The organism is Pseudomonas sp. NPDC090592, from assembly GCF_044769185.1.
Taxonomy (GTDB): Bacteria; Pseudomonadota; Gammaproteobacteria; order Pseudomonadales; family Pseudomonadaceae; genus Aquipseudomonas.
Window position 1 is genome coordinate 20,360 of the sequence record NZ_JBIVXJ010000004.1, and the last position, 114,512, is coordinate 134,871.

103 protein-coding genes and 4 pseudogenes (1 of these 107 cut by a window edge) are annotated in these 114,512 nt (G+C 61.3%); 30 read left to right on the plus strand and 77 right to left on the minus strand.

Annotated features, from left to right (window positions below):
* Positions 1-597: 597 nt before the first annotated feature.
* From ACIQUI_RS04295 to ACIQUI_RS04335, 9 genes are all read right to left on the minus strand, one after another.
* A complete protein-coding gene (locus tag ACIQUI_RS04295) occupies positions 598-1,404 on the minus strand; it encodes a CpsD/CapB family tyrosine-protein kinase (protein WP_403195214.1) in 807 nt (268 codons plus the stop codon).
* Positions 1,405-1,415: 11 nt separating this feature from the next.
* The gene (locus tag ACIQUI_RS04300) at positions 1,416-2,978 is read right to left on the minus strand and encodes a GumC family protein (RefSeq protein WP_403195216.1); all 1,563 of its coding nucleotides are present in this window, start codon (positions 2,976-2,978) and stop codon (positions 1,416-1,418) included.
* A 19-nt stretch (positions 2,979-2,997) separates the two neighbouring features.
* Entirely contained in the window at positions 2,998-4,113 is a 1,116-nt protein-coding gene (locus tag ACIQUI_RS04305) for a hypothetical protein (RefSeq protein ID WP_403195217.1), read from the minus strand.
* A 24-nt stretch (positions 4,114-4,137) separates the two neighbouring features.
* Positions 4,138-4,695 (minus strand): polysaccharide biosynthesis/export family protein, encoded by a 558-nt coding sequence (locus tag ACIQUI_RS04310; RefSeq protein ID WP_403195219.1) that lies wholly within the window; start codon positions 4,693-4,695, stop codon positions 4,138-4,140.
* A gap of 265 nt (positions 4,696-4,960) precedes the next feature.
* A complete protein-coding gene (gene eppA, locus ACIQUI_RS04315) occupies positions 4,961-5,137 on the minus strand; it encodes an EPS-associated small membrane protein EppA (RefSeq protein WP_284353647.1) in 177 nt (58 codons plus the stop codon).
* 249 nt (positions 5,138-5,386) lie between these two features.
* Positions 5,387-5,929, minus strand: a complete 543-nt coding sequence (locus tag ACIQUI_RS04320; RefSeq protein ID WP_403195221.1) for a helix-turn-helix domain-containing protein — start codon at positions 5,927-5,929, stop codon at positions 5,387-5,389.
* 77 nt (positions 5,930-6,006) lie between these two features.
* On the minus strand, positions 6,007-7,425 hold the full coding sequence (locus ACIQUI_RS04325) for a short-chain fatty acid transporter (protein ID WP_403195222.1): 1,419 nt from the start codon (positions 7,423-7,425) through the stop codon (positions 6,007-6,009).
* A 155-nt stretch (positions 7,426-7,580) separates the two neighbouring features.
* The gene (locus ACIQUI_RS04330) at positions 7,581-8,237 is read right to left on the minus strand and encodes a CoA transferase subunit B (protein ID WP_403195224.1); all 657 of its coding nucleotides are present in this window, start codon (positions 8,235-8,237) and stop codon (positions 7,581-7,583) included.
* 35 nt (positions 8,238-8,272) lie between these two features.
* Positions 8,273-8,971: a CoA transferase subunit A gene (locus tag ACIQUI_RS04335; RefSeq protein ID WP_403195226.1), complete on the minus strand. Its 699-nt coding sequence runs from the start codon at positions 8,969-8,971 to the stop codon at positions 8,273-8,275.
* Between the two features lie 140 nt (positions 8,972-9,111).
* Here ACIQUI_RS04335 and ACIQUI_RS04340 point away from each other — a divergent pair, with 140 nt between their 5' ends.
* Positions 9,112-10,017 (plus strand): LysR family transcriptional regulator, encoded by a 906-nt coding sequence (locus tag ACIQUI_RS04340; RefSeq protein ID WP_403195227.1) that lies wholly within the window; start codon positions 9,112-9,114, stop codon positions 10,015-10,017.
* Complete coding sequence (locus ACIQUI_RS04345) at positions 10,005-10,826, plus strand: aldo/keto reductase (RefSeq protein WP_403195229.1); 822 nt, start codon at positions 10,005-10,007, stop codon at positions 10,824-10,826. Before ACIQUI_RS04340 ends, ACIQUI_RS04345 begins: the two co-directional genes overlap by 13 nt.
* A 290-nt stretch (positions 10,827-11,116) precedes the next feature.
* Here the strand turns inward: ACIQUI_RS04345 and ACIQUI_RS04350 are convergent, their stop codons facing one another.
* From ACIQUI_RS04350 to lexA, 4 genes are read right to left on the minus strand one after another with little or no spacing between them, the layout of a single operon-like run.
* Complete coding sequence (locus tag ACIQUI_RS04350) at positions 11,117-14,197, minus strand: error-prone DNA polymerase (RefSeq protein ID WP_403195231.1); 3,081 nt, start codon at positions 14,195-14,197, stop codon at positions 11,117-11,119.
* Positions 14,194-15,612, minus strand: coding sequence for a Y-family DNA polymerase (locus tag ACIQUI_RS04355; RefSeq protein WP_403195232.1), 1,419 nt, complete (start codon positions 15,610-15,612; stop codon positions 14,194-14,196). The genes ACIQUI_RS04350 and ACIQUI_RS04355 overlap by 4 nt, the downstream gene beginning before the upstream one ends.
* Positions 15,613-15,618: 6 nt before the next feature.
* A complete protein-coding gene (gene imuA, locus ACIQUI_RS04360; RefSeq protein WP_403195234.1) occupies positions 15,619-16,239 on the minus strand; it encodes a translesion DNA synthesis-associated protein ImuA in 621 nt (206 codons plus the stop codon).
* The gene (gene lexA / locus ACIQUI_RS04365) at positions 16,239-16,856 is read right to left on the minus strand and encodes a transcriptional repressor LexA (RefSeq protein WP_403195236.1); all 618 of its coding nucleotides are present in this window, start codon (positions 16,854-16,856) and stop codon (positions 16,239-16,241) included. The genes imuA and lexA overlap by 1 nt, the downstream gene beginning before the upstream one ends.
* Before the next feature lie 92 nt (positions 16,857-16,948).
* Between lexA and ACIQUI_RS04370 the strand changes: the two genes are divergently transcribed.
* Together ACIQUI_RS04370 and ACIQUI_RS04375 are read left to right on the plus strand one after the other, a co-directional pair.
* Positions 16,949-17,605, plus strand: coding sequence for an HAD family hydrolase (locus ACIQUI_RS04370; protein ID WP_403195238.1), 657 nt, complete (start codon positions 16,949-16,951; stop codon positions 17,603-17,605).
* 280 nt (positions 17,606-17,885) lie between these two features.
* Positions 17,886-18,797 carry a LysR family transcriptional regulator gene (locus tag ACIQUI_RS04375; RefSeq protein ID WP_403195239.1) on the plus strand — a complete coding sequence of 304 codons (912 nt, stop codon included), beginning with the start codon at positions 17,886-17,888 and terminating at the stop codon, positions 18,795-18,797.
* On the opposite strand, the pseudogene ACIQUI_RS04380 reads toward ACIQUI_RS04375, so the two are convergent.
* From ACIQUI_RS04380 to ACIQUI_RS04395, 4 genes and pseudogenes are all read right to left on the minus strand, one after another.
* Positions 18,733-20,115: pseudogene (locus tag ACIQUI_RS04380) on the minus strand (MFS transporter); the annotation flags it as partial. The gene ACIQUI_RS04375 and the pseudogene ACIQUI_RS04380 overlap by 65 nt on opposite strands.
* Before the next feature lie 51 nt (positions 20,116-20,166).
* Positions 20,167-20,490 carry an NIPSNAP family protein gene (locus ACIQUI_RS04385; RefSeq protein WP_403195241.1) on the minus strand — a complete coding sequence of 108 codons (324 nt, stop codon included), beginning with the start codon at positions 20,488-20,490 and terminating at the stop codon, positions 20,167-20,169.
* On the minus strand, positions 20,490-22,208 hold the full coding sequence (locus ACIQUI_RS04390; RefSeq protein ID WP_403195242.1) for an FAD-dependent oxidoreductase: 1,719 nt from the start codon (positions 22,206-22,208) through the stop codon (positions 20,490-20,492). Before ACIQUI_RS04390 ends, ACIQUI_RS04385 begins: the two co-directional genes overlap by 1 nt.
* Positions 22,205-23,032, minus strand: a complete 828-nt coding sequence (locus ACIQUI_RS04395; RefSeq protein ID WP_403195244.1) for an SDR family NAD(P)-dependent oxidoreductase — start codon at positions 23,030-23,032, stop codon at positions 22,205-22,207. The genes ACIQUI_RS04390 and ACIQUI_RS04395 overlap by 4 nt, the downstream gene beginning before the upstream one ends.
* 177 nt (positions 23,033-23,209) lie before the next feature.
* On the opposite strand from ACIQUI_RS04395, the gene ACIQUI_RS04400 reads away from it, so the two are divergent.
* Positions 23,210-24,082 (plus strand): helix-turn-helix domain-containing protein, encoded by an 873-nt coding sequence (locus ACIQUI_RS04400; protein WP_403195246.1) that lies wholly within the window; start codon positions 23,210-23,212, stop codon positions 24,080-24,082.
* Positions 24,083-24,189: 107 nt separating this feature from the next.
* On the opposite strand, the gene ACIQUI_RS04405 is transcribed toward ACIQUI_RS04400, so the two are convergent.
* The 5 genes from ACIQUI_RS04405 to ACIQUI_RS04425 form a co-directional block, all read right to left on the minus strand.
* Entirely contained in the window at positions 24,190-24,960 is a 771-nt protein-coding gene (locus ACIQUI_RS04405; RefSeq protein WP_403195248.1) for an IclR family transcriptional regulator, read from the minus strand.
* Positions 24,961-25,025: 65 nt separating this feature from the next.
* The gene (locus tag ACIQUI_RS04410; protein WP_403195250.1) at positions 25,026-26,480 is read right to left on the minus strand and encodes an amidase; all 1,455 of its coding nucleotides are present in this window, start codon (positions 26,478-26,480) and stop codon (positions 25,026-25,028) included.
* Complete coding sequence (locus tag ACIQUI_RS04415) at positions 26,480-27,790, minus strand: citrate-proton symporter (protein WP_403195252.1); 1,311 nt, start codon at positions 27,788-27,790, stop codon at positions 26,480-26,482. Before ACIQUI_RS04415 ends, ACIQUI_RS04410 begins: the two co-directional genes overlap by 1 nt.
* 82 nt (positions 27,791-27,872) lie before the next feature.
* The gene (locus ACIQUI_RS04420; RefSeq protein ID WP_403195254.1) at positions 27,873-29,048 is read right to left on the minus strand and encodes a M20 aminoacylase family protein; all 1,176 of its coding nucleotides are present in this window, start codon (positions 29,046-29,048) and stop codon (positions 27,873-27,875) included.
* Between the two features lie 161 nt (positions 29,049-29,209).
* A complete protein-coding gene (locus tag ACIQUI_RS04425) occupies positions 29,210-30,031 on the minus strand; it encodes an RHS repeat-associated core domain-containing protein (protein WP_403195256.1) in 822 nt (273 codons plus the stop codon).
* 152 nt (positions 30,032-30,183) lie between these two features.
* Here ACIQUI_RS04425 and ACIQUI_RS04430 point away from each other — a divergent pair, with 152 nt between their 5' ends.
* Positions 30,184-32,700, plus strand: a complete 2,517-nt coding sequence (locus tag ACIQUI_RS04430) for an excinuclease ABC subunit A (RefSeq protein WP_403195258.1) — start codon at positions 30,184-30,186, stop codon at positions 32,698-32,700.
* A 34-nt stretch (positions 32,701-32,734) separates the two neighbouring features.
* On the opposite strand, the gene ACIQUI_RS04435 is transcribed toward ACIQUI_RS04430, so the two are convergent.
* The 5 genes from ACIQUI_RS04435 to ACIQUI_RS04455 form a co-directional block, all read right to left on the minus strand.
* On the minus strand, positions 32,735-33,709 hold the full coding sequence (locus tag ACIQUI_RS04435) for a 2-hydroxyacid dehydrogenase (protein WP_403195259.1): 975 nt from the start codon (positions 33,707-33,709) through the stop codon (positions 32,735-32,737).
* A gap of 10 nt (positions 33,710-33,719) precedes the next feature.
* The gene (locus tag ACIQUI_RS04440; protein ID WP_403195261.1) at positions 33,720-35,012 is read right to left on the minus strand and encodes an MFS transporter; all 1,293 of its coding nucleotides are present in this window, start codon (positions 35,010-35,012) and stop codon (positions 33,720-33,722) included.
* Positions 35,013-35,070: 58 nt separating this feature from the next.
* Positions 35,071-36,021: a sugar kinase gene (locus ACIQUI_RS04445; protein ID WP_403195263.1), complete on the minus strand. Its 951-nt coding sequence runs from the start codon at positions 36,019-36,021 to the stop codon at positions 35,071-35,073.
* Entirely contained in the window at positions 36,014-36,793 is a 780-nt protein-coding gene (locus ACIQUI_RS04450) for an AP endonuclease (RefSeq protein WP_403195265.1), read from the minus strand. The genes ACIQUI_RS04445 and ACIQUI_RS04450 overlap by 8 nt, the downstream gene beginning before the upstream one ends.
* Before the next feature lie 67 nt (positions 36,794-36,860).
* Positions 36,861-37,880 (minus strand): LacI family DNA-binding transcriptional regulator, encoded by a 1,020-nt coding sequence (locus tag ACIQUI_RS04455; protein ID WP_403195267.1) that lies wholly within the window; start codon positions 37,878-37,880, stop codon positions 36,861-36,863.
* Positions 37,881-38,176: 296 nt separating this feature from the next.
* On the opposite strand from ACIQUI_RS04455, the gene ACIQUI_RS04460 reads away from it, so the two are divergent.
* The 3 genes from ACIQUI_RS04460 to ACIQUI_RS04470 all read left to right on the plus strand — a co-directional run bounded on the left by ACIQUI_RS04460 (position 38,177) and on the right by ACIQUI_RS04470 (position 39,741).
* Positions 38,177-38,608 (plus strand): hypothetical protein, encoded by a 432-nt coding sequence (locus tag ACIQUI_RS04460; protein WP_403195268.1) that lies wholly within the window; start codon positions 38,177-38,179, stop codon positions 38,606-38,608.
* Between the two features lie 2 nt (positions 38,609-38,610).
* The gene (locus tag ACIQUI_RS04465; protein WP_403195270.1) at positions 38,611-39,429 is read left to right on the plus strand and encodes a phosphatase PAP2 family protein; all 819 of its coding nucleotides are present in this window, start codon (positions 38,611-38,613) and stop codon (positions 39,427-39,429) included.
* Positions 39,430-39,519: 90 nt separating this feature from the next.
* Entirely contained in the window at positions 39,520-39,741 is a 222-nt protein-coding gene (locus tag ACIQUI_RS04470) for a hypothetical protein (RefSeq protein ID WP_403195272.1), read from the plus strand.
* Positions 39,742-39,990: 249 nt separating this feature from the next.
* Here the strand turns inward: ACIQUI_RS04470 and ACIQUI_RS04475 are convergent, their stop codons facing one another.
* The 3 genes from ACIQUI_RS04475 to ACIQUI_RS04485 form a co-directional block, all read right to left on the minus strand.
* Positions 39,991-40,299 (minus strand): hypothetical protein, encoded by a 309-nt coding sequence (locus ACIQUI_RS04475; protein ID WP_403195712.1) that lies wholly within the window; start codon positions 40,297-40,299, stop codon positions 39,991-39,993.
* A gap of 201 nt (positions 40,300-40,500) precedes the next feature.
* Positions 40,501-40,869 (minus strand): hypothetical protein, encoded by a 369-nt coding sequence (locus ACIQUI_RS04480; protein WP_403195275.1) that lies wholly within the window; start codon positions 40,867-40,869, stop codon positions 40,501-40,503.
* Between the two features lie 164 nt (positions 40,870-41,033).
* Complete coding sequence (locus tag ACIQUI_RS04485; RefSeq protein ID WP_403195277.1) at positions 41,034-41,270, minus strand: hypothetical protein; 237 nt, start codon at positions 41,268-41,270, stop codon at positions 41,034-41,036.
* 559 nt (positions 41,271-41,829) lie between these two features.
* Between ACIQUI_RS04485 and ACIQUI_RS04490 the strand changes: the two genes are divergently transcribed.
* A complete protein-coding gene (locus ACIQUI_RS04490; protein ID WP_403195279.1) occupies positions 41,830-42,300 on the plus strand; it encodes a hypothetical protein in 471 nt (156 codons plus the stop codon).
* A gap of 118 nt (positions 42,301-42,418) precedes the next feature.
* On the opposite strand, the gene ACIQUI_RS04495 is transcribed toward ACIQUI_RS04490, so the two are convergent.
* The 4 genes from ACIQUI_RS04495 to ACIQUI_RS04510 form a co-directional block, all read right to left on the minus strand.
* The gene (locus ACIQUI_RS04495) at positions 42,419-42,658 is read right to left on the minus strand and encodes a transposase (RefSeq protein WP_403195281.1); all 240 of its coding nucleotides are present in this window, start codon (positions 42,656-42,658) and stop codon (positions 42,419-42,421) included.
* A 485-nt stretch (positions 42,659-43,143) separates the two neighbouring features.
* A complete protein-coding gene (locus ACIQUI_RS04500) occupies positions 43,144-43,353 on the minus strand; it encodes a hypothetical protein (protein WP_403195283.1) in 210 nt (69 codons plus the stop codon).
* On the minus strand, positions 43,347-44,621 hold the full coding sequence (gene umuC / locus ACIQUI_RS04505; RefSeq protein WP_403195284.1) for a translesion error-prone DNA polymerase V subunit UmuC: 1,275 nt from the start codon (positions 44,619-44,621) through the stop codon (positions 43,347-43,349). Before umuC ends, ACIQUI_RS04500 begins: the two co-directional genes overlap by 7 nt.
* Positions 44,611-45,039, minus strand: coding sequence for a LexA family protein (locus ACIQUI_RS04510; RefSeq protein WP_403195286.1), 429 nt, complete (start codon positions 45,037-45,039; stop codon positions 44,611-44,613). The genes umuC and ACIQUI_RS04510 overlap by 11 nt, the downstream gene beginning before the upstream one ends.
* Before the next feature lie 100 nt (positions 45,040-45,139).
* Here ACIQUI_RS04510 and ACIQUI_RS04515 point away from each other — a divergent pair, with 100 nt between their 5' ends.
* The 5 genes and pseudogenes from ACIQUI_RS04515 (at position 45,140) to ACIQUI_RS04535 (ending at position 49,805) form a co-directional block, all read left to right on the plus strand.
* Entirely contained in the window at positions 45,140-45,859 is a 720-nt protein-coding gene (locus tag ACIQUI_RS04515; RefSeq protein ID WP_403195288.1) for an SOS response-associated peptidase family protein, read from the plus strand.
* A 28-nt stretch (positions 45,860-45,887) separates the two neighbouring features.
* A complete protein-coding gene (locus ACIQUI_RS04520) occupies positions 45,888-46,208 on the plus strand; it encodes a hypothetical protein (protein WP_391137277.1) in 321 nt (106 codons plus the stop codon).
* Between the two features lie 172 nt (positions 46,209-46,380).
* Positions 46,381-46,836, plus strand: coding sequence for a hypothetical protein (locus ACIQUI_RS04525; protein ID WP_403195290.1), 456 nt, complete (start codon positions 46,381-46,383; stop codon positions 46,834-46,836).
* A 1,098-nt stretch (positions 46,837-47,934) separates the two neighbouring features.
* Positions 47,935-48,198, plus strand: a pseudogene (locus ACIQUI_RS04530) (site-specific integrase); the annotation flags it as partial.
* Positions 48,199-48,218: 20 nt separating this feature from the next.
* Entirely contained in the window at positions 48,219-49,805 is a 1,587-nt protein-coding gene (locus tag ACIQUI_RS04535) for an ABC-F family ATPase (RefSeq protein WP_391137280.1), read from the plus strand.
* Between the two features lie 80 nt (positions 49,806-49,885).
* Here ACIQUI_RS04535 and xerC read toward each other — a convergent pair whose 3' ends face one another.
* The 6 genes from xerC to ACIQUI_RS04565 form a co-directional block, all read right to left on the minus strand.
* Positions 49,886-50,800 carry a tyrosine recombinase XerC gene (gene xerC, locus ACIQUI_RS04540; protein WP_403195293.1) on the minus strand — a complete coding sequence of 305 codons (915 nt, stop codon included), beginning with the start codon at positions 50,798-50,800 and terminating at the stop codon, positions 49,886-49,888.
* Between the two features lie 139 nt (positions 50,801-50,939).
* Positions 50,940-53,198 carry an ATP-dependent DNA helicase gene (locus ACIQUI_RS04545; protein ID WP_403195295.1) on the minus strand — a complete coding sequence of 753 codons (2,259 nt, stop codon included), beginning with the start codon at positions 53,196-53,198 and terminating at the stop codon, positions 50,940-50,942.
* Positions 53,195-54,844 carry a VRR-NUC domain-containing protein gene (locus ACIQUI_RS04550; protein WP_403195297.1) on the minus strand — a complete coding sequence of 550 codons (1,650 nt, stop codon included), beginning with the start codon at positions 54,842-54,844 and terminating at the stop codon, positions 53,195-53,197. The genes ACIQUI_RS04545 and ACIQUI_RS04550 overlap by 4 nt, the downstream gene beginning before the upstream one ends.
* 91 nt (positions 54,845-54,935) lie before the next feature.
* The gene (locus tag ACIQUI_RS04555) at positions 54,936-56,291 is read right to left on the minus strand and encodes an aminotransferase class I/II-fold pyridoxal phosphate-dependent enzyme (protein ID WP_403195300.1); all 1,356 of its coding nucleotides are present in this window, start codon (positions 56,289-56,291) and stop codon (positions 54,936-54,938) included.
* Positions 56,291-57,676: a hypothetical protein gene (locus ACIQUI_RS04560; RefSeq protein ID WP_403195302.1), complete on the minus strand. Its 1,386-nt coding sequence runs from the start codon at positions 57,674-57,676 to the stop codon at positions 56,291-56,293. Before ACIQUI_RS04560 ends, ACIQUI_RS04555 begins: the two co-directional genes overlap by 1 nt.
* A 460-nt stretch (positions 57,677-58,136) precedes the next feature.
* A complete protein-coding gene (locus ACIQUI_RS04565; RefSeq protein WP_403195304.1) occupies positions 58,137-59,159 on the minus strand; it encodes a zinc-dependent alcohol dehydrogenase family protein in 1,023 nt (340 codons plus the stop codon).
* Between the two features lie 206 nt (positions 59,160-59,365).
* Here ACIQUI_RS04565 and ACIQUI_RS04570 point away from each other — a divergent pair, with 206 nt between their 5' ends.
* Complete coding sequence (locus tag ACIQUI_RS04570; protein ID WP_403195305.1) at positions 59,366-60,280, plus strand: LysR family transcriptional regulator; 915 nt, start codon at positions 59,366-59,368, stop codon at positions 60,278-60,280.
* 93 nt (positions 60,281-60,373) lie between these two features.
* Here ACIQUI_RS04570 and ACIQUI_RS04575 read toward each other — a convergent pair whose 3' ends face one another.
* Positions 60,374-60,814 (minus strand): hypothetical protein, encoded by a 441-nt coding sequence (locus tag ACIQUI_RS04575; RefSeq protein WP_403195307.1) that lies wholly within the window; start codon positions 60,812-60,814, stop codon positions 60,374-60,376.
* Between the two features lie 264 nt (positions 60,815-61,078).
* Here ACIQUI_RS04575 and ACIQUI_RS04580 point away from each other — a divergent pair, with 264 nt between their 5' ends.
* The gene (locus ACIQUI_RS04580) at positions 61,079-61,396 is read left to right on the plus strand and encodes a type II toxin-antitoxin system PrlF family antitoxin (RefSeq protein ID WP_403195308.1); all 318 of its coding nucleotides are present in this window, start codon (positions 61,079-61,081) and stop codon (positions 61,394-61,396) included.
* Entirely contained in the window at positions 61,396-61,857 is a 462-nt protein-coding gene (locus ACIQUI_RS04585; protein ID WP_403195310.1) for a type II toxin-antitoxin system YhaV family toxin, read from the plus strand. The genes ACIQUI_RS04580 and ACIQUI_RS04585 overlap by 1 nt, the downstream gene beginning before the upstream one ends.
* Before the next feature lie 26 nt (positions 61,858-61,883).
* On the opposite strand, the gene ACIQUI_RS04590 is transcribed toward ACIQUI_RS04585, so the two are convergent.
* The gene (locus ACIQUI_RS04590; protein ID WP_403195312.1) at positions 61,884-62,711 is read right to left on the minus strand and encodes a cupin domain-containing protein; all 828 of its coding nucleotides are present in this window, start codon (positions 62,709-62,711) and stop codon (positions 61,884-61,886) included.
* A 129-nt stretch (positions 62,712-62,840) separates the two neighbouring features.
* Here ACIQUI_RS04590 and ACIQUI_RS04595 point away from each other — a divergent pair, with 129 nt between their 5' ends.
* Positions 62,841-63,359, plus strand: a complete 519-nt coding sequence (locus ACIQUI_RS04595) for a carboxymuconolactone decarboxylase family protein (protein WP_403195314.1) — start codon at positions 62,841-62,843, stop codon at positions 63,357-63,359.
* A gap of 91 nt (positions 63,360-63,450) precedes the next feature.
* Positions 63,451-65,199 carry an OPT family oligopeptide transporter gene (locus tag ACIQUI_RS04600; RefSeq protein WP_403195315.1) on the plus strand — a complete coding sequence of 583 codons (1,749 nt, stop codon included), beginning with the start codon at positions 63,451-63,453 and terminating at the stop codon, positions 65,197-65,199.
* 292 nt (positions 65,200-65,491) lie between these two features.
* Here the strand turns inward: ACIQUI_RS04600 and catA are convergent, their stop codons facing one another.
* From catA to ACIQUI_RS04615, 3 genes and pseudogenes are all read right to left on the minus strand, one after another.
* On the minus strand, positions 65,492-66,427 hold the full coding sequence (gene catA, locus ACIQUI_RS04605; RefSeq protein WP_403195317.1) for a catechol 1,2-dioxygenase: 936 nt from the start codon (positions 66,425-66,427) through the stop codon (positions 65,492-65,494).
* Positions 66,428-66,469: 42 nt separating this feature from the next.
* Positions 66,470-66,829 (minus strand): annotated as a pseudogene (locus ACIQUI_RS04610) (transporter); the annotation flags it as partial.
* A gap of 489 nt (positions 66,830-67,318) precedes the next feature.
* Positions 67,319-67,687 (minus strand): hypothetical protein, encoded by a 369-nt coding sequence (locus tag ACIQUI_RS04615; RefSeq protein WP_403195319.1) that lies wholly within the window; start codon positions 67,685-67,687, stop codon positions 67,319-67,321.
* Here ACIQUI_RS04615 and ACIQUI_RS04620 point away from each other — a divergent pair.
* Positions 67,680-68,072 carry a hypothetical protein gene (locus tag ACIQUI_RS04620; protein WP_403195321.1) on the plus strand — a complete coding sequence of 131 codons (393 nt, stop codon included), beginning with the start codon at positions 67,680-67,682 and terminating at the stop codon, positions 68,070-68,072. The genes ACIQUI_RS04615 and ACIQUI_RS04620 overlap by 8 nt on opposite strands.
* Before the next feature lie 13 nt (positions 68,073-68,085).
* Here the strand turns inward: ACIQUI_RS04620 and ACIQUI_RS04625 are convergent, their stop codons facing one another.
* Genes ACIQUI_RS04625 through ACIQUI_RS04635 form a run of 3 tightly spaced genes read right to left on the minus strand, consistent with a single transcriptional unit; the run spans position 68,086 to position 72,210 of the window.
* Positions 68,086-69,516, minus strand: coding sequence for an efflux transporter outer membrane subunit (locus tag ACIQUI_RS04625; RefSeq protein ID WP_403195323.1), 1,431 nt, complete (start codon positions 69,514-69,516; stop codon positions 68,086-68,088).
* Positions 69,513-71,093 carry a DHA2 family efflux MFS transporter permease subunit gene (locus ACIQUI_RS04630; RefSeq protein WP_403195324.1) on the minus strand — a complete coding sequence of 527 codons (1,581 nt, stop codon included), beginning with the start codon at positions 71,091-71,093 and terminating at the stop codon, positions 69,513-69,515. The genes ACIQUI_RS04625 and ACIQUI_RS04630 overlap by 4 nt, the downstream gene beginning before the upstream one ends.
* Positions 71,086-72,210, minus strand: coding sequence for an HlyD family secretion protein (locus tag ACIQUI_RS04635; protein ID WP_403195326.1), 1,125 nt, complete (start codon positions 72,208-72,210; stop codon positions 71,086-71,088). The genes ACIQUI_RS04630 and ACIQUI_RS04635 overlap by 8 nt, the downstream gene beginning before the upstream one ends.
* A gap of 104 nt (positions 72,211-72,314) precedes the next feature.
* On the opposite strand from ACIQUI_RS04635, the gene ACIQUI_RS04640 reads away from it, so the two are divergent.
* Complete coding sequence (locus tag ACIQUI_RS04640) at positions 72,315-73,046, plus strand: CerR family C-terminal domain-containing protein (protein WP_403195328.1); 732 nt, start codon at positions 72,315-72,317, stop codon at positions 73,044-73,046.
* Between the two features lie 44 nt (positions 73,047-73,090).
* On the opposite strand, the gene ACIQUI_RS04645 is transcribed toward ACIQUI_RS04640, so the two are convergent.
* From ACIQUI_RS04645 to ACIQUI_RS04755, 23 genes and pseudogenes are all read right to left on the minus strand, one after another.
* On the minus strand, positions 73,091-78,211 hold the full coding sequence (locus tag ACIQUI_RS04645; RefSeq protein ID WP_403195330.1) for a RecQ family ATP-dependent DNA helicase: 5,121 nt from the start codon (positions 78,209-78,211) through the stop codon (positions 73,091-73,093).
* Positions 78,212-78,318: 107 nt separating this feature from the next.
* Positions 78,319-78,645: a hypothetical protein gene (locus ACIQUI_RS04650; protein WP_403195332.1), complete on the minus strand. Its 327-nt coding sequence runs from the start codon at positions 78,643-78,645 to the stop codon at positions 78,319-78,321.
* 348 nt (positions 78,646-78,993) lie between these two features.
* Positions 78,994-80,286: an AAA family ATPase gene (locus tag ACIQUI_RS04655; RefSeq protein WP_403195333.1), complete on the minus strand. Its 1,293-nt coding sequence runs from the start codon at positions 80,284-80,286 to the stop codon at positions 78,994-78,996.
* Between the two features lie 470 nt (positions 80,287-80,756).
* Complete coding sequence (locus tag ACIQUI_RS04660) at positions 80,757-81,593, minus strand: SDR family NAD(P)-dependent oxidoreductase (RefSeq protein ID WP_403195335.1); 837 nt, start codon at positions 81,591-81,593, stop codon at positions 80,757-80,759.
* A gap of 50 nt (positions 81,594-81,643) precedes the next feature.
* A pseudogene (locus tag ACIQUI_RS04665) lies at positions 81,644-82,380 on the minus strand (aldolase).
* A 20-nt stretch (positions 82,381-82,400) separates the two neighbouring features.
* On the minus strand, positions 82,401-83,327 hold the full coding sequence (locus tag ACIQUI_RS04670; protein WP_403195337.1) for a DMT family transporter: 927 nt from the start codon (positions 83,325-83,327) through the stop codon (positions 82,401-82,403).
* 69 nt (positions 83,328-83,396) lie between these two features.
* Entirely contained in the window at positions 83,397-83,801 is a 405-nt protein-coding gene (locus ACIQUI_RS04675; RefSeq protein ID WP_403195339.1) for a heme-binding protein, read from the minus strand.
* Positions 83,802-83,866: 65 nt separating this feature from the next.
* On the minus strand, positions 83,867-84,976 hold the full coding sequence (locus ACIQUI_RS04680; protein WP_403195340.1) for a 2Fe-2S iron-sulfur cluster-binding protein: 1,110 nt from the start codon (positions 84,974-84,976) through the stop codon (positions 83,867-83,869).
* A gap of 45 nt (positions 84,977-85,021) precedes the next feature.
* Positions 85,022-86,281 carry an SRPBCC family protein gene (locus tag ACIQUI_RS04685; RefSeq protein ID WP_403195342.1) on the minus strand — a complete coding sequence of 420 codons (1,260 nt, stop codon included), beginning with the start codon at positions 86,279-86,281 and terminating at the stop codon, positions 85,022-85,024.
* A gap of 77 nt (positions 86,282-86,358) precedes the next feature.
* On the minus strand, positions 86,359-87,207 hold the full coding sequence (locus ACIQUI_RS04690) for a glycine betaine ABC transporter substrate-binding protein (protein ID WP_403195344.1): 849 nt from the start codon (positions 87,205-87,207) through the stop codon (positions 86,359-86,361).
* A 139-nt stretch (positions 87,208-87,346) separates the two neighbouring features.
* Positions 87,347-88,726 (minus strand): MFS transporter, encoded by a 1,380-nt coding sequence (locus ACIQUI_RS04695; RefSeq protein ID WP_403195346.1) that lies wholly within the window; start codon positions 88,724-88,726, stop codon positions 87,347-87,349.
* Between the two features lie 109 nt (positions 88,727-88,835).
* On the minus strand, positions 88,836-89,063 hold the full coding sequence (locus ACIQUI_RS04700; protein WP_403195348.1) for a hypothetical protein: 228 nt from the start codon (positions 89,061-89,063) through the stop codon (positions 88,836-88,838).
* Between the two features lie 80 nt (positions 89,064-89,143).
* Positions 89,144-89,950, minus strand: coding sequence for a shikimate dehydrogenase family protein (locus tag ACIQUI_RS04705; protein ID WP_403195350.1), 807 nt, complete (start codon positions 89,948-89,950; stop codon positions 89,144-89,146).
* A 34-nt stretch (positions 89,951-89,984) separates the two neighbouring features.
* Positions 89,985-90,590, minus strand: coding sequence for an HD domain-containing protein (locus ACIQUI_RS04710; RefSeq protein WP_403195352.1), 606 nt, complete (start codon positions 90,588-90,590; stop codon positions 89,985-89,987).
* A gap of 135 nt (positions 90,591-90,725) precedes the next feature.
* Entirely contained in the window at positions 90,726-91,274 is a 549-nt protein-coding gene (locus ACIQUI_RS04715) for an NAD(P)H-dependent oxidoreductase (RefSeq protein ID WP_403195353.1), read from the minus strand.
* Positions 91,275-91,428: 154 nt separating this feature from the next.
* A complete protein-coding gene (locus ACIQUI_RS04720; RefSeq protein WP_403195355.1) occupies positions 91,429-92,904 on the minus strand; it encodes an aldehyde dehydrogenase family protein in 1,476 nt (491 codons plus the stop codon).
* Positions 92,905-92,953: 49 nt separating this feature from the next.
* Positions 92,954-93,790 carry an ABC transporter permease gene (locus ACIQUI_RS04725; RefSeq protein WP_403195357.1) on the minus strand — a complete coding sequence of 279 codons (837 nt, stop codon included), beginning with the start codon at positions 93,788-93,790 and terminating at the stop codon, positions 92,954-92,956.
* Positions 93,790-94,629, minus strand: a complete 840-nt coding sequence (locus ACIQUI_RS04730; protein ID WP_403195359.1) for an ABC transporter permease — start codon at positions 94,627-94,629, stop codon at positions 93,790-93,792. The genes ACIQUI_RS04725 and ACIQUI_RS04730 overlap by 1 nt, the downstream gene beginning before the upstream one ends.
* A 38-nt stretch (positions 94,630-94,667) precedes the next feature.
* A complete protein-coding gene (locus ACIQUI_RS04735; protein WP_403195361.1) occupies positions 94,668-95,756 on the minus strand; it encodes a glycine betaine/L-proline ABC transporter ATP-binding protein in 1,089 nt (362 codons plus the stop codon).
* Between the two features lie 68 nt (positions 95,757-95,824).
* Positions 95,825-96,673: a glycine betaine ABC transporter substrate-binding protein gene (locus tag ACIQUI_RS04740; RefSeq protein WP_403195363.1), complete on the minus strand. Its 849-nt coding sequence runs from the start codon at positions 96,671-96,673 to the stop codon at positions 95,825-95,827.
* Between the two features lie 54 nt (positions 96,674-96,727).
* Complete coding sequence (locus tag ACIQUI_RS04745; RefSeq protein ID WP_403195365.1) at positions 96,728-97,603, minus strand: dihydrodipicolinate synthase family protein; 876 nt, start codon at positions 97,601-97,603, stop codon at positions 96,728-96,730.
* Positions 97,604-97,620: 17 nt separating this feature from the next.
* Complete coding sequence (locus ACIQUI_RS04750) at positions 97,621-98,958, minus strand: NAD(P)/FAD-dependent oxidoreductase (RefSeq protein WP_403195367.1); 1,338 nt, start codon at positions 98,956-98,958, stop codon at positions 97,621-97,623.
* A gap of 304 nt (positions 98,959-99,262) precedes the next feature.
* Complete coding sequence (locus ACIQUI_RS04755; RefSeq protein ID WP_403195369.1) at positions 99,263-99,871, minus strand: helix-turn-helix domain-containing protein; 609 nt, start codon at positions 99,869-99,871, stop codon at positions 99,263-99,265.
* 551 nt (positions 99,872-100,422) lie between these two features.
* On the opposite strand from ACIQUI_RS04755, the gene ACIQUI_RS04760 reads away from it, so the two are divergent.
* Positions 100,423-101,031, plus strand: a complete 609-nt coding sequence (locus ACIQUI_RS04760; RefSeq protein ID WP_403195371.1) for a helix-turn-helix domain-containing protein — start codon at positions 100,423-100,425, stop codon at positions 101,029-101,031.
* Positions 101,032-101,036: 5 nt separating this feature from the next.
* Here ACIQUI_RS04760 and ACIQUI_RS04765 read toward each other — a convergent pair whose 3' ends face one another.
* Genes ACIQUI_RS04765 through ACIQUI_RS04775 form a run of 3 tightly spaced genes read right to left on the minus strand, consistent with a single transcriptional unit; the run spans position 101,037 to position 103,388 of the window.
* Complete coding sequence (locus ACIQUI_RS04765) at positions 101,037-101,804, minus strand: hypothetical protein (protein WP_403195373.1); 768 nt, start codon at positions 101,802-101,804, stop codon at positions 101,037-101,039.
* A gap of 28 nt (positions 101,805-101,832) precedes the next feature.
* Positions 101,833-102,150, minus strand: coding sequence for a non-heme iron oxygenase ferredoxin subunit (locus tag ACIQUI_RS04770; protein WP_403195376.1), 318 nt, complete (start codon positions 102,148-102,150; stop codon positions 101,833-101,835).
* 23 nt (positions 102,151-102,173) lie between these two features.
* Complete coding sequence (locus tag ACIQUI_RS04775; protein WP_403195377.1) at positions 102,174-103,388, minus strand: NAD(P)/FAD-dependent oxidoreductase; 1,215 nt, start codon at positions 103,386-103,388, stop codon at positions 102,174-102,176.
* A 104-nt stretch (positions 103,389-103,492) separates the two neighbouring features.
* On the opposite strand from ACIQUI_RS04775, the gene ACIQUI_RS04780 reads away from it, so the two are divergent.
* Entirely contained in the window at positions 103,493-104,893 is a 1,401-nt protein-coding gene (locus ACIQUI_RS04780; protein ID WP_403195379.1) for a PLP-dependent aminotransferase family protein, read from the plus strand.
* Between the two features lie 21 nt (positions 104,894-104,914).
* Here ACIQUI_RS04780 and ACIQUI_RS04785 read toward each other — a convergent pair whose 3' ends face one another.
* A complete protein-coding gene (locus ACIQUI_RS04785) occupies positions 104,915-105,895 on the minus strand; it encodes an isopenicillin N synthase family dioxygenase (protein WP_403195381.1) in 981 nt (326 codons plus the stop codon).
* 279 nt (positions 105,896-106,174) lie between these two features.
* Here ACIQUI_RS04785 and ACIQUI_RS04790 point away from each other — a divergent pair, with 279 nt between their 5' ends.
* Entirely contained in the window at positions 106,175-106,831 is a 657-nt protein-coding gene (locus ACIQUI_RS04790; protein ID WP_403195382.1) for a TetR/AcrR family transcriptional regulator, read from the plus strand.
* A 58-nt stretch (positions 106,832-106,889) separates the two neighbouring features.
* On the opposite strand, the gene ACIQUI_RS04795 is transcribed toward ACIQUI_RS04790, so the two are convergent.
* Complete coding sequence (locus tag ACIQUI_RS04795) at positions 106,890-107,507, minus strand: TetR/AcrR family transcriptional regulator (protein ID WP_403195383.1); 618 nt, start codon at positions 107,505-107,507, stop codon at positions 106,890-106,892.
* Positions 107,508-107,619: 112 nt separating this feature from the next.
* Positions 107,620-108,861, minus strand: coding sequence for an MFS transporter (locus ACIQUI_RS04800; protein ID WP_403195385.1), 1,242 nt, complete (start codon positions 108,859-108,861; stop codon positions 107,620-107,622).
* Positions 108,862-109,158: 297 nt separating this feature from the next.
* Here ACIQUI_RS04800 and ACIQUI_RS04805 point away from each other — a divergent pair, with 297 nt between their 5' ends.
* The 5 genes from ACIQUI_RS04805 to ACIQUI_RS04825 form a co-directional block, all read left to right on the plus strand.
* On the plus strand, positions 109,159-110,163 hold the full coding sequence (locus ACIQUI_RS04805) for a GlxA family transcriptional regulator (RefSeq protein ID WP_403195387.1): 1,005 nt from the start codon (positions 109,159-109,161) through the stop codon (positions 110,161-110,163).
* Between the two features lie 159 nt (positions 110,164-110,322).
* Positions 110,323-111,465 carry an SRPBCC family protein gene (locus ACIQUI_RS04810; RefSeq protein WP_403195389.1) on the plus strand — a complete coding sequence of 381 codons (1,143 nt, stop codon included), beginning with the start codon at positions 110,323-110,325 and terminating at the stop codon, positions 111,463-111,465.
* 63 nt (positions 111,466-111,528) lie between these two features.
* On the plus strand, positions 111,529-112,458 hold the full coding sequence (locus ACIQUI_RS04815; protein WP_403195391.1) for a 3-keto-5-aminohexanoate cleavage protein: 930 nt from the start codon (positions 111,529-111,531) through the stop codon (positions 112,456-112,458).
* A 20-nt stretch (positions 112,459-112,478) separates the two neighbouring features.
* Entirely contained in the window at positions 112,479-113,900 is a 1,422-nt protein-coding gene (locus ACIQUI_RS04820) for an aminobutyraldehyde dehydrogenase (RefSeq protein WP_403195393.1), read from the plus strand.
* 88 nt (positions 113,901-113,988) lie between these two features.
* Positions 113,989-114,512, plus strand: partial view of a 3-hydroxyacyl-CoA dehydrogenase NAD-binding domain-containing protein gene (locus ACIQUI_RS04825; RefSeq protein WP_403195394.1) — the 5' portion only. The gene runs 409 nt beyond the window's last position; the window shows 524 of its 933 coding nt (coding positions 1-524); its start codon is at positions 113,989-113,991; the stop codon falls past the right edge of the window.

The window sequence follows — 114,512 nt, forward strand, 5'->3', positions numbered from 1 at the left end:
ATGGCACCGGCTGCGCCGGTGTTCGCGGGCATGCCCGCTCCCACAGGGTCCCCTGCTAAATCAGTGAGTGAAGCGCAGTTCTGAGCGTACCGCGTATCCCTGTGGCGGGTTTACCTGCGGCTGTTCTTGTGGAAGATTGCCCAGCCCATTGGGCTGCACTGTCGCGCAGAGAACTTGCCGGGCGCACCGCATTCCCTGTGGGAGCGGGCGTGCCCGCGAAGAATCCAACGCGGTGCATGGCACCGGCTGCGCCGGTGTTCGCGGGCATGCCCGCTCCCACAGGGTCCCCTGCTAAATCAGTGAGTGAAGCGCAGTTCTGAGCGTACCGCGTACCCCTGTGGCGGGTTTACCTGCGGCTGTTCTTGTGGAAGATTGCCCAGCCCTTTGGGCTGCACTGTCGCGCAGAGAACTTGCCGGGCGCAGCGCATTCCCTGTGGGAGCGGGCGTGCCCGCGAAGAATCCAACGCGGTGCATGGCACCGGCTGCGCCGGTGTTCGCGGCGGTTCGACGCCTCGACGAGCCCGCTCCCACAGGGGTCCCTGCTAATTCAGTAAGTGATGCGCAGTTCTGTGAGAGCAGCCTTGTGCTGCTCCTGGTTCAATAGTAGGTGCGTGGCTGCTCGTCCGCCTTGTTCAACACCGTCCCCACCAGGTTCACCGTTGCCAGGTAATGCAGGCAATCCTCGATTTCCTTCTTGTTGTTCATCCCGTTGGCCACCACCAGCAATACACAATCGAACTTGGGTATCACGGTGATCGCATCGTCAGAGCTCAGCAACGGCGGCAAATCGAAAATGCAGATGCGCGACTCATAGCGATTGCGCAACTCGTCGATCAGGGTGTTTACCTTGGGCGAAGACAGCATCTCGGTCGACAACGGCACCGGCACCCGCGTCGGTAGCACCACAAAGCGTGGCAGGGTCGGGTTCACCAGGCAGTCCTGCAGCTCTGCCTTGTCCGTCAGGAACTCGTTCAGTGCCTGCTCCATGGGCAGGCCCAGGCAACTGCCTACCTTGGGCCGGCGCAGGTCGAAATCCACCAGCAACGCGGTCTTGGTGGTGTGGTGGGCGATACTCATGGCCAGGTTGATCGCCAGCACTGTCTTGCCCGCTTCAGGGGTTGGCGAGGTGATGGCGAGGGTACGCCAGCCGTTCTCGTCCATCATCCTGAGCACTTGCGTGCGTAGCAGGTCGATCGGCCCGTTCATGTTGGAATTCTTGTTGAACGCCACAATGCGATGGCGCTCCAGGTGGTCCGGGCGCAGCGGCACCACCTTGGTGGTTACGTAGTCGAACTGGCCTGGCACTTCCGCCAGCGCCGTACCTGGTGGGGGTGATAATGTCTGGGGGGTACCAGGGGTAACCTGATGAAGATTGTTGCCAACAGCCGGCTTGATCCTGTCCATCACTGCTTTCCCTATGCAAACCGAGATATGACTTTGAACAACAGCACATCCAGTGGCATGTAGAACACGTGCACCAGCACTACCATGATAGCCGCCAACGCCAGTGCCGCCAGGATCAGCCAGTTACGCCAGCGCTTGCGCCGGGCGACGTCGGCCCGCGTATCGATATAGGGCACTGCCACCAGCACCCGTTTGCCCAGCAGGTTTTCCAGGGCGCCGACGCCGCGGACACGCTGGTTGAGCATTTCCAGCAGCATCACCAACGCACCGCCACCCGCCGGTGCCAACACCAGCCCCAGGGCGGCAATTTTCTTGCGGTTGGGCTTGATCGGTTTTTCAGCCAGCAGTGGTGGCTCCAGCAGAACAAAGCGCTCGGCCTTGTTTTCCTGCTCCAGGCTTTCGGTAATCTTGGCGCCCATTTCCTTGGCGCGGATTTCTTCGTACTTCTTGCGCGCGTTGTCGTGGTCACGCATCAAGGTCACCAGGCCACGCTCGACCTGAGGTGCCTCCAGGATCTCGGCCTCGTAGCCTTCCATCTTCTTGGTCAGTTCGCGCTTCTGATCGGCCAGTGAAGTGATGCGTTCCTGGGCAGCGCTCATCTTGGCGCGAACGCGAGCGACGTCGAGGCTCACCGAGGAGGCCGCCGTTGTGCGACTACCCGTGGCTTCCAGGGCCTGGATCTTGCGCTTTATCGCCACCACATCCGGGTGGGCGTCCTTGTAGCGGGTCAGCAAGCGGGCGTATTCGGCCTTCAGGCTGGGCAAGTCCTCGGGTTGATCGGCAGTCGCCTGGCGGGTGCCATCAGTGACCTTGGTGGCCAGCCCGGCATTGGCCGCAGACAGCTCCAGCTCCAGGTAGCGCAGCTCTTCCTGGGCAGCCTTGTAATCACGGTCGACTTCGCGGAACTCCAGCTCCGAGCGCGACAACATGTTCATGCGCAGGGTCTGGTGCTCGGGCAAGGCATTGGCATGAGCCTGCTTGAAGTCGGCCAGCTGGTTCTCCAGGCTGGCAAGCTCCGCCCCCAGTTTGTTGGCCTCCTGGGTGAGGAACTCGGTGGTTTCGTTGGCGCGTTCGGTACGCTGCTTGAGGTTTTCGTTGAGGAACAACGTTACCAGTTCGTCAGCCACTTCCTTGGCCACCTGCGCCTGCTTGTGCTCGAAAGACACATTGAATGCCACGGTCGCTTCACCGCGACCGCGCACGAAGGTGGTAAGCGTTTCGACCACGATGGCGTTGCGCATCTGGTCGATCTTGTCGCTTTCGCTCAGGCGCTTGTCGGCAAACAGGTCGTACTTGCCAATGATGCGCAGCAGGTTTTCGCGGGTCATCACCCGCTGGCGAATCACCTCGATGCGCTCATCGGCAAAGCTGGTGTTGTTGGTCGACACCAGCTCGGGGGAAATCTGCTGTGACTCCACCAGGATGGTGCCGGTCGACTGGTAGATCGGCGGCACCATCAACGCGACAGCCACGGTCGCGGCAAGAATGACTGCGACACTCACCCCTAACACCAGGGCCCTGTCCTTGATAATGGCGATGTAATCTCTGATGGAGAGTTCGTAGTCAGACTTCATGGGGCCACCTGCCTGAAGTTCAGATGTCGGGGTACCTGTACGTCAACGTCAAACCAACGATCGTAGCGGTTGCATCCGCTACATGGTCCTGCTGCCGTTCCTTGTACATCAGCGACAGGCGCAGGTCCCAGTACGGCGAGAACTGGCGGCTGGCCCAAACGCTGTAAGTCTGCAACGTGTTGGGGCTCTGGCCCTTGCTGTCTTGCCAGGCCGCGTCCGCACCTACCCGGTTCAGCTCGCTGACCGCGTAGCTCCAAACGCCGCGTACCTGGTCCAGCTCGGCAAAGCCACCTTCGGCGCTGGCCACCGTGCTGCGTTCGGCGGTAAAACTGGCGTCCGCGCGCACGCCGGTGTACAGCAACGAAACACCGCCCTCCCCGCGCCGGCCACCTTCATCGCCAGACACTTTGTTGACGCCTACATGCGCGTCGGCACTCAGGCGCTCGGAAAGCTGGTACTTGATCCCCACCGCCGGGGTGTAGCTGTTGGAAGCCGTGGCAGTAAGGTCTTGCTCGGGCTCGTAGCGCCGGGCGCCGAAACGCGTGTACAGATCAGCCCGCTCGCTCCAGGCGTAGGTCCAGGTAAACACGTTCGCCAACTCGTCGTAGCCCGTCAGCGAACTGATGTCATAACGGGCACGGTTGTAAGTGGTTTCGTTGCTCAAGGTGCTGCGTTCGGTGACCGCCTGGCTCCAGTTGCCAGTCAGGGTATACAGCTTTTGCGTACCGTCGGTGGTGATGACGCCAGTGTCCAGCACCGTCCCCGACAGGGTCGAGCTTTCGTTGTAGCGTGCCACCAGGCCGAAACGCCCACGCTCGGTCGTGCGTTGCCAGCCCAGGCTCAGGTCAGGGTCTTCGCGGTTGTCGACCACGTCCGTGTCGGATGAGCGCAACACATGCATGCCTAGCCCCAACCTCAATTCGTCACGGTCGAAGGTTCCGATCAAGGTGTAGTCCGGCGCAATGATCGTGCGCGTTACGCCCTTTTCCCCCGAGGTCAGCAACAAGGGGTTGCTGTCGTATTCGACGGATGTCGGTACCACCACCGTAGACTGCCAATTTGCCGCCAGGACCGCGTCCGTGAACGGCAATACCAGGATTGCCGTTGCAATGCGTGTTGTTTTAAGAAGTGGCATTAAATGTTCTTATTAAAGGCAAGATCAAGGAACGACCAGCGTATCGCCAGCCTGAAGTTGGATGTTGGTGGACATGTCCCGTCCAGACACCAGGTCCTTATATCGCACGGGCAAGATCTTTTGTGAAGCGCCCGTGCCGCGGACCACCTTGATTTCGCTTTCGTCAGCAAACTTGTCCAGGCCGCCCGACATGCTCAGGGCCTGAAGCACCGCCGTAGGGCCTGCCATTTGCACGGCACCCGGCTTGATCACTTTGCCTTGGACATAGACCAGGTTGCCAGCGATGCTCTTGACGACAACGCTGACGTTCGGGTCGGGGAGGTATTTGTTGAGTTTGGTAGCCACCTGTTGTTCAACTGCCGTTACATCCAGCCCGGCAACATTGATGGGCCCGACCAAAGGGAAGGTGATACTGCCATCGGGGAGTACGGTGGCTTCTTGACGCAGGCTCTCTTCCTGCCACACCGAAACCATGACGACATCACCGGGGCTGAGCAGGTAGGGCGCACTGCTCTGGTCAGCGTTGCCCACACCGGACCACACTGTCAGCATGCAGAATGCAGCAATCAATGAACGCTTCATGAGGGTCCCTCCGGCCAAATGGCCCGACAAAGAGCACTGAATGAGAACAGCACACCAACTCTCGCTCCGCTTCGCGGCTTATGCCCGCCGCGATGGCCTCGACCTCCCTGGAGGCCCTTGCCTTGACGCTGTAACCTGGGGTGCAACGCCCTGCAATCCTGGGCCTTCTTGGGCTAATGGGAATATAGCAACGGTTGGGAAATTCACAAGCCGGCCCCCGGGCTTGCGACAACCAATATCCACTTACCGGATGGGCCGGTCAGTTTCAGATCTTTCTTCTATTGGCCACCAGCACAAAGCCAACAACGGCGAATGCCATCAACCAGCCTGCGGTTGAAACAGGAATGATACTGTTCTGATTTACATACGAATCTGCGGCGCGAGCAGCACCACTCAGCAGCACGAGCAAAAACATCGATTTGATAATCAGAGTCGTGCGCATACGCCCCTCCAAAAATTCAGGATAATCAATTAGTTATTTGCGTGTTACGGCGGGAGTTGTTTCGCTGTTGACTTGAGCTTATGGGCACAATGACACTACGTCAATGATCCGACACCATAATAAAATTCAATGGGCGATGGGCAGATTCGTCAAAATATCGACATGCAGAATATGCAAGGGCGTGCGAGTTGATGAAGGCTGCGTTTCAGGGCTGAGAACGGAGGGGGCCGTGTTCGACCCCCGCTCTTTTCATTCGTCTGCGTGGTGAACCACGACCAGCAATTGCGCCGGCTGGGCACCCACCGAGCGGAGGCGGTGCGGTGTCTGGGCGTTGAAATGCAAGGCATCGCCCTGCTCCAGCAATACCCGTTCGCTCATGAAGTCCACTTCCACCTGGCCGGCATGCACGAACAGGAACTCCTCGCCCTGGTGCTCCTTGAAGGTGGGGTCGCTGAACTCGGACGGCGGCTGGATCAGGAACGGCAACAGGCTGCGCTGGCCGATCTGGCTGGTGAGGGCCGCGTAGCCCGGCCCTTGCCCATCACCCACCAAGGCCTGGCGTTCGCCATGGCGTACCAGGCTGTAGCGGCTCTGGCCAACCTGTTCTTCAGCGAACAGCTCTTCAACATTCACGTTCAACGCCCGCGCCAGTTTCAACGCTGCGGCGATCGAGGGGGTATTGAGGCCGCGCTCCACCTTGGACAGGTAGCTTTTGGTCATGCCGGTCTTGTCGGCCAGCACTTCCAGGGTCATCCCCAGTTTCTTTCGCAGCAGTTTCAATCGGATAGACATGTGAAGCGGGTTCCCAGGCTGAGGCAGCCATGATACGCATCTGACGGCTGCCGCCAAGCCTGTAGGCCCACCTTGGGCTACGGCATTACCGGAGGCACGTATTGCAACGTTGTACCCAATGCCCACAGCAACACTAGAACCAGCGGCACATGCACCAGCAACTGTACGAACGAAAAGCCGATCAGGTCACGTGCCTTCAGCCCCAACACCCCCAGCAGCGGCAGCATGTAGAACGGGTTGATCAGGTTCGGCAAGGCCTCGGCCGCGTTGTAGATCTGCACCGCCCAGCCCAGGTGATACTGCAGGTCATTGGCCACCAGCATCACATAGGGCGCCTCGATGATCCACTTGCCGCCACCCGAAGGAATGAAGAAGCCCAGCACTGCCGAATACACGCCCATCAGCACGGCATAGGTGTCATGCGTGGCGATCTGGGTGAAGAACAGCGATATGTGATGGGCCAGGGTCTGCTCGTCCACACCCTTTACCTGGGTGAGGATGGCCGCGATCGAGCCATACAGCGGGAACTGGATCAACACCCCGGTGGTGGTTGGCACCGCACGGGCGACGGCGTCAAGAAAACTGCGCGGCCGCCAGTGCAGCAAGGCACCGAGCATGATGAACAGCAGGTTGTAGGTGTTCAGGCCAGAGATGGCGGTAATCGCCGGTTTGGTGGCGAACTCCTGGTACAGCCAGCCAGCGGCAAGGGCCACCAGCATCAGGATCAGAATGGGGCTGTGTTCCAGCCACTCCCCCGGGCGGGTGCGCTGTGGTGTGGGTGGCGCGGTGAAGCTGGGGTCTACACCACAGTCTTCGGCGCTACGTGCACTGTTCGGGCCTGGGGCCGTGGCGTAGGCGATCACCAGCGAAACCACCACAAGCGCCCCCAGCATCACACCCGACTGCCAGAGAAAGATGGTTTCGGTAAATGGAATGACGCCGGTAATCGACAGAATCGAGGGTGGCAGGCTGGCCGGGTTGGCTTGCAGTTGCGCTGCAGATGACGACAGGCCCAATGCCCACACGGCGCCCAGGCCCAGGTAAGCTGCAGCACCCGCTGCGCGGTAGTCCATCTTCAAGTCGGTGCGCCGGGCCAGGGCGCGTACCAGCAGGCCGCCGAACACCAGCGACAGGCCCCAGTTGAGCAGCGACGCCAGCATCGAGATCAGCGCCACCCAGCACACCGCTGAACGGCCATTGGCGGGGATGCGTGCCAGGCGGTCGATCAACCGTGCCGCGGGTGGCGAGCTGGCCACCACATAACCGCCGATGACCACGAAGGCCATTTGCATGGTGAACGGGATAAGGCTCCAGAAGCCATCGCCAAAGGCCTTGGCGGTGTCGGTCGGTTTGGCCCCCATGGCCAGGGCACCGATACACACCAGCAGTACGGCCAGGGCGGCAAAGACCCAGGAATCGGGGAACCAGCGTTCGGCCCAGTTGGAACAGCGCAAGGCAAAGCGGGCGGAGCGGCTGTCTTGAATTTCAGCGGCCACAGTGGCATTCCTTTTATTGGTTTTATGAGGTGAAACAGTACTATCAGACAACGCAAAAACCCTGTGGGAGCGGGCGTGCCCGCGAATGCGTCGGTAAACTCACCGCAGCATTCGCGGGCATGCCCGCTCCCACAGGGTAGGACCGTGTAATGCCTTTAGAAGGTCATTTCCTTCACATCATCCGCCACGATCAGCTTGCCGGCGGTTTTCGCGATGATTTCCTCAACGCTCACCCCGGGTGCGGTCTCGCGCAGGATGAAGGCGCCGTCTTCGATTTCCAGGTAGGCCAGGTCGGTCAGCACCTTGCGGATGCAGCCGGCGCCTGTCAGGGGCAGGCTGCACTGCGCCAGCAGCTTGGACTCACCGTCCTTGGAGGCGTGGGTCATGGTGACGATGATGTTCTCGGCGCCAGCCACCAGGTCCATGGCACCGCCCATCCCCTTGACCAGCTTGCCGGGGATCATCCACGAGGCAATGTTGCCCTGCACGTCTACCTCGAAAGCCCCCAGTACGGTCAGGTCGACGTGGCCACCACGGATCATCGCGAACGATTGCGCAGAATCGAAGATCGAGGCGCCGCGGCGGGCGGTGACAGTTTGCTTGCCGGCGTTGATCATGTCGGCATCGAGGGTGCTTTCGGTGGGGAATTCGCCCATGCCAAGCAGGCCGTTTTCCGACTGCAGCATTACATCCATGTCGGCGGGTACGTAGTTGGCCACCAGGGTTGGAATGCCGATGCCCAGGTTGACGTAGTAGCCGTCCTTCAGTTCACGGGCAACGCGTTGTGCCATCTGTTCGCGGGTCAGTGCCATGGTCAGGATCTCTTTGTTGTTCTGGTGGAGGGCGCTCAGGCCTTGACGGTGCGCTTTTCGATACGTTTTTCGAAGGTGCCGACGATGACGCGGTCCACGTAGATGCCCGGGGTGTGGATCTCGCTGGGCAACAGCACGCCAGGCTCGACGATCTCTTCCACTTCGACCACGGTGATCTTGCCGGCGGTGGCTGCCAGCGGGTTGAAGTTTTGCGCGGTGTTGCGGTAGACCACGTTGCCGTAGTGGTCGGCTTTCCAGCCCTTGACGATGGCGAAGTCACCGGTGATGGATTCTTCGAGGATGTACTTGCGCCCGTTGAACTCGCGCACCTCCTTGCCCTCGGCTACCGGGGTACCGTAACCGGTGGCGGTGAAGAACGCCGGGATACCGGCGCCGCCAGCGCGCATCTTCTCGGCCAGGGTGCCCTGCGGGGTCAGTTCAACCTCTAGTTCGCCGCTGAGCAACTGGCGTTCGAACTCGGCGTTTTCGCCCACATAGGAGGCGACCATCTTGCGGATCTGCCGGTCTTCCAACAGCACGCCCAGGCCAAAGCCGTCGACGCCGCAGTTGTTGGAGACCACGGTCAGGCCCTTGACGCCAAGCCGCTTGATTTCGCTGATGAGGTTTTCCGGGATGCCGCACAGGCCGAAACCACCGGCCAGTACTGTCATGTTGTCGGTCAGGCCTTCAAGGGCCTGTTCATAGGTTGCAACGCGCTTGTCCAGTCCGGCCATGCTGATCCGCCTTTTGTAGTTGTTGAACCGACGAGGCTGTCGGTGAGCGTGTGCAGACATCTTCACCGCAAGCGACTGATTTGTTAATTTTGTTTTCGTCATCGATTGATAACTTTTACAAAACAAACAATAGGCCTGTCATGAACGTCAAGCAACTGCGCGCCTTTGTCGCCGTGGCCAAGTACCAGAGCTTCGCCCAGGCCGGTGAACACCTGCATGTCTCGCAACCGGCGCTGAGCCTGACCATCAAGGCCCTGGAAGAAAACCTGGGCGGCGCCCTGCTCAGCCGCACCACACGTAGCGTCAGCCTGACCGCCGAAGGCGAGGTACTGTTGCCGCTGGCGCGGCGCCTGCTGGCCGATTGGGACGATACCGAAGAAATGCTGCGCCAGCGCTTCACTCTGCAACTGGGCCGGGTGGCGGTGGCGGCCATGCCGGCTTTCGCCGGCAATTTGCTGCCCCACTCGCTCAAGGTATTCCGCCGACGTTACCCCAAGGTCAACGTCACCGTGCATGACGTGATCAACGAACAAGTGCTGGAACTGGTGCGCCATCGTCGCGTCGAACTGGGCATCGGCTTCGAACCGGACAACATCGACGGGCTGCACTTTCACCCTTTGTACATGGACCGTTTCGTTGCGGTGGTCCCCGCAGATTCGCCCTTGGCACTGCTGCCCCAGGTCAGCTGGGCACAGTTGATGGCCGAAGACTTCGTAGCCCTGCAACGCCCTTCGGCGGTACGCCTGCTGATGGAGCAGAATGTGGCTGCCCAACACGGCAAACTGACCGTGGCCTTCGAGAGCCACCAGCTGGCAACGATTGGCCGCATGGTTGCCAGCGGCCTGGGGGTGAGTGCCGTACCGGCGCTGTGCATCAGCCAGATGCAGGAGTTGGGTGCCCGTTGCGTGACCTTGGTGGAGCCCACGGTCGAGCGGCGTATCGGCGTGATTGCCCTCAGCGAACACAAGCTTTCCACCGCAGCGCAGGCGCTGCTTGAGGTTCTGCTTTCCAACACCCGCACCCCGGAGGTGACATGCGTTACGTGAAACTGGCAGGCTCGAGTGTTCCGGCCATCGGCCAAGGTACCTGGTACATGGGTGAAGACCCAGGCCGCAAGGCTGCCGAAGTGGCGGCCCTGCAGCAGGGTATCGAGCTGGGCCTGAGCCTGATTGACACTGCCGAAATGTATGCCGAAGGCGGCGCGGAAGCGGTCGTTGGCCAGGCCATTGCCGGGCGCCGCGACCAGGTTTTTCTGGTTAGCAAGGTCTACCCGCACAATGCCAGTGCGCGCAGCATGGCAGCCGCCTGCGAGCGCAGCCTCACGCGCCTGGCTACCGACTGCATCGACCTGTACCTGCTGCATTGGCGTGGCCAGCACCCGCTGGAGGAAACCGTCGAAGCCTTCGAGCGTTTGCGCGAGCAAGGCAAGATCAAACGCTGGGGCGTGTCCAACTTCGACGTCGACGACCTGCGTGAGCTGCACAACCCTGACTGTGCCACCAATCAGGTGTTGTACAACCCGGCCCAGCGCGGCATCGAGTTCGACCTGCTGCCGTGGAGCGAAAAGCGCGGCCTGCCGACCATGGCTTACTGCCCGCTGGCCCAGGCTGGGCGCCTGTTGCAGCACCCGACGCTGGCAGAAATCGCCGAGCGCCATGGCGCCACGCCGGCCCAGGTCAGCCTGGCCTGGGTAACCCGTACTGAGGGCGTGATCGCCATTCCCAAGGCGGTGGAGCCTGAGCATGTGCGGCTGAATGCGGCTGCGGGCTCGCTAACCTTGACCCGTGAAGACCTGCGGGCGATAGACCTGGCGTTCCCGGCGCCTACGCGCAAGCAGCGGCTGGCGATGGTGTGACCAGCAAGCGGTAAACTACCCGCGAAGAATCTAAGTGTTGCATGGCACCGGCTGCGCCGGTGTTCGCGGCTAAAGCCGCTCCCACAGGCATAGTGCTAACTCGAAGCCAGCACAGTTCCTGTGGGAGCGGGCGCGCCCGCGAAACAGGCAACGCAGTGGATGGCACCGGCTTTGTCGGTGTTCGCGGCGGTTCGACGCCTCGACTCGCCCGCTCCCACAGAGATTGCGCGAGCTTTAATATTTTAAACAAGACAGTTGCTCCCAGAGCGATCCGCGCAAGGCCCGGAGGATTAATGGAAGTCCCGGCTGCGTACATCCAGCCCCTGCAACAATGGGCTCACATCTTCCAGCCGCCGCGCAATCAAGTGCCTTACCCCCTGCTCCTGCTCCAGTCGCCCGCTGACCTTGAGCAACTGCGACCCTACCAGCGCCCGCCGCTGCCGTTCGGCCAAGTCCCGCCACACCACCACGTTGACCATTCCGTGCTCATCTTCCAGGGTCACGAAGGTCACGCCGCTGGCAGTCTGTGGCCGTTGGCGCCCTACCACAAGGCCAGCCACGGCAATGTTGTCGCCATGCTCGACACCCTGCAGCTCCAGCGAACTGCGACACCCCAGCGCCCTCAGGCGCGAGCGCAACAGGGCCAACGGATGCGGCCCGAGCGTGGTGCCCAGGGCCTGGTAATCGGCCACCAGGTCCTCAGCCACGGTGGGTACAGGCAAATTCACGGGTGCTTCGGGCGCTGCCTGCACCTCAGCGAACAGGGGTAACTGCGGCTGCACCGCCGCTACCTGCCAACGTGCCTGGTGCCGATCGCGGGCCAGGGCGCGCAACGCCCCACCTTCAGCCAGCCGGGCGCGGGCGCGGGCGTCGAGCCCGGCACGCAGGCACAGGTCTTCGACATCGCGCCAGGGCCGCTGCGCCCTCGCCTGCTCCAGGCGTATGGCATCGGCTTCGGCCAGGCCGCGTACAAGGCGCAAGCCCATACGAATGGCCAGCGCCCCTGCCGCCTTGGGTTCAAGGGTGCAGTCCCAGTCACTGTGGCACACGTCCACCGGCCGTACTTCGATACCCTGGCGGCGAGCCTCTTGTAGCAACTGATCGGGGCTATAGAACCCCATCGGCCAGCTATTGACCAATGCGCAGGTGAAGATTGCCGGTTCATGGCACTTCAGCCAGCTGCTGGCATAGCACAGCAAGGCAAAGCTGGCTGCATGCGACTCCGGGAAGCCATAGCTGCCAAAGCCTTTGATTTGCTCGAAGATGCGCTCTGCAAAGGCCAGCTCGTAACCATTGCGCAGCATGCCTTGCACCAACCGTTCGCGGTGCGGTTCCAGGCCACCGTGGCGCTTCCAGGCGGCCATGCTGCGGCGTAGCTGGTCGGCCTCGCCCGGCGTGTAGTCGGCCGCGACCATGGCCAGCTCCATCACCTGCTCCTGGAACAGGGGTACACCCAAGGTACGCTCGAAGACGTCCTTGAGCTGAGGTGATGGGTAAGTCACGGGCTCCTGTTTCAGGCGCCGGCGCAAGTAGGGGTGCACCATGTCGCCCTGGATCGGCCCAGGGCGGACAATCGCCACTTCTATGACCAGGTCATAGAAGGTCCTGGGTTGCAGCCGGGGCAGCATGGCCATCTGCGCACGCGACTCGATCTGGAACACGCCCATGGTCTCGGCACGGCTGATCATCGCGTAGGTGGCCGGGTCCTCGCCGGGGATCGTGGCCAGGGTCAGCGCTTGACCGCGATGGCGTTGCAGCAGGTCGAAACAGCGGCGCAAGGCACTGAGCATGCCCAGAGCCAGCACATCGACCTTGAGCAGGCCGACCATGTCCAGGTCGTCCTTGTCCCACTGGATCACCGTGCGCTCCGCCATGGCAGCATTTTCCACCGGCACCAGTTGGTCGAGTGGTTGCTGGGAGATGACGAAACCTCCCGGATGCTGCGACAAATGCCGGGGGAAACCGATCAGTTCGCCAGCCAGCACCAACACCCGCCGCAACGATGGGCTGCCGGCCTCGAAGCCGGCTTCCGCCAGGCGCTGGTCATCGGGAATGCGGTCGCTCCAGCGGCCACAGCATTTGGCCAGGGCATCCACCTGGTCCGCCGGCAAACCCAGCACGCGCGCAACATCCCGCACGGCACCCGCGGCATGGTAGGTATTGACCACCGCAGTCAGCGCCGCACGGTGTCGGCCATAGCGGTTGAACACGTACTGGATCACTTCTTCGCGCCGGTCGTGCTCGAAGTCCACATCGATATCCGGTGGCTCGTTACGTTCGCGCGACAGGAAGCGTTCGAACAGCAAGCGGTGCTCCATGGGGTCCAGTTCGGTGATACCCAGCACGAAACACACCACCGAGTTGGCTGCCGACCCACGGCCCTGGCAGAGGATGCGCTGGCTGCGGGCAAAGGCGACGATGTCGTGCACGGTCAGGAAATAACTTTCGTAGCCAAGCTCCTCGATCAGCGCCAACTCCTTGGCCAGTACGTCACGCACTTTGCCGCTGGCCCCTGCTGGCCAGCGCAACGGCAAGCCCTGCTCGCACAGCTCACGCAACCAGCTCGCCGGGGTATGGCCCTGGGGCACCAGTTCGCGGGGGTACTGGTATTTCAGCTCGCTCAAGTCAAACTGGCAGCGCTCGGCAATGGCCAGGGTCTCGGCCAGCAGGTCGGCGGGATAGAGTTCGCCCAATTGTGCCTGGCTGCGCAGGTGGCGCTCGCCATTGGCAAACAGAAAGCGACCGGCCTCTGCCACCTGGCAATGCTTGCGAATGGCAGTCATGCAGTCCTGCAACGCACGGCGGCCGCGCACATGCATGTGCACATCGCCACAGGCCACGGCGCGAATGCCCACTTCTGCCGCCAGGCTTCGCAAGCGTTGAAGGCGCAAACCATCGTCACTGCCACGGTGCAGGTGCACGGCCAGCCACAGGTGCTCGCCAAACACGCTGCACAGCCACTCGCCAGTGGCCGTATCGTTGTGGTCATCGGCTATCCATATCGCCAGCAGGCCATCAGTGTGCTGCTGCAGGTCATCGCGAAGCAGTTGGTACTCGCCCTTAGGTGCCCGCCGGCGAGCCCGGGTGATCAGCGCACACAAGTTCTGGTAGCCGATCAGGTTCTCTACCAGCAGCACCAGCTTGGGGCCGTCCTGGAGTTGAACCTCACTGCCTACGATCAGCCGCAGCTGGTGCGCCTTGGCAGCCTGCCAGGCCCGGACGATTCCGGCCAGGGTACATTCGTCAGTGATCGCCAAGGCCTGGTAACCCTGGTCACGTGCTCGCCGGAACAGCTCGTCGGCACTCGATGCACCGCGCTGGAAACTGAAGTTGGACAAGCAATGCAGCTCGGCATAACCCGGGGTGTTCATGCAAACCAGCCCTGCAGCCACATAGGGCCGGCCTGGCCCAGGTCGCGATAGGCCCAGCCACGCAGGCCATCACGGGTTTCGATACGGTAGTAGTCGCGGCGTACGTCGCCACCATCCCACCAGCCTGATTCAATCCGTTCAGCGTGGCCGTGTACCTGGTAGCCGGCATCGTCCAGCGCTAGCGGCGCCGGCAGCAGCCAGCCTGGGCGGCTGCCCGGGGCAACCGGCAGGTTGCCTTGAGCACCCTGCTCAGCCAGTTGCCAGGCACATTCGGGGCGGTGATCGGCTGCCGCTGTAAGCCCTTTGACGGCATCGTCCCCCAGGCGGGCGCGCAGCCGCTCGCGCAACTGCTCCCAAGGCTGCGCCTGTTGCGCACGTGGGTCGAACAACGCTTGGTGCTGCGGCACAAAAGGTGGCAGGTCGTCGGCCACCAGCCGCAGGTTGCGAACGGGTGCGGGAATGCGCAGCGGCTCCAGGCGCCCACGGGCCAGTTCGAACAGCATGCCGGCATCGCGTTCGGCTGCCAGCAAGCCTACCTTGAGCAGCGTGTCCGGCCCATCGGCATGTTCCAGATGCAGGCAGAAGCGTTGCACACCACAGTCACGCCCGGCGAGAAACGCCGCCAGGTCGTTGAGCATGCGCCGCAGCGGGAACAGCAGCGCCTGATGCGACTCGACGTCGAAGTTCAGCTCCAGCCGGGTCTCGAAGCGATCCGGTGGCAGGTAGAAGTGCAGCCCCGCATTACGCAGGCCGATTAGCTGATCGAGGTGCAGCTGTACCTGGGCGCCAAAGCGCCTGGCCAACGTATCACGCGGCAAGGCCAGCACCTGGCTCAGCTGGCGCAAGCCCATGCGGCTGAAGGCTTCGGCGGCCTCGACCGGCAAGCCGATACGTGTAATGGGCATGCCTGACAGTACTGCTCGGGTGGCCTCGGCATCAGCCACCGCAAGGCCATCATGACCATTGGCAAGCATGCGTGCCGCCACCGGGTTGCTGGCCATGACGATACGATGGCGCAGGCCCAGATCTGCAAGCTCCTGGCGCAAGCGTGCTTCAAACAATGGCCAGGGGCCGAACAGTTGCAGGCTGGAGCCCACCTCCAGTAGCAACGCACGTGGGTAATGCAGGCTGACCTGGGCGCTGAAGCGGTAGGCCCAGGCCGCCAGCAATTGCTGCACCTGTTCGATACGCCCGGGGTCGGCTTCGACACAAGTGAAACCATCGGCCAGGGCGCGAGCTGCCGTCAGGGTTTGCCCTGCCCGCAGCCCAAGTGCAGCTGCTGCCGGGTTGACAGCTTGCAGTACCCGGCGCTGGGTAGGCCCAGCCAATAACGCCAAGGGTGTGTCGGGGTCGTCACGCTCACGCAGGATTGTGTCCAGCGCCAGCTGAGGGAGCAGGATGCAGGCCCAGAGCATGGTGCATCAGCCCCGCCCTGAACAGGCGATGGGCAGCGCTGGTGGCATGCCGCCCCGGCTTTTCAGCACACGCCACTGCGCCGGACGTGTGTCGATGGCTATGCGCAAAGCAGCTGGCGACGGGTTGTGCGCCGCTTGATGCGGCCGGCAGGCAAAGGCCAGCGCCTGGCCGGTTTCCGCAGCTACCTGCAAACGCCGCAGGGCTCGGTCATCAGCACGCTCAGGCCAGCACAGCACCGCGGCGCAGCTGCCGGAGCGCAGGCACTGCTCGGCAGCCCACAGGGCATCGGCAGGCTCGGCATCCACCTGTACCAGCCAGCGCAGGTCCACGCCTGCCGCTTGCCACGCAGGGGCATAGGGAATAAAGGGCGGCGCCACCAGCACCAGCCGGCTGGCTTGCGCACTGAGCCGCGCCAGCGTTGGCCACAGCAGTTGCAGTTCGCCGCAACCGGGGCTGGCCAACAACAGTTCGCTAAGTGCCGCTGCCGGCCAGCCGCCTTCAGGCAGGCGCTCGTCAAGGCTGGCATGCCCGGTCGGCTGCAACCCGATTGGCCGGGCCTGGGCCTGCCGGCCGCGCCATACACGGCGCTGGTCGAGCAGCCTGTCGAGATCGACCACCGCGCCCATCAGTCGCGCCTCAGCAAGCCGCAGAACACGCCTTCGATAAAGAACTCCTGCTCAGGCTGCACATCGATGGGCGCATAGGCCGGGTTGCGTGGCAACAGCCGATAATTGCTGCCCTGGCGTTGCAGGCGCTTGATGGTCACTTCGCCGTCCAGGCGCGCAACCACTATCTGGCCGTCGCGGGCGTCGGCCTGCTGAAGGATACCGACCAGGTCACCGTCGAAGATGCCGTCGTCGATCATCGAGTCGCCACGTACTTTAAGCAGGTAGTCGGGTGTACGGCGGAACAGGCTTGGGTCGAGCAGCAACTGTTCGTGGATATCAAGATCCGGGCCGATGGGGGCGCCAGCTGCTACCTGGCCCAACACCGGGACTTCGAGAATTTCCGGCCGACGTAACGGTTCGGCCAGGCGAATGCCCCGCGCCTGGTTGGGCGTGACATCGATATAGCCAGCCTGGGAAAGGGCGGTGATGTGCTTGCGGGCTACGCTGCGCGAAGCAAAACCGAAGCGTGTGGCGATATCGGCCAGGCTGGGTGGCTGGCCATGATCGGCAATGCGCTCACGGATGAACTCGAAAATGGCGCGGCGTTTGGGAGTAAGATTGTCCATGGAGCACATTTGTACTCCTTTCGGAGCATGCTGAACAGCCCCCCTTGTCGTCAGCTTTGGTTATCATCCGCTGGCTCGTGTTTTTCTGATCTGGATATCCCATGCTGACTGCGCTGCTGTTCGACCTCGACGGAACCTTGACCGACACCGACACCCTGCACTTGCAGGCTTTTCGCCAACTGCTGCGTGAGCATGACGGCCGCGAGCTGAGCCAGGCGCAGTTCGATGCCCAGGTAAGCGGCCGCGCCAACGGTGAGTTGTTCGCCGAACTGTTCACCGGGGCCAGTGCCGAGCAGTGCCAGGCGTTGGCCGACCGCAAGGAAGCGCTGTTCCGCGACATGTCGCCGCAGCTGGAGCCTATGCCAGGCCTGCTGCGCCTGCTGGCCCATGCCGAGGCCAAAGGCATGGGCATGTGCGTGGTGACCAACGCGCCGCGGCTGAACGCCGAGCACATGCTGGGCGCCATGGGCCTGGCCCAGCGGTTCGAGCATGTGCTGGTGGCCGAAGAACTGGCGCGCCCCAAGCCGGACCCTCTGCCCTACCTCACCGGGTTGCAGCGGCTGGGTGCTGAAGCCGGGCAGGCGCTGGCCTTCGAGGACTCGCTGCCCGGTGTTGCAGCGGCCAGTGGTGCCGGCATATTCACCGTGGGCGTGGCTACCACCCAAACGCCGGAGCGGTTGCTGGCGGCGGGGGCCGGGTTGGTAGTCGATGATTTCAATGATCCGGCATTGTGGGCATTAGTCGAGCGTATGGCTTAAGTTGGTTGTTGCCTGAGAGATCGAGCGCCGCCCGCGCGGCGCATCGCGAGCAAGCTCGCTCCTACATTTGTTTCGGGCCAGTCACGCCTGTGCCAGCGCGCGCGACCGCCTTGGTCGTACGACGCGATATCGAGCCATGCGCCAAAGCGTTCGCGCGCAAATCCCACAGGAATGATTGGCCCGAAACAAATGTAGGAGCGAGCTTGCTCGCGATGCGCCGCGCGGGCGGCGCTCGATCTCAATGCCCCCATAACCCCCAAGCCATGCACCCAAGGCCCCCATGCTCATCGACGAAGAACTGACCCTCAAGAAGCTGGAAACATTTCTCGCCTTCATGCGCACCGGCAACCTCGGCCGTGCGGCCGTCGAGCTCTCCACCAGCGCGGTCAGCGTGCACCGCGCCATCCACTCGCTGGAGAGTGCCCTGCGCTGCCCACTGTTCAAGCACGAAGGCCGCCAGCTGATCCCGCTGGAAAGCGCCTACGTGCTGGAGAAAAAAGCCCGGCAACTGATCCAGGACGCCGAGCAGATGGTGCGCCAGACCCGCGAAGCCGCCGGGTTCTATGCCGAGCGCTTCCGCTTGGGGGCGCTCTATTCGCTGACGGTAAAAACCGTGCCCAAACTGGTCATGGGCCTGAAACTGCGCCGTAGCGAACTGAACATCGACCTCACCCTGGGCTCCAACGTCGACCTGCTGCAGCGCCTGAAAAACCACGAGTTGGAGGCCATTCTGGTTTCACTCGATGAAAGCGCCAGCGACCCGGCTTGCGAGCAACTGCCGTTGTTCTCTGACGACATCTTTCTCGCGGTGCCCACTGACTCGCCCTTCGCCGGGCAAGCCGAGCTGGACCTGGCCGACCTGGCCGACTCCACCTTCATCACCCTGACCCAGGGCTTTGCCACCCACCGCGATGGCACACGGGTGTTCCAGCAGGCCGGCTTCGAACCGAAAGTGGCCATGCAGGTGAACGATATCTTCACCCTGCTGAGCATGGTCAGCTCGGGCGTGGGCTTCGCCCTGCTGCCCGGGCGCATCGCGGCGGTGTATGAGAACCGTGTCAGGTTGATTGCCTTGAAGCCGCAATATCGCTTGCAGCAGCATATCGGCGTGGTGTTTCTGAAAGCGCGGGAGCGGGAGCCGAACCTGCTGGCGCTGTTGGCAGAGTGCCGGATGTACAGCCTGGAACGCTAAGCTGCCGTGCAGCCTGCCGGCCTTGCAGCCACACGGCCAAGGCTGCAAGCCCGGCCGGCAGCAACAGCGAGGCGAATACCTGCGTAAAGCTCCAGCCCAGTGCCAACATCTGCGCCCCGGCAAACGCGCTTAAAATCGCCCCCAGCCGGCCGATGCCGCTCATCCAGCTGGCGCCGGTCGCCCGCGCCTCGGTCGGGTAAAAGCCTGCCGCCAATGCATTCATCCCCACACTGGCCCCGTTCAGGCCAAACCCCACGGCCCATGCAGTTGCGCACAACCAGGCAAAGTCCCCGTTCACCTGGCCAATCGCAAAAATCACCGCGCCACTGAACAGGAAAGTCAGGACCAGAACACGTTGCGCCCGATAACGGTCCATGGCCCAGCCTACGCTGATGGCACCCACCGGCCCGCCGATCTGGAAACAGGCGGTGACAATGGCCGCTTCCGACACCGAGAAACCACCCCCCTCCTTCACCAGCGTCGGCAGCCAGCCGCTGAACAGGTAGACCAGGAACAGTGCCAGCACATAGCCCGCCCACAGCATCAACGTACCGAAGCGGTAGCGCGGTGACAGGATGGTGCCGATCGCACCGCCCGTGGCCTGCGGGTTGGCGGGCATGACGAAGGCGCTGTCGGCGTTGAACTGCTCAGGTGCCAGACGGCGAACAATGGCCAGTATGCGCTGCCGGTCCGCGCCTTTGCTGACCAGGAATGTCACCGATTCCGGCAAGCGCCAGTACAGCAGCGGCAAGGTCATCAGCGGCAGTACCCCACCCAGCACCAGCACACTACGCCAGCCCAGGTTGGGGATCATCCAGGCGCTGACGAAGCCACCCAAGGCTGCGCCGAGGGAGAACCCGCAAAAGGCCAGGGTGATGAGTAACGAGCGGCTGCGCGCCGGTGCGTATTCGCTGACCAGGGTACTGGCATTGGGCATGGCAGCACCCAGGCCCAGGCCAGTGAGCAAACGCAGCGCGACCAGGGTTTCCAGGTTTGGGGAAAAGGCCGAGGCCAAGGTCCAGATGCCAAACAACAGCACGCTGCACAGCAAAACCACCTTGCGCCCGTAGCGGTCCGCCAGTGGGCCGGCGATCAGGGCACCGAGGGCCAGGCCGATCAAGGCTGCGCTCAATACCGGCCCCAGGCTTTGCGCACCCAGGCCCCAGTCGCTTTTCAGTTGAGGGGCTATGAAACCGATGATGGCAACGTCCAGGCCATCCAGGGCAATGATCAGAAAGCCGAGGAGCACCACCCATTTCTGGTAGCGGCCGATGGGTTGCTGGTCTATCAGTTGGCGCACGTCGAGCGTGTTGTTCATGGGGTATCACCTGTTTTTGTTGTTATGAAGGTGCAAAGCATCCGGGGTTCTTCACCCGAGGCTAGGCAAGCGCACAGGCCTGATGATCCTTGTCTCCTGGGCCACCACCAGATCACGGGTGGCATGCAGATAAGCGGCAAAATCCGGGTCGGCATCCCGCGCGGCGCTGCGCTTTTCAAAGTCATCGAGGCTGTCATACCCCCACAGGTGCACCACCTGGTTCAGCGGCCCGATGCTGCTGGTGTAGAACGCCAGCGGTGCACCGAGGTGACGCAGCAGGATGGGCATGGCCAACTGGTCGAAGGCTTCGAGAAAGGCCGCCATGCAGCGCGGGCGGATGGTATAGATGCGGTGATCGACCACGGCCCTGTCCATCAGGCCACCTCCCGTGCATTGCCCGCAGCCGCAAGCCCCAGCTCGACACCTGCCAGGTGGCACCCGGTGATGTAGCCAAAGGTCATGATCGGCCCCAAGGTGATACCGGCACCCGGGTAGTTGCCGCCCATGATGCTGGCGCGGTCGTTACCCACCGCATACAGCCCCTCGATGGGCTGCCCATCGGCCGCCAGCACTTCGCCGACCACGCTGGTGCGCAGCCCGTCGAACGTGCCCAGGTCGCCCATGATGACCTTCACGGCAAAATACGGCCCCTCGCCCACTGCGGCCACACACGGGTTGGGCCGTTGCTGCGGGTCGGCCAGGTAGCGATTGAAGCTGGTCGTGCCGCGGCCATACTGGCGGTCTTCACCCTGCTCGGCCCCAAGGTTGTACTCGCGCACGGTTTGCTCCAGCCCTTGCGCATCGATCCCTGCCTTGCCTGCAAGTTCGGCCAGGGTCTTGCCCTTGAGCAGGTAGCCATTACGCAACAGCGGCCCCATCGGCATGGGCGCCGGCTTGGCGAAGCCCAGGCCGTACTTGGCCAAGGTGCGGCGGTCGCACACCAGCCACATGGCAGTTTCCACTTGCCCGGCGCAGGCCTCGATCAACGCTGCACCCACGTCATGGTAGGAATTCGACTCGTTGGTAAAACGCCGGCCTGAACGGAGCACCCCGATCACGCCCGGTTTGTAGCGGTCGAGCAAATGCGGAAAGGCGATATGGCGCCCGCCGCCCACCGGCACCTTCGACACTGGCATCCAGGCCGCAGGTGCCTGCAGGCAGATATCCACCTTGGCACCCAGCGCCTCGGCCATGCGTGCGCCATCGCCGGTATTGCCGGCCGGCACGGGTGAAAAATGCTCACCGCCACGACGTACATGCGGGTAGGCCTGACGGACACGTTGCAGGTCATGGGAGAACCCGCCACAGGCCAGCACCACGGCGCGCCGGGCCTGGATGCGCAGTTCGCTGTCGGCTTGCCCTGCCAGTGCGCCCACCACCCGCCCGCCTTCGCGCAACAATTGCCGCGCAGGTGTGCCGGTCAGAATCGGGATGCCCAGGTCCAGCGCCGAACGCACCAGCCTGGCCGCCAGGGCATTGCCGCTGGTGACCTGGGTGCCACGGCGGTACAGGGCCAGCTCCTTCAGGTGGGTGAGCAGGCGGTTGGCCACGTACACGAACGACGTCAGCGAGCGGGTAACGTTGAAGAAATGTTTGAGATCGGCATTTGACGAATTGAACATCATGCCGATGAAGGTGATGGTTTTCAGTGGCGGACGCAGGCGGGCCATGTCTGGCCCCAAGCCACGAATGTCGTAAGGTGCGGCCAGTATCGAGCGGCCGACATCGACACCACCGGCTTGCTGTGGGTGATAGTCGGGGTACAGGGTGGGCACAAACCTGACGGCGGTCTCCCGCTCGAAAAAGTCCACCATTTGCGGCCCAAAGCGCAAGAACGCCTCGACCCCCTTCGCGTCATAGCAGGCACCCGCTTCGTTACGCAGGTAGGTTACTGCTGCCTCAGGGCTGTCGTTGGCCCCATGCCTGTTGCCAGGCACCCACAACACACCGCCGGAAAACGCCGTAGTGCCGCCAAAGCAGTCATCCTTTTCGATGACGATCACATCAAGGCCGTGCTTTTTCGCCGTTATCGCCGTGGCCAGGCCACCGGCGCCGGCGCCGATCACCAGTACATCGCAGCTACGCGTGTTCATGGGCGCGCCCCCTCGAAGCCGGGACGCGGGATCAGCGCCATGGGCATGCTTTCGAGCCCGCCATCCACCGTCAACTCCGCACCGTTGATGTAGTCGGCACGCCGGCTGGCCAGGAACAGCACGGCTTCAACGATGTCCTGGGGTTCGCCGATGCGCCGGTTGGCGGTCATGGCGCTGCGCTGGCGCTCGACCTGCGGGTCGGCATAGAACGCCGCCGACAAGGGCGTGCGGATCAACCCTGGGCAGACGGTGTTGCTGCACACCCCGTTTGGCCCCCACTCAACGGCAATCTGCCGCGATAGCATGCTGACCCCGGCCTTGGCCGCACTGTAGGCACCGCTGTTGGGTTGCGGATAGTGCGCGGCAATCGAGGCCACGTGCACGATACGGCCCTGACCGCGAGCCAGCATCGAACGGCCAAAGGCCTGGGCGCACAGCAGGTAGCCACTGAGGTTGACCGCCAGCACCTGGTTCCACTGCTCCAGGCTCAGGGTATCCAGCGCACCGGGCCGCAGCACGCTGGCATTGTTGACCAGCACATCGCAGCGCCCATGCAGTGCCTGCACCTGGGCAGCGGCCTGCTCCACGCTGGCCGGGTCGGCGATGTCGCAGCCCAGCGCGCTGACCTCGCCAACACTGTGCTCGCCAAGGGTGGCAGCCAGTTCACGGCATTTGTCCAGATCGCGGTCCAGCAACACCACATGGGCCTGCTGCTCGACCAGGGCGGCGGCCAGTGCCGCCCCTATACCGCCGGCCGCGCCGGTGACCACGCATACGGCCGAGTCCAGGCCCAGCCACTGAGAGGGAATATTGTTGTTGTGCATGCTGCTCTCCAGAGTGTCGCTTCATCTGGGGCACAGCCTAGGGCCGGCAGGCACGCCCGCAGAATGGACAAAACCTGCAACCAACCACACATTCCCGACAATTTTGCCTCTGCCCCCTGAAGCCTGCGGATGGCTGTGGCACAGTAGCCCGGTACCGAACAGAACAATTACAACAACATGAACAAGATCCCCAACTACGCCCTGTACGGTGAAACCGCACAACCGGTGTGGCACGCAGCCCTGCATGTGGAGCAGATCTCCCAGCGCTCCGGCGCCCACAACTGGGAGATTGCCGCACACCGTCACGATGGCTTGCTGCAACTGCTGTACCTGCAGAGCGGCGGTGGTGAAGTGCTGTTCGACAGTGACCGGCTGCAGGTGCAGGCACCGTGCGTGGTGTATGTGCCCGCGCAGGTGGTGCATGGTTTCCATTGGGCCGGCCACGTCGAGGGCCAGGTCATTACTGCCGCCCAGCACCCGCTGGAAAGCATCGCCCAGGTGCTGGCACCTGGCCTGTTGCCGCAGGTGCGCAAACCGCAGGTGATCGCCCTGCCGGTATGGGCCGCCGACGAAGACCCGTTGCTGCCGCTCTGCCATGCGTTGCGCGAGGAGTACCACAACCGCGCCCGCGAACATGTGGCCTGCAGCATGGCACTGCTGCTGACGCTGCTGATCCAGGTACTGCGCCATGAGCCCCAGGCGGCTGAAGGCGAACAGCGTCCGCCATCCAGGCGCAGCCAGCAACTGGCCGGGTTTCGTGAACAGGTAGACATGCATTACCGCACCCATCGGCCACTGGGCGACTACGCTGCCGAGTTGGGCATGACCCTGGCCACGCTGGGGCGCCTGTGCCAGGAGCATCTGGGCATGACACCGATGCACGTGATCAATGCCCGGCTGATACTGGAGGCCAAGCGCATGCTCGGGCATTCGAGCCTGAGCGTTAAGGAGATTGCCCATGAGCTGGGGTTTGTCGATGTGGGGTATTTCAGCCGGTTCTTTCGCAAGCAGGCAGGGGTGAGCCCTAGTGGCTTTCGCGAGGGCCAGTAACACCTGCATGATTTGTTGTGGCCTGCACCGGCCTCTTCGCGGGCTCGCCCGCTCCCACAGGTCCTGTGCAACCCCATGCAACACGCTTAGCCTGTGGGAGCGGGCATTCAGGCCAAGGCCCGCTGCACATCGCCCACGGTGGTCGCCAGGCTGCTCAGGTGCAGGTTCAGCACCTGCTCAACCGGCGCCTGGTCCACCGGCCAGTGCAAGGCAATACTCCCGGCAAGGCGCCCTTCGGCATGCACCGGCAGCGCAATGGCGCGAATCAGGAACGGCAAGCGCACCGGGTATTCCCAGTGCCCTTCGGTTCGCTGGCCAAAGCCCTTGTGTGCATCCTCCTCGATATCACGCAGCAGCGTGTCATCGCCCAGGCGCTGATGGGCCGCCAGACGCTGCACTTCATCACCCGCCAACTCTCCCAGGCATGCCCGCCCCATCGCCGAGTGAAACAGGCTGGCATGGTGCCCGACGATCTGGCAGGTATGCGGGTAGCGCTTGCGCAACACCTGCGGAATGGCGCTCTCCATTACCTCCAGCCGTTCGCCGTCGAAGCACGACAGGTCCACCACCAACCCGGTGCGCTCGCTCAGCTCCAGCAGCATAGGAGCAGCACTTTCCACCAGGCGCCGCTTGAAACGCATCTGCCGGTCACCAAACAGGCGCCGCGCGCACAGGCGATAACGCCGGTCGCTGAGGCCGCGGTAGATCCAGCCCTGCTCCTGCAAGGTGGCCAGCATGCGCGACACCGTGGCCTTGGGCAGGCCAGTCAGGTAATGCAGTTCTTCCAGGCCCAGTGCCTGGTGCTCGCCGAGCAGGTCGACGATGGCCAGCGCCCGCTCCACCGAACGCACGCCGCCACTGTCTGCCGTGATGCCCATGGGTATGACCTCCTTGTAGCTGGATGGTCAGCATAACCAGCAAGAACCGCGCCTGCCCAGTGGCTTCATGAAGCCAGCAAGCAAGCTGGCGGACGCCGCTCGACCCAACGGGTGAGCTGTTCATGGGCATACGCCAGTTGCAATACGGCGTGGTCGGCCTGGGCCGGGCCTATGATTTGCAGGCCCATGGGCAACCCGGCACTGTTGAAGCCGATGGGTATGCTGATGCTCGGCAAACCGGCCAGGGTCGGGCCGATCACCACTTCCATCCAGCGGTGGTAGGTGTCCATCGCCTGCCCCCCGACAACCGTGGGCCATGCCTGCCGTGCATCGAAAGGGAACACCTGGGCCGACGGCAACAGCAGATAGTCGTAACGCTCGAACAGGCTGGCCAAGGCACGGTACCAGTCGCTGCGGTCCAGCGAGGCCTGGTACAGCGCAGCCGCGCTCAAGTGCAAGCCACCTTGCACCTCCCACTGTGCTTCAGGCTTGAGCAATGCACGCTTGGCCGGGTCGGCATAGGCCGCACCGAGGTTGCCGTGCACCAGGAAGTGGCGGTGGGCCAGCCAGCATTGCCACAAGCGCGCCGGGTCGTATGCCGGCTGGCAAGCCTCCACCCGGCAACCCAGTTCGGCGAAGTCGGCCAGTGCTGACTCGCACAGGCTCATCACACCGTCATCCATCGGCAGGTAGCCGTTGTAATCACCCAGCCAGCCAACCCGCACGCCGCGCAAGTCACGCTCAAGCCCTGCGGCAAAATCGCGGCGGCCCTCGCTCAGTGACAGCGGTACTCGCGCATCAACACCCGCCTGGGTCGACAACAGCCGCGCCACATCCACCACGCTGCGCCCCATCGGCCCCTCGGTGGCCAGCTGCTGCACGTACAGCTCGGGCGCAGGCCCATGAGGCACGCGGCCCTGCGACGGGCGCAGGCCGAACACATTGTTGAACGCCGCCGGGTTGCGCAGCGAGCCCATCATGTCGCTGCCGTCAGCCACCGGCAACAGGCGCATGGCCAGCGCGGCCGCCGCGCCGCCACTGCTGCCACCGGCCACACGTTGTGGGTCGTAGGCATTGGTAGTGGTGCCGAACAGGGTGTTGTAGGTTTGCGAGCCAAGGCCGAACTCGGGCACGTTGCTTTTACCAACAATCAGCGCCCCGCTCGCCCGCACCCGCGCCACACTGATCGCGTCATGCTCGGGCACCTGTTCGGCGAACAGCGGCGAACCCAGGGTGGTGCGCAGCCCGGCAGTGGCCGCCAGGTCCTTGATCGCCTGCGGCATGCCGTGCATCCAGCCGCGCGAGTGACCACGGGCCAGTTCACGGTCACGCTCATCCGCCTCGGCCAGCAGCACCTCAGCCGGGCGCAGTGACACCAGCGCGTTAACGTGCGGGTTGTAGCGCTCGATATGCGCCAGGTAGGCCTGCATCACCTCCCGGCACGATACCTGCCGGGCATGGATGGCCTGGGACAAATCCTCGGCATCGAGGGCAACGATGGGGTCGATGACTAGGGGCATCACGGTTTTACTCCAAGGTTCAAGGCGGCAGGCTTGCCCGCTCGGGGAGCCTCTTTCAGGCAATAGGTGCCCAGTAGTGTCAGCAAGCAGGCGAACAGCACGTAGAACGACGGTGCCACAGGGGTGCCGAGTACCTTGCTCAGCCAGGTAACGATCAGCGGGGCAAAGCCGCCGAACACCATCACCGCCACGTTATACGCCACAGACACACCGGTAGAGCGCACCTCGACCGGGAACTGCTCGGCCAGGGCGGTAGGCGCTGGCCCGAAGAAGCCACCAATGGCCGTGCACAGCAGCAGTTGCATCACCAGCAGGCGCTCCAGCGAAGGCGCGGCAGCCACCCACATGTACAGTGGATAGACCATCACGAAAAACGCCAAAGTGAAGGCCATCAGCACCGGCCTGCGCCCCACCCGGTCAGACAATGCGCCGGACAACGGAATGACCACCGTCATCAGCCCGACCGCGAGCATCTGTATCAACAGCACCTGATCCAGCGGCAGGCCGAGATTCTTGTGAGCGAAGGTCGGCATGTTCACCAGCACCACATAGAACGACACGGTCGCGCCACAGGCCAGCCCCATCGACACCAGCACGCTGCGCCGATGCTCACGCAGCACCTGCCACAGGCTGGGCGACTGGCCCTTGGCCTGGCGGCGCGCCTCGACGAACTCCTCGGGCTCTTCCATGTGCTTGCGGATCCACAACCCCACCGGGCCGATCAGCAGGCCGAGTACGAACGGGATGCGCCAACCCCAGCTGTCCAGCGCCTCAGGCGAACACAGGTGCGTGACGAGGGCCACCATCGCCGCTCCGGAAAACACCGCCAGGCACTGCCCCACCAGTTGCCACGAACCATACAGCCCCTTGCGGTGCGCGGGTGCGCTTTCCACCAGAAATGCCGTGGCACTGGCGTACTCGCCACCGGTGGCAAAGCCCTGCAGCATGCGCGCCACCACGATCAGCATCGGCGCAGCCATGCCAATGGCCAGGTAGTCGGGAGCAAAAGCGATCATGGCGATGGACACAGTCATCAGGCGGATGATCATCTGCATCGCCGCCTTGCGGCCTTTGCGGTCGGAATACATGCCCAGCAACACACCGCCCACCGGGCGCATGAAAAAGCCGACGCCAAAGGTGGCCAGGGCCATCAGCAGCGAGGCGTATTCGTCGTCGGACGGGAAGAACTGTCGGGCGATGATGCTGGCCAGAAAGCCGTACACGATAAAGTCATACCACTCCAGGGCGTTGCCGATAACGGCGGCAACCACTTGCCGGGTACGCGACACGCCAGTGCTCGAACTCTGCATAGAAACACTCCACACAATGATTGGGTGATCGCCCAGGCGCGGTCGCGCCCGGGTTCCAGCGGCAGTCGTCAAAAAAGCAGGGTCAGGCGGGCGCGAGCCAGCGTTCTGCCAGCGCGCCCCAGTAGGCGGCGCCGGTCAGCAGGATGTCGTCGTTGAAGTCGTAGGCCGGGTTGTGCACCATCGGCCGCCCCACGCCGTTGCCGATGAACAGGTAGGCGCCCGGGCAGCGTTGCAGCATCCAGGCGAAATCTTCGCTGCCCATCAGCTTGCGGGTATTGCCATCCACCGCTTCGGCGCCCAGCAACTCCACCCCTACCTGGGTTGCAAAGGCGTTCTGCGCAGCATGGTTGACCAATACGGGATAGGCCGGGCGGTGCTCGATGGTGGCCCGGCAGCCAAAGCTTTCGGCCTGGCTGACGATGATCGCCCTCACCCGCTCCAGGGTCTGCGCCCGCACCTCGGCATCGAGCGCGCGCAGGCTCAGGCGCAGCAGCGCCTGCTGCGGAATCACGTTGGCTGCTTCGCCAGCCTGCAAGGCGCCTACCGTAACCACGGCGGCCTCCTGCGCATCGATGTTGCGCGCCACCACGGTTTGAAGCGCCATCACCACACTGGCCGCCGCCACCAGCGGGTCCACGGTCAGGTGGGGCATAGAGCCATGTCCACCAACCCCGTCCAAGGTAACCGTCAGCAGGTCTTGCGAGGCCATCATCGGCCCTTCGCGAAAGCCCAGGTGCCCGGCCGGCAGCCCAGGCATATTGTGCATGCCGAACAGCGCATCGCAGGGGAAACGTTCCAGCAGCCCATCGGCGAGCATTGCCTCGGCGCCACCCTGGCCCTCTTCGGCCGGTTGGAAAATCAGCGTAAGCGTGCCGTCGAACTGCCGGGTTGCCGCCAGGTACCGGGCAGCGCCGAGCAGCATGGTAGTGTGGCCGTCATGGCCGCAGGCGTGCATGCACCCCTGGTGCTGGCTGCTGTAGGCGGCGCCAGTCGCTTCGTGGATGGGCAGCGCGTCCATGTCTGCGCGCAAACCCAGGCGGCGTGGACTACTGCCATTGCGCAGCACGCCCACCACGCCGGTCTTGCCGATGCCGGTGTGTACCTCATAGCCCCACCCCTCCAACAACCGGGCGACCAGTGCAGAGGTGCGGCTTTCTTCAAAACCCAGTTCGGGGTGGGCATGGATATCATGACGGATAGCGTGCAGGTCGCTGGCTACTTCATTCAGCCAGGCCCGGATGTGTTGATGTCGGGACATGCAGAGTCTCCTCGCGCGGGTGGTTTCCCGTTCTTGTTGTTCGCCTTGAGGTCACGACAGGTAAGGCAGGTCGTGCTTGGTGACAGGTAACCGCGAGCAGGCTGGAAGCACAATCTAATGTGGTTTCACACGGTGGAACCGAAAGTATCCATGCACGTTGGTTACGGGGGCACACTGCCGGCAGCCATACGCACCAGCAATACTTGCTCCGCTATGGGCTCAAGGATGGCCGACTCCCTGCCACGTAGACGGTTCCAGCCGGTAGCCTCCTTCACTGACTCCAGTCCCAGTTGTCTCAATGGGAGCCTGTTTAACTTAGCTTTCAGATAGGTCGATCTCATATCGCTGAACAACTGTCTCAGTTTGCCCACCCCGGCGATTGCCGCGCCTCCCATTGCCACCACGTTGAGTGCTTCACTTGCCAAGGAAGCTGACGGAAACGCGTATGCCATTGCCACACCAGGCACTTTGCTCAGGGTCGCGGCAAAACCACCATTGAAGATCATGGCATTATTGGTTCGGCTTGCAGCATCGAACTCGCCAGGCACCGGCAACCCCTTGGCCTTGGCAACCGATCGTTTGACGATTGTTCTGGAGGCCTTGTTCAATGAAGACAGCATGCCTACCGTCCCCCATACAAGCCCTGCCCCCTGGCTCACAATACGCGTAGGCGAATGCCCATCCCGGTCCACATTGTTCACGGGGTCCCCCTTGCAATAGGCGTAGGCGTTGATACCGCCACGCGCAAAAGGGCTGAGCGTGTCCGGGCTGTAAAATCGCATCAGTACCGTATCGTAGGCACGCTTGCCATTGCCAAGCAGATAACAGTGATGCAGTGACAGGCCTGGCTCGGCGGCGAAGCCAAGCAGGTATCCCTTTGACGCAAGTTGAAAGCCATAAGGCATGTAGGGCCGACGCGACAAATGACCAGAAGCCAGGGCTGTCAATTGCTGATCCGGGGCCATGATGTGCGAACTTCGCATGCTTTGATTTCCGTTGTTGCTTACTCCCAGGCCAAACTAGCGCGCTCGGTGCCCGGCGATAACTCTCAGATCTGTCTGGCGCAAGCAATACCCCAGCAAGCGTGGTGTTTTTACTGTTAACGTGGCGCACTATTCACCTGAAGGACCGCGCCATGCCCCCACGCCAAACGCCCCCGACCGGTTTTGTCCGCGTGCGCGGCGCCCGCGAGCACAACCTGAAGAACATCGATGTCGATATCCCTCGCGACGCACTCGTGGTGTTCACAGGCGTGTCTGGTTCAGGCAAGTCCTCGCTGGCCTTTTCAACGCTGTACGCCGAGGCCCAGCGCCGCTATTTCGAGTCGGTGGCGCCCTATGCCCGGCGCCTGATCGACCAGGTTGGCGTGCCGGACGTGGATGCCATCGAAGGCTTGCCGCCTGCGGTGGCCTTGCAGCAACAACGTGGCACGCCAAGTGCGCGTTCCTCGGTGGGTAGCGTGACCACGCTGTCCAGCTCCATTCGCATGCTCTATTCCCGTGCCGGCCACTACCCGGCTGGCCAGGCGATGCTTCATGCCGAAGACTTTTCGCCAAATACACCACAAGGCGCCTGCCCGCAGTGCCATGGCATGGGCCGGGTTTACGAAGTGACCGAAGCCACCATGGTTCCCGACCCGTCGCTGACGATTCGTGAGCGTGCAGTTGCGTCATGGCCGATGGCCTGGCAGGGCCAGAACCAGCGCGACATCCTGGTGACGCTGGGCTATGACGTGGATATACCCTGGCGTGATTTGCCTCAGGCACAACGTGACTGGATTCTGTTCACCGAAGAAACCCCGACCGCCCCCGTGTATGCCGGCCTGACCCCGGCGCAGACCCGCGCCGCCCTCGAACGCAAGCAGGAGCCCAGTTACCAGGGCACCTTCATGGGCGCCCGCCGCTATGTGCTGCACACCTTCATGCATTCGCAAAGTGCACAGATGCGCAAGCGTGTGTCCCGGTTCATGCGCCCCAGCCCCTGCCCGATGTGCCAGGGCAAACGCCTCAAGCGCGAGGCACTGGGGGTAACCTTTGCCGGGCTGGATATCGCTGAACTGTCGCACCTGCCGCTGCAGGCATTGGCCGAGGTATTGCGCAACGTAGCGGCAGCGGACTACCTGGAGCAGCAGCAGGACGAGCTGACCCTGGAAAAACGCCTGGCCGCCCAGCGCATCGCCAACGAGCTGCTCGAACGCATCGATACCCTGCTTGACCTGGGCCTGGGCTACCTGGCGCTGGAGCGCAGCACACCGACCCTGTCATCCGGTGAGCTGCAACGCTTGCGCCTGGCCACCCAGCTGAATTCGCAGCTGTTCGGTGTGATCTACGTGCTCGACGAGCCCTCGGCCGGCTTGCACCCGGCCGACAGCGAGGCCTTGTTCGAAGCCCTGCAACGGCTGAAGCTCGCCGGCAACTCGGTCTATGTGGTCGAGCATGACCTGGACACCATGCGCCGCGCCGACTGGCTGGTGGATGTGGGGCCTGCTGCCGGGGAGCACGGCGGCACCATCCTGTACAGCGGGCCACCCGCAGGCCTGGCGGCGGTCGAGCATTCGTCCACCCGCGCTTACCTGTTCGATGCAACGGCCCAGGCCACGCGTGCACCACGCCAGGCCCTGGACTGGCTGAAACTGGAAGGCATCACCCGCAACAACCTCGTCAACCTCAGCGCAGCATTCCCGCTGGGCTGCTTCACTGCCGTGACCGGTATTTCCGGCTCGGGCAAGTCCAGCCTGGTGAGCCAGGCGCTACTGGAGCTGGTAGGTGCGCACCTGGGCCATGCCGAGCAACCCAGCGAGCCCGAAGAGCAGAGCCTGGAAGATGAACCTGAACAGGCCGGCAGCGGGCAGGTAAGCGCTGGCCTGGACAGCATAAAACGCCTGGTGCAGGTCGACCAGAAGCCGATCGGCCGCACACCACGCTCCAACCTGGCCACCTACACCGGCCTGTTCGACCATGTGCGCAAGCTGTTTGCCGCTACCGAGCAGGCCAAGGCGCAAGGTTTCGATGCCGGGCGCTTTTCTTTCAACGTCGCCAAGGGCCGTTGCGCCAACTGCGAGGGTGAAGGCTTTGTCAGCGTCGAATTGCTGTTCATGCCCAGCGTCTATGCGCCCTGCCCGACCTGCCACGGTGCCCGCTACAATCCGCAAACCCTGGCAGTGACCTGGCAGGGCATGAACATTGCGCAAGTGCTGCAATTGACTGTCGACCACGCCCTGCAAGTGTTTGCCGAGCAACCGCCGGCACGTCGCTGCCTGCAAGTGCTGCAGGATATCGGCCTGGGCTACCTGCGCCTCGGCCAGCCTGCCACCGAGCTGTCCGGCGGTGAGGCCCAGCGCATCAAGCTGGCCACCGAATTGCAACGCATGGCCCGTGGGGCGACGCTGTATGTGCTGGATGAACCTACCAACGGCCTGCACCCACAAGACATCGACCGCCTGCTGGTGCAGCTTAACCGCCTGGTCGATGCCGGGCACAGCGTGGTGGTGGTCGAACATGACATGCGGGTGGTGGCGCAAAGTGACTGGGTGATCGATATCGGCCCGGGGGCCGGGGATGCCGGGGGCCAGGTGGTGGCCAGTGGCCCTCCCCGGGAGGTGGCTGGCTGCGCGCAAAGCCGCACCGCAGCGTTTCTGGCCAAGGCCTTGTAAAGCCGTCAAAGGGCCGCAAGGCGGCCCATTGATCTCATCGCCCACGCACCTCGTTTACCAGGTTTGCAGGCCGCTCTCCCGCCAACGCGGCCAGCAGGTTGTCCACGGCGCAACGCGCCATGGCATGGCGGGTTTCCTCAGTGGCAGAACCGATATGCGGCGTTGCCACTACGTTATCGAGTTGCAGCAGTGGCGAGCCCTGCGATAACGGCTCTTGCACGAACACATCCAGGCCGGCCGCACGGATGCGCCGGGTGCGCAGCGCTTCGATCAGTGCGGTTTCATCTACCACGCGCCCACGGGAAATGTTCACAAGGATGGCCTCAGGCTTCATCAATGCCAGTTCCCCGGCGCCGATCAAGCCTTCGGTTGCGGCACTCAACGGCACGGTCAGGCAAACAAAATCCGCCTGTTGCAGCAGGCCAGCCAGGCTACACTGGCGTGCGCCATAGCGTGCCTCCACTTCAGGCTTGGTACGCTGGCTGTGATACAGCACGCGCATGCCAAACCCGGCGGCGGCACGCCGGGCCAACGCTTCGCCGATGCGGCCCATGCCGATTATCCCCAGCGTCTTGCCATACACATCGCTGCCAAAATGCGCCGGGCCGAGGTTGGCCTGCCAGTGGCCGTCGCGTACCCAGTTCGCCAACTCCACTACACGCCTGGCGGTGGCCAGTATCAGGGCAAAACCGGTGTCGGCGGTGGTCTCGGTGAGCACGTCAGGCGTGTTGGTCAGCATCACGCCACGCCGCGTGAGTTCGGGGATGTCGTAGTTGTCCACGCCGACCGACACGCTGGCCACCACTTCCAGCGTTGGCGCCAGATCGAGCAGGCTGGCGTCCAGGCGCAGGCTGGCCCCCAGCAGCCCGTGTGCACCGGGCAAGGCATCGCGCAGGCGGGCAAGCCCATCGGCCTGGGCAGTGTCCACCCACGTCACCTCGACTTGCTCGCGCAAGCGTGCCATCAGGTCATCGGACAAGCGTTTGTACAAGACGATTCGTTTCTTCATTGCAGGGTTCCTAAGGGTTCATCGCCAAACGCGAGCCGCCGCGTTTGGCCCGGCCAGTCGTCTGGCTGGTATTGAGTGCAGCGGTAAGCACCACCGCTGTCAGCAGCGCACCGCACATGAACAGGTAAGAGGCGCCTGGCCCGCCGGTGGCGCCGTTGAGGTAGCCCACCAGCCATGAACCGCCGAACGAGCCCAGCGCCCCCATGCTGTTGATCAGTGCCATGGCGCCGCCCGCAACATTGGCCGGCAGGATCTCTGGCACGATGGCGAAAAACGGGCCATAGGGGGCGTACATGCAAGCGCCGGCCACCACCAGCAGCGCGTAGGACAGCCAGAAATGATCGCTGCCCAGCGCATACGAGCCATAGAACGCCACGGCGGCGACCAGCAGCGGCGGCCAGACGAAACGCTTGCGCTTTTGCAGGCGGTCGGACGCCCACGACACGCTCACCATGGCCAGCACTGCGGCCAGGTAAGGCACCGAAGCCAGCCAGCCGGCCTGCACGATATCGACGTTGGCCGCCTGCTTGAGGATCGAAGGCAACCAGAGCACGAAGCCATACACGCCGATACTCCAGCAGAAATACTGCAGCGCCAGGATGATCACCTGCGGCGAGCGGAACGCCTCGCGGTAATTCTTTACCGGTTTGATACCCTGCTGCTCGGCAGCCAGCGCCTGCTGAAGGGCTTGCTTTTCCTGTTCGCTCAGCCAGCTGACCTGGGCCGGTCGATCATCCACCAGGCGCCACCAGAAGAACGCCCAGATCACGGCAGGCAGGCCTTCAATGATGAACATCCAGCGCCAGTCGTAATGCTTGATGAGGTAGCCCGAAACCACCGACATCCACAGGATGGTCACCGGGTTGCCCAGCATCAGGAAGGTGTTGGCGCGCGAGCGCTCGGCGCGGGTGAACCAGTGGCACAGGTAGACCAGCATTGCCGGCATGACTGCGGCTTCGACCACCCCCAGCAGGAAGCGGATACCGATCAGCATGTAGACGTTGCTGACCATGCCCGTCAGCGTGGCCAGGCCGCCCCAGAGGATCAGGCAAACGAAGATCAGCTTCTTCACACTGCGCTTTTCGGCGTAAATGGCGCCAGGCACCTGGAAGAAGAAATACCCGAGGAAGAACAGCGCCCCCAGCAGCGAAGACAGCACGGGCGTGATGTGCAGGTCTTCGGCCATGCCGGAGGCTGCAGCGAAACCGTAATTGGCGCGGTCCAGGTACGCCAGGCTGTAGGTAAAGAACACAATCGGGATGATGTACCACCAGCGGCGCGGTGCCAGGCTTTGGCTTTGCATGGTTTGTGTCTCCTGAGCTTTTTGTTTTTGTGGCAACAGGTGTTTCGGGGGGGTGGGTTCACGCACTCGTGCGCAGGTGAGTGGCGTCCAGCTCATGGCGCAGCGGCAGCCCTTCCATGTCACCACGCGACTGCACGGCGCGGCTGCCGCACCAGTTGCCGCGTGCTACCGCTTCGGCCAAGGCACGGCCCTCCAGTAGCGCACTTAGTACACCCACGGCAAACGCATCACCGGCACCGACCGTGTCCACCACACGACTGACCGCTACCGGCGCCACCTGCCCTTCGCCCTTGGCGCTGCGGAAATAGGCACCCGCGTCTCCCAGTTTGATCACCACCAACTCAACGCCCTGGTCGAGGTAGAAGCCAGCGATGTCCGCGGGTGAGCGCTGACCGGTCAGCAACCGGCCCTCCTCCAGGCCCGGCAAAACCCAGTCAGCCTTGGCCGCCAGAGCATTGATTTCGCGCACCATGCTGCCCTGGTCTGGCCACAGGGACGGGCGCAGGTTTGGGTCGAAGGAAATGCTGTGCCCGGCAGCGCGCATGGCGTCTACCAGGGCATGCGACAATGCGCGACACCCCTGCGACAGCGCCAGTGGGATGCCGGTGGCGTGCAGGTGGCGGGCTTGCAGCCAGTCTGCACGGATGTGCGCGGGCGACAGCTGGCTGGCCGCCGAACCACGGCGGAAATACTCCACCACCGGGTCGCTACCATCATCGCTGCGGGATTTGAGCTGAAAACCCGTAGGGTAATTGCCATCGACTTCGACGCCGGAGCAGTCCAGGCCTTCGCGGCGCAAGCTTTCGAGCACGAAGCGGCCCAACGAATCGTCACCCACCCGGCTCAACCAGCGGACCTTCAAGCCCAACCGGGCCAGGCCAATGGCTACGTTGCTGTCCGCGCCGGCGATGCGTTTGCCGAACTGGCTGACAGTGGCCAAGCCCCCTGCCTGCTCGGCGACAAACATGGCCATGGTCTCGCCAAAACACAGCACATCATGCTCATGCATGGCTCACCCCCTCTTCTGCGCCCAGTGCAGACAGGCTGCGCACCTGGGCGCGGGTCAGCGCCAGCAGGTCGTCACCTGCCAAGGGGTACTCGACTGCGCGCACCACGCCGGGGTCGAACTCGGTCATCATCGCCGACCACGCCTGGAGGTCTGCCGCTTGTGGGGGTACGGCGACCAGGCGACCATCAACCCGCCGTTGCACAGCCTTGCAGTGCACATAGCGCACCCAGCGGCCAAGCTGTCGTGCAGCTTGCCGGGCAGACTCGCCCTGCCACTGCCAGTTACCGATGTCGAAGGTCATGCCCAGGCGCAACCCGAGCACCTCGGCACGCTGAAAGAAGTCCAGCATCGGCTGGAGCCTGCCACCTTGTGCGGTCTGGTCATTCTCAACCAGCAGCAGCGGACCATCGGCGGGCAGTAGCGCCGCCAACGCCGTAACATCGCAGCGCTTGTCATAGTGCCCCAGGGAAACCTTCAGCGCGACCGCGCCAAGCGCCCTGGCGATTTCCAGCTTGTGCAGCAGCAACGGGTCGGGGATACCTTGCTCGGTCCACAACTCAAGGGGCGTGGAATACAGGCATTCCAGGCCTAGCGCAGCAATGACCGCCCCCAGCGCAGCGGCGTCCGGAGCGCTGGCGAACAATTCTTCGCGCAATTCCACACGGCTGACGCCAGCGGCTGACAGCAGGCCCAGGAATTGCTCTTGGCCAGTTTGCCGCACAAAGTCGGCGCCGTAGCTTGAAAGGCTGATGGAAACGGGGTTCGGGTGCATTGTTCTTATCCTTATGAAACCGGTTTCATTTTTAGAAAACAGCAGGCATGCAGCTACCTGCCACTGATTAACGTGGGTGGGTTGAACCTCGGATGATCAGGTCGGCCTTGAAGTCGATGCGTCGCGCGGCCCCGCTATCGCCGCGCAAGCGACCGAGCAGGCTTTCGAAAGCCGCCACACCGATACGTTCGGTGGGCTGGGCCAGCGCAGTGATGCCATTGCCGACCAAGGGGTACCAGTCGAGGTCGTCCAGGGCAATCAGCCCGACGTCCGCGAACATGTTGCGCCCTGCCTGGTGCAGGGCCTTGGTTACCGCCAGGGTGGCGACGCCGTTGAAGGTAAAGATCGCCTGTGGACCGTGGCCATTGGCGCAGAGGAACGATGCCAGTTGGCCTTCTAGCCCGGCGCTTGTTTCCAGCACTTGCTGGCGCATACCGACGCGACGGCTGACCGACGCGCCGAACGCCTGCACCCGCTCGAGGCGCGAACTGGTACCGTCGAGGGGCTCGGTGACTGCCAGGATATCGCGGTAGCCCTGGGCCTGCAGGTGGTCCAGGGCCTGCTCGACCGCCTCGGTGTTGTCCAGCCCAACCAGATCCACATTCAGTTCGGGCAACTGGCGGTCGACCAAGACCATGGGGATAGCGCGTTGCAGGTTGAGCAGTTCTCCGGGGTGGTGACCGAGCGTGTTCACGATCAAGCCTTCAACATTGTACGACTGCAGGGCTACCAGGTGCTGGCGCTCCTGCTCGTCGTCACGGTCGGTGTTGCACACCACCAGGCTGTAGCCATGCTGACGGCAAGCGGTTTCCACGCCATGCATCACGGCCACCGAATAGGGGTTGAGGATATCCGCCACCAGCATGCCGATCAGCCGCGTCTGGCCACGTTTGAGCCCGCGTGCCATCTGGTTGGGGCGATAGCCGAGGCGTTCGATCACCTCTTCCAGGCGCTTGGCGGTGGCTTCAGCCAGCAACTGACGGTCGCCACCGATGTAACGGGAGACGGTGGCCTTGGAAACGCCAGCGACACGCGCTACTTCGCTGATGGTGACCCGTTCGCGGGCATGGGCAGGCGCGTCGGTCATGGGCAGTCCTTATGATTATTGTGATAGCGATGAAACCGGTTTCAATACAGCAAAACAAAATCCGTTCGTCAACCTGCTGTTGATCTTGGCAGGTTCAATAACCGGATTATCAACATTAGATATCTTATTCATCTTGTTGATATATATGATTTTATAAGCACACAAAAAATGTGAGGCCCCGGTTACCCGCGAATGCAGGCCCAAGGCATTTTTCACATTCAGGTCACTCTCTGCTCACATCCCACCGCCTACAGTGCCGGCGCTCGCCAACAGAACGAGCTGACAGGAGTGGTAGCATGCTGCAAGGCGTCATCGTCAAATCCCCAAGCCTCAGGGCTAGCCAGGCCTTGCGCCTGCCTTCGCGCAGCGTGCTGATCGCAGTGTTGTGCGTGTTGCTGGCACTGGCCGTGACTGCGTCCTGGGCCCAAAACCGCGCGGCGCTTCCCGATCTTGGCAATCCACATCAACTCCAACGCAGCGGGCTACATGCCGAGTGGTCGAAAGGTTCGGTCATTGTCGTGCTGCGCCATGCCGAGCGCTGCGACCGCTCCCGTGGCGCCTGCCTGGGCGCCCCCGCCGGCATCACCGTTGCGGGCAGCCGTACGGCCTCCGATGTAGGCGTCGGCCTGCAACACCTTGGCCTGGGCACAGCCGATGTATGGGCCAGCCCGGAGGTGCGTACCCGGCAGACGGCTCGGCGCAAACTTGTTGATGCGAAGGAACTCTGAACATGCCCGGCCGAGCCACCTTCTACCGTAACAACCTGCTGCTCCCATTATTGCTGGCGGCCATCGTATTCGTGGTATTCGACCTCACAGAACTCGACCGCTGGATCAGCAACCTGCTGCTTGACCCCGCTACCGGCCAGTTCCCGCTACTGCACAATCAATGGTTCGAAAAAGTCACCCACAAGTGGCCACGGATACTGCCGGACTGGATCGGTGAGCTGGCGGTCATCGGCAGCTTGCTGTCCTTCATCTGGCCACGCCTGGCAAACCGCCCGAAACTGGGCGTTACCCGGCTACTGGAAAAAGCCCGCATCGCGCCGGTGCTGCGCTTTACCACCCGGCACCGCCGCGATCTGCTGTTCGTCGTAGTGGAGTTCGCGCTAAGCACCACCGTCATTCACTACCTGAAAAGCCATACCAGCGTGTACTGCCCGGTAGAAACCACGCTGTACGGTGGCCAGCAAGCCCGGGTGGAATGGTTCGAAAACTTCTCCTGGTGGAGTAAGGCTGGCGATGGCCGTTGCTGGCCAGGTGGCCATGCTTCCAGCGGCTTTACCTTGTTGGCCCTGTATTTCGTGGCACGGCGCCACCGCTGGGTGCATGCCCGCAAACTGCTCGTGGCCATTTTGCTGGTTGGGTTCGTGTACGGTACTACCCGGCTATTGCAGGGCTGGCACTATACGTCTCACACGTTCTGGGCCGGTATCTTCGTGTGGCTGAGCTCTTGGGTAACCGCAATGTTCTTCTATGGCCGTAGTGCTCTGCAGGCACCGGAAAACAGCCCCACCCCGGTTGAGGCGGCTGTTCCACAGCTGTTGTAGTTTCGGCCACAAAAAGGTTGCGTTCCACCCTGACCTGCGGCGATGCTCTCAGCACCGTTGAAGTGACGATCAGGGAAGGCCTTTATCAGCATGGAATCGCTTCATAGCATCAAGTCAGACCTGGTCAGGACAGCCGACCACCTGGACCAACTCAGTCAGGCCATGAGCGGGCACGCCAGGTTCATGGAAGCCCGTGGCACCTCGCAGAGCGAAATCGATGTCACGGCGCACATCAAGTCCATTGATGTCGTCGCCGATGAACTACGCTCTGTCGCCGCCAGGATTGACGATATCGAAGGTGCTCGCACATGAACGACCAGCGCGGTTTGGCCATCCGCCTGCTTTGATGCCGCGACCCGTTTCGGCCCCCAGACATGGGGTCAGGGCCTGGCTCCCCGGTAAAGCCTGAGGGCCGCAACATCAAGGGCCAACACGCTGGCAACAAAGAAAAACATCACGTACAGGTCTTCAGGAAGCATTGCCCTATCCCCCAAATGCACCGGTTTTCAAGGGATGAGCAATTTCTGTTCCATTGTTAACCCAAGGGGGCTAGGCACCGAATCAGCTGAACTTGAGCTTTGCCACTTTGCTCAGCGCCCACCCACTGAACACATAAAACGCATCCAGATAGAACAGGCCTTCGTAATTGGTCAAAGGTGCGTTGTTCAGCAGAACCTCAGGTGCCGGAGCCGGCGGAAACAGGGCATAAAAACCGTTGGGCAGCACCGCCAGAACAAGCAACAACAGGTAGGTGAGCACCTGCAGCAGGGTGGCACGACGAGGGTATTGGCCAGCCCATTTCAGGCCGTAGAAAGCAACCAGGCCGGCAACTGGCAACACCCAGAAATGCGTCGGGATCCCGATGAACATTTCAGCAACAACGCTTCTTGCTTCCACCCGCTGTACTCCGTCCAAATGCCCGGATTATTACGGGCGGGGCTGGCAAAAGCAAAAAGAAGCGCAGCTTACGCCCCCTCTGGCGCTACCAGCCAGTTCTGGCAAGACCACGGAACCCGTACCAAAAGAGCCCGCTCTCGTCGGCGGGCTCTTGGTGCCATAGGGTTTAGCGGATCACGCTTTGGAACACATCAAGGCGGCATCCAGCAACCTGCCATGGTCGTACCAGGCATCGCGTTGATAGGCCGTGAACTGGTGTTGGGTTCCCGTGGTGCGCAGTTCGACCAGGCCATCTGCCTTGCTGGGGTCGGTACTTTCAATGAACAGTCTGACCGAGTTGTCGCCGTCGACCTCGTAGGCTTTCACATTGCCTGGAAGTTCGCCCTTCACACACCCCAGGTAGGCGGGTGGACTTTTTGCGGTGGAGCCAGAGGTATAATCATGGCCGTCACGCACGTCACGGTTTTGTGCGCAACCGGCCATGATCAATGTGGCCAATACGGGAAAAAGTATTGCACCTGCTAGCGATCTTGAGCTCTTCACGCGACACGCTCCTGCTGCCCCCATCGCGAACCTGGGAAAGTGTTGCCAAGCCCTTTTTTAGTTTTAGTTTGCCCATGTTACTGCTCAATCACGGGCAGGCCATATGTTTGTTTGCTATATGGGCTCAGGGAGAATTTATGGTGCCCTGAACGGAATCTACAGCATCAGTAGCGGCGGTACTCCTGACCATGATGGTCGCCGTCATAGTAATGACGGTGATGCCTGCCATCATGCCAATACGGCCAGCATCCACTGAGCAACAGCAACCCTGACACCACGACGACCCATGCAGCCTTGCGTTTCATGTGCGTACCTCCGGCCAGGAGAAACCAGGCCTTGCATACGTTGGACTGCACAAGGGCTGGATGTTCAGCCGGCAGGTAGCCGCTGGTCTTTTTCACTGCAAGATTTCATCTAGCGGCCGTCACGCGCTGATGTCAAAAAGCCCCAACTTCGCGTATTGCCGCGCCCACTATCGGGGTCAGGTGATAGCCTTCAGAAACACCAAGGTCGCTGCCAGGTCCAGGACCAGCACAGCAACCACAACGAAAACCATGTAATAGCGGTCATCCTGAGTCATTTTGGCGCGCTCCGCTTGCTCAATGTCTCAGGGTTACAGCAATAACTGTTCCAGCACCCTGGCGTTTCCGGGTGCTGTCACTTTATTCATGAATGCGGAAAACCGCACGTCCGGTGGTGTGGGAAGGGTAACGGGCTGGTCCCGTTACCTCGACCCGATCCGCGACCGACTATATTTAGCATAAGCACGTGGATGGAAATTCAAATTCAGCCTGAAGAACTGTTATTTTTACCAGTTGTCGACACTCATACGGCCGCTTATTGTTACTACGACCAATATAGGTGCCCGAAGGTAGTTAAGCGGACTCATATTCATAAGTCATTTAATTCAGCGAGCTTTTCTTAATATTTCGTAGTCTAACAACGCGATGGTGATTGTGCATGCCAACCGAAAATGAAATGACTGACTGGACAAAGCCAGTGGATATAAAACTTGAACGCAAAGTCTATAAGGTCATAGGCGAAGGCAAGGACACAGGATATCCAGAACGCCTGAAGCACGAAGGACTGAGCCTGGGCGACACATTAACTATACAACCGGATGGAAAGGTAACGCTTGTGTGTCGCCGGCTAACACTACATCTTGAAGCCGCACAAAGAGCAATGTTAGCTAAAGAGCGCTGGGAGGACTACAGTCAGCTTTCGGGCTATTTGATGAAGGCAGGGCCAAATCCTGTTACAGCTCATATTAATACACCTGATAAAACGGCGAGTTACGAGCTAATTTTAACATCAGGTAGAGTATCTGAGAATGGAGATATTATCACGGCAACAATTGATGTCAGGACTGGAGCTGCAGGCGGCACTGAAGTTACTCAGGCAGGTACCCTGGTAGAGCTTCAGCTAATGTAAAGGCCCTGTTATTTTCTTTGTATCTGGCGGGTCGGGGCAGGTGTGGAAGCGTTCTGATTCGAGGCGCTTGAGCCAGAGACAAAAGCCGTTGCGCTCTCAATAGATGTTCTTCACTTGGTTACGGGCGCGGTTGATGAGAATGAACATCGTAGCTCAGCACCTGCTGCTTGAAATCGTCATCATAACGCTGCCCGTTTGAACGCGGAGAAAGGCTGGACTTGCTCTGATGGCTAGAAACCCACCGCCGCAGTAGGCTGAAGTCGATACCGAAATACTGGGCTATCTTTCGGAAGCCATCATTGCCATCTAGGTAGGCTGAGATGGCTGTGAGTTTGAACTGCTCTGTGTATTTGCCCATAGGTCCCCCAAGGGTTGGATTTTTTGTCCAACTTATTGGGGGCAGTCCAAAGATTGCTGTTCGGCTCACCGGCAGCTATGGGTCGAAAGGAGCCATTAACGACCGGCGCTTTCAACACATAGCAGAAAAATTACTGGGTTCGTGAGCACGACGCGCACTCTGTGGGAGCGGGCTTGCCCGCGAACACCGGCGCAGCCGGTGCCAGGCTCCGCGGTGGATTCTTCGCGGCGGTTCGACGCCTCGACGCGCCCGCTCCCACAGTGATTGCTGTTCGGCTCACCGGCAGCTTCGGGTCGAAAGCTGCCGGCCGTAACTGGCCGCTAACGACCCATTGCTGACATTGATTAAGTCGAGTCTGGTTTAATCCGGGAGCGAGTAGGAGCAGGAGCGAAGCCAGGATGGACTTGTTAAATGTCAGCATGACGGTAATCCTTGTCGCGCGTGAAGATCACAGAGCAGCAATATGTTCGTAACTATTGAGCGACTCAAGCTGCTTCTTCATCCTCAATCAGCGCCCACAACCTGGCCGCCTCGGCAAACTCCAGCATGTCGGCCAACTGGCCTGCATCAACGTCACCGCGTCGGTGCGCAGAAATCGCCAGCTCGGCAAGCACTGCAGCGCACCCATCGGGATCCGACACCAAGGCCGACTGGTCATTCAGCTCAGCTAGCCACGCTGATGGAAGGTTCAACATCTGACCGTCCATAGCTCGTCGATCCGCGTCGTATAGGATTGGCTCATCATCTCCCTCCTCATTCCCCAGTCCGGTGTTGCCGGCACGCCGGCGGACCGCATCGTCCCTCTCCCCCAGCGCCCGTTGATGTTATCCATCACCTGCATCAGTCGGTCACATGCCAGCGATTGCTTGAGCGCAAACAAGTCCTCTGAAAATTCACCTGCTTGGCGCAGGTCCATCAGCAGCACCTCAGCCTTGCTGTAGCGAAACCCTGGCCTGAAGATTCGCCCGACCGCATCGGTGGCCAGTCGGGTCATCAGCAGCGTGTCACAGGTTGGATATGGCAGTTCCACCAGCGCCCCTTGTGCGTGGTGCGCCTCATCCGGGTTGAACATGCCGGTGCGGATGCTGACGCGCATGCGCTTGCACACGGAGCTCTGGGCCCGGAGCTTTTCCGCTGCCCGGCCAACGTACGTGGCCACTGCCTGCTTGATGGGCGCCAGCTCTGTCAGCCGCTTGCCGAACATCCGGCTGCAGCAGATTTCCTGCTTCGCGGGCTCGGCCTCGTCCAGCTCCAGACACGGCGTGCCAGCCAGCTCGCGGGCAGTCTTCTCCACCACCACACTGAATTTTTGCCGCAGCGTCCAGGCATCCGCCTTGGCCAAGTCCATCGCCGTGTGAATGCCCATCGCCTCAAGGTGGGCGGTCATCCGCCGGCCAACACCCCACACCTCCTTCACTTCAGTGTTGCGTAGCACCCAATCGCGCTTGAACGGCTCGGTAATGTCGACCACGCCCCCGGTCTGTGCCAGCAGGCGCTTCGCCATATGATTGGCCAGCTTGGCGAGCGTTTTTGTGCCGGCGATACCGACACCCACGGGGATACCGGTGCACTGCAAGATCCTGGACCGCAGCTTGCGCCCGAACTGGGTCAGGTTTTCCTGTACGCCGGACAGGTCAGCGAAGCACTCGTCGATGCTGTAGACCTCGGCGGCGGGTACCATCGATTCAATCAGGGTCATGACGCGCTCGCTCATGTCGCCGTACAGCGCATAATTACTGCTGAAGGCCATGATGCCGTGCCGGCGCAGTTTGTCCTTGGCCTGGAAATACGGCTCGCCCATCTTCACGTAAGGCTTTGCGTCGTACGACCTGGCGATCACGCAGCCATCGTTGTTGCTCAACACCACGATCGGGGTCTTGGCCAGGTCTGGCCGGAACACGCGCTCGCAACTCGCGTAGAACGAGTTGCAGTCAATCAGCGCGAACACCTGGTCACTGCGCATGGTCGCGAACGCTGTAACGCACCACACCCCAGACGACGAGCTCATCGCCCTCCATGATGTACCGCGGTGGGTAGGCCGGATTCTCCGATTTCAGGATCACCACCCCGTCGCGCCGGTGGAGACGCTTGCACACCGGCTCGCTGTTGACGGCAGCAATCACCACATCGCCATGCTCGGCTTCGCGGCCGCGGTCTACGATGACGATATCGCCTGAGTAGATTCCTGCCCCTTGCATGCTGTCGCCCTCGATTTTCACCAGATACACATGCGGCGCACGGAGGTCGAATAGCTCATCGAGGGAAATATGGCCTTCCAGGTGGTCCGCAGCAGGCGAAGGAAACCCGGCCGGGACGTGGAACGAATAGAGCGGTAGCGGTTCGGTATCGCCGGTGGGCGTACCCAGGAATGTGATGGTCATGATGGAAGGTCCAATGCAAACTGTATGCATATACAGTAGATCCGGCATCGGCTGCCCGGTCAATCCTGGGCGATGAAAATTCTGACGGGCGAGATGGAAAATGTGCGGACGCTACTCGATCTACGAGTCGATGGATCACTACCTGCGCCAGCTGTCGCTGGATCTGGTCATTATCAATGGATACGACCACGAGCCGATCAGCCGCTATAACGTGGCGCCATCAACCCGCGTTGAAATCTTACGCCAGGTAGAAGGCGGGCTGAGCGTGGATAGGGTCAAGTGGGGATGGTCGCCGTCCTGGGCGAAGGGGAAGCGACCCGACCCGATAAATGCTCGGGCAGAAACGGTTGTTACAGGAAAGTTCTTCAAAGGCCTGTGGCCACATGGCAGAGCCTTGGCACCGGCAAATGGGTGGTTCGAGTGGGTGCCCGACCTGGCGGATCCGAAGCGCAAGCAGCCGTACTACATCACCAGCGCCGACGCAGGCCCACTTTATTTCGCTGCTCTTGCAGAGGTCCATCAGGACATCGAGCCGGACCAGCGCGATGGATTTGTGATCATCACCGCAGCGGCGGACCAGGGGCTGATCGACGTTCACGACAGGAAGCCTTTGGTGCTGGCCCCTGCGCTCGCCCGGGAGTGGATCGACCCAGCCACATCGCTGCAGCGAGCTGCGCAGATCGTGGAACAGGGTTGCATGCCGGCTGCGGAATTTCGGTGGTATCCCGTCGGCAAGGCGGTGGGAAATGTCCGGAATGAGGGTCAGGCGTTGATTACGCCGATAAACGACGAAAATTCTCAGGGTCAGCTAGAGTTTTAATGAGTACAGGCACCGCGAGATAACGATCATGCTAAAACAAGAAGCAGACGACGTGATTGAGCGCATCAGGGACGATCTGAAAAGGCACGGCGTGCTCATCGGCTACGACCCGGAACTTTGCACAGCTGAATTTGGATGCGATCTGGACCATCACGTTGCTCAAGTAAGAGAAGACCCGAACAACCGTGTGGTGGGTATCGCGATACATGATGAAGGCTTGTGGGCCCAGCTTCAGCAAGGAACGGTGTATCGTTGTGTGGTCAGCGATTGTCGAGGGAAGCTCTTCGGCATTCCGATCACGATTGAACCAAGAACGGATGAGTCCTACACCATCCTGTACAAGCTTTGAAGCATCAGGAGGGTAGTCTGCCGTTCAGACTGCCCTCCCGGTGAGCCCTTTTGTGTCCCAGCCGAGCTGTTGTGATCAACAACTACCCACTAAAAGGGGGGCTCACGGAGCACTGGCTTTCCCGTCTTCTAAGCTATCAGGCACGGACCTGAAAGCTAGGGCAGGAATGACAGTGACCCGTAGAGATGATCTTACCTATTCAATCCTGATGATCACTGCCGTTCTCCTTTACGCCAGCATGGGTGCCGATCCGCTGCACATAGGTCTTGGGTACCTCCTCGCAGTGCCCGCCGTGACTCTTGTACCTGGCTTGATCTTGCGATCGCCCGCTCTTTTTCTCACCGGAACGACAGTTACAGCCATCGCCACCCTGTTGATCTATATGAAAATCATGTCCAGCCAGGATCACGCCGAAGGAATGTTGGCGCTTGGGCATATGTTTTCCGTGCCCGGCATGTTGATTGGTGCAAGCGTGTCAGCCTGGCTGTTCAGGGCTCGGGTGAAAACACGCTTGCCATGGATCGTCGCGGGTGTTGGTGCTCTGGGTGCCGCCATGGGATTCATGGTCGCCCAGATGGTTATATGCAATACCCTGATGTACTGCGGTGCGCTGTCGCTTGGGGTGTAACACTGAAGCCCAGTGCCCGCCTCTGGCCGTTTGCGAATGGCCGCTATGGGTCGAAAGCAGACGGTTACGACTGGCCGCAATCGGCCCGTTGCGGCCGTTGCGACTGACAGCGGACTTTGTGGGAGCGGGCGTGCCCGCGAACACCGGCGCAGCCGGTGCCAGGCTCCGCGTTGGATTCTTCGCGGGCACGCCCGCTCCCACAAAGATTGCTGTTCAGCTCACCGGCTGCAGTGGGTCGAAAACTGTCATTCGTGACCGGCAACTGTCGACCCAAGGCCGGCGCTGACAAACTGATTTCGCGGGCGCGCCGCGCACACTGTGGGAGCGGCTTTAGCCGCGAACACCGGCAAAGCCGGTGCCAGCCACCGCGTCGCCTGCTTCGCGGCTAAAGCCGCTCCCACAGAAGTCGTGGATAGTTTGCGGGTGGTACTTCATCAGTGGCAGCTATGGGTCGAAAGCTGCCGGCCGTAACTGACCGCCATCGACCCAAATGGGACGATCCTCAAGGGCCGATAGTGAGTAAAAAGCCTGTTGCCACTACCGAAACTCAACGGGCTGGAACGACGAGTGCTCGTGTATCAGGATCGGCATCGAATGCCGCCTCCACTCGAAGCCAACCGGGTGCTTGATTCGTATCGATCAATGCTTTGACGGCCTGCTTTCGGCACGTCGAGCAGGGCGAACGCTCATAGACATAAAGAAGGCAATCTAGGGATTCATTGACGAGATTCACATTGCATAATTGCAGTAGTTTCTGGCCGACTGCTTCAACAACGGCGCCACCGCCATGCTGTCGTTCAAGATTCGCGAGCCCCTGACCCTCCGACGCTGCCCGCCAGGGCCCTATCGCTTGTCGTGAAGCTCCGGCGGCCAAGCGCTGAAGAGCATGTACACACCTGGCCCACCTATCCAAGCCCAATTGATGCCGGGCCACACTACCGTCGCAGCGATCCAGGCGACGATCAGAGTTACCCCAATGCCCCGACGGCGCCTTGGAGTCAGCCATTCCTGCAAAGCCTTATGCCTGTCCCGCAACCCCATTACCACTCTCCTTGTTTGGTAAGCGGCGAAGCATACCAGCGTTGCTCGCCAACGCCCTCCCCTATCCCTAAACAATGGGTGCTGGCGCTGAATGAATTAGGGATCAGGCGTCGCTCCCCATACAACTGCCGTCACACCTATGCGACAATATGCTCAATGTCTGGTCTCAACCCCGCATTTATCGCCCAACAGCTCGGGCATAGCGTGCAGATGCTCTTATCGACTTATGCGCGCTGGATTAATTCGTCCAACGACTGGCTGGAGCTGGAAAAGCTCCAAATTGGTCCGAAATTGGTCCGAAGCTGCGAAGAAGCCACGTAAGTTATTGATAGGTAAGCTCCTTGATCTCCACCGCTAACATCACCATGCAGTTCGGCTCCAAGCCGCTGTTCGAAAACGTTTCCGTAAAATTCAACAACGGCAACCGCTACGGCCTGATCGGCGCCAACGGTTGCGGCAAGTCGACCTTCATGAAGATCCTGGGCGGTGACCTGGAGCCTTCCGGTGGCCAGGTCATGCTCGAGCCGAACACCCGCCTGGGCAAGCTGCGCCAGGACCAGTTCGCCTATGAGCAGTTCACCGTGATCGATACCGTCATCATGGGCCATGGCCAGCTCTGGAACGTCAAGGCCGAGCGCGACCGCATCTACTCGCTGCCGGAAATGACCGAAGAAGACGGCATGGCCGTTGCCGAACTGGAAACGGAATTCGCCGAAATGGACGGCTACACCGCCGAATCCCGCGCCGGTGAACTGCTGCTGGGCCTGGGTATCCCGCTGGAGCAGCACTTCGGCCCGATGAGCGAAGTGGCACCGGGCTGGAAGCTGCGTGTGCTGCTGGCCCAGGCACTGTTCTCGGACCCGGACGTGCTGCTGCTCGACGAGCCGACCAACCACCTGGACATCAACACCATCCGCTGGCTGGAAACGATCCTTACGGCGCGTAACAGCACCATGATTATCATTTCCCACGACCGCCACTTCCTCAACAGCGTCTGCACCCACATGGCTGACCTGGATTACGGCGAGCTGCGCCTGTTCCCGGGTAACTATGACGAGTACATGACTGCCGCTACCCAGTCGCGCGAGCAGCTGCTGTCGGACAACGCCAAGAAGAAAGCCCAGATCGCCGAACTGCAGACCTTCGTCAGCCGCTTCTCGGCCAACGCCTCGAAGGCCAAGCAGGCGACTTCGCGTGCCAAGCAGATCGACAAGATCCAGCTGGCCGAGGTCAAGCCATCCAGCCGCGTCAGCCCGTTCATCCGCTTCGAGCAGAACAAAAAACTGCACCGCCAAGCGGTTGTGGTAGAGAAAATGGCCAAGGCCTTCGACGACAAAGTGCTTTTCAAGAACTTCGACATCACCGTCGAAGCAGGCGAGCGCGTAGCGATCATCGGCCCCAACGGTATCGGCAAGACTACCCTGCTGCGCACCCTGGTTGGCGAAATGGCCCCGGATGCAGGTTCGGTGAAGTGGACCGACAGCGCCGAAGTGGGCTACTACGCCCAGGATCACGCTCACGACTTCGAAGACGACGTTACCCTGTTCGACTGGATGGGCCAATGGACTTCCGGCGAGCAGGTAATCCGCGGCACCCTGGGGCGCATGCTGTTCTCCAACGACGAGATCCTCAAGTCGGTGAAGGTGATTTCCGGTGGTGAGCAAGGCCGCATGCTGTTTGGCAAGCTGATCTTGCAGAAGCCGAACGTGCTGGTGATGGACGAGCCGACCAACCACCTGGACATGGAATCGATCGAGGCGCTCAACCTGGCGCTGGAAAACTATCCGGGGACCTTGCTGTTCGTCAGCCACGACCGCGAGTTCGTGTCGTCGCTGGCTACGCGCATCATCGAGCTGTCGGCGGATGGTGTGGTGGACTTCAGCGGCACCTATGACGACTACCTGCGTAGCCAGGGCGTGCTGGTCTGATTGAAGAAGGCCCGGCCAATTGCACTGGCCGGGCCTGCCCGCTCCAACACGTACTGTAAGAGCCCCCGACGCTGCGGGCTTCAGTAGTCGAAACGGTCTACGGCACGACGTCGCTCGTTGTCATCGCGCCGGTCATAAATGGCCGTGGTCTGGATATTGGCGTGATGCGCCAGCTTCTGCGCAATCGACAGGTCATGCTCTTCGATCACCCGGGTGATGAACGCCCGGCGGAAGTCGTGCGGCATTATCTTCACCCCTACCTGCGCGCCGCGCTGGCGGGCGATGTAGTAGATCGCGTGCTTGGTGATCCGCGCCCGGGTGATGTGGCTGCCGCGGCGGATACGGTTGAACAGGAACGGGTCGTCCTCGGCCCCTGCCGGCAGGTCCAGGCGACGCAGCTCGAGCCACGCCTGTAACTTCTCGAACGCCCATGGTGGCGCATACTTGATGAGCTGGTGGTTGCCTTTGCCCACCACCTGCAAGCTGCGCGCCTCGAAATCGACCTGGTTCAGGTCGATGTCTACCGACTCCGACTTGCGCATACCGGTGCCGTACAGCAACGCAATGATCGCCGCATCGCGCACACCCTGCGGCCGTGGGTCGGCCGCGCATACATCCATCAGCTCGCGAATCAGGCTGCGCCGCAAGTTGCGCCCAGGCGGCAGGCGCGTGCCAGTGGCCGGCTTGACCTCGCGAATACGCAACAACTGCTCATGGTCGATCAGGCCCTGGCGCCAGGCCTCGTTCATTACCCCACGAATGGCGTTGACGTACAGCGACGAACTGTTGGGCGCGTAACCGTCGGCACGCAAAGCCGACACCAGGGCGATCACATGGCCGGGCTCAAGCCGATGCCAGGGCACATCGACGATGTTGCAGTCGACAAAGCCAAGGCGGTCGGCGGCGTCCTGAAGGATGTAGCGCATGGTTTGCTGGCTGGATGGGGCCAGGCGGGCCATGTACTGCAGCAGCGGATTTTTCGAGAGATCGGACAAAGCGTGAATCCTGTAGCGAAGCGTTGGCCGGCAATGGTCCGGCCAATGTCTGAAGCAAGTCGAAACGACAACGAGATCAGGATGTTACCTTATTTGGCATGTCGTCAGCCGCACTTGCGACGCTTGGTTTGGGCGCCGACTAAATGGCCTGTGGCCACCAACCCGGGAACATTTGTTGAACCCGCGGCTCGGCAAAGCGCTCGTCGATCAGCACAAGCACGCCGCGATCCTGGTCGCCACGGATGACCCGTCCCGCCGCCTGGATGACCTTGCGCACCCCAGGGTAGAGATAGGCGTAATCGAACCCCGCTCCAAATTGCCTGCCCAAGCGCTGCTTGAACTGCTCGTTGACCGGATTGACCTGAGGCAACCCGAGCGTGGCGACGAAAGCACCGATCAGCCGTGTGCCCGGCAAATCCACCCCTTCGCCAAAAGCCCCGCCCAATACAGCAAAGCCAACGCCGCGCCCGTCGGCGACAAAACGGTCGAGAAACCCTTGGCGGGCCGCCTCGTCCATACCGGGTTCCTGGGCCCATAGCGGAATCTGCGCGTGCCGTTCGGCCAGCAACCCGGCAACCTGCTGCAGGTATTCAAAACTGCTGAAAAAGGCCAGGTAGTTGCCTGGCATGCGCCCATACTGCTCGGCAATCAGCTCGACGATCGGCGCCAACGAGGCATGGCGCTGCTGGTAACGGGTAGACACCTGGCTGGCGATACGCACTTGCAATTGTTCGGCGCGAAACGGTGCGGCAACCTCCAGCCAGGCTGTGTCGGCCGGCATACCCAGCAGGTCGCTGTAGAAATGCCGCGGGCTGAGCGTGGCGGAAAACAGCGTCACGCTGCGCGCCGCCTGCATGCGTGGCGCCAACAGGCGCGCCGGGGTGACATTACGCAGGCACAGGGTAGCCAGGCTGCGTTTGCGCGGGCCTTGCCGCACACTGATATCGAACAGAAAGTGCTTGTCGAACAGCTCTGCAACCCGGCTGAACTGCAGCGCCTGGAAGAAGAACTGCAACACCTGCGGGTCAATCTGCGTGGGCGCCTGGTTCATCTGTTCCTGGATCAGCCCGATGCACTGCTGCAAGGCCTTCAGCAAGCCTTCCGGCAGCGCATCACTGGCCTGGTACGGCGCACGCTGTTCTTTATAGAGCGCGTTCCATTGCCGGTTCAGCCGGTCCAGCGCACTGACCAGCCCCTGCGGTTTGCTTTGGCGCAGCGCCATCAACTGGCCCTGGTCCAGGCTGGCGCTGTACATGCCGCGCCCGCGCTCGACCAGGTTGTGTGCTTCGTCCACCAGCACCGCCACCCGCCACTGGTTGGCCTGGGTCAGACCGAACAGCAAGGCATGGGCATCGAAATAGTAGTTGTAGTCCGCTACCAGCACATCGACCCAGCGTGCCATTTCCTGGCCCAGGTAGTACGGACACACCTGATGCATCAGGGCCACTTCGCGCAGGTTGGCGCGGTCGAGCAAGGGCAGCGCTGCGGCTGCCTCGCGCGCGGCCGGCAAGCGGTCGTAGAAACCGGCCGCCAACGGGCAGGACTCGCCGTGGCAGGCCTTGTCCGGGTGCTCGCAGGCTTTGTCGCGGGCGATCAGTTCCAGCGTGCGCAAGGCAGGTTGCGCCGTGGTATCGGTGATCTGGCGCAGGGCGTCGAGGGCCAGCGCCCGGCCCGGCGTCTTTGCCGTGAGAAAGAACACCTTGTCCAACTGCTGCGGCACCATGGCCTTGAGCAACGGGAACAATGTGCCCAGGGTTTTGCCAATGCCAGTGCTGGCCTGGGCCATCAGGCAGCGGCCCGTACTCACTGCCTTGTACAACGTCTCTGCCAATTGCCGCTGGCCCTGGCGGAACTGCGCATAGGGGAAGCCTAGTGCCTGCAGGCCTTGATCACGCTCGGCCAGGCGTTGCTGCTGGTACTGAGCCCAGGCCAGGAATATCAGGCACTGGGTTTCGAAAAAAACCTGCAGTTCGGCAGCTGTGCAGTGTTCGCTGATAAGCGTCTGGCTATCGCTGTCCACATCCAGGTACACCAGCGCAACCTCGATGGCCGGTAATTGCCGTGCCTGGCACAGCAGCCAGGCGTAGACCTTGGCCTGCGCCCAGTGCAACTGACGGTGGTTGGCCGGCTGGCGGGCCAGGTCGCCACGGTGCGTCTTGATCTCTTCAAGGCGGTTGCAGACGGGGTCATAACCATCTGCGCGGCCACGCACCGTCAGGGTTTCGAACTGGCCTTCGAGGGCGATTTCCGCTTCATAGCCAGCGGCACGCCGCGCCACCACCCGCTGATGGCCCTCGATACCTTCCTGGGCAGTGGGTGATGGCGTGAAGCGCAGGTCCAGATCGCCAACCTTGGCGCTGAATTCACACAAGGCGCGGACCGCCACCCGATAACTCAAGGCGCTTCACTCCAGCGCACGTGACACACAGCGACGGGCAGGCCGTGGGCCCGACAGAATTCCAGCCAGCGTAGCTGGTTGTCCTGCAGGCGATCACCAGGCCCCTTGACCTCGACCATGCGGTAGCGACCCTGTTCAGGCCAGAACTGAATCAGGTCGGGCATGCCGGCACGATTGCTGCGAATATCCTGCAGCAGGCGCAGGAAGCACTGCTTCAGCTGGGCGGCCGGCAGGCAGGCCAAGGCCTGCTCCAACAGCGCCTCGCTAAGCATGGACCAGAACACGAACGGTGACTGGAGGCCTTGCTTGGCAGCGTAACAATCAAGAATCGCCTGGCGATGGCTGCCATCATCGAGCCGCCCCAGGCAGTGCTCGAACAAAGCGCTGCGCCGCTGCTGGAAGTCATTGTCATGCAGGTCCTGGGGGCCGGCCTGGAAGGGGTTGAAAAACGCGCCGGGCACCGGGGCGAAGATCGCCTCCCAGCACAGCAGGCCAAAAAGGCTGTTGAACAGCGTGTTCTCCACGTAATGCACCTGCCCACCCTCCTGCGCCAGGTGCTGACGCACGGCCTCTTCCACGCCTAGTGCGGCGTGCTCGCGAGGCAGCTCGAGCTCAATCAGGTCCAGGGGCGCGACACGTTGGCGCCGCTGTGGCGGCCCACCGAGCTTGCGCGCCAGGCGTGGCAGCATGCGTTCCAGTGCCTGCACCTCCAGGGCATTGGCTGGCGCCGCTGCCAGTTGCAATGCCAGTGCATGGGCTTGCGGCCATTGCTCGCAGCGCTCAAGTACCCGCACCTGGCGGATGCGCGCCTGGGCATGGCTGCACTGGCTGTACACAGCCATGGCCTGATCCCACTCGCCCAGGCGCTCGCACTGCTGGCCCAGGGCGAACTGCAGCCGCGCATGGCGCCGGGCCAGCCAGGGGTTGTCGCTGTGCAGGCCTTGCAAGGCCGCCAGAATCGAAACAGGGTCGTCGCCCTGCTCCAGGCGCTCGGCGCACAGGTGCAATGCCATGGCCAGGTCCACTTCGGCGCGTTGCTGCAGGGCGCGCGAGCCCGTGCTGAACGGCACCTGCTCGTAGCGCAGCACACCGAGGTCGGCGAGCACGAAGTCTGACCAGTCCTGGTACAGGTTGCCAAAGAACAACAGGCGCATACGGTCGCACAGAGGTTGCAGGCACCACTGGAGAATACGCACCCCACTGGCTGGGTACCACTCGGCCAGTGAACGGGCGGCTAGCCCCAAGGGCTGCAGTTGCAGCAGCAGGTCGTGCTTGGCGGCGCGGGGGCGGCTCAGATGGCTGGCGAAGCAGTGGGCCAACTCATCTTTGCGCAGCAGCGTAAACAACTGCTCGAGTGCCAACTGCTCGGGTTCCTGCACCCACCGCAGGGCCAGCAAGGGCTGCAGGGCTTGCCCGGTATCACCAATTTCGACGTACTCCAGCCGGTCACTGCGAAATAGCTCGCCCTTGCGCATGACCATGCGCACCATCAGCGCCTGGGATGGCGCCTGCAATAAGCTGAACGCCTGGATGAAGGCCAGTTCCTGATCGTCGAGCAGGTCCTTGTAGCGCTGCTCAACCCACAGCAATACCTGCCTGAAATTGTGCAGGTAGTAAAACGGGTCGTCGACGGAATGAGCGATCACGGACAGGCGCAGGCAACGGAAAGGGATACTGTTTATACATACAGACCCGTGCGCCTGGCAAGTGCCGTGGGTCTGGTAGAGCCCTTGGCACTTAACGTTTCACACGGACAGACCGCCCACGGCGTGGCTCCAGTGCTTGCGCCAGGCGCTCGACTGCCTGCTGCAGGCCCTCCAACTGGTCACCCAGCCACACAAGTGCCAGATACTGCGTGTAACGCCCTTGCAGGCTGAACTGCCAGCCCGGCAGCGCATGCAAAACCGAACCTGCCAGCGCCGCAGCGATGCCATCCCACATCAGGGGTTGGCGAAAACGTACCCACAACATTCGCCCGCCTTGGGGCATCTGCAACGCCACCCGCTGGCCGAACTGCATTTCCAGCGCACGCGCCAGGCATTGGGTGCTCCGTTGCATTTCGGCACGCAGTTGCGCCAACTGCATCTCGATAGGCCTTTTGCCTAGCATCTGCGCCAATGCTTGCAGGCGCAGCGGTGCAAGCCGATACTCGCGATCGGCAAACGCGTTCGCCAGCGCGGTATCACGGCCCAGTACATAGGCAGAAGGGGCCTCGCCCCCCACTGCTGCCTCGAATGCCCCCATCACCAACAGCCAGCGGGGCTCGACCCAGTCGCGCAGGCGCGCACGTGGCGGCCCGCGGTAACAGGCCTCACTGTCCAGATCGTTTTCCAGCAACCAGACAGGATGCTGGTCAAGCAGCTGCCCCAACTGCCGCTGGTAGTGCGGCGACACCAATTGCCCCTGCGGCATGCCAAGGCAAGACGGCATGACCAGCATGCACACCGGCTCGCTTTCCAGCAAACGGGCCAGGGCGCGCAGGTCTGGATTACCTCGATTGTCCGCTGGCACCTCGAGTACGCGCATGCCGGCACGCGCCAAGGCGCGCAACACCTGCCAGCAGCAGGGCGATTGCACCAGCACCGTTCCACCCTGCAAGGCCAACCCCACGAGCAGCGTCTCCAGCAGTGCCTGCACATCGGGGGCCAGTTGAACGTCCGCGGCCCGCCAGTACTGGCTGGAGGAGCGGGTGTAACGCTCAGCCAGGGCAATGCGCAAGCGGGTGCGGCCGAGTGCTTCCCAGGGTGCCGGGCTATTTGCGCGCTGGCGGGCCAACCGCCGCTCCTGGCCCAGCATTAGCTGCTCCAGCATCAGCTGGGCTGGCAAGGGTGAATGCTGCGCAAGTATTGCTGGCGCTGCCCTGCCAGTAGCCTGAGCGTAGTAGCCAGACCTCGGCAAACACTGTACCCGCCCTTCTTCCTCCAGCAGGTTGTAGGCACTCTGCACGGTAACCAATGACACCCGCAATAGCCGGGACAGCGCACGCAATGACGGGAGCTTGCATGAGCCATCGCTTGCGCCCTGCTCGATCAACGCTTCCAGGTAGCGATAAACCTTGCGATAGGCGAATTCGCCGCTTCCCCCTTGGCCCATCAATACGGCCCCGGCACCTTGCTCCGCCGCCCCGACGACGACCGCGGTAGCAACCTCAGTTGCACATCGCGCCGGGCCAGGGCGCTTTGCAAGCGCCAGGCGCTTAGCGTTATGCGCCCTGCATAGATCGCCCGCAGTTGCCCCAGCGTCAAGCCACTGGTATTCACCAGCCAGTCTCTCACCGCATCAGGGCAGGGTTTGCCCTGCAGAGCCCGATGCAGGTAAGGCAACGCAACCAGCATGTCGGCGTGACGGTACTTGAGAAAACGCTCGAGGTACTTGCCCTGCCTGGCGAACGGGCTGAACAACAGGCACAGCAGTTGCGTCTGGTTGATACCGTAGGCCTTGGCCAACTGCAACGTGTGGCCCTCGCGCCACTTGCTGTCGCCCGGCTGGCCAGCCAGCCGCAGCGCTGGGCGAGCAGCCTGAGGCCCGTGGCTACACGCGCGTAGTTCGTGCAGTTGCGCCGGCGCCTGCAAATCGGCGAACGCCGCCAATGGCCAGGCATCCTGAGCAGCTTCGTAGCCACCACCCAGCATGACGTCGAGTTGCGGCCCGTCAAACAGGTGCGGCAACAGGTCATCAAGGGCAATCACACGTAACGGTGCAGACTCAGCCGCGTCCACGAGGGCCGGCTCCGCCAGTTTGCCCGGCGCCATGCCCAGAGCACCGTGCAAACGACTCAACCCCTGAGCTAGCGACGCCGGACACTGGTGCAACAGATGCCGGCCATGCTCCGCTGTCAGGCGCAGGCTACGCCGGGCCCACGCCAGGTAGCGGCGCCGCTGGCGGGCGGGAATGGCAGTGATCAATACGTCGGCCGGTGTCGGTGCCTGCAACGCAATACCCACTGCGTCGGCCAGTTCCAGGTGCAGGCGGCTTCCCAACAAGGCTTCGGGCCTGGCATCCACCAGGTGGCCGAACATCAGCATGGCATTTCTTGCCTGCAGCCAACGCTCCGGTACTGCCGAAGGTCGACGGCTGAAAGGCACCACCTCACTCCCTTCGATCATCTGCAGTTGAACCCGCGGATCGTCCTGCAGAAACAGGGCGCTGAAACTGCGCTCGTGGCGCTCAAGCGTGGCACTTGCAGCTACTGGCAGGTTGACGACCAGCACCCGTAACTGGAACGTTACCGACGCACGCAGGGCGATGCTCAGTTGTGCCGCGCGAAGCATGGCCAGCAGCCGTTCACTACGGCGATCACTGCCTTGCAGTACCACTACACGGAACGTGCCAATGTACTCCGGCCCACCTGCTGCAACGACTATCCGCTGGATCAGCAGTTGCAAAGATGCGCGCTGCGCCTGGGACATGTGGCCCAACAAGCGTTCAAGCACTTGCTGGTAAACATAGTGCATTGCCTGATCATGAATAACCGTCACGAAATCACCTCATCATCTTCATCCAGAAGAAACTTCCTATATCCAAACTGAAGTAATGTCGTAACGCATCACCGTCGCCAAACCTTCAAAAAATCTTCGCCCTTGCGACGGCCTGCCGCTGCCTCACGCAGCCCTTCCTCAGGCACAGCCATGCTCATTCCACGCTCCTTGCGCAAATATCACCAGGCCATTATCGGGGGATGCAGAGCGAATAGAAGATACAGATCAGGGTAAAAAAACCATTCAGTGCTACTGTGCAAACACACTGGGCGCCATGCTGAAATAGTTCAAGGCTGAATATTTGGCGGAATATTTCCACGAAACGCGGACTCGGCGCCCCGTATGTAGTCCGCATCTGAGAAAGTTGTAGGAATATTCTTTTTATTACTATTCAATCTACCTGCACAACAAATAAAAAACCCGGGACTCGGCCCGGGTTTTTCGACTTTGCAAACGGTTGTCAGTGCTGTGCCATGTCCAGCACCACCCGGCCTCCGCAAGGGCATTGGTCCATGTAACGATGGGCCTCCACCACTTGCTCGAACGGGTACACCTTGATGATCTGCGGTGTCAGCAGCTGGTCGGCGGTAAACTGGTTGATATCGCGCAGGGCCCGCTGCAGTGCCACCTGATCCTGGCTGATACCAAGTTCGGGCTTGCCGGTGAAGTTACCGATGCAATGCACGTAGAACTGAATGTTCTTCTGGAACGCGGCACAGGCCGGGAATGGCGTCTGGTTACCGCCTTGCAGGCCATACAATACCAAGCTGCCACGCGGTGCCAGCACATCGCCGAGCAGCGACATCTGCGGCCCGCCCATGCCATCGAGTACCATGTCCACGCCACGGCCATCGGTGTACTTGCCTACCTGCAGCAGCAAGTCCTGCTCTTCGGTGACAATCACCTTGTCGGCGCCCAGGCCCAGCAGGTATTCACGCTGCTCTGGCTCTTTGGTGGCCGCAAACACCTTCAGCCCCAGCGCCTTGCCCAACTGTACGAAGGCGGGGCCGGCACAGTGGCTGGCATCGGTAACCAGCGCGGTTTGCCCGGCCTTGGCACGGGCCAGGTCGACATAGGCAAAATAGGCGATCAGCAGTGGCGTGTAGTGCACGCTGGCCTCGATCGGGGTGAGCACATCCGGGTAGCGGGTAATGGCGGTCCGCGGCAGCACGATGACATCACCGTATACCGGGTGGTCGTTTGCACTGGTAGCCGGGAAGCTGGCAACCCGGTCGCCCACCGCAATGTCTTCGACGCCTTCACCGACCGCAGTCACCACCCCGGCCATCTCATGGCCGATACCCGCCGGCAGGCGTGCCTGGGACGGCGCCAGGTTCTGGCGCCAAAGCACGTCATACCAGCTGACGCCAACCGCCTGAACGCGGATCTGTACCTCGTCGGCAGCGGGTGACGGTTCGGCCTGCTCCTCGCAACGGAGCACATCGGCAGCGCCGAACTTGTGGAAACGGATCATGCGGGACATCGCATACCTCGCCTTTGTGAACCTCTAATTACCACTCACTCTATCGGGGCTTTAGCGGTTAGACCATCAGCGGTCATTAATAGTCGACATGCTTGTCATCGATTGGGCACCTGGCTTTCCATGCGATTGGTACCCCTAAACCCGTGCAGGGTAACAGCCTTTGGCCTTAAGATTCACCCCTGCCCCACTTTAGGCGAAGCGCACCGATGAATCGTAACGACCTGCGTCGCGTAGACCTCAACCTGCTGATCGTGTTCGAAACGCTGATGCACGAGCGCAGCGTCACGCGTGCTGCAGAAAAACTGTTCCTCGGCCAGCCGGCCATCAGCGCGGCCCTCTCGCGCCTGCGCAACCTGTTCGACGACCCACTGTTCGTACGCACCGGCCGCAGCATGGAACCCTCCGCACGGGCCCACGAGATCTTTGCCTTGCTGTCCCCGGCACTGGACTCGATTTCCACCGCGGTCAGCCGTGCTGCCGAGTTCGACCCCGCCACCAGCAAGGCGGTGTTCCGCATCGGCCTCTCGGACGACGCCGAGTTCGCCCTGCTGCCGCAGTTGCTCAAGCGCATCCGCGCCGAAGCACCAGGTATCGTGCTGGTGGTACGACGGGTCAACTATCTGCTGATGCCCACACTGCTTGCCTCGGGCGAGATTTCTGTAGGTGTCAGCTACACCAGTGAACTGCCGGCCAATGCCAAGCGCAAGATACTGCGCCGCAGCATGCCGAAGCTGCTGCGGGCCGACAGCGTGCCTGGCAGCATTACCCTGGACGACTTCTGTGATCGGCCGCATGCACTGGTGTCGTTTGCAGGTGACCTTTCCGGGTTTATCGACGAAGCACTGGAAGAGCTTGGTCGCAAGCGCCATGTGGTACTGGCGGTGCCGCAGTTCAACGGGCTGGGGAGCTTGCTGGCCGGGACTGATATCGTGGCGACGGTGCCCGACTACACGGCCGATGCGCTGACGGCGGCGGGTGGGTTGCGGGCCGAAGACTTGCCGATACCCGTGCGCAGTTTCGAGCTGCACATGGCTTGGCGCGGGGCGCAGGATAACGACCCGGCGGAGCGGTGGTTGCGGTCGAGGATTCAGATGTTCTTTGGGGACCCTGACAGTCTCTAGGTCTCGGGCAGGCCTTCAATCTCATCAGCTCCGGGATTTTCATAGGCCATGGAGATCCATTCACTTTCAGCCGGGGTCACTGCTTGCTCCACATTATTCACTCGATGAGACCAATTCATTCATCAGATCGACGCACACGGCTGCACAAACAGCCATGACGCGATCCTGGGTCGCTGATTTGATTGTCAATTGCCCAACCGAGTAGTTGGTAGAGCCCACCACCCCAGTGGCCACCGATGGCCTTTCCGAATAGTCAAACGGCTCACAGAGCGCCTCGCGTCGATCCGAACGGCTGCGCCAGTAAGAGCGCGGAAAAGAAAGGACATCGTTGTCACCTCGGCGGAAGGCAAGTACATCCATCTGGTTCCCATCCGCGCCGCGATACTGGAAAGGAAGTGTCTCGCAATTCGACTTACCTTCCGGCTTTAGGCCTTGTTCAACCAGATAATCGAAAATGGCCTTGAACCTGCGGCCACGTACGTCCTGGGTTTGGAACGCCGAGACGATTTCTTGCGTAACGGTGGGCTGAAGCATGAGTTTATGTCCTCAAAGGGCTCATCAGTGGATCTGGGATTCACCTAAGGCCCTGAGACCAGATCAATTCAGCTGGATCTCACTCTCGCCAGCAATTACCTCAAAACCAGCGAATCCCCACGCTATGTTGCTGAGACTTTAGTGCACGCAGATCTTACTGTAGGACAGTATCGGCAGGCTGCTTGTGCTTGATCATCAGAGATCCAAGATGATCGAGTAAGGATTATTTCTTACCATACAACCAATACATCCGGGAGAACGCTCATGCCTGCCATCCACGAAATCGCCACGTTGACCTCGAAGGGCCAAGTCACGCTGCCCAAATCCATTCGCCAGCTTTTGGGCATAGACACTGGTGGCAAAATCGCATTCGACGTACGCGGGGGTGAAATCGTGGTCAGCCGCGTGGAAACCACCCACGAAGACCCTGCCATCGGTGCATTCCTGGATTTGCTGGAGGCTGATATCCGAAGCGGACGAAACCTCACCACCCTACCGGAAGACTTGGCGCAAACCATGCTCGCCAACGCACATCACCCTGTAAACCTGGGCGAAGATATCGACGGTGAGGTCGCGCTCTGATGCTGCGACATGGCTGGACACTGTTGTTCCATGAAGGAGTGACTTTACAGCTACGCAAATTGCAAGAAGCCGCCGCCCGAGCCGAGCCGAAAGATCCGCAAGGCTTTGAGAGCAATGCCAACGTCAAGCTGTTTAGGGCATTGAGCCATCTGATCATGGAGGCTGTGCCTGCCGACCCGGGCCGTGATGAATTTCGCCAAGGCAACACGCTGGGCACAGCCTACCGCCATTGGCGCCGCGCAAAAATCGGTAGGCGCTTTCGTCTGTTCTTTCGCTACGACTCAAGGTCCAAGGTCATCGTCTACGCATGGGTCAACGACAAAAATACCCTACGGTCCGCAGGCAGCAAATCCGAGCCATACGCTGTATTCGAGAAGATGCTGGGCCGCGGTAACCCTCCTGATGACTGGGATGCGCTGATTGCTGCGACGCGTTTCGACTGGAACAAGGCCAAAGCATAAGCGGCACGCTACTGACCGAACATCTCTCAACCTGCCGGTTGCTGTTGCAGCCATTGCCTGGGGCTGGTGCCCACTTTACGGCGAAACGTACGGGCCAGAGCAGACGGGCTTTCATAGCCGACCTCATCGGCAATCAGCGCAATCGGGCGGCCTTCGCGCAGGCGCTTCTGGGCCAGGCTGATTCGCCAATTGGCCAGGTAGTCGGCAGGGGTAACCCCCACGGTCTGCCGAAAATGCGCAGCAAAACTGGCCCGCGACATGCCTGAGCGGTCTGCCAGTTCCGCCACGGTCCAGTTGTGCTGTGGTTCGCTGTGCATACCTACAAGCGCACGGGAAAGCTGGGGATTGGCCAGCCCGGCCATCATGCCCGAGCCGATGCTCTGGGTGGCGATCAGGTGGCGAAGCAGCTGAATCACCATCAGCTCGAACAGGCGGTTGAGAATCACATCGCGGCCGCATTCGTCGCCGAACGCTTCTTCGAACAGCCAGTCCAGCGTGCCGGTCAGGCCTTGCAACTCGCCCAGCGGTTTGATGATGAAGTCTGGCAAGGCCAAGGTCAGCGGATTATTTGCCCCGCCTTCGAACTGCAGGGTTGCACACACCAATTGCGCCTCATCGGCTTCGGTCGCCAACAGTTGATGCGCCTGCGGGCGTACCGCAACGATCAGGCTCGGTTCTGTCAATTCGGTGACCTGGCCCTGCTTGCCCCTGAACCGCAAGCGCCCCGAACGCAGCAGGTGCACGTGGCCGAGGCTGTATTGCCCGTCCATGTCGCTGGTGCCACAAAAGCCACCCTGGTGGAATGTGGACGCATGCAGGTTGAAGTGTTTGAGCAGTGTCGACAATCGGTCCATGGCGCACTCAGTTTTAGACGATCTGTTGCATAATTTCGACGATCTGAATCCGAAAGGAAAGCCTCGCTCCCTACTATTGATTCCAGGCTTGATCGACAAACCGGTTGGTCAACTCATTGGAGAATCACCATGACTCGCATCACCGCCCTCTCGCTGGACCAGGCACCTGCCGGCTCACGCACCGCACTTGAAGGCATCCAGAAAGGCCTCGGTTTCATACCCAACGCCTTCAAGACCCTGGCCCACTCCCCGACCGCACTCAATGGTTACCTGGGCCTTGCTCAGGCGATGGGCAGAAGCACACTCAGCGCCGCCGAGCGCGAGGTCGTCGCCCTCGCCACCTCGCAAGTCAACGGTTGCGACTACTGCCTGGCCGCACACACCTTCTTCGCCGCGCAGGCCGGCTTGAGCGACCAGGACATCAGCCAGGCCCGTGGCGGCACGCTCAGCGCGGTTGCTGCCCTGGCGCACCAGATTACCGAAAGCCGCGGCCAGCTGAGTGACCAACAGATCGCTGCAGCGCGCGAGGCCGGCCTGGTCGAAAGCAAGATCGTCGAGGTGGTGGCGCAGGTGACATTGCTGACCCTGACCAACTACCTGAACAACATCGCCAACACCCCGGTCGACTTCCCACCGCCTGGGCACTAGCCACGTCGAGCAACCGAGGCGCCTGGGAACCTTCCTGGCAACGGGGGTTCAGTAGTCCAGAGCGCGTTTGCGACGTCGACACAGGATTGCCATGCCAGATGCTTCCTCCACCGCCCGCCCCCAGGTTCGCGTCGAACGTGAACTGAGCCTGCGGGCGGTGCTCACCGGCACGGTGCTGGGCATCTTGCTCACGCCATCGAATGTATACGCAGGGCTGAAGATCGGCTGGTCGTTCAACATGTCGATCATCGCCTTACTGATTGGTTTCGCCCTGTGGCAAGGCCTGGCGGGGCGGCGCAAGCACCAACCCGCGTGGACATTGCACGAAAGCAACATCAACCAGACCGTGGCGTCGGCCGCCGCTTCCATCGTGTCCGGCGGGCTGGTCGCGCCGATCCCCGCCTACACCCTGCTCACCGGCCACCAACTGGACCCGGTGCCGATGATGGCCTGGGTGTTCTCGGTAAGCTTCCTGGGCATCTGGATCGCCTGGTACCTGCGCCCCGCCCTGCTCAACGACCATGGCCTGAAGTTCCCGGAAGGCATGGCGACCCTGGAAACACTGCAACAGATCTACAACCACGGGCGCGAAGCCATGGCGCGGATCAAGGTGCTGTGCAGCGCCGCGTTGTTGTCAGCACTGGTGAAGTGGATTGACGGGTTCGTCTGGGCGATACCGCGCTGGGCCCCCACACCGGCGCTGGAGCGCCTGACCTTCACGGTCGACCCTTCGTTGATGCTGGTCGGCTTCGGCAGCATCATCGGCATTCGCGTGGGCCTGACATTGCTGCTTGGCGCTGCGCTGGCCTGGGGCGGATTGGCGCCGTGGCTGCTCGAACATGCCCTGGTGGTGCTGGCCCCGAACGCCAGCGGCCCGCAGTTCGCTGCCTTGGTGGAGTGGCTGTTGTGGCCGGGCGTGAGCCTGATGGTGTGTGCGACTCTGGCTTCATTGTCGGTTCGCCTGTTTAAAGTGCCCCGGCGAGCGCCCACCAGCCAGCGGGCGCCGCGCGCCAAGGTGCGCTTTACCCCATGGCCTGCTGCGGGGCTGCTGCTGTCCATGGTACTGATCGTGACCTTGCAGGTGCTGCTGTTCGGGATTGATGGGTGGATGGCGCTGCTGAGTATTCCGTTGGCGGTGTGCCTGGCCGTGGTAGCCGCGCGCGTGGTCGGCGCCACCGGCATCGCGCCGATTGGCGCTATCGGCAAGCTGTCGCAGCTGAGCTTCGGCCTGATTGCCCCAGGCCAGGTGGCAATCAACCTGATGAGCGCCAACACCGCAGGTGGTGCGGCGGGGCAATCCACCGATTTGATGAACGACTTCAAGGTTGGCCTGGCGATTGGCGCTACGCCGCATAAACAGCTGGTTGCTCAGTGCATCGGTATCTTGATGGGTAGCGTGGTCGGTGTGCTGGTGTACCGGGTGCTGATTCCCGACCCACAGGCTTTGTTGCTCACCGAGCAGTGGCCGGCACCGGCCGTGGCAACCTGGAAGGCGGTGGCCCAGACATTGACCCAGGGGCTGGGCGCGCTGTCGCTGGAGTTGCGCTGGGCGATCGTGATCGGGAGTGCTGTTGGCGTACTGCTGGGGGCACTGGACAGCCTGCTGCCGCCACGGGCGGCGCGCTGGCTGCCGAGCACGGCGGCGTTGGGGCTGGCGTTCATCTTGCCGGCGTCGATCAGCCTGATGATGGGGCTTGGCGCCGTGGTCACCTGGCTGGTTAGCTGCAGCTGGCCGAGCGTTACCGAGCGGTTTGCGATTACGGCGGCGGCGGGTTTGATTGCGGGTGAGAGCATCATGGGCGTGGGGGCATCGTTCTGGGCGATGCTGCGGGGGTGGTAGAGCGTTCAGGTTCGACCAAGGGTAATGCCGGTGGAACATTGCCCGGCCCTGCAAGCTACGCTTTCCGACGGAGAATCATGTCCGCAAAGGCACCGCCAATCCCTGTGGGAGCGGGCATACACCGCGAAGAATCCAACGCGGTGCATGGCACCGGCTGCGCCGGTGTTCGCGGGCTCGCCCGCTCCCACAGGGTCCCTGCTAAATCAGTAAGTTATGTGCAGGTCATTGCCGTTGACCTGTAGAAGCGAAACCCCCGCCCCCTGCGCTCAGGGGCCGAGGGTGGCGAGCGCCGTCAGCTCTCCAAGGCGCGCAGGCGCGCCTTGCGGTCCTGGTCGGCGGCATCATTGGAACGCTGCAAGGTAAAGTCGAACTCCACCTCGGCAAAACGCCCCGACACACCGTGGGCAGCGGCCCGCGCGGCATCGTCGCTGAAGCTGATGTGGGCGATCAGCTCATCGCGCGTGGCATAAGCGAAGTCGTCGTGAAGGTACGGGTCACCATCGAGGTTGATCTGCGTGGTGAGGTGCCGATGATCTGGCGCGGAAATGAAGAAGTGAATATGCGCGGGGCGCTGCCCGTGACGCCCCAGCGCATCGAGCAATTGCTGAGTCGGGCCGTCCGGCGGGCAGCCGTAACCTGATGGCACGATGCTGCGCAAACGAAAACGGCCTTCGGCATCGGTGACGATGCGCCGGCGCAGGTTGAAATCCGACTGGCTCGGGTCGAAGTACGAATAGGTGCCTGCGGTGTTCGCGTGCCACACTTCGACCAGCGCACCGGCCAGCGGCTGGCCGCCGGTGTCGCGCACCTGCCCGTGCATGAACATCGGCACACCGGCGTCCCGCCCGTCGTCCAGGCGCACTTCACTGCCGTCCTGCACCAAGGGCGCCCCGGCGACGTACAGCGGGCCCTCGATGGTACGCGGCGTCCCGCCTGTCTGGCCGGCCTGGGCATCCTGGGCATCGAGCCGCAGGTCCAGGTAATGCTCCAAACCCAGGCCCGCCACCAGCAAGCCCGCCTCCTGACGCGCGCCCAGGACGTTGAAGTAGTTGACCGCCTTCCAGAACTCCTCAGGCGTCACGTCCCACTCTTCGATAATGCGCACCGCTTCACTCAGGAAGCAGTGAACGATGCCCTTGAGCCTTTCGTCACCGCCCTCGGCGAAACCCCCGCAGGCATCTACAAGCAGTCCGTTGACGGCTTGGGTGTAAGCAATTTTCACGCTCATGATTCGACCTCATCGTTGTTATCGGGTTACCACGGATAATGTTCAGAACGGTATGGTCAGTTTCATCCAGTAGGCATTGCCCTCGGCACGGTTGCGCACCTCGGTTTCGCGCTGCCACTTGGCGGTAACGAACCACCCGTCGCGGCTGGTGTATTTCAGCGATGGGCCAATGGCGAATGCCTTGCCCTTGTTGTCTTCTATTCGGTCACCATGCTGGCGGTCATCGGTGGTCTGCTGCAGCACGTAACCCCCCAGCCCCACTACCCAGCCATTGCCCAGGCCCCAACCGACCGCATAGTCCACATGCAGCTCCTGGCCGGAGCGGTAGTCGGTGGCACGGTTGCGCAGGTTGAAGTCGTACATGACCTTGGCATCGATGTTCAGGCCAGCCGGGTCGACGTGACGCTGGTAGCTGGGCTCCCAGTCCAGGTCACGGGTCATGCAAGATTCTATGGTTTCTGGCTATGGCGTAAGGGTTGCCAGGTGCTCGCCACGGCATCTTCAGCGCCTGGGAGATCGAGCGCCGCCCGCGCGGCGCATCGCGAGCTGGCGCTCGCTCCTACGTTTGTTTCGGGCCAATTATTCCTGTGGGATTTGCGCGCGAACGCTTTGGCGCATGGCTCGATATCGCGTCGTACGAACAAGACGGTCGCGCGCGTATGGCACAGGCGTTACTGGCCCGAAACAAACGTAGGAGCGAGCGCCAGCTCGCGATGCGCCGCGCGGGCGGCGCTCGGTCTCACAGGCGCTGCATACTTTGTGGCTAACACCTGCCGGCCCTCACGCGATCCCTGTGGGCGGGTTTACCCGCGAAGAAGACACCGCGGTGCATGGCACGGGCTTCGCCCGTGTTCGCGGGCAAGCCCGCTCCCACAGGGATCGCGCCAGCTTTTAGAAATTGAGCAAGACAGTTGCTCCCACTACTGTGGGAGCGGGCTTGCCCGCGAACACGGGCAAAGCCCGTGCCATCCACCGCGTCGCCTGCTTCGCGGCCTCACCGAGGTGCAGCAGATCCTGGTACTGGACCAGCAGACCATCGTCGAGCGCGGCAACCATGCCCAGTTGCTGGCAGCCGGCGGCCTTTACGCAGGCTTCTGGGCGCAACAGCAGGCCAGCCGCCACTGGCGCCTGCGGCCACGGGACAATGCGAACGCGCACCGCTGAACGTAACCGCGCCGCCATGCCGCTGCCGAGCTCCTCGGCTGGCCGGGCGAGGCGCTGCAGCATTCCCTCAACGTGAACGAGATCGAACATGAACATTGAAGACTTCCAGGTCCACGATATCCGCGCCTTTCCCCTTTGCCGGATCGAGCCCGATGCGGTGCTGCCAGGCTACGGCCGCCAGTGGGCGCGCGAGCTCGACGCCCTGATGGCACGCGGCGAGGCGTTCGTGCTGATTTACCGCGAGCCGGCCGATGACGAACCGCACGAAGACCGCAAGCTGAGAACCCAGTGGCTGAAACAGCACAAGGTGGCGTTTGCCGCGCTGTGCCGTGGCATCATCAGCGTGTTGGACGACGCTGCGCGGCGGGCACACTTCGACGAGATGGGACGCATGGGCGAACAGTTGTTCGGTATCCGCTACCGCACGGCGACGACGCTGGGGGAAGCTGAAGTGCTGGCCAGGCGGTTGCTGGCGCCCTAAGGGTCGGGTGGCGTCATGCCCCCCAGCCCAACCCCAGCGACTTGTGCAACGCGGCAAAGTCCTTGAGCAACTGGGCATCCCCGGTCACCCGGTTCTGCTGGGCATCGAAGCGGGTACGTTCGGCATCCAGCCAGTCCAAAGTGCTGGCGGTGCCGGCCCGGTAACGCTGGCGGGTCAGTTCTGCCGCACGTTCGGCACTGGCCTGGATGCCACGCAGTAGCAGCACGTTCTCACGCTGGTGGCCGTAGCGGGCCAGCGCGCTGTCAGCGTCGCGCAGCGCATCGAGCACGGTGCCACGGTACTGCGCCAATGCCAGGTCGCGGCCGGCTTCGGCCCCTTCCACCGAAGCCTTGACCCGGCCGAAGTCGAGCGCGTTCCAGGTCAGGCGCGGCACCACCAGCCAGGTGGCGTTGCCCTTGCGCGCCAGGTGGCCTGGGTCGGCGGCGCTGAAGCCCAGGTCGCCGAGCAGGCTCAGCTTGGGGAACCAGTCGGCGGTCTTTTCGCCAATCTGCGCATTGGCCGACGCCAGCTGACGTTCGGCAGCGCGGATGTCCGGGCGCGCCTTGAGCATCGCGGCGGGGTCCGCCAGCGGCACCTGGGCCGGTACCGTCGGCAGCGCGACGGGCGCCTGCAACTGTGCATCCAGCTCGCCCGGCTCCTGCCCGCACAGCATCGCCAGCTGATCGAGCGACTCGACGATCTGCGCCTGCAACGGCAAGCGCTGGGCACGGGTGGTATCGGCCTGGGTGATCACCTGCTCCAGTTGCAGTTCGCTGGCGACCCCCTGGCTGCGGCGTTGACGGGTCAGGTCCAGCACCTGCGTCTCCAGCTCGCTGGAGGCCTCGACCAATGCCAGGCGCTGCTGGCGGTCGCGCAGGTCGACATAGGCCTGCACTACTTCGGCGGCCAGCTGCACCTGGGCATCGGCCAGTTGCGCGGCACTGGCGGCGGCGCTGGCATCGGCGGCCTCGATGGCGCGCCGGGTACCGCCAAACAGGTCGACTTCCCAGCTGGCATCGAAATCGGCCAGGTACAGGCTGAGCGGCCCGCGCCCACCACCACCACCGCCTTCGCCGCCCGTGAACTGCGAGGTATCCGGAGAACGCATGCGCAGCATCGTCGCATTGGCCGTAAGCTTGGGGCGCCCGGCAGCACGCTCGCTGGCAAGGCCGGCGCGCGATTGGCGCAGGCGGGCTTCGGCTTCGGCCAGCGTCGGGCTGTGGGCGAATGCCTGCTCGACCAAGGCGTCGAGCTGCGTATCGGCAAGGCCGTGCCACCACTGGGCCACCGGCGGCGCACTGGGCACGGCCCGAGCGTCGTGGGCCAGGCGGCCGGCAGCCAGGGTATTTTCGGCGAGGTCGGGCGCACCCTGGTAGTCGGGGCCAACGGTGCAGCCGTTGATCGCGGCCAGCACCAGGGTGGCCAACAGGGTTTTTCGGATCATCGGGCAGCACCTTGGGGTTTGCGGGTTTTCAGCAGCAGCGCCAGGGGGATGCAGGCCAACAGGGCCAGCCCCAGCAGGAGAAATGCTTCGCCGTAGGTCATTACCAGTGCCTCGCGGGCGATGGTCTGGGCCAGTTGCCCAAGCGACTGCATCTGCGCCTGGGCCAGGTCGCCACTGCGGGCGAGGAAGGCCGCCGTACTGGCCGCCATCTGGTCCTGGACCAAGGTGCTGTTGGCATGGACCGACTCGCGCAGGATGGCATCGTGGTATTGCTCGCGGCGGTCGACCAATACCCCGATCAAGGCCAGGCCAATGGAGCCGCCCAGGTTGCGCGCCATGTTGTACAGGCCCGCCGCATCGCCGGCCTCTTCGGTCTTCACCGCCGACATCGAGGCCTGGTTGAGCGGCATCATCGCCAGTATCTGGGCAAAGCCGCGCAGGATCTGCGAGCCCCAGAAGTCGTGGCCGACGCTGTCGGCGGTCAGGCTGACGTCGAGCAGGCAACTGATGCAGAACAGCGCCAGGCCGATGCTCACCAGCCAGCGCGCCTGATAGCGCCCCAGCAGGCGTGGCAACACGGGCATGAGCATGAACGCCGGGATCCCCGACAGCAGCATGATCGAGCCTGCCTGCTGGGCGTTGTAACCCGACACGTTGCCGAGAAACTGCGGCAGCAGGTACGAGATGCCGTAGATGCCCGCCCCCACCACCGAGACGATCAGGATCACACTCGCGTAGTTGGCATTGCGCATCAGGCTCAGGCGAATGATCGGCCGTTTGGCGGTGAGCTGGCCCAGGGTGATCAGAACGAAGCCGAGCACCGTCAGCAGGGTCAGCCAGAGGATCATGTGCGACTCGAACCAGCGCTCGCGCTGGCCCTCCTCCAGCACCACGGTCAGCGAACTCAGGCCCACGGTCAGCCCGACGATGCCCAGCCAGTCGGCCTTGAACAACTGCTCCAGGTCGAGCTTGTCGCTCTTGAGCCCGGTCCACAGCAAGGTCACCAGGGCGATGCTCACCGGCAGGTTGAGGAAGAAACACCAGCGCCAGCTGGCGTTCTCGGTCAACCAGCCACCCACCACCGGGCCCATCAGCGGGCCCAGCAACACCGTCAGGCCAAATACGCTCATGCCGATGGGCAACTGGTGCTGGGGCAAGCGGGTGCGGATGATGGTCTGCGCCGTGGGGATCATCGCCCCGCCGGCGAAGCCCTGGCCGATGCGCCCGGCGATCATGCCGGCCAGGCTGTCGGACATGCCGCAGTACATCGAGAACAGGGTGAACAGCACGGCCATGCACATCAGGAAGCGACGCAGCCCGAAAACCCGGGTCAGCCAGGCGGCCAGCGGAATCATGACGATCTCGGACATCAGGTAACCGGTGCTGATCCAGGTGCCTTCGGTGCCGGTGGCGCCGATCTGGCCCTGGATCTGCGGCAATGCCGAGTTGGTGATGGAAATGTCCAGGGTCGCCAGCAAGGCGCCGAGCGAGCCGGCGGCCACGGCGACCCAGTCGGTCAGCGAGGCGTTGGCCGGACGATCCTCGGCGCTGCCTGCGGTCAAGGTCGCCTCAGCCATGCTGAGCGCCTGGGCCGGTGCGGGTGTCGACGTCGACGGTCACCGACAGGCCCGGCACCAGCGCCGGGCGCATGGCTTCGGGGATATCCAGGACGATGCGCACCGGCACGCGCTGAACGATCTTGGTGAAGTTGCCGGTGGCATTGGACGGCGGCAGCAGCGCGAACTGGGCACCGGTGCCCGGCGAGAGGCTGTCGATATGGCCGGTCAGGTCCTGGCCCGGCAGTGCATCGACATGCACGGTCACGGTCTGGCCAGGGCGCATGGCGCCGATCTGGGTTTCCTTGAAATTGGCCGTGAGGTACAGCGACTGTACCGGGACGATGGTCATCAACCGCGTGCCCGGTTGCGCGAACTGGCCAACCCGCACACTGCGGTCAGCCACACGGCCGGCAATCGGGCTGGTCAGCACGGTGTCCTGCAGGTCGATGTCCGACTGCCGGGCGCTGGCCTGGGAAACCGCCAACTGCGCCTGGGCCTGTTGCAGTTGGGCTTGCAGCGTGCCCACCTTCACCTGCGCGGCACGCAAGGCGGCCTGTTTGGCGGTAAGGGTGGCGCTGGCGCGTGACTGCTCGTTGGTCAGGTCTGCCAGGCGCTCTTGGGTCTCGGCGCCAGAGCGCGCCAATGGCGCGTAACGCTGCACCTGCCCGCGCGCATGGCGCAAATCGGCCTCGGCACCGCCGAGTTCGGCCTTGGCCTGGGCAATGCTGGCGTCTTGCTGCGCCAGATCGGCTTGCGCCCGGGCCACATCGGCCTGGCGCGCCTGGACCGTGGCAGCCGACTGGTCGGCGGCGGCTTGATAATTGCCATGGTCCAGCCGCGCGACCGGCTGGCCCGCCTCCACTTGCTGGTTGTCGGCCACCAGCACTTCGGCGATGTAGCCGCCCACCTTGGGCGCGACGGTCATGCTGTCGGCCTGCAGGTAGGCATCGTCGGTGGTCTCGATGTACTGCCCTACCCAGTACCAGTGGCCGCCCCAGCCCAGCGCGGCAAAGCCGGCGATGGCGCCGAGCGAGAGCAGCACCCGCTTCGGGCTGCGGCGCTTTTCACCGGGCACACCAGGGGCCTGGGCGGGCTTGAGTTGGTCTTGCTGACCGAGGGGGCGATCGGAGGACATGCCGGTAGGCTCTCGAATTTATTCCAGTTGTTACAAAATGTGCCCTTTGGCACTTTTATGTCAAGTGGTATATTTTCGAGTATCTTTTCCTACAGGCGGCTCCCATGGCCCGACACAAACCTACTGCCGAAGGTGGTTACCAGCGCGGTGAAGAGACCCGGGCACGCATCGTGGAGAGCGCCTTGCGCCTGTTCGGCGAGCATGGTTTCGAAGGCGCCTCGACCCGCGACATCGCCACCCATGCCGGGGTCAACGCCCCTGCCCTGCAGTACTATTTCGACAACAAGGAAGGCGTGTACCGGGCTTGCGTGGAGTTCATCCTGGAGCGGGTATGGGAACAACTGGCAGCGCCCATCGTGCAGGCCGAGACGGTGCTCAGCGAAGCGGACTGCGATGACCAGCGACTGATCGACACTTACCTGGCATTGCTCAGCGGCTTCATCGGCTTCATCCACGACAGCCCTTCCGGGCGTGACTGGCGCCTGTTCATGGCCCGCGAACAAGCCGGCTTCGGCCCGCCGGGTACGCTGGAATTGATGGACCAGCGCCTGCATCGGCGCCTCGGCGCAGTCACCACCGGGCTGATCGGCCGGCTGACAGGGCTGCCAGCCGATGATGAGCGCACGCTGATCCGTACCTTCGCCATCAACAGCCAAGGCCTGGTGTTCCGCGTATTGCGCCGCCAGGTGCTCGGTGTTTTGGGCTGGCAGGACATCGACCGCACGCGCATGGAAAAGGTACGTCAGGTACTGCTTGGGCAAACGGCGTTGACTTTGCGGGCTCTGGTGCAGGAGCGCGATAGCGGCGGTTCGAACACGGAACAGTGCTGTCGTTGAGCCCGAAAGCAAATTGAATCACCGCAACATGACGCCGCTCTCACTTACCATCTCCCTCTCGGCACAACCACTTCCCAACGCTCACACTTATTCAAATTCCTGAATTGCTCCTGACCATCCTCTGCGAACCGCACCATGACGGCAGCGACTTCGCATTGATCGAAGCCGGTCTGAGGTTGGAATGACTTGGCGGTTCGCCCTACCACGTTGCCTTGCCTGTCAAGCAGTTGATATCGGCCAGCCTCCTCCCTCAGCGTCAGGGGATCCCCCTCGCGAAGTGCCTCAACCGCCTTGTGTATCCGGGCATGCCGCGATTGACGACCGGCAAAACCAATATCGATCTCCTTCAGCGTGAGTTGCTGAAAGCGTAGCTCCAACTCAGGAAGAGGTCGTCCCAAAAAACCATGCTGCTGAACGTTCATCAGGCTGCAACTGAATGGATTACCATCAGCAAACTCGCACAACGTGAGGGTCTGTTCGGCTCGCGTCATACCCACGTAGTACAAACGACGCTCATCGGCCAGGGTATCGACCTGATCGCTCCAGCCACCATCCAGTAGAACGACATGGCGGAACTCCAGCCCTTTGGCCGAGTGCACGGTGCCAAGATAAAGGCCTTCCTTCGGCTGTTGACGCAATTCACGGGCGTAGTCGTACAACCAGTCGATCAAAGCACCACTGCCAAGTTGGCAGTCGCCCAACTCTCCTCGCATTTGCTCAAAGGCCGTCTGGAAAAAACTCTTCCACTCAGCTTCCCCCAGTTGATTGCTACCCACCAAACGCTGCCATGCGTCAGCCGCGCACAAAGCGCCTTCGATTTCTCGCAGATAGTCGGTTGCAGCCACAAAATTGCGCTGCCTGGTAATGGGTAACGCCGTTTCCTTGTCTGCTGCCAGGAAATAGGGAACATCGTGCTGCTCGCACCAGGCCTGGATTGGCCACAGATAGCGGTGCGTCCGCGCCAGAACCGCACAGCCATTCCAGCTCCCTGGCTCGAGCATCACTAACCGCTCCAACTCCACCATTGACGCCTGAGCCTGCAGATTGCCGCGCTCACGATCGCTCGGGTCGATCAGCAATCTGAGTACTCGGCCTTTGCGTTGCTCATCCTGCTCTTCCCATAGCCCGCCGGCAGGCAGCTCCTGCCGAGCCCCGTCGATCCGGATGGGGTTGGCCTCTTTCAGTCGACCCGTATTCTGGCCAATGAGCTGGTTGGCCGCCTCAATAATGCTTAGGGAAGAACGGTAGTTATCGACCAGGAAGCTGGTCGACGCCTCGTAGTCGTCGCGGAAGCGTTCGATATAACGATTGTTGGTATCGCGCCAGGCGTAGATGTTCTGGTCATCATCGCCTACCGCCATGATGCACAACCGGCCATCCTCTTCTGCCTGCCGCCCAGCTAGAGCACTGACCAGACGGTACTGCAGATCATCAATGTCCTGATATTCATCGACCAGGATATAACGGTATCCGCGCAGTAGCTGCTCGCGGAGGTCGTCTTCGCCTTCAATGTTGCGCCTACCCTCCAACAACTCGACGGCATCGCTTAAAACCTGCTTTAGAGCTCGCTCGTCGACCGTCGCGCCGCGTTCAAAACTGGTTCCGGTCAAGCGCATGGCCATGCTGTGATAAGTCAGAACGCTGACGCCATAGGCATCGCCCCCGACCAGAGCCAACAGCCGCTTGCGGATCTCGTTCGCCGCATGGCGGTTGAACGTCAACGCCACAATGCTGGTCGCTGGTACTCGCCGCACTCGCAGCAGATAAGCGATGCGATGCACGATCACTCGTGTCTTGCCCGAGCCCGGTCCAGCCAGCACTAGCCGATTGATGTCGTCATCGTCGGCTACGATCAGTTTCTGAGTGGTGCTCAGCGACTCGATGATCGATTTCCATGACTCCTCGCTGGTCGCCAGTTTGAGCACGTCCTCCCGCCCATTGAAATGCTGCTTGATGAACGCCTGCTTGGAGTCGGTGAAATAATCCAGCACAAGGCGCAACGCCTCAGCCATCTCCTTCAGCGCCACTTCCGCATACTCACGCATCACATGAACCTGAACGCGCTTCTCGCGGTAGTGCTCGTCAAGTCGCAAGTAGTCCTCCTTGAGGAAGGTCTTGCGCTTGTCTTCCTTCTTGACCTCAATGGTCATAGCCCGGCGCATGACCGTCATGCCGTGGTTGAGGGTCAGAATGTCCTGCCGATGCAAATACAGCAGGACATGCTCAGTCACCTTGCGACGCTTGTTAGGCGGAATCAGATGCGGCAGTTCGAGGTCACTTTCGATCACCCGGAGCAATTCGCCAAAACTCGTTTCGACCAGCAGATCCGCGCCTCGCAATCCTGCCGGTAGTTTACCGACCAACAGTTCCAGGAACTTGCTCGCCAATACGCGTCGCACGTCACCAAAGCCAACGATCTTCGCCCAGGAATGACCACCCTTGATGCGGAGTTTGAGGTGGTCACGGTTGAGTTGCCTGAGCTCAAAGCTACTGCGTTGCTGATCATCCGCATCATGATCCTGTGCCAGGCTGCGCAACAGCCGAAGCACATGCAGCGGGAGCAACTCCTCCAGCCCTGTCGTTGCCCTGAGTTCAGCGGTCAGTGACGGCAGATTCAGATCCTGCCAACCGCCCTGCTCGGCGTCCGGCGCCTGCTCTGGCAAACACCGCAGCAATGCCTGTTCCAGCTCCAGGGTGTTCTGCAGGCGCTGACTAGAAGCCCCCGTAACAGCATGGCGCACATACAGCGTTATCTGCGAGTCATTGACCAGCAGCCCCATCTCCTCCAACTGCTTGAGTGCGCTGGCAACCTCCTCCGACTCCAGGCTGGTCAACTGCATCAACTGGTCGGTGTTCACCCGCTCATCGGCATCAGCGCCATAGAGAAAGCGCAGAATAGCCCTGAACTCCTCCAATCGACGTTGCGGCAACGCGGCCTTCAACAAACGTTTCTCGGCCTCTTCCTCACTCACATCCAGCCGTGCTGGGAAAATCTGAGTATGGTTTTCCTCACGTTTGAGGTAGTCACCACGCTCCAGCCAAGCAACCGCCGTAACGACCTTGGTTTCGGCATCACGTTCATCCGCGGTGAAGCTGGTTTCAACGTTTTCATCCAACAGGATTTCGCCCGCCGTGATGATCAGCTTGCCACCCTTGCGTCGACTGCTTTCGTTCCGCAACTTGCGCAGGATCTGCTGGATATCACGGATGCTGAGCTTCGAGCGCTCGCTCATGCCGAACTGGGTTTCGATGTCTTGTGGGTCGTACAACAGTACACAGCGCGCATCACCCTGATCACGCCCAGCCCTGCCCGCCTCCTGCAAATAGTTCTCCAGCGAGCCTGGTATGTCTGCATGTACAACGAGACGGATATCCGCCTTGTCCACGCCCATCCCGAAAGCGTTGGTGGCGACGATGATTTTCAGTTGCCCAGCCTTGAAATCGTCCTGAATATCGGTTTTGGTGTTGGGCTCAATCCCGGCATGGAAGTGTTTGCAAGGCCAGCCTTGGCCAATCAGGAAGTCGGACAGTTCCTCAGCACTCTTGCGACTGGAAACGAAGACGACTGCACCGCCCTCCTGAGCGTCCAGGTGCTCACGCAGCAATCCATCCGTACGCGACCACTTCTCTGCCTTGGTGCAGGGCAGCACGTCAAAGTGCAGATTGGTTCGCTCGTGCCCTCCAGGGAACACCTTGAATTCAATGCCCAGGCTTTCCCTGAAGTGGCTCTGAATATCCGCAAGCACATCGGGCTTGGCCGTCGCGGTAAAACAGCCGATCTGCGCCAGCGGTTGGCCATCGGTGTACTCCCGGATAAAGCGGGACACATAAAGGTAGTCTGGCCGAAAGTCGCTGCCCCATTTCGACAGGCAATGCGCCTCATCGAATATCCAGGCACCAACATGACGCTGACGGATCGCCCGCCGGAAAGCCTTGTTGCGGAATTGCTCGGGCGACGCCAGCAAAATTCCAACGTCGCCCATCTGGATCTTCTCCAGTACCTCCGCGCGCTCCGGCATAGTGAGCAGGCCATTCAGGGCTGCGGCGCACTGGACGTTGCGCTCCAGCAGTCCGTCGACCTGATCCTTCATCAGTGACTGCAACGGCGAAACGATGACGGTTAGGCTGCCGTTACGATGGAACCGGTTCAATGCCGGCAATTGATAACATAGCGACTTGCCCCCGCCGGTCGCCAGGATGGCCAATACGTGCTGGCCACGCATACCGGCCAGCACGATGTCGTGCTGAAGACTCTCCCCTGGCCGCTCGTAACGAAAATCCGGGAAGCCAAAGTAGCGCTTCAGTTCGTGGCGTGGGTCATGAGTCGTCTGACAGTACTGACAATCCTCGCGCTCACACGGCACATCACGTAGTTCGCAGATCAGCCGCCCAGCCTCTGGAAACTGGTGTCGAACCCAAGGCGCTAACACAGAATTGCCGCCCGATACCCGGAGCCAGGCGAACACATAGGCCAGTGACCAGTGCAATTCTTCCCGCTGAAGATCGTCGTCGAGCAGTTGCTCCAGTCGGGCCCGACAAACCTTCAAATCCCGCGGTTGCGAAGGATCCGTCTCTTGCAGCAATTGCGGAACCAGCATTTTGAGCTCGGGTACAGATACCGGAGACTGCCCAGTCAAGGATGCGAAGAAGAATCCCAGGTCTCCCCTCGTGCTCGGCGTGAGCAACGCCTGATAGCAGAGGAGCTCCGTCTGATTGGTCTCGTTCAACTGCGTGAAGGCTTGGCGTTGATCCTGAAACAGAACCAACGTCGAGCGACAGTCAGACAACGGCGAGTTCAGACTGTCACGGATAAGCTTGTAATCCTTGATCAGCCGGTGATACGGGTTTTGTGGAAACGCCAGCGGCGACAGACGCAGAGTATCAATGACCGGGAGAGCATTCAAAGCCATGCCGGGCATATGCTCGCGTAAGATAGGCAGATCATGGTCGATCACATTGTGTCCGAGTACGAAGCTTGCCCCCTCGGACAGTGCATCCAGTTGCTGCAAGGCCAGGGACGGGTTTCCAGAAACCTTCAGCTCCAGCTCCGCCCCCGAGTCAGGCCGAAGGGCGCCGACCATCATGATCCGAGCAGCTTCATTGTTCTTGGGCGGCACCACCTCAAGATCGAAAATCAGGGCTTTGGGTTGAGGAAGTGGCGACATCAAACGGGCATTCCCTGCTCAGCTATTGCGTCGATCATCATTCAATGCATGAACGATGGAAGTGAAAGGCATCATCATGCCAGCAAAGACCGATAAGAGATATGTGGTTAAGCCCCCAACTCCTCGTGTCTCCCCATGGGGTAGATCGCACCCTGCCCTTCAATTTCCCTTGCCAAAAACGGCGCGCGCCGCCGAAAGTAGTCCAATTTAATGTCGCCATCGAAAAATGCTGTAGCGTACTCTTCACGGACCTTCAGGCAATCATGATCGTTCAGGTTCAAGCGTGTGATGGTAGCCAGCACCCGCGCCTCAATCGCAGGATCAAGATCCTCACCGGGTATGACCTGGTAGCTGACCAGCTCGAGACGAAACCACCCATCCTCGACCTCGAAAGGGTCCAGGACGTCCTGATAGTTATTTTTGCGGGCATTCATTATGCGTGCAGGCCAAGCGATAGTTCTGCCACTCGTATACGTCCCTGCACGCATGAGATTTAGCTAGCATATGGTCCACTGAACCGCCGCCTATGACTCGCTCGATATAGATACAGATATAGGCGCAAAGACGGCCGTACGCTTCCATCAAGTCCGGTAGAGCGTGAGTCCACACAGGTGGAAACTTGTCAGCTGGAATATCTTCACGAGTGTGCGCCACTACCTTCCTGGGCCGCCCTCTACGCGTGGGCAAGCCCTCCTCACCCACCAGTTCGGCAATGGCTCGATGACCAGGCTTCCTGACTAACTCATCAAAGCTCTCAGGCTCATCCGCCCGCTCGACTCGGATCATGCGCTGCCCAACCTCTGCTCACGGAAGTTGCTCCAGCGAACCCAGAAAGAATCGACATCACTCAAGCTACCCCGAAGTGCCGAGTCAATATCGCCAAGGGTGCTCTTCTGCTCAGCTGTCAAAGGCGCCTTCTGTAAACTGACTTCCCGCAAGAACGTCCGTGCACGCCCCTGCGCCTCTTCGGCAGCCACAGAGCTTGGCTCCTTCAGGTTGAAAACATCGGAAGATAGCCAGGCATTCACATCCCCTTTACGCGAATACGGATAGAGTGAGGCTTGCACTTCGGTGCCGACAAGATCGAAATCCCAGATGCAGTCACGCGAACCATCGAATTCAGGTTCGGTCGAAGCTAGCACCAACGGCGAATGAGTTGCTGCCAATAGTTGTACAGGTACCTCACGATTGCCGGTCAGCGCATTCATGACATTGAGCAACGCCGGGACGATACGGCGTTGCCATTCCGGATGCAGGTGGCACTCAATTTCATCAATGAGGAAGATGATCTCTCTAGCCGGTTGGACCCGGTAACGCTCGTAAGCCAATTGATGCTCTCGCCAGGTCCATACAAGCAGGTAAGCTAATGCCGCGATACGACGCATTCCAGCCGATGCCTGTGTCAACGGTACATCCTGCCCATAAGGCATACGCAATGAGGGAATGTCACGAACACTATCGCCCACACGCATCGGCTCTCCTGGCTTCATTTTTTCGACACCAGAAGGTGACAGAGCTTCCAGAACTTTGACCAGATCATCGAAAGCGGGTTTACTACCTTCCTGCCACAGAACCCAATCACTGATCAGACCATTGCAGAGTTGGGTTTTGCCGTCGCTGGAAAGCAGGCCATTCCAAACAGCATCAGGTGAAAAGTCGAAACTACGTGGACGGTTCGGTGCGGCGGCCTCTCCTCTATCGCCCTTCCAGTAGTTGCGCGCCGGGTCCCAGACAGAGAAGCTCCCATCAACGCCGGCATAGATCACCACTCCTGATATCGCCGGACGGCTCTGCTTGACCGACCATTGCTGGGATTCGTGGTCAAAATTACTTTTGTAAGCGAACTCTCCGGTGCTGCCTTCATAGCAGTAGGCGATACTCGACTGACTGGCGCCCTTACGCGGAGTGGCTAGGCCATCTCTGGGCCAAGTACGCGTTAGTGACCACCAGGCAATATCCAAAACAAAGCTTTTTCCCAGACCATTGTCGCCTGTCAGGAAATTCAGACGCGGTTTGAAGTCGATGGCGAGCCTCTCTGCAGGACCAACACCTTCAAACGTCAGGTTTTTAAGCATGGGAGGTGTCTCCAATCATTCGGGCGCCGGCCCATAGGCGCAACAAGATGCTCCCAGAACCGTTGGGTGCTGTACGGCAAGCAAGGCACATAACTGTCATCGAGCAATCATTTTGTGGAAAAGCAGTCGCGCCTCCAATGCGATGACCGCCCAGGCTGGGCATGTCCTTGCGCTGGATTTATCTGAAGCCGCTAGCCATGCGCGTACACTGCGTACGCTACACGGACGCTTGGTTTCCTGGGCAATGAGCTCAGCCGCTTGGGCTTGGGTGACACCCGATTGCTCAATCAGCCACTGGAGCTTGTCTTTAGGGTACATGGAAAGCCTCTTAGGCACATGTGCCTAATGTAACGTATCGAGACAAGATCGTCGAAAGCCATTCACCTTGGCTATCTGAAGGCGATACAAAAGCTTGTGAGCTGCTGGCCCGACAGTGAACGGGGAAGGAGGTCTTGCAAGTCGATCTCTCGCTACCCGGCAGCCTCGGCGTCCCTGAAACCTGTACTGACGCTGACGTCTTCCCAACCTGTCATTTCTTCTTCCACTGCCCTCATCCTGGCCCGCGCGCGCTCCACCGCGTCCGCGCCCAGCAACAGCTGTAGCGGAGGCTGTGCTGCAGCCACGGCCTGCAGGATCGCTTGCGCCGCAAGCGCCGGGTCGCCTTGCTGGAGGTGGTTCAAGCGGTACAAAGCATCCAGTGCTGCGCCCGCGGTTGTCGCATACGCTGCATCTTGCGTATCCACTTGCCGCGGTTCGGTGTCGAGAAAGTCGGTACGAAACTGGCCAGGGGCAACGGCAGTGACCTTGATACCAAAGGGTTCGACCTCACGAGCCAAGGTGGCCGTGCACCCCTCCAGGGCGAATTTAGTGGCCGCGTAAAGCCCCGCCCCTACGCCTGGCGCGCGCCCGGCGATCGAGGTGATGTTGATGATGTGCCCGCCCTTTTGCTTGCGCAAGTAAGGTAACGCCGTGCGAATGATGCGGATCGGCGCGAAGACGTTAACCTGAAACAGCTTGTGCAAGTCTTCATCGGTCGAGCTCTCAAGTGGCCCAAGCACCCCATAACCTGCGTTGTTGACCAGCACATCGATCCTGCCAAACGCTGCGAATGCCTGGTGGACTGCGGCGATAACGCCTTCATCGTCATTCATGTCGACCTTGAGCACCCGCCAGCGATCGTCAGGGTATTGCAGAACTGGCGCTTCGCTCCGCACGGTTCCGATCACCTTGTCACCCTTTGCAAGGGCCGCTTTGGCGAGCGCCAAACCAAAGCCGCGCGAAACGCCTGTAATGAACCAGCACTTCATGATTTGCCTCCTTGGATTTGTTTTTAAAGCTGGGTGAGCTGGAAAAGATGCTACAAAAGGCGGCGCAATGACTCGAAAAAGAGTTCACTTTGCAGGCGCCCTTGATCCAGTTGCGCCACAACTTTCCTGGCGATATCGGGGGATGATGGCGCCAGCGCCAACCCCGTAGAGCGGGCCAGCACTTCAGCACAGCAGGCACGTTCCAGGTAATAGAGATCCTCGTAGGCGTAATCGATTCGGTCATTGCACACGACGACTCCATGGTTGCCGAGAAACACGACGTCGGCGCCATTCATCGCATGCGCAATACGCTCGCCTTCAGAATGATCGAAGGCGAAACCGTTGTACTCACGGTCTACTACCAGGCGTTCATGGAAACGCATCGCATTTTGTGAAAGTGTTGTATCAAGCGCACCCGCAACCGTCAGTGAAAGTGCTGTGGCATAGGGCATATGGGTATGCAGCACGCACTCTTGCCAGTAATGCGGTGAATAGCCGCATGAATGAACATGGCCGTCGGTTCTATCTCATGGCGCCCCGCCAGGCGGCGGCCATTGCTGTCTACCAGAACGATGTCGTCGGTTTGTACTTCCGACCATGCCCGGCCGCGAGGGTTGAGCAGGAAAAGATCAGGCTCACCCGCAACGGCAACACTGAAATGATTGCATACACCCTCGGAAAGCCCGTGCCGGTCTGCGGCCCGCAGGGCCAGTGCGAGGTCGGTCCGCAGTGTCACGATGTCGGCACGTAAGTAAAGTGCTTGCTGGAACTGGGGAACAGCATCCATGAAGTCGCTCCTTATAGCAGTCAGAATGATTTCAAGCGCCGCGCGGCGGCCGACACTGCACCCAGGCGCATCTCGAAGTGGCCAGCCAGCTGAACGACAGCCACGCCCGCGAGAATCAACAACATTGCAGCCCAGGCCGTGACGGCTGTGGGTTCGCCAGCCGCCACCCCAATCAACAGTGCCACCACCGGTGGAATGTAGGTCACGACCGAGGCCGCGACCGCGCCTTCACTTTCAACCAGACGGTAAAACGCGATGTAGGCAACGCCGGTGCTGAGCACACCGAGCCCAAGCACGATACCCACCATCGCAGCCGGCCTGGCCGCGAGGTTGGCAATCCCGGTCATGGGCGTGATGGCGGCCAATGTGAGCAAGGTCAGCCCCAGCTGGTAGGTCGTCAACGCCACGGCCGGTATTTTCAGCGGCGAGATGAAACGTTTGGTGTAGACGAACGAAGCACCGAAGCACAGGGCACCGAACAGCATGTAGGCCACCCCCTCGGGATCCACGGCTTGCGTGCCCGACCACGGCGCAGCTATCAGCAGCATGCCGGCAAAGCCCATCACGATGCCCACGCCTTTGAACAACCCAAGCCGTTCCTCACGCAAGAACAGCCAGGCACACAGAAAGGCGAATAGCGGAATCGCACCATTGAGCAACCCTGCAACGCCTGACGGTAGCAGTGCCGTACCGGCGGTAATGGCAAAAAAGTAAACACTGCCTGCCAGGATGGACATCGCGGCAAAGTGATGAAGGTGACGCATGTGCCGCCACTGCAGCATGCCAGTAAACAGGCCGTAACCCGCAATAGGCAGAAAACCGAACAGCACGCGAATGAAGGTAGTCTGCAGCGGCGTGATCAATTGCGTCGACCACTGGAGAAAGGTGTAGGTACAACCCCAGATGATACCTAGCCCTAAACAGGTCAGTGCCGTCGTTCTTTTCATTGCTAACGCTACCCCTGAAAACGGTGAGCAAGGCCCGTCGTACCTACTGAGCCTTGGGTGAACAGCGAATCAACCGATGACGGCCGCTCCGGCCCTGGCGATCAGGGTGTCCTGGTGCGATGCAACGCCGGAAACGCCAATTGCGCCAAGACATTGGCCTTCGTATCGCAAAGGCAAGCCGCCCTCCAGGCAGGTAAGGCTCTGCACGCTCAGCAGGCTCAGGCGCCCCTCCTGAACCATGTCTTCAAAGGCCTTCGAATCGCGCTTGCCGATGGCGGCGGTTCTGGCTTTTCCCTGGGCAAGCTCTGCGCTGAGCAGGCTGGCGCCGTCCATACGCGCGAACGCCAGCAGGCCACCGCCTTCGTCCACCACGGCGATCGATACCCTCCAGCCTTGGGCACTCGCATGGTCTTTCGCCTGTTGCAAAATGACGGTCGCAACGTCCAGGTCCAACGCATAACGGTTTTGCATCATCCATCGCTCCTTGAAAAAAAGCAGGGGCGGATCACGCCCCTGAAAGCCGACATAACAACCTTTGCTCAGAGGTCGACGACAATGTCCGACAGCGGCGTGCTACAGCACATCAACCGCAGGCCTTTGTCGATTTCCCTCTGCCGAATACCGCCGCCATGCTGCATATCCACGGTGCCTTCAAGCAGCTGCGCCTTGCAGGTGCCACAGATACCCTGGCTGCACGATGACGCAATCGCCACGCCCGAACGCCTGGCAGCGCCCAGCACGGTTTCCCCCCGACGCGCGCTGAACACTGCACCCGACTTGTTGAATCGCACGCTGTACCCTGCCAGCTCAGCACCGGCAATCGGCGGCGGCGCCGCCGCGTTGCCTGCACCCAGCGGCTCCACCACCCCGAAACTGAAGCTTTCGCAGTGGTAGCGGGACATGTCGAACCCCTGCCCCATCAGCATGTCGTGCACGGCCTGCATATAGGGACCAGGGCCACAAACGAACACTTCACGGGACCGCCAGTCCGCGACATGGGCCTGCAGCACAGCCAGGTCGAGCCGCCCGACCGGCCCATCCCACGCACGCTCGTCGCCAACCCCTTCGACGATGTTGAGTACCTTGAGCTGCGAATGCTGGCGCGCCAGCCGCTGCACTTCATCGCGAAAAATGATGTCGCCTGGCGTGCGCGCGCTGTGGACGAACACCACATCGCGATCAAGATCCAGATCCGCCGCGGCCCGCACCATCGACATCAACGGCGTGACCCCGGAGCCTGCAGACAAGAACAGGTAGCGCTGCGCCGCAATGCCACTTGCCGTAAAGGCTCCGGCCGGGCCGTAGGCCGTTATCGCATCGCCCAGGCGCAGATTGTCGTGCAGCCAGTTGGACACCGGCCCGTTGGCCACCCGCTTGACCGTGATGCTCAAGGTGAAGGGCCGGGTTGGCGAAGACGAAACCGTGTAGCAGCGCGACTGGCTCGCTGCCCCCATATCCACGTCGAGGGTGATGAACTGGCCAGGCTCGAAGCTGAACAGCTCGCCGCTCGCCGCGCTGAAGCTGAACGTGCGCACATCGTGGGTTTCCTGCACGATGCCGGTGCAGGTCAGCAGGCGCCGCTCCGAACTTGGCCAAAGCGTGCCCACGCGGGCCCAGGTGGCCGGGTCTGATACTTTGTCGAACATCATCTTTGCAACCCTCCGCAGGCTCTGGCCCGCCGCTGACACCGCCGATCAACGAACCCCATGCGCCGCAAGCCTGGCCGAGTACCAGCTGGCGAAGCGTTCCAGGAATACTTCGGTGTACCTGGAATAAGGCCCGGGCACGTAACCGGGGTCCTGCGTACCGCAGTGGTTGATCGCGACGAAGCGGGCATCGGCCGCATTGGTGGCCTTCCACACTTCGGTCAGTTGCTCGAGGTCGTAGTCGACGCCCTCCACCGCATCTGCGCGCACCAGCCATTTGCTGCGCACCAGGGTGGTATCCGGCGTCAGTGGAATGCAGTAGGTGACTACCGCGTGATCGCTCATCACATGGGTCCAGGAGTGGTGCGTCCACAGGTGGCTGCTGCCCAGGTCCCGGCGCGCCCCGCCACCTAGCAACTTGTGGCAGGCGACGTGAGTGGTCATGGTCTGGGACTCACCTGCGCCGATGATGACCTGGCGTTGGGCGCGAAACATGGTGGGGTTTTCATCGGCCATCTCATCGACCACATGGTGGATTATGCCGTCGGCGTCCCAACTGGCGCGCTGACGTTCGCTCAGGGCCTCGAACGCATCGACCTGCGCGCGCTCATGCGCGGTCATTTCTTCAGCAGAATATCCAAGGTCAGCCGATGACAGGCTGACCAGCAACTCTGGATGGCCACCGGCACAGTGGTAGCACTCGCGGTTGTTCTCGATCACCAGCTTCCAGTTGCCTGCTTCGATGATGTCGCTCTCGTAGGCGATCCTGGTATTGCGAAGGTCGTAAGGCGCCCACCTGGCGGTCATCTCCTGTTCCAGCCTGGCAATGTCCATGGGCGGGTTGTCGGACAGGCACACAAACAGGACACCGGCAATATCGCGCACATGCACTGGCATCAGGCTGCGGCAGCTGCGATCAAAGTCGGCGCCCATGTGCCCCGCATGCTTCAGGGCGCCGTCCAGGTCGTAGGTCCATTGGTGATAGGGGCACACCAACATGCCAACGGTCGACTTGCCCGGATCCTTGAGCCGCGAGCCGCGGTGGCGGCATACATTGCGGAACGCCCTGATCACGCCATCGTCATCGTGAACCAGCAACACCGACGACCTGCCGATGTCCACGGCATAAACATCACCGGGCTCAGGCACATCGGCCGCGACACCGACCATGATCCAGTGTTGGTGAAAGATCACCTCGATGTCATTGTCCAGCACATCCTGACGGCCATACAGCTCGCTTGGCATGCTGAAGCCTGGTTGACGTTCCTGCAGCAGGTCTTTATGCGATTTCGGAAACACGGTTGCCATGCTTGCGCTCCACTTGTCTTGTTGTTTTTCAAGTTCTGGAAACACCACAACACACGCTCACTACTTTGCTCACCGCCTCACTTGGTCATGACGGCCCACTTGTCGATCAACTTGGTGTTCTGCCCCCACCATTTATCCACCGCTTGTTGCATGGTCATGCCATCGTTGACCGACATATTGATTGCGGTGATCTCGTCGATAGGTACATATAAACTGGCCATGGCCTCACGCACCCGCGGGTTGGCGACAGAGAACCCCTTCCTGGCAATCCAGTAATAGGTTTGTGGCGGCGGAAATACGCCTTTGGGGTCTTCCAGGTAGCGAACCTTGAACTTCATGTCCATCCACGACGGCTGCCACAACAGGGTGACGATGGGCGCCTTGCGCTCGATGGCCGACTGCAACTGGGCGGTCATGGCCGCGGTGCTGCCATCCACCAGGGTGTATTGCAGCCCATACTGCTTGATGACCTCGGTTGTGTCGCGCATCACGCCAGAGCCCGGTTCGATGCCAATGATCCTGGCATCGACCTGATCCTTGATACCGTTCAGTTCTTCGATGGACTTGATCGGCATGTAATCAGGCACCACGATGCCCTGGCGCAGGCCATGGGATACCACCGAAACTTTTTCGAGCCGTTGATAATATTTCTGCCAATAGTCGGCAGCGATATAGTTGATGTGCGACACCATCAAGTCCACATCCCCTCGCCCCAGTGCAGCAAATGCAATGCCCCAGTCAGGGAACGTAGTCATTTCAACGGTGTAGCCTTGTTTCTCCAAAAAGCGTTTGGCGATATCCGATAAAGGAACCGTATCTTCCCACGGTAATGTGCCGATTTTAATTGTTGTCTTTTCTGCCGCCTGAATAACACTTGCAAACAGACACATCAAGGCAATAGCCAGCACTCTCAACAGCTTATGCATACGTAACCCCTTCACTGAAATGGTGAGTCACAACACGTTGAGTTTCGGTCGTTGCTCCAATACGACGTTGCCGTCCCGACCCGTTGCGGGTCGAGGCACTTCCGTGTGCAGGGCTGCCCCTTGGGGCAGCCCTGATGCTCTAGGTAGCTTTGTGCAGCGGGCTAGCAGATGGCTGCCGGGCCGGACCGGTTTGAGGCGCCAGCGACGATGCCTTGCAAAGCTCGACACCACGGGTTTCGGGCGCCATCAGCCAGGACACCACAAGGCCGACGAAGGTGATGCCTGCGGCGAAGTACAGGGTATGGCCAATGCCGATCGACTGGATCGACATGGGTACCAGGTAAGTGCCCACCACCGCACCGATGCGCGATACCGAGGTACCCAGCCCGACAGCCACGGCGCGGATTTCGGTCGGGAAAATCTCATTCGGGTAGATGAACTGCAGCACCTGGGCGCCACCAATGAAAAAGGCGTAGGCGGCGAACAGCGCCACGGTCAACCACGATGACTGTTCGGAAAAACTGCCCAGCAGCAACAGCGCAAGCCCAGACCACAGCAGGCTGTTGATCAACAGGCTTCTGCGGCCCATGGCATTGACCAGCCAGGTGGCGACGAAACAACCCACTACGAACATCAGGGTGATGATCATCGAGCCGTAGGCAGACCACTGCGCGTCAAGGTGCAGCGCGTCCAGGACCTTGGGCGCGAAGGCGTAGACGGCAAACACGGGGATTACCGAGCACGTCCAGAACGTGGTGACGAAAAACATCCGCCGGCCATAGCCTGCATGCAGCAAACTGCGTACTGACAGCTTCGCAGGCTTGGGATGTTCGGGCAGATTCCTCAGCCCGAAGCCCTGGCCATAGATCTGCCTGATGATGCGCTCAGCCTGAACCGTGCGGCCTTTGCTGATCAGCCAGCGCGGCGACTCCGGCGTACCCTTGCGGATAAGCAGCAGTAAACCGCTCACCAGCGCAGTGCTGGCCAGCGCATAGCGCCATCCCTCAGCCCCGCCCGCCTCGATCAACGCCTGGCCGCACATGTAGGCAGCCGCCGCCCCTGCAAAGAAATAGATACTCAAGCTGGCAAGGCGTGGCCCACGGGCTTTTTTGGGCAAGAACTCGACCAGAAAGGCAGTGGCCACTGGATACTCAAAACCAATGCCTATACCAATCAGCAACCGGAGGATAAACAAGCCAGGCCCTGAGTCGACCCACAACTGCAACACCGAACACACGGTGAACAAAATCGGACCGACGAAATACATGGCACGCCGGCCAAACCGGTCGGTGAGACTTCCGCCAACGAAGCCGCCCAGAAAGATACCCACCAGCGCCGAAACAGCAATCAGGCTTTCCCAGAAGCTGTTGATATTCATTGCAGGGACAAGAAACGGCATAGCGATGCCGATAATACTCAGCACGTAGCCATCGACGAATGAGCCGCCGCTGGAACGCAATGCGAGCAACCGATGAAAGCGGTTGAATGGCACGTCTTCCAGAGAAACAGGGTTGGACATGGTACACCTTTTATTATGGATATCAGTGATTGACCAGGCAGTCCGGGTACAACATTCCGCTCTGTAACTACGGCCACCAGGTATCCCTGAAGCCAATGCGCTGCAATCGTTATTCGTGCGTCTCGGGGATCATCAGCGTGCCCATGGCCAGGTATGCATGCGCGGTCATCGGCATCGACCGCACGGACGAAGCGGTTCCGCCAGGCCGTTCAGCAACGTCCTGATCGAGTGTGCGCAGTTCAACCCAGGCACCGCGCAGGCCTACACTGACTGCATTGAGCGCCTGACTGCACAACGCGGCACAGGCAGGAACGGAAGGACGCATCATCATTTTCATTGGGCACGCTCTTTTGTTGTTATTGGATAAAAGCCACGGGTCGACATCACGGCCATCTGGCCGTACGGGTAGTTGGTGAATCAACCTCCCCGGTGTAGCGTCTGGAAGATCATTTCGAGCTGGCCCTCCATCATCGAAACCCCCGGGTGGGTCTGGCAGCCCTGGCGCTTGGCCGCTTGCAACAGCGGTGTTAGCGCTGGCTCCATGATGATTTCTGCAACAACCTGGCCAGCCTCCAGCCGGGAGGCGTCACACGGTAGCGCATCACCTTCGCGCATGCCCAGCGAGGTGGCATTGACGACCAGATCATGTTCGCTTGGGTTATCCGTTCCTACCGCGGTGGCCAGGCCGGGATAGGCTTCGGCCAGCCGCTCCAGCAACTGCCGTGCTTTGGCCGGGGTGCGGTTATACACCGTCAGGCTGCGTACACCCGCCTGCGCCAGGGCGAAGGCGATCGCACACGCCGCGCCCCCTGCTCCTGCCAGATACACCGACAGGCCGGCAGGCTCGATGCCGCCAAGCCTTAGCCCGGCGACGAAACCCAGGCCATCGAGGTTATGCCCGTGCAGGCGCCCATCGGTGCTACGGGTGACGACATTGGCTGCCCCAACCTGGCGCACCGCGTCGGAAACCGTATCGCAATAGTCCACCACCGCCGACTTGTGCGGCACGGTGACCACAAAACCGCCAATGCTCTGAACTGCACGCAGCCCTTCGACCACCCGCGCAAGGTCCGCCGGCGCGACCTGCATCGGCACCAGCACACTGTTCTCGCCCCGTTCACTGGCCATCCGGTTCACGGCCTGCGGCGATTTCACCTGTGCGACAGGATCGGCGAGAATGGCGAAGACACGTGTGGTGCCACTGATTGCTGCACGGTCATCCATGGTGTTCTCCTTGTGGGCTTCTGATCAGGGCGGTTCAGGCGACCGAGCGTTCGGTACTGACGCTCATGCGCTCGTCACCCACATACCGTGGGTCGAATGCGGGGCGGGTGAAAATGCGCCGCACCATCGGCTCGAAGTGTTCGAGCGGGAACGTCGGGTAGTCCGGGTCGAACGAGGCCTGGTCCCAGGCTTCGCAAAAGTGCACACAGCTCTGGTAATACGGGTGGTCCTTGTAGATGTCCCGCTCGTTGGGGTCGCCGCCGAAGAAGTGCACGTAGTAGAAGTTCTGGAACAGCCCGTGGTAGTTGATTACCCAGGTGACCTCCGCGCGCACGTAGGGGCGAATGATCGAGGCGGCATACTGCGAATGGTTGTAGGGCGCCAGCTCATCGCCCAGGTCATGAATCAGCGCCGCCACGATCATCTCTTCGTCGGCACCGTCGTTTTCGGCACGAGTGGCGGTTTGCAGCGAATGCTGCAGGCGGTCGATCTGGTAGCCGCTCAAGGAGTTCTCCAGGCCGCGCAGGCACGCCATGATACGGTCCGGCAACAACGTGGCGAAGTCCGCCTCCAGCTGGTGGAGCATTTCATATTCTTCTTTGACACCGTCTTTCATCTGGCGGAACGAAACGCTTTGCATCACACCCTCCATTGTTCTTATGGCTGCAGGCGCCCGCGCCCTTTTCAATCGCGGGCGCGCCCGGCAGGCTAATCAAGTGGTTCAATCGGTCATCGTGTTACCCAGCGTTGGCGTGGTGCAGGCAACGCCCGGCTGTCAGGCCATGTCAACGCTGTACTGGTATTCAAACGCTGTGATGTAGTGCCGGTACTGCTCGGCGTTGTCGCGCAGGGCGTCGTCGCCAATGTCGCCAATACCGCTGAGGAAATACCCGGGGCGGTAGTGCATGTCGATACGAAATGCCAGCACCTCGAACGGGCTGGTCAGCTCTTCCAGCGTGCGCCCGTAGCGCCCTTGCGTCTGGTAATCCGAGGCCTTCGACCAGGTGGAAACAGCAATGCTCAGCGTCTTGCCGGCCACTGCCTTGCCGCTGCCGTAGGCCCAGCCGTCGGCGAACACATCGTCGATCCACTGCTTGAGCAGCGCCGGGCAGTTGTACCACTGCATCGGGAACTGCAGCACGATGCGCTCATGTGCCTCGATAAGTTGCTGCTCAGCAGCGATGTCGATCTTGCCGTCGGGATAACGCCCGTACAGGTCGATCACCGTAACCCCCGGTTGCCCCTGCAGGGCCTTGTACCAGGCGGCATTGATGCGCGAGCTGGAAAGGTCCGGGTGTGCGACCACTACCAATGTCTTTGTCAAAACCTACCTCTCATGGAACAACACATAACTCTTTGATTTAGCAGGGACCTGTGGGAGCGGGTTTACCCGCGAATGCGATGCTGATTCTACCGCCGCATTCGCGGGTGAACCCGCTCCCACAAGGTCTGCAACACGCTTGCGGGCGCAGCACCCCTTACTTGATGTACCACCCCCAAGGCGCGTTGCTGGTGTAGGCGGTGATCTGTTTGGTTTCCAGGTAGTTTTCCAGGCCCCACTTGCCCAGTTCGCGGCCGATGCCGGACTGCTTGTAGCCGCCCCATGGCGCTTCGGTGAAGGTCGGTTGCGAGCAGTTGATCCAGACGATGCCGGCGCGCAAGGCCTGGGCCACGCGCTCGGAGCGCTGGGCATCGGTGGTCATCACCGCGGCGGCCAGGCCGTAGCGGCTGTCATTGGCCAGCGCCACGGCCTCTTTCTCGGTGGCAAAGCGGCGCACGCAGACCACCGGGCCGAAGATCTCCTCCTTCCAGGCGTGGCTGTCCAGCGGCACCTCGGTGAGGATGGTGGGCTGGAAGTAGTAGCCCTTGCCCAAGGCGGCAGGGCGAGCACCGCCGGTAACCACCTGGGCGCCGTCTTCCTGGGCACGTACCACCGCGGCACTGACCTGGTCGTATTGTTGCCGGGAAACCAGCGGGCCGAGCAGCACGCCCTCCTCCAGGCCGTCGCCAATGGTGATCTTGCGGGCCTCCTCGGTCAGGCGCGCGAGCAGCTTGTCGTAAACGCCCTCCTGCACCAGCACCCGGGAGGTGGCCGAGCACACCTGGCCCTGGTTCCAGAAGATGCCGAACATGATCCACTCGACCGCGTTCTCGATATCGGCATCGTCGAACACCAGCAGCGGCGACTTGCCGCCCAGCTCCAGGCTCACCCGTTTGATGTCCTTGGCGGCCTCGGCCATGATGTGCGAACCGATCTTGCCAGAGCCGGTGAAGGCCAGCTTGTCGACTTGCGGATGGCTGACCAGCGCCTGACCTGCCTCGCCGCCAAGCCCGGTGACGATGTTCAATACACCAGCAGGCAACTCGGCCTGCTCTGCGATGGCGGCAAGCTCCAGCGCGGTCAGCGAAGTATTCTCGGCCGGCTTGAGCACGATGGTGCAGCCTGCGGCCAGCGCCGGGGCTACCTTCCAGGCTGCCATCAGCAATGGGTAGTTCCAGGGGATGATCCCGCCTACCACCCCTACCGCTTCTTTCACTACCTTGGTGCGGAAGCGATCATCCGAGATCGCCAGGTCCGCGGCACTGTTGCTGTCCAGTTGCTCGGCGAGCCCGGCGTAGTAGTCGAAGCAGCCAGCGGCATCACCGATGTCCCAGCGTGCTTCGGGCAGCGGTTTGCCGTTGTCGAGCACTTCAAGCCTGGCCAGCTCTTCAGAGCGGTTACGGATCAGCTCGGCGATACGACGCAGGTAGACCGCGCGTTGGGCGCCGGTGGTCTGCGGCCAGCCATCCTTGTCGAATGCCCGGCGTGCCGCACTGACGGCCACGTCGATGTCTTCGGCGGTGCCTTTGGGGATGGCATGAATGACCTGCTCATTGGCCGGGTTGATGACGTCCAGGGTGCCCTTGCGGATCGGATCGGCCCATTGACCATCGATGTACAGTTGGGTACGCATGCTTTCTCCAAATATCTTGTTGTTGAACGATTGCTACTGCGGGTGCTGCTCAATGCTTGAGGAAACGGGCTGGCACCGTGCCGCGGCATACCCGGTCGATGATCAGCGCCAGAATCACGATGGCCAGGCTGGCACGCACGCCAAGGCCGAACTCCATGCGGCTAAGGCCACGGGTCACTTCAGACCCCAGCCCACCAGCGCCAACCAGCCCTGCCAACACCACCATCCCCAGCGACAGCAGGACGCACTGGTTGACCCCGACCAACAGGGTTGGCAGAGCCGACGGCAGCTCGATTTTCCAGAAGATCTCACGCGGCCGAGCACCGATCGCAGCCCCCAGCTCCAGCCGGTTGGCGGGTATCTGGTTCATGGCCAGAATGGTCAGGCGGATCATCGGTGGGATGCCGAAGATGATGGTTGCCAACAGTGCGGGTACCGCGCCGAGCCCGAACAGCACTACGGCCGGCACCAGGTACACCCATGGCGGCATGGTCTGCATCACGTCGAGAACCGGCCGTGCGGCGGCCTTCAAGCGCTCGCTCCTGGACAGCAGTACGCCAAGCACGATGCCGATCGATAGCGAAAACGCCACCGCCACGACAATCAGCGCGATGGTGTGCACCGCCGGTGCCCACATGCCCAGCGCCAGGCAGCCTGCCAGCCCGACCAGCGTCATCAGGCCGACACGCCAGCCGGCCACCAGCGCGCAAAGCACCGCCAGGCTACCGATGACGACAGGGGCAGACGCCAGGCTGAGCAGCGCCACGATGGCCCCGATAAGTACATCGAAGAACTGCGCCACCGCCATGAAACCATGGTGAAAGTTGCTGTTCAGGTAAGACAGGAACGGCGCCACGGCAGAGCCTGGCGATACACTGATATCCATCACGCGGCTCCTTTTTCGGTGGTGCACATGGCCTGCGAAATGCGGTCAAGCACAATGGTCAGGATGACGATGGCGATCCCGGCGTTTACTGCCAGGTCGATCTTCAGGGTACGCACCGCCTCGTAGATGGTTTGCCCCAGCCCACCCGACCCCGCGATACCAGCAATCACCACCATGCCGAAACTGAGCATCAGGCTTTGGTTGATGCCGGCCAGAATCGACGGGATGGCAAACGGCAGGCGAATCTTCATCACCTGCGAGGCCGTTTTCATGCCCACCGCCGAACCCAGCTCGCAGTACTGCACCGGGGTCATGAACACCCCATGGGCGGTGAGCCGCAGCGCCGGTGGAATGGCCACCAGGCACGTGGCCCAGATTGCCGTGGCAGGTCCATAGCCCAGCAAGGCAATACCCGGCAGCAGGAAGATGTAGGGCGGCATCGTCTGGATGAAATCCAGCACCAGCTCCGCCCCGTGCTTCCACCTGGCCGACAGCCCCACCACAACCCCCGCCGGAATGGCGACCAGCAAGGCAAGCAAGGTGGAGCTGAACACCAACGTCAGGGTTGCCATGGTTTCGGTCCACAAACCCATCGCCTGGCAGAGCCATAAACCGGCAACGGCGGTAAGCGCGAACAGCAGCCCCACGACCCGCCAGCCGATCAGTGCCGCCACCAGCACAACCACCCACCACGGCGCGAACGTCAGCAGCGAGTTGACCGCCGCATAGGCGCTGTCCATGGCCGTGCTCATGGCATTGAAGAACCCGGCACCTTCGTCGATCAACCACGCCAGCGATGTGTCGATGGTCGAATCAAATGTATCGATAACTGCAGTCATGAACTTCTCCTCCCATAACCCGATGCAGTTGCCATGAGTTATGCCAGGTCAAGCCCGCGCACCGCCCTGAGCAGGGTTTCGCGGCAGACCGTTCCGACAATTCGACCATGTTCCTTGATGGCGACCACCTCTTCGCGCTTGCCGACGGCAATGTCGATCAGGGTTTCGAGGTCGGCATCGATGTTGACGCTGACCAGCGCGTCCAGCGAGCGACCGCCAAACTGGGAAAGGTCGTGCTTGTCGATGCGCTTGAGCATCGAGTACGCCTTGAGCAGCTTGAGCCGCGAGATGCCCTCCATGAAGCTGGCCACATAATCGTCTGCCGGGTTGAGCACCACCTCCTCCGGCGTGCCGACCTGGATCATCCGCCCTTCTTTCATGATCGCGATGCGGTCACCGATGCGGATCGCTTCATCGATGTCGTGGGTAATGAAAATCGTGGTCTTGCGCAGGTCGGTGGAAAGCTTCTTGAACTCGATCTGCAACTGCTTGCGGATCAGCGGGTCGAGCGCGCTGAACGGTTCGTCCATCAACAGCACGTCAGGGTCGGCGGCCAGCGCCCGGGCGATACCCACCCGTTGCTGCATGCCGCCAGACAGCTCCTGCGGGTAACGATTGGCCCAGTTGCCCAGGCCCACTTTGTCCAGCGCATCCTGGCCCTTGCGCAAGGCCTCCTGCTTGTTCATGCCCTGCACTTCCAGGGGCAGCACCACGTTCTGCAGCACCGTGCGATAAGGCAGCAGCGCCACGTTCTGGAACACCATGCCGATCTTGCGCGAACGCAGGTCACGCAGCTCGGCGGGGGTCATCTTGCAGATATCCCGACCATGGATGAGCACTTCACCGCAGGTGGGATCGATCAGCCGGTTGAAGTGACGGATCAGCGTCGACTTGCCGCTGCCCGACAAACCGATGATGCAGAAGGTTTCACCTTCGCTCACCGAGAATGTCGCATCCGCCACTGCCACCACCGAACCGTGCTTGTCGAGCAACGCATCCTTGCCTTCGGTGAACCGTTTTGCAGCATCGACAGCTGCAGGGCTTTGGTTGCCAAAAATCTTCCATACACCACGGCACTCCACAATCGGGGATGCCGCCACATGAGTGGGTCGAGTAATCATGTTCATAGGCCTATCCGGAAGTTGATTATTCTTGTTACCGGCCTGGTGCCGGACAGGCACCAGGCCGGGTTCCGTCACTTACTCGACATCTGCGCCCACTTTCCGGCGAGGGGCTGATTGTCTTTCCACCAGTTGTCGACTGCCTGTTCCATCGTGGCACCGCCCTTGACCGCACCGGTCATGCGGGTGATGTCATCAATCGGCACATAGATGCTGGCTACCGCTTCGCGCAAGCCTGGGTTGGCCGCCGAGAAGCCTTTTTTGGCAATCCAGTAGTACGTCTGCGGCGGGGCGAAGACATGCTTCGGATCTTCCAGGAACTTCACGTTGTAGCGCTCAGCCATCCAGGACGGTTTCCACAAGGCCACGGCAATCGGTTGCTTGCGCTCCAGCGCCGACTGCAGCTGGGCAGCCATGGCAGCGGTGCTGCCATCGACCACGTCGTACTGCAGGCCGTATGCCTTCACTGCATCGCCCACCTCGCGCATCAGGCCAGACCCCGGCTCGATACCGATCACTTTGCCGCCGGTCTGCTCCTTGACCGTGTTCAACTCCTCAACCGAGGTGATGTTCATGTAGTCCGGTACCGCAATCCCTTGCAGCAAGCCATGGGACACGACCGACACCTTCTCCAGCCGCTGCTTGTTCTTCGTCCAATAGTCGTAGGCGACGTAATTGATCATCGAAACCAGCAGGTCGACATCACCACGGGCCAACGCGCTGTACGCAATGCCCGTCTCGGAGAAGTTCACCACTTCAACCTTGTAATTCTCTTGCTCAAGAAAATGCTTGCTGATGAGGGAGATGGCCTGAACATCTTCATAGACCATCGCCCCGATCTTTATGACCTTTTCATCGGCATTCGCGAGGCTCGAGAAACATATAAAAGCAAGAACTGCAAACAATCTGTAGAAAACACGCATGGCCATCTCCGGATTCTGCAAGGTACCGCTTTATTGTTTTTCCAGCCTGCAGCCTCAGCCGTTCAGCAGCGGTTGCAGGGCGGCTTTGAGTACAGTGGCTTCCTGCTCGGTAATGGCGCGCTGCGGTTTACGCAGGATGCCGGTACCGAAACCGCGCAGGTGGGCCGCGTAGAGCACGGACGGGATGTAATTGGTGGTCTGAATCAGCAGTAGCGATGGCAACATCTTGTTCCACAGTGCCAGCGCCTCTTCGTACTGCTTCTCCTGGACAAAGTTGAACAGTTGCACGGTTTCGCGCGGCATGTAGTTCGCAGCACCCCAGATGGCGCCCTTGGTGCCGGCCAGGAAGGCATACAGGGCGATGGTGTCGCAGCCGTTCAGCACGCCGCCGCCGCTCTGGATGTACTGCTGGTGAATGGTGAAGTCACCACCGCTGTCTTTGATGTAGTTGAAGTTCTTCAACCCCTGCAGGCGCGACAACAGCTCTGGCGATACCGAAATCTGGGTCGACTGCGGGATGTTGTAGCCAACGATGTCGATGTTCACTGCCGCATCGATCTCGCGGTAGAACTCGAACAGGCCGTCGTCGTCGGTTGGGCCTTCGAAGTATGGTGGCAGGATCATCAGCGCATCGGCGCCGGCCTTTTCTGCATGGCGAGAACGGCGGATGACTTCATCGACGTTGAGCGCGGAGGTCTGGCAAATGACATTGACGCGGCCATTGATGCGTTTGATGCCGATCTCGTACAGCTTGTTGCATTCTGCTTCGGTGAGGTAAGGGTGCTGGCCGCTACCGGCGCCCAGTACCAGGCCGTGAACGCCCGCCTCGATGTACTGCTCGATCAGCTTCTCGTAGGCGTTGTAGTCGACTTCGCCACTTTCGTTGAAGGTGGTTTGCATCGCGAGGTTGATACCAATCAGATTTGCCATTGCCACTTCTCCTGTTTTTAGATTTCTTGACCAGCTTCTTTGAATCGACGCCCGGTGACGTACTTCACACCCAGCGACGTAATGATTTCCGGGTAGGCCCGTGACGGGGCTTTACGCCGCTTGAGAATTTCAATCGTTGTGGAGTTGAGGCCCGACGCCAGCTCCGCCAATGCCTTGCCAAAGCCGGTGCCACGGGACACACCGGTGCCGTTGCAGATGCCGGTGCCATAGACGTTTTCGCCCAATTCGCCCCAGATCATTCCGCCGTTTTGCGACAGGGTCAGCAGGCCGCCCCAGCTGGAAACAAAGCCCATCGAGGCGAGTTCCGGGTAGCGGCGCTCGAAGGAAACCTGTTGGTGAACACTGGCCTGGGCCACATCCTCGACCGTGGTCTTGTACTTTTTCGCGTACGAGTAGACATTGCGGAAGAACAGGCGGTTATCGTTGGTGCGCCTGACGGTGGTGCCGAAACTGTTGGCCGGGATCAGGCCGAACGGGCCTTCGCCGCACTTGGCCAGTTCCTTGTCGGTCAGCACGCGGGTCATGCTGGCGAAGGTGTAGACCGGAATTGCGCTGTTCTTGTAGAAACCGAAGTTGTTGAGGTAGCCCGACGCGCAAATGATCACCTTCTTGGCGTGAATCACCCCGTTCTGGGTTTCGAACACATGGTGAGGCTTGCCGAACCGGGCCGAACGCACGATGGTGTTTTCATGCACCTTGACGTTCTTGGGCAACATCCGCGCGGCGTTCTTCAGGTATTTGGCAGGCTGGATCAGCACCGTGCCCGGATGGTGCAGCGCCTTGATGTAATGCCGGCTGCCGGTCAGCTCGCGCATGCCGTCGGCTTCGATCCAGCTGTACTTCTGCCCCATCAGATCCAGTGCTTTGGAAAACTGCACCAGGTCATCCACACCGGCGGCGGTTGCAGCACTGTGATACTTGCCCTGAGGGTCCCAGTCGCAATCAACGCCCGCCTCGACCGCGCTCTTGAGGTAGTTGGTGCCTTCCAGGTTCACATGCAGCTCTTCCTGGTTGCCCTTGAGGTCTTCGACGAAATCACGCTTGCGTGGGTTGTGCGCCAGGTCGATGGCAAAGCCCATGCAACGGCCCGAGGCGTTATTGCCGATGCGCCCGGCATCCACCAGCAATACCTGCGCCTGCGGGTTGAGCTCGGCGTAACGGCGAGCGGCATGCAGGCCCATCCAGCCGGCCCCGATCACCAGGCATTCGCAGGTGACGTTTCCGTAAAGAGGGTTCAGCGGCAAGTCGGGACCGGAGGCCAGGTACCACCCGGAATCGGTGGGTTCGACTTGCGGCGGCGTAACATCGATACGCTTGTTAGATAAGGAAGCCAACTTTGAATCTCCTGAAATAAGAAAACCGTCGTTTGGACATCTCAAGAACACGCGGCGTGGTGTGTTCTTTTAGTAGGCAATTTATAGAGGCCACTTGTTTTCAGCGGCCTGTATGCTCTGCATTTACCCACCAGCGCTTTATTTCAGGGCAGAACGTCAAGCGCCGTTATTATTCTTGTTTTCAGCTTTTGATTATCGGATCTGGCTAAATCAAGGGTGCACGCACCCGTCATTCCAAAAAAGGAACGCAACCAGACTTTGCTCTGTGCAACCTCCAGATGGTGTTATCGAAGTTTGACGCTTTTCAATAAGTCGGCGGCGCGATCACCCAGACAACAATGACTTCGGTATCCCCGGTATTTACCCACCGATACGATTCACGGACGATCCTGACACTATCACCCGCCGCAAGGCTGAACATCTCGTCACCGATCCAGATATCGAACTGCCCCTGGATCACATAGATTTCTTCCTCGGTGTCTCGCGCCGTCGATGCGGGCCGCGTAGCGCCAACAGCGAAAGTGCTGAGAAACATTTCAAACATGCCACCAATATCGGGTGACAACAGCTCTTCGGTGATACCGTCAAGAAAAGCACCCAACCGGCGGCGGCTGTTCGCTCGAACCACACGCCCCACTTCCGACTGTGGCTTGCTGTCCGCAGTGAAGAACCACCCCAGTGGTACACCCAATGCTGTGGCCAGCTTTTTTAAATCGGTGATGGAGATTTCGGTATTGCCGCGCTCCAACTGGCTAAGAAAGCTCGGCGAGCGACCGGTAGCCAAGGCCAGTTCTGCCAGGGTTTTCCCTCGCGCCTTGCGCAGCTTGCGAATTTCCCTGCCCCATGCAAGGGGGTCCTCGGGGAGCTCGAAGCCACCTGCAATCTCGGCTGTGCCTGCAATTTCACCGGTCATTTGAACCTCGTCGGATCTGCGAGACAGTCACAAAAAAAATTGCTTAAAAATTTTCTAAAGTGATTATGCACCTTCAAATAATTTTTGCATCATTTTTTTTTGGTTTTTTTTGACGTCCTTCATCACGGATCACTAGCACCGACACTTCATTGTTTTTAAAGGATTTCTTGGAGAAGGATGATTTGCTGCCAGGTGGGAGGCAGTCAGCCAGATTGCATGATCCCCGTGGGAGATTGCCCAGCCCATTGGGATGTCGCGCAGAGAACTGATGCCGGGAGCACCGCGTACCCTGTGGGAGTGGGCGTGCCCGCGAAGAATCCAACGCGGTGCATGGCACCGGCTGCGCCGGTGTTCGCGGGCACGCCCGCTCCCACAGGGCCCCTGCTAAATCAGTAAAAGAAGTGCAGTTCTATGAGAGAAGCGCTTGCCGGCGATGGAGCGCGAAGCAACCCGGCGCCCGAAGAATAAATCCAGGGAGAATTTTTTGACCAAGGATTATGATGGCCAATTTTATGGGTTGCGGTTATCGTCAGCTCGCTAGGAGACACAGCATGCCAATCGATAAAACCGACTCGACCCACCGCGACTTTGAAGCTAACGTCGACAGCGACCGGATAGCCTTGGGCGAGGAAATTCGCAAACTGCGCAAGGCCCGGGCCAAAACACTCGCCGAAATTGCCGCCGCCACCGGGCGCTCCATCAGTTTCATCAGCCAGCTTGAGCGAGGTCGGGCAGAGATCCCCATTTCCGACCTGAAGCGTATTGCGTTTTCCCTCGGGGTACCGATGGACTGGTTCTTCCCGTCCAAGGAACAGCCATCCGATGAGGTAGGTCGTGTAGTCCGGGCCGGGTCACGGCGGCGCCTTGGCCCAGCCACCGGTGGGCTAACTGAGGAGTCGCTATCGCCTGATGTGGGCGGCGAATTCGAAATGTTCCTGGCCACGATCAAACCCGGCACCACCTTCGAGGCACCCACTACACGCGGCACCGTAGAGGAAGGTTTCGTCGTCAGTGGGCAGTTGATCATCTGGATGGGCGATCTTCAATTCCATGTCAAAACCGGGGACAGCTTCAGGGTCAACGACGAGCCCTACCGCTGGGAAAACCCGGGTGAGAGCGAGACGGTGCTGGTCTGGGTGATTGCGCCCCCGACGTTCTGAAAGGGTCAAAGGCGCTTGAGCACCTGCCCAAGCTCGGCAAAGCGATACGACTCGGTCACCAGGCCATCGACCTTGAGCGCCGCACGCTGCTGCACGGCCTGCTCGCGCATGGCCTCGGTAATGCCGGCATTGAGCGCCAGCTGGCGCGGCATGAAGTCGGCATCGGTCTCTTTGACCGGCACCGCCGTCTGCACCAGTTGGGCAATGCTCTGCTCTGAAAGCGCTGTAGGGTTGATGACCCGCTGTACATCACGCTCGCTGCGCCGGTTGTTGCTTCTGATACTGAAATCGGGCGCAGCCACGCGACCGGTCGGGCTGTACATCACGGCGGTGGCCAGGCGGTCCAGCGCGCAATCTTCTTCCTTGCGCCGGTGCACGATGTCGCGCACCGGTCGCTCAGGCAGTGCCAGCCGGGTGATGCCAAAGTCGTTCAGCACACCGAGGATCGCCTGCGGGTCGTTGGACACCTGCACTTCACGGCGTGGTGGCCAGAAGTCGAAATTGCCATGCCCGCCCCACCACCCGCCGACGTGGATGGCAAACATCTCCGGGTAGACCTTGCGTTCGGTCCTGCGCAACGGCTTGGCATCGTAGAAGCACATGCAGGCCAGTTGAATGAGGTGGGTGGCGCCAAGGGCAGCCAGGGGTTCGTAGATCAGCACGCCCAGACGATCATGGGCATTCCACTGTGCGAAAACGTCCTGGGCAGTGCCTGCTGCCCCAGCCAACTCGACCTCGTAGAAATCAGTACTCAACGCATCGATGACATGCATGGTGCTTCCTCTTGAATGAATGTTCGCTTCAGGCCGGGATCGCGCACTGCACTTCGCCTGCGTCCAGGCGCACGGGGTAGGTTTTTACACCGCACTCGGCAGGCCCTTCCAGCACGTCGCCGCTCTGGATGTCGAAGCGCGCACCGTGCAGCGGGCATTCGATCTCGGTGCCTTCCAGCCAGCCGTCCGAGAGCAACGCATAGGCGTGGGGGCAGACGTTTTCGGTAGCAAAGTAGCGACCTTCCACCAGGTAAATGGCGATCATCTTGCCGCCGACTTCACAGGCGAAAGGCGTGTCAGGCTGCACTTGCTGCGCATCGCAGACTTTGGTCCATACAGCTTCCATCAGAAAACCCTCGGTGCTCGGGATCATTCCCCTGTTGTTGTTTTCGCCGACGCCAAGGTCGCGGTGTACTGCTCGGCAAGGGCGTCATTGCGTTTCATGCTGCGGCGGATCGCCGATATGTCCCGGTTGCGGTTGGCACCGATGGCGCAGACCAGCTGGTCTTCGTGGCTCCAGCCCAACGCCAGCCACTGATCGGCGTCGACATCGCCGATGCAGGAATATTTGTGCGCCAGTGCCGGAAGCCCCAGGCACTGGATGGCACTGCTGTACTGATCGGACCACAACCACGGCATCTCGGCGTAGGTGGCCAGGCGGTCACCTGCAGCAGCACGGCCTGCCGCGCGGCCCTGCTCGCCGGCCGCGGTCCATGATTCCGAACGGGTGCGCACGCCCAGGTGTGCCACGGGATAACGGGTCACTTCACCCGCAGCGAAGATACTGCCATCCGTGGTTGCGCAGGTGCTGTCGACGACGATGCCATCCTCTACAGCCAGCCCGCAGGCACTGGCGAGTTCCACGTTTGGCTGCACGCCGATGCCAACGACCACGAGGTCGGCGAGCACAGGGCCGGCAGAGGTCTGGACCACGGTTTTCCCGGATGCGCCGCGCTCGATTGCCAAAACACTCGTCTGCAACTGGATATCCACGCCCTGAGCGACATGCAGCGCCTGCACCCAGCGGCTCAGCGGCTCGCAGCCGCTGCGAGCCAGCAGCTGCGCCAGCGCCTCGATGACCGTCACCCGGCACCCGCGCTGCCGGGCAGCTGCGGCAACTTCAAGGCCAATGAAACCGCCACCGATGATCACCACGTGAGCATCGGCGACCAGTCGACTGCGCAGTGCCAGGGCATCTTCAAAGGTTCGCAGGTAATGGACCGGGGCCTGCGCTATTGCAGCAGGCAGTGTTCTGACCCTGGAACCGGTGGCGAGCACAAGCTTGTCGTAGGCAAGCGAAGTGCCACTGTCCAGATGCACGCGAGCAGCCTGGCGGTCGATATCAGCCACCCAGGCGTCGCCGACCCGCTCTACACCCGGCTCGGCATACAGTTCATGGCCAGCAAGCAAGGCTGGCTCCTGATGCTGGGAAGCGAGAAAACCCTTGGACAAGTGCGGGCGGTCATAGGGCAGCTGAGGCTCGCGGCTGACCATCGAAACCCGCGCCTGCGGCTGCACGTCAAGGATGCCTCTGGCCGCCTGGTGGCCTGCCACCCCGCCACCGACGATTACGAAGTGCTCCATGTATCCCTCCCAGCGTTACAGGTTGAAATGACTCTAGCGGGAGGGCTTCTGTACTACAATGCACACATTTTTACGATTATGAGTAGTACAGATCCGGAGATGACATGCAGCGATTCAGACAAGTCGCCGAGCAGGTCCGCAAGCGTATCGACAGCGGTCTGATCGCCCCCGGTGACAAGCTGCCCTCGCTGCGCCGCCTGGCCAGCGAGACAGGCGTCAGCGTGGTCACCGTGTACCGCGCTTACGAGCTGCTTGAATCCCAGGGCCTGTGCCATTCCCGCGACCGTTCCGGGTTCTACCTGTCCAGCCCGGGCAAACCCAGCATTCATCGGCTCGCCAGCGACATGCCGGTGATGCCGCCGGACACTGTCCGGGCGCTGGACGGCTCGTTGGCGGGCTTGCACTTTCACGCCCGGGCTTGCGCGGCGACCCTGCCGGCAGCCGGCCTGATTGCCGTGAACGGGCTGAACAAGCACCTGCGCCGTGCGCTGCTGCACAGCCACCCGCTCCCTGAGCATGCCCCGGATGGCCACCCGGAACTGATCGCGGCGATCCTGCAACGGGCTGGCCGGCGCGAGCTTTTCATCGCCCCTGATCAGGTGCTGGTTACCCGCTCGGCGATGGAGGCTTTCAATCTATGCCTGGACAGCCTTGCGCAAAGCGGCTGCCCGGTGCTGGTCGAGAGCCCGTCGTTCTATCCGGTGCTGGAAAGCTTGCGCCATCGCGGCATCAAGGCGCTGGAGATCTACTCGCACCCGCAACAGGGCATCGATCCCGAGCAGTTCGAACACATCCTCAGAACCACCGGTGTGAAGCTGTGCGTACTGATGGCCTGCAACCGCTTTCCGACTGGCGTGAGCTACAGCCGGGACACCCTGCAACGGCTGGTGCGCGCCGCACGCGAACACGACGTGACCATTATCGAAAACGACATGACTGCCGAGCTTGGCTACGGCGAATTGCGCAGCCCGTCGCTCAAAGAGTTCGACAGCGACGACCGAGTCGTACAGTTCGGCGGCACAACGGCTTATCTATCGTCGGCCTACGAAGTGGGTTGGGTATTGGCTGGGAAACACACTTCGCAGTTGAGTGCCAACCGACACCTGGGCGCGACCCACCTGCCCCACCCGGCATTGCAGGCAACCCTGGGGCACTACCTGAGAAGCCGCCAGGCCGAGCGTGACGTGCGCAACGGCTGCGTGGCGCTGGCCCAGCGGATGCAACAGGGCATCGAACATATCAAGGCGGCATCCGCCGGCAGGATTTCAATCTCGACACCCAGCGGGGGCTACCAGTGCTGGGTCAGGGGGCCGCGGCAGTTCGACTCGATGAAGCTGGCAATGAGCGCAGGTGTGGACACCTTCGACTTCATCCCCGGGCCGTTCTTCTCGCCAGTGGGCGCGTTTTCGAACTTCATGGCGCTTAACTTCTCGGCCCCATGGACGCCAACGCTCATCGCAAAACTACAGCGGCTTGTCGAGACGGTAATCGAGGCCCGAAGCTGAAAACACTCCGGGCCCAGGCCCTCAGCCTTTCTGCAAGTGGGTGTAGGTTTCCAGGAACTTGCCGTACTTGTAGGCACCGCACGTATAGGGCTGGTATTTCGCCGGGTTGCTGGGCGACACACAAGTTGGTACAGGCTCGACGACTGCATCGTAGTCCATGTCGATGAAGAACGGTATGGAATAACGAGACTTGCCGCTGGTGTTGATGACGCGGTGATAGGTCGCGGGATACCGGTCGTTGGTGAGGGTCTGCACCAGGTCACCGATATTTACCACGAAGGTATCTTCAATCGGCGGCGCGCTGATCCAGTCGCCCTCCTGGTTCTGCACTTGCAGCCCGCCTACGTCATCCTGGTGAAGAATCGTCAGGAAACCGTAATCGGTATGCGCACCGGTCCCCAGCTCTTTCATGGAAATCGGCCCGTGTTGCGGCGGGTAGTAGTTCAGGCGGTGGATGGTGATCGGCTTACGTTGCAATTTCTCAAAGTAGTCCGCAGGCAGGTCGAGGCTGATGGCGATCGCGCTGATCAGCTCTCGCGCAAGACGCATCATGTGTTCGTGATAAAGATCGAATACTTCGCGAAAGCCCTGGATGGTTTCCGGGATCGGGTTTGGCCCGAAGAAACGAGATACCTCATCGTAATGTTTACCCAGGTCGTAGCACTCTTTGTGATCGCGCGTATTCATCGGATCAGGGCTTTCCGTGTACATGGGGATGTAACCACGGAAGATTTCGCCCTGGTGCACGATGCTGAGCTTTTCCTTTTCCGGATAGGGCAATGCGAACAGCTCTGCCGTCAGCCGGTAAGCCTGTGCAATGAGTTCGCGCGGGACGCCATGGTTCTTGATGTAGAGAAAACCGACGTGCTCACAGATGTGCCCGATCTGCTCGGCTACGGCTTGACGGTCAGAACCATCCAGTAGCGGGGCCAGATCTACGACGGGAATCTCATGAAACGATGTGGTTTTGCTGTCCAGGCTTCGATTCACATTACTACGCATAACGGCATCCTCGTTTTTATTGGAACTGTATGAGCAACGGCCAGGCGCTCGAAGCGTCAATCCGGTCAGTGCGTGGCTGCGCAAACGACGCTTCGATGGGTGCAGATTGCGACCTCTAGACACAGGTGTCAAGTAGCAAGTACAGGTATGTCTATTTTTTATGCGCCGCTGCCTCGGACCAGCGGTGTATTCTGCAAGTGAGTTGACTGCACGGATCGAAGGCCGCAGTGTCCGCAGCAGAGCTGCCAATGCGTGATTAGTGTTCGAATTGAGGTAGGAATGACACAACCAGACAGATCCCACGAGAGTGAAAACGCGGGCCGAGGTAACGCAGACCTGTGGCTCATGGGGGCTTTTGAAATGTTGCTGGAGGGGGGTATCGATTCGGTTCGGATTCTTCCACTGGCCAAGAAGTTGGGGCAGTCGCGCACTAGCTTCTACTGGTTCTTCGAAGACCGGGATGCACTGCTCGAAGCGCTCATCGCCCGCTGGCGAGAAAAGAATACCGGCAACCTGGTCAGGCAGGCGCATGCGTATGCCGAGAGCCTGCAGGAAGCCGTACTCAATGTAACGGACTGCTGGTTCGATGCGGCGGTGTTCGACGCCCGCCTGGAGTTCGCCATGCGCAGCTGGGCGCTGCAATCGCCAGCAATCGCGTTGGAGATCGAGTCTGCCGATAGCCAGCGTATCGAAGCGCTCGGGGGGATGTTCCGGCATTTCGGCATTGAGGATGGTGCGGCTGAGGTCAGCTCACGTGCGCTCTATCTCATCCAGATCGGCTACATATCCATGCAGACTCAGGAAGATTTGCACGTAAGGATGAGCCGCCTGCCCCACTACGTGAAGCTCCTTACCCAGCGGCCGCCCCAACCGAATGAAATGGACCGGTTTTATGCCCGGCACGGGTATTCACCGCTGGCGGGCGCTGGACATTGAACGGGGCACTGCCCGCATCAACGCAAGGCGCGCAGCTGGCTATTGGTGCTCGACGGTATCAACCCGGCCCTGGAACAGCGCTACCCGGCTGCGCACCGTTCAACATGCCTTGCATCAGCAGTTCCAGCGCCGCAGTCGCTTGGGCCAGGCGTGAATGCCCGTCTTCTGCTTCAGCTATCCAGACAGCCGCTTCTGCCAGGCTGCCATAAATCAACGCGGCCAGTGCCTGAGCGTGAGCATTGGCAACCACGCCCTGATCGATCAGGTCTTGTATCAAGCGTTGCATCGAGTCGATGCAATGCCGCTGCGCCTCAGGTGAGCCACCACCGAGAACTGCCCTTGCGTCACGCAGCACGATCCGCTGGATCTGTGGCTCCAGTGCCATCTCGAGGTAAGCGCGGCAGCGTCGGCGAAAGCCGCCCCAGGCATCTTCGGCGGTGTCGCTTATGGTACGCAGCCGCTCATCCATCTCGGCGTCGATCTGATCGACCACCGCCGCCAGCAAGCCCTTCTTGTCACCAAAATGATGGTAAAGCGCCCCCCGCGTCAGGCCCGCCTGGGCGGTCAGGTCGTCCATCGAAGTATCGGCATACCCCCGCTCAGTGAACACCTGGCGGGCAACTTCCAACAGCAAGGCCCGGGTTTCTTCCATTGCTGCACGGGTGCGGCGAACCATCGCGACTCCATTTGAAAAAGCGGTTCAAGGGGGCAAATGCTGATCTACCGATACAGCCTGCCTGCATTGTCATGATCGTCAGACGCGCTGGCAAGCATGCGCCACGTAGCGTTCATGATTGCAGGCTCCGTTCGGCTTCGGCCGAAGCCGACGACCAGGGCTTCGGTTCGGCCTGATCGCGGATACGCAAATAGCCCCACAACGCGACCAGCAATACCGCCGCCCCGGCGCATAGCGCAACATTGAAGCCTGCCTTGGCGTCCAGCAGGTCGACCACCTGCCCCGCTGCCGCCGCCCCACCGGCAACCCCAACGTTGAGGCCGGCAAGCAGCCAGGTCATGCCTTCGGTCAATTTGCTTTCTGGAACGATACGCTCCACCAGCGCCATTGCCACGATCATGGTCGGGGCAAAGAACAGGCCTGCGACCAGCACCGCAGCGGCCAACCCGAAAATGTTCCCCGCCAGCAGTAACGGCAAGGTGGTTAGCGCCGTGGCTGCACCGCCCAGCAGAAGCAGCTTGCGCAGGGGTGTAGCCAGTTGCATTGCACCGAACACCAGCCCCGCTGCGCAGGAACCGATGGCATAGCAGGAAAGCACCACGCTGGCTGCAGCCGGTGTGCCCATCTGTTCGGCAAAGGCCACGCTGACAATGTCGACCGTACCAACGATGACCCCCATCGCGCCCATCAGCAGGGTCAGCAGCCATACATCGGCCAGGCGAAACACCGATACCGTGCCCTGACCACTGACCGCGGTGGCCGCTACCGGCGGCTCGGTGCCGACCTGTACGGCAAGGGCCAAAACCCCAATGGCCAGCAGTACTGCGGCTGCCAATAACCCAGCCTGGGGGGCCAGCGCCACGCTCATGCCCACTGAAACCGGTGGGCCGGCAATGAAGGTCACTTCATCGAGCACGGTCTCAAGGGAAAAGGCCGTCTGCAACTGCGGCTTGCCGCGGTAGATGGCGGACCAGCGTGCACGCACCATCGCCGACATGCTGGGCATGAACCCAGCCAGCGCGGCGCCAGCGAACAGCGTCCAGGCGGCAGTTTGCCAGGTACTGCAAATCAGCAACAGCAGGATGCCCAGCACACTGACCCCGGCAGCAGCCGGCAATACCCGGCGCTGACCGTAGCGGTCGACCAGCCGGGAGGTCTGCGGTGACAGCAAGGCATAGGTCAACACGTAGGTGGCCGACACGGCCCCTGCCAGGGCATAGCTGCCGCGGGTCTGCGACAACAAGGTGATGATCCCGATACCCGTCATAGGCAGCGCAACCCTGGCCAACAGGCCGGCCAGGGCAAAACCCTTGGCGCCTTTTGCCTGGAACAACTCGCGGTAGCTGCTGAACATTCTCGACTCTCCTTATCGACTACCAGCCGCATTCACATGAATGGCCGGGCAAAACATACATACGCTACGTATGATTAAAACCTTATTATCATACGCAGTGAATGTAAAGCCGTCAGAGAGCGCCCGCTGTGCTTCTACCCCAGGCCCATCCGCTGGTCTGTCCCTTGGAACATGCCCGCTCCACGAGTCTTCATCCCTATACGGGCATAGTGACTCAGTTGAACAGCTGGTCACCGCCCTCAGACAAGCTGCCCAACTCGTCCTGCCTTATGATTGAGGTCGACCAGACGTTTGGAGATGCGCGTGTTCAGGTTCCTAGTCATTGTGTTTCCCTATTTCAATGCAGCCGCCACCTCTGCCTTTGTCGACCCATTCCGGGCAGCCGATTACCTCAGTGGAGAAGCCCATTATCACTGGGAGTTTGCCTCGCTCGAAGGCGGAGGGATTCGGGCGTCGAATGGTATGGACCTGTTTACCCAGTCGTTGGCCAAAGTGCGTAACGCGCACTGGGACCTGGTAGTGCTCTCCTGCAGCTGGACGCCCGAAAAATTCCATGACGCGCGGTTGCAGAGCCTGCTCAGGAGCTGGGCAAGCAAAGGTTGCATGCTGGGTGCGATCGACACCGGCACGTTCTTGCTGGCAGAAGCAGGCTTGTTGAGCGGGCGGCGCGCAACCGGCCATTACGAACACATAGATGCGCTGATAGAGCTGTACCCGGACGTGACCATCGTCGAGGACCTGTACGTCTTCGATGACAATCGCTTCACGTGCTGTGGCGGCGCAGCGGCGACCGATACCGCTTTGCAACTGATCCGCAACATGCAGGGCGAGACTGTCGCCAACGAGGCTGCGCGTTACTTGTTCCACCCGCAATTTCGACCCGGCAGCACCCAGCAGAATCCGCAAGACCACCAGCCGTTGGGGCATACCATACCCCCGGCGATCATGCAGGCGATCAAGCTGATGGAAACGCACCTGGAAGAGGTGATCAGCATCCCGGCGATCAGTGAACGGGTAGGCATCTCACAGCGCCAGCTCGACCGCCTGTTTCGTGACATAACCCATAAAACACCCGCGCTGTACTACCGCGATATCCGTCTGGATCGCGCCCGTGGGTTGGTGACGCAGACCAGCATGGCCCTGACCAAGGTTGGCGTGGCCTCGGGCTTTGCCAATCAATCGCACTTCTGCAAAGTCTACCGGGAACGCTTCGGCCTGACCCCGCGCCAGGACCGCCAGGATGGTCGTGTGCCCTTCAATTACCGGGCTTGGCCGATGCACCAAGTGGCAACGGACCGGTGATTTTTGTCGTGCATTGTCATCACATATCTAAAAACGACGCCGACGAAATAAACACATAAATCGGCGAAATATGAAAATTTTCCGTATTTCAACCAGACCACTATCAACGCCACAGAACGAGCACACCCCGACGCTCGTGATAATAAAAGGGCCGTTGATATGTCTGAGTTGCTGCATCCCCGCCAATTCGAATCGATCAAGCAGGGTTACGATCCCGACCCGCTGGTGTCCCAGTCGCTGCGCGCTGACGCCTACGTCCAGCCGGAATGGTTCCGCCTCGATCAGCAGGAAATCATCGGCAAAAGCTGGCAGTGGGTGTGCCATGTCGAGAAGGTGCGTGAGCCTGGCAGCTACACCACCGTCGACATCGCCGGCCAGCCGATCGCCGTGGTCCGCGACCAGGAGGGTGTGCTGCGCGCCTTCTACAACGTGTGCAAGCACCGAGCTCATCCGGTACTTCAAGGCGAAGGCAAAACCCGGCGCATCGCCTGCCCTTACCACTCCTGGTGCTACGGGCTCAACGGCAACCTGGTTGCAGCCCCGCACGTTGGCGGCCTGAAGGATTTCGACAAGGACCAGATCCACCTGAGCCCGGTGCAAGTCGAAGAATTTTGCGGCTTTGTCTACGTCAACCTCGACCCACTCGCCGCACCGCTGCGCGAACAGTCGGGGGACCTGGCCAGGGAAATCCTGCACTGGGCGCCGGATGTGGAGAAGCTCACGTTCGGCCATCGGCTGACCTACGAGATCAAGTCGAACTGGAAGAACGTGGTCGACAACTTCCTGGAGTGCTACCACTGCCCGACCGCGCACAAGGACTTCTGCACCCTGGTCGACATGGACACCTACAAGGTCAAGACCCACGGCATCTATTCAAGCCATATGGCCGAAGCCGGCAAAGGCCAGAACTCGGCGTACGACACCTCCAAGGCCAGCGTGCGCACCCATGCGGTCTGGTGGCTATGGCCAACCACTTGCCTGATGCGCTACCCCGGCCGCAGTTCGATGATCGTGCTCAACATCGTGCCGGTGGGCCCTGATCGAACGCTGGAAACCTACGACTTTTTCCTGGAAACGCCAGAGCCGGACGACATGGAAAAAGAAGCCATTCGCTACCTCGACGAAGTGCTGCAGGTCGAAGACATATCGCTGGTGGAGAACGTCCAGCGTGGCATGCAGACCCCTGCCTTCGATCAGGGCCGGATCGTCACCGACCCCAATGGCTCAGGCAAGTCCGAACATGCTTTGCACCACTTCCACGGCCTGGTACTCGACGCCTACGCACGCAGCGTGAAGCCCTGAGCACCCGCGGCCCGGCCTCGGCCTTACCGCCCAAGCACAACACATGAAACTGTGAGCCTCGCCATGCCAAAATCCGTGATCATCACCTGCGCCACCACTGGTGGCGTACACACCCCGACCATGTCGGAATACCTGCCCATCACACCGCAGGAAATCGCCAATTCCTCCATCGAGGCCGCCAACGCCGGCGCCTCGATCATCCACCTGCATGCCCGCAACCCGGAAACCGGCAAGCCGGACCCACGCCCGGAGCTGTTCCAGGACTTCATGGGGCAGATCCACCGCCAAAGCGATGCGGTGCTCAACGTGTCCACCGGCGGCGGCCTGGGCATGACCCGTGAGGAACGCCTGCGTGCGGCACTGGCGGTCAGCCCGGAAATGGCCTCGCTGAACGTGGGCTCGATGAACTTCGGCATCTTCCCGATGAAGGCCAGGTACAGCAACTGGAAGCATGACTGGGAACCGGCCTTCCTCGACAGCACCCGCGACTTCATCTTCCGCAACACCTTCGCCGACATCGAATACATCGTCAAAGAGCTGGGCGAAGGGCACGGTACCCGCTTCGAATTCGAATGTTATGACCTCGGCCACCTGTACAACCTGGCCTGGGTGATCGACCAGGGCTGGGTCAAACCACCGTTCCTGATCCAGATCGTCTTCGGCGTGCTCGGTGGCGTGGGTGCCGACCTGGACAACCTCATGCACATGCATACCGTGGCGCAGAAGCTGTTCGGCAAGGACTACGAGTGGTCGGTGCTGGCCGCCGGCAAGCACCAGATGTCGTTTGCTACCCAAGCGGCGATGCTCGGCGGCAACGTGCGCGTCGGCCTGGAAGACAGCCTGTTCATCGGTGCTGGCGAGAAAGCAAAAAGCAACGCCGAACAGGTGCTGAAGATCCGCTCGATCGTCGAAAACCTCGGTTTGAAGGTGGCAACGCCCGAAGAAGCGCGGGCACGCCTGGGGCTCAAAGGTCGCGACAAGATCACTTTGTGATGCGCGATGGGGGATACGCCATGCAGACCAAAATGTTGATCAACGGCGAGCTGGTTGACGGCGCCGCTGTACCCCTGGCTGTCATCGACCCGGCCACAGGCGAGGAAATCGTCAGCGTTGGCCAGGCTGATGATGCGCAGTTGGACAGCGCTGTGCGCAGCGCGCAAGAAGCGTTCCAGACCTATTCGAAGACTACCCCCGCCCAGCGTGCTGCACTGCTGCTGGACATTGCCGGGGTAATCGAGCAAAACGCCGAAACGCTGGCCTCTCTGGAGAGCCAGAATGTCGGCAAGCCATGGCCATCGGCACTCGACGACGAAATGCCGTTGACCCTCGACACCTTTCGGTTCTTCGCCGGGGCCGCCCGCACCCTGTCGGGTGTGGCGGCAGGTGAATATGTACCCGGGCATACGAGCCTGATCCGCCGCGATCCGATTGGCCCCGTGGCAGCCATTGCCCCGTGGAATTATCCACTGATGATGGCGGCCTGGAAGCTGGCGGCGCCGTTGGCCGCAGGTTGCAGCGTGGTGCTGAAGCCTTCGGAGGTGACGCCGCTGTCCACCCTGAAACTGGCTGAGCTGCTGGCCGGCGTAGTGCCCAAGGGCGTGATCAACATCGTGCACGGGGTTGGTACTGCGACCGGTGCCCGGCTGATCAACGCTGACGGCATCGAAGCGGTGAGTATCACCGGCTCGCCGGCAACTGGTAGCGCTGCCATGCGCGCGGCTGCCCAGCAGATGCGTCAGGTGCATGTCGAGCTGGGCGGCAAGGCGCCGGTGATCGTTTACGAGGATGCCGACGTCGGGAAACTGGTCGCAACGCTGCGCGCCACTGCGTTCTTCAATGCCGGGCAGGACTGCGCGCAGCCTTGCAGGGTGCTGGTCGCCAGCAAGCTCTACGACCGCCTCGTCAGTGCCCTGGCTGAAGCGGCTGCATCAATCAAGGTGGGCCCGCCGAGGGCGGTTGGAACAGAGATGGGCCCGCTGGTGACCGAAGTGCACCGGCAACGCGTGGCGGGGTTCGTCGACCGCGCACGCGCCTACGCCGAGATTGTGACCGGCGGCACGGTAGAGCCAGGAGGTGGCTTCTTCTACCGCCCCACCGTGGTTGCCGACGTTGACCACCATGCTGAAATCGCAGTTCAGGAGATGTTCGGCCCGGTGATTTCGGTATCGCGATTCACCCCGGACCAGGACCCGGTGGCAATCGCCAACACCACGCGCTACGGCCTGGCCTCGTCGATCTGGACGCGTGACAGCGGTCGAGCCATGGAGGCCAGCAGCCGGCTCCGTTACGGCTTCACCTGGGTCAACACCCATGGTGTTGCCACGCCAGAAATGCCCTGGGCCGCCATGAAGGGCTCAGGCCACGGTTGCGACATGTCGGTGTTCGCGCTCGACGCTTACACCAGTGTGCGTCACGTCATGCTGGCGCATGGGTGAGCCGACGCGGCGCGCTTGATTACCGGCCAGTGCATTGTCGTTGATGGCGGCCTGGCCAGTGCTTCCCCCTACAACCGAGGTTCTTCCAATGAGTGAGTTCCAAAATGTCGCGGTAATTGGCGCTGGTGTAATCGGTGCCAGCTGGGCTGCACTGTTCCTGGCATCGGGGCGCAACGTTGCGGTGTACGACCCGTCGCCGACCATGGAGGCCGATGTGCGTAGCTACATCGACAATGCCTGGCCGACGCTGCGCGAGCTAGGTTTGGTAACCGCCGAGCCTGGCCAGCTGAGCTTCCATGCCGATGTGGCGAGCGCCGTGCAGCACGCTGACTTCGTGCAGGAAAGCGTGCCGGAACGCATTGCCATCAAGCACGAGCTGTTCGCCACTCTTGAGGCGGCCCTCAAGCCAGGTGCCATCGTAGCTTCGTCCGCCTCGGGCCTGCGCCTGGGTGAGATGCAAGCGGGCTGGAAGAACCCATCACACTTCATTCTCGGCCACCCCTTCAACCCACCGCACCTGATCCCGCTGGTAGAGGTCATGGGCAACGACAAGACCGCTGCGGGTGTGGTCGAGCAGGCTGAACGTTTCTATGACCTGGTTGGAAAGGTGAC

Bases quoted from the DNA above. Each gene is read 5' to 3' on its own strand.
- ACIQUI_RS04655 (WP_403195333.1), bottom strand. From the start codon at position 80,286: ATGCTTAAAAACCTGACGTTTGAAGGTGTTGGTCCTGCAGAGAGGCTC.
- lexA (WP_403195236.1), bottom strand. From the start codon at position 16,856: ATGTGCTCCATGGACAATCTTACTCCCAAACGCCGCGCCATTTTCGAG.
- ACIQUI_RS04440 (WP_403195261.1), bottom strand. From the start codon at position 35,012: ATGCAAAGCCAAAGCCTGGCACCGCGCCGCTGGTGGTACATCATCCCG.
- ACIQUI_RS04730 (WP_403195359.1), bottom strand. From the start codon at position 94,629: ATGACTGCAGTTATCGATACATTTGATTCGACCATCGACACATCGCTG.
- ACIQUI_RS04640 (WP_403195328.1), top strand. From the start codon at position 72,315: ATGGCCCGACACAAACCTACTGCCGAAGGTGGTTACCAGCGCGGTGAA.
- ACIQUI_RS04755 (WP_403195369.1), bottom strand. From the start codon at position 99,871: ATGACCGGTGAAATTGCAGGCACAGCCGAGATTGCAGGTGGCTTCGAG.
- ACIQUI_RS04350 (WP_403195231.1), bottom strand. From the start codon at position 14,197: ATGAACACCCCGGGTTATGCCGAGCTGCATTGCTTGTCCAACTTCAGT.
- ACIQUI_RS04580 (WP_403195308.1), top strand. From the start codon at position 61,079: ATGCCTGCCATCCACGAAATCGCCACGTTGACCTCGAAGGGCCAAGTC.
- ACIQUI_RS04745 (WP_403195365.1), bottom strand. From the start codon at position 97,603: ATGGCAAATCTGATTGGTATCAACCTCGCGATGCAAACCACCTTCAAC.
- ACIQUI_RS04700 (WP_403195348.1), bottom strand. From the start codon at position 89,063: ATGAAAATGATGATGCGTCCTTCCGTTCCTGCCTGTGCCGCGTTGTGC.
- ACIQUI_RS04600 (WP_403195315.1), top strand. From the start codon at position 63,451: ATGCCAGATGCTTCCTCCACCGCCCGCCCCCAGGTTCGCGTCGAACGT.
- ACIQUI_RS04615 (WP_403195319.1), bottom strand. From the start codon at position 67,687: ATGTTCATGTTCGATCTCGTTCACGTTGAGGGAATGCTGCAGCGCCTC.
- ACIQUI_RS04420 (WP_403195254.1), bottom strand. From the start codon at position 29,048: ATGTCCCGACATCAACACATCCGGGCCTGGCTGAATGAAGTAGCCAGC.
- imuA (WP_403195234.1), bottom strand. From the start codon at position 16,239: ATGGGCGCGGTGGTCGATCTCGACAGGCTGCTCGACCAGCGCCGTGTA.
- ACIQUI_RS04515 (WP_403195288.1), top strand. From the start codon at position 45,140: ATGTGCGGACGCTACTCGATCTACGAGTCGATGGATCACTACCTGCGC.
- ACIQUI_RS04305 (WP_403195217.1), bottom strand. From the start codon at position 4,113: ATGCCACTTCTTAAAACAACACGCATTGCAACGGCAATCCTGGTATTG.
- ACIQUI_RS04355 (WP_403195232.1), bottom strand. From the start codon at position 15,612: ATGCTCTGGGCCTGCATCCTGCTCCCTCAGCTGGCGCTGGACACAATC.
- ACIQUI_RS04760 (WP_403195371.1), top strand. From the start codon at position 100,423: ATGCCAATCGATAAAACCGACTCGACCCACCGCGACTTTGAAGCTAAC.
- ACIQUI_RS04690 (WP_403195344.1), bottom strand. From the start codon at position 87,207: ATGCATAAGCTGTTGAGAGTGCTGGCTATTGCCTTGATGTGTCTGTTT.
- ACIQUI_RS04435 (WP_403195259.1), bottom strand. From the start codon at position 33,709: ATGAAGAAACGAATCGTCTTGTACAAACGCTTGTCCGATGACCTGATG.
- ACIQUI_RS04500 (WP_403195283.1), bottom strand. From the start codon at position 43,353: ATGTTGAACCTTCCATCAGCGTGGCTAGCTGAGCTGAATGACCAGTCG.
- ACIQUI_RS04680 (WP_403195340.1), bottom strand. From the start codon at position 84,976: ATGATGTTCGACAAAGTATCAGACCCGGCCACCTGGGCCCGCGTGGGC.
- ACIQUI_RS04295 (WP_403195214.1), bottom strand. From the start codon at position 1,404: ATGGACAGGATCAAGCCGGCTGTTGGCAACAATCTTCATCAGGTTACC.
- ACIQUI_RS04310 (WP_403195219.1), bottom strand. From the start codon at position 4,695: ATGAAGCGTTCATTGATTGCTGCATTCTGCATGCTGACAGTGTGGTCC.
- ACIQUI_RS04630 (WP_403195324.1), bottom strand. From the start codon at position 71,093: ATGGCTGAGGCGACCTTGACCGCAGGCAGCGCCGAGGATCGTCCGGCC.
- ACIQUI_RS04425 (WP_403195256.1), bottom strand. From the start codon at position 30,031: ATGCGAAGTTCGCACATCATGGCCCCGGATCAGCAATTGACAGCCCTG.
- ACIQUI_RS04430 (WP_403195258.1), top strand. From the start codon at position 30,184: ATGCCCCCACGCCAAACGCCCCCGACCGGTTTTGTCCGCGTGCGCGGC.
- ACIQUI_RS04725 (WP_403195357.1), bottom strand. From the start codon at position 93,790: ATGGATATCAGTGTATCGCCAGGCTCTGCCGTGGCGCCGTTCCTGTCT.
- ACIQUI_RS04770 (WP_403195376.1), bottom strand. From the start codon at position 102,150: ATGGAAGCTGTATGGACCAAAGTCTGCGATGCGCAGCAAGTGCAGCCT.
- ACIQUI_RS04555 (WP_403195300.1), bottom strand. From the start codon at position 56,291: ATGGGCCAAGGGGGAAGCGGCGAATTCGCCTATCGCAAGGTTTATCGC.
- ACIQUI_RS04820 (WP_403195393.1), top strand. From the start codon at position 112,479: ATGCAGACCAAAATGTTGATCAACGGCGAGCTGGTTGACGGCGCCGCT.
- ACIQUI_RS04625 (WP_403195323.1), bottom strand. From the start codon at position 69,516: ATGATCCGAAAAACCCTGTTGGCCACCCTGGTGCTGGCCGCGATCAAC.
- ACIQUI_RS04390 (WP_403195242.1), bottom strand. From the start codon at position 22,208: ATGAACACGCGTAGCTGCGATGTACTGGTGATCGGCGCCGGCGCCGGT.
- ACIQUI_RS04810 (WP_403195389.1), top strand. From the start codon at position 110,323: ATGTCTGAGTTGCTGCATCCCCGCCAATTCGAATCGATCAAGCAGGGT.
- ACIQUI_RS04790 (WP_403195382.1), top strand. From the start codon at position 106,175: ATGACACAACCAGACAGATCCCACGAGAGTGAAAACGCGGGCCGAGGT.
- ACIQUI_RS04570 (WP_403195305.1), top strand. From the start codon at position 59,366: ATGAATCGTAACGACCTGCGTCGCGTAGACCTCAACCTGCTGATCGTG.
- ACIQUI_RS04455 (WP_403195267.1), bottom strand. From the start codon at position 37,880: ATGACCGACGCGCCTGCCCATGCCCGCGAACGGGTCACCATCAGCGAA.
- ACIQUI_RS04635 (WP_403195326.1), bottom strand. From the start codon at position 72,210: ATGTCCTCCGATCGCCCCCTCGGTCAGCAAGACCAACTCAAGCCCGCC.
- ACIQUI_RS04385 (WP_403195241.1), bottom strand. From the start codon at position 20,490: ATGGACAGGGCCGTGGTCGATCACCGCATCTATACCATCCGCCCGCGC.
- ACIQUI_RS04775 (WP_403195377.1), bottom strand. From the start codon at position 103,388: ATGGAGCACTTCGTAATCGTCGGTGGCGGGGTGGCAGGCCACCAGGCG.
- ACIQUI_RS04590 (WP_403195312.1), bottom strand. From the start codon at position 62,711: ATGGACCGATTGTCGACACTGCTCAAACACTTCAACCTGCATGCGTCC.
- ACIQUI_RS04650 (WP_403195332.1), bottom strand. From the start codon at position 78,645: ATGAATGCCCGCAAAAATAACTATCAGGACGTCCTGGACCCTTTCGAG.
- ACIQUI_RS04785 (WP_403195381.1), bottom strand. From the start codon at position 105,895: ATGCGTAGTAATGTGAATCGAAGCCTGGACAGCAAAACCACATCGTTT.
- ACIQUI_RS04400 (WP_403195246.1), top strand. From the start codon at position 23,210: ATGAACAAGATCCCCAACTACGCCCTGTACGGTGAAACCGCACAACCG.
- ACIQUI_RS04805 (WP_403195387.1), top strand. From the start codon at position 109,159: ATGCGCGTGTTCAGGTTCCTAGTCATTGTGTTTCCCTATTTCAATGCA.
- ACIQUI_RS04660 (WP_403195335.1), bottom strand. From the start codon at position 81,593: ATGAAGTGCTGGTTCATTACAGGCGTTTCGCGCGGCTTTGGTTTGGCG.
- ACIQUI_RS04450 (WP_403195265.1), bottom strand. From the start codon at position 36,793: ATGCACCCGAACCCCGTTTCCATCAGCCTTTCAAGCTACGGCGCCGAC.
- umuC (WP_403195284.1), bottom strand. From the start codon at position 44,621: ATGCGCAGTGACCAGGTGTTCGCGCTGATTGACTGCAACTCGTTCTAC.
- ACIQUI_RS04710 (WP_403195352.1), bottom strand. From the start codon at position 90,590: ATGCAAAGCGTTTCGTTCCGCCAGATGAAAGACGGTGTCAAAGAAGAA.
- ACIQUI_RS04460 (WP_403195268.1), top strand. From the start codon at position 38,177: ATGCTGCAAGGCGTCATCGTCAAATCCCCAAGCCTCAGGGCTAGCCAG.
- ACIQUI_RS04320 (WP_403195221.1), bottom strand. From the start codon at position 5,929: ATGTCTATCCGATTGAAACTGCTGCGAAAGAAACTGGGGATGACCCTG.
- ACIQUI_RS04345 (WP_403195229.1), top strand. From the start codon at position 10,005: ATGCGTTACGTGAAACTGGCAGGCTCGAGTGTTCCGGCCATCGGCCAA.
- ACIQUI_RS04465 (WP_403195270.1), top strand. From the start codon at position 38,611: ATGCCCGGCCGAGCCACCTTCTACCGTAACAACCTGCTGCTCCCATTA.
- ACIQUI_RS04490 (WP_403195279.1), top strand. From the start codon at position 41,830: ATGCCAACCGAAAATGAAATGACTGACTGGACAAAGCCAGTGGATATA.
- ACIQUI_RS04495 (WP_403195281.1), bottom strand. From the start codon at position 42,658: ATGGGCAAATACACAGAGCAGTTCAAACTCACAGCCATCTCAGCCTAC.
- ACIQUI_RS04740 (WP_403195363.1), bottom strand. From the start codon at position 96,673: ATGCGTGTTTTCTACAGATTGTTTGCAGTTCTTGCTTTTATATGTTTC.
- ACIQUI_RS04675 (WP_403195339.1), bottom strand. From the start codon at position 83,801: ATGATGCAAAACCGTTATGCGTTGGACCTGGACGTTGCGACCGTCATT.
- ACIQUI_RS04470 (WP_403195272.1), top strand. From the start codon at position 39,520: ATGGAATCGCTTCATAGCATCAAGTCAGACCTGGTCAGGACAGCCGAC.
- ACIQUI_RS04370 (WP_403195238.1), top strand. From the start codon at position 16,949: ATGCTGACTGCGCTGCTGTTCGACCTCGACGGAACCTTGACCGACACC.
- ACIQUI_RS04735 (WP_403195361.1), bottom strand. From the start codon at position 95,756: ATGAACATGATTACTCGACCCACTCATGTGGCGGCATCCCCGATTGTG.
- ACIQUI_RS04670 (WP_403195337.1), bottom strand. From the start codon at position 83,327: ATGAAAAGAACGACGGCACTGACCTGTTTAGGGCTAGGTATCATCTGG.
- ACIQUI_RS04335 (WP_403195226.1), bottom strand. From the start codon at position 8,971: ATGGCCGGACTGGACAAGCGCGTTGCAACCTATGAACAGGCCCTTGAA.
- ACIQUI_RS04595 (WP_403195314.1), top strand. From the start codon at position 62,841: ATGACTCGCATCACCGCCCTCTCGCTGGACCAGGCACCTGCCGGCTCA.
- ACIQUI_RS04795 (WP_403195383.1), bottom strand. From the start codon at position 107,507: ATGGTTCGCCGCACCCGTGCAGCAATGGAAGAAACCCGGGCCTTGCTG.
- catA (WP_403195317.1), bottom strand. From the start codon at position 66,427: ATGAGCGTGAAAATTGCTTACACCCAAGCCGTCAACGGACTGCTTGTA.
- ACIQUI_RS04445 (WP_403195263.1), bottom strand. From the start codon at position 36,021: ATGCATGAGCATGATGTGCTGTGTTTTGGCGAGACCATGGCCATGTTT.
- ACIQUI_RS04585 (WP_403195310.1), top strand. From the start codon at position 61,396: ATGCTGCGACATGGCTGGACACTGTTGTTCCATGAAGGAGTGACTTTA.
- ACIQUI_RS04575 (WP_403195307.1), bottom strand. From the start codon at position 60,814: ATGCTTCAGCCCACCGTTACGCAAGAAATCGTCTCGGCGTTCCAAACC.
- ACIQUI_RS04815 (WP_403195391.1), top strand. From the start codon at position 111,529: ATGCCAAAATCCGTGATCATCACCTGCGCCACCACTGGTGGCGTACAC.
- ACIQUI_RS04375 (WP_403195239.1), top strand. From the start codon at position 17,886: ATGCTCATCGACGAAGAACTGACCCTCAAGAAGCTGGAAACATTTCTC.
- ACIQUI_RS04565 (WP_403195304.1), bottom strand. From the start codon at position 59,159: ATGTCCCGCATGATCCGTTTCCACAAGTTCGGCGCTGCCGATGTGCTC.
- ACIQUI_RS04405 (WP_403195248.1), bottom strand. From the start codon at position 24,960: ATGGGCATCACGGCAGACAGTGGCGGCGTGCGTTCGGTGGAGCGGGCG.
- ACIQUI_RS04720 (WP_403195355.1), bottom strand. From the start codon at position 92,904: ATGCGTACCCAACTGTACATCGATGGTCAATGGGCCGATCCGATCCGC.
- ACIQUI_RS04695 (WP_403195346.1), bottom strand. From the start codon at position 88,726: ATGTCCAACCCTGTTTCTCTGGAAGACGTGCCATTCAACCGCTTTCAT.
- ACIQUI_RS04520 (WP_391137277.1), top strand. From the start codon at position 45,888: ATGCTAAAACAAGAAGCAGACGACGTGATTGAGCGCATCAGGGACGAT.
- ACIQUI_RS04800 (WP_403195385.1), bottom strand. From the start codon at position 108,861: ATGTTCAGCAGCTACCGCGAGTTGTTCCAGGCAAAAGGCGCCAAGGGT.
- eppA (WP_284353647.1), bottom strand. From the start codon at position 5,137: ATGCGCACGACTCTGATTATCAAATCGATGTTTTTGCTCGTGCTGCTG.
- ACIQUI_RS04475 (WP_403195712.1), bottom strand. From the start codon at position 40,299: ATGTTCATCGGGATCCCGACGCATTTCTGGGTGTTGCCAGTTGCCGGC.
- ACIQUI_RS04510 (WP_403195286.1), bottom strand. From the start codon at position 45,039: ATGACCATCACATTCCTGGGTACGCCCACCGGCGATACCGAACCGCTA.
- ACIQUI_RS04685 (WP_403195342.1), bottom strand. From the start codon at position 86,281: ATGGCAACCGTGTTTCCGAAATCGCATAAAGACCTGCTGCAGGAACGT.
- ACIQUI_RS04395 (WP_403195244.1), bottom strand. From the start codon at position 23,032: ATGCACAACAACAATATTCCCTCTCAGTGGCTGGGCCTGGACTCGGCC.
- ACIQUI_RS04765 (WP_403195373.1), bottom strand. From the start codon at position 101,804: ATGCATGTCATCGATGCGTTGAGTACTGATTTCTACGAGGTCGAGTTG.
- ACIQUI_RS04705 (WP_403195350.1), bottom strand. From the start codon at position 89,950: ATGGATGACCGTGCAGCAATCAGTGGCACCACACGTGTCTTCGCCATT.
- ACIQUI_RS04300 (WP_403195216.1), bottom strand. From the start codon at position 2,978: ATGAAGTCTGACTACGAACTCTCCATCAGAGATTACATCGCCATTATC.
- ACIQUI_RS04340 (WP_403195227.1), top strand. From the start codon at position 9,112: ATGAACGTCAAGCAACTGCGCGCCTTTGTCGCCGTGGCCAAGTACCAG.
- ACIQUI_RS04410 (WP_403195250.1), bottom strand. From the start codon at position 26,480: ATGCCCCTAGTCATCGACCCCATCGTTGCCCTCGATGCCGAGGATTTG.
- ACIQUI_RS04620 (WP_403195321.1), top strand. From the start codon at position 67,680: ATGAACATTGAAGACTTCCAGGTCCACGATATCCGCGCCTTTCCCCTT.
- ACIQUI_RS04415 (WP_403195252.1), bottom strand. From the start codon at position 27,790: ATGCAGAGTTCGAGCACTGGCGTGTCGCGTACCCGGCAAGTGGTTGCC.
- ACIQUI_RS04780 (WP_403195379.1), top strand. From the start codon at position 103,493: ATGCAGCGATTCAGACAAGTCGCCGAGCAGGTCCGCAAGCGTATCGAC.
- ACIQUI_RS04645 (WP_403195330.1), bottom strand. From the start codon at position 78,211: ATGTCGCCACTTCCTCAACCCAAAGCCCTGATTTTCGATCTTGAGGTG.
- ACIQUI_RS04330 (WP_403195224.1), bottom strand. From the start codon at position 8,237: ATGGCACTGACCCGCGAACAGATGGCACAACGCGTTGCCCGTGAACTG.